Annotated in this window: 111 protein-coding genes and 4 tRNA genes (1 of these 115 running past the window's edge); 50 read left to right on the top strand and 65 right to left on the bottom strand. The window is 66.7% G+C overall.

Annotation, left to right across the window (positions count from 1 at the left end; all coding sequences use genetic code 11):
* A protein-coding gene (locus ACPV3N_RS06495) for an ABC transporter ATP-binding protein (RefSeq protein ID WP_440115884.1) crosses the window boundary here: on the top strand, window positions 1-311 show its end. Its footprint begins 757 nt before the window's first position; only the last 311 of its 1068 coding nucleotides appear in the window; its start codon lies beyond the left edge, outside the window; the stop codon is at window positions 309-311.
* A complete protein-coding gene (locus ACPV3N_RS06490) occupies window positions 308-1351 on the top strand; it encodes an ABC transporter ATP-binding protein (RefSeq protein WP_440115882.1) in 1044 nt (347 codons plus the stop codon). Before ACPV3N_RS06495 ends, ACPV3N_RS06490 begins: the two co-directional genes overlap by 4 nt.
* On the opposite strand, the gene ACPV3N_RS06485 is transcribed toward ACPV3N_RS06490, so the two are convergent.
* The 4 genes from ACPV3N_RS06485 to ACPV3N_RS06470 form a co-directional block, all read right to left on the bottom strand.
* Window positions 1352-3736, bottom strand: a complete 2385-nt coding sequence (locus tag ACPV3N_RS06485) for a glycoside hydrolase family 3 protein (RefSeq protein WP_440115880.1) — start codon at window positions 3734-3736, stop codon at window positions 1352-1354.
* A gap of 78 nt (window positions 3737-3814) precedes the next feature.
* Window positions 3815-5014, bottom strand: a complete 1200-nt coding sequence (locus ACPV3N_RS06480) for an MFS transporter (protein WP_440115878.1) — start codon at window positions 5012-5014, stop codon at window positions 3815-3817.
* Window positions 5015-5021: 7 nt separating this feature from the next.
* Window positions 5022-6071: a LacI family DNA-binding transcriptional regulator gene (locus ACPV3N_RS06475; protein ID WP_440115876.1), complete on the bottom strand. Its 1050-nt coding sequence runs from the start codon at window positions 6069-6071 to the stop codon at window positions 5022-5024.
* Between the two features lie 180 nt (window positions 6072-6251).
* Entirely contained in the window at window positions 6252-9605 is a 3354-nt protein-coding gene (locus ACPV3N_RS06470; RefSeq protein ID WP_440115874.1) for a TonB-dependent receptor, read from the bottom strand.
* A gap of 164 nt (window positions 9606-9769) precedes the next feature.
* Here ACPV3N_RS06470 and ACPV3N_RS06465 point away from each other — a divergent pair, with 164 nt between their 5' ends.
* From ACPV3N_RS06465 to ACPV3N_RS06455, 3 genes are all read left to right on the top strand, one after another.
* A complete protein-coding gene (locus tag ACPV3N_RS06465) occupies window positions 9770-11299 on the top strand; it encodes a tryptophan halogenase family protein (RefSeq protein WP_440115872.1) in 1530 nt (509 codons plus the stop codon).
* Window positions 11300-11367: 68 nt separating this feature from the next.
* A complete protein-coding gene (locus ACPV3N_RS06460; protein WP_440117456.1) occupies window positions 11368-12165 on the top strand; it encodes a crotonase/enoyl-CoA hydratase family protein in 798 nt (265 codons plus the stop codon).
* 99 nt (window positions 12166-12264) lie between these two features.
* Window positions 12265-13869: a winged helix-turn-helix domain-containing protein gene (locus ACPV3N_RS06455; protein ID WP_440115870.1), complete on the top strand. Its 1605-nt coding sequence runs from the start codon at window positions 12265-12267 to the stop codon at window positions 13867-13869.
* On the opposite strand, the gene ACPV3N_RS06450 is transcribed toward ACPV3N_RS06455, so the two are convergent.
* Together ACPV3N_RS06450 and ACPV3N_RS06445 are read right to left on the bottom strand one after the other, a co-directional pair.
* On the bottom strand, window positions 13866-15920 hold the full coding sequence (locus tag ACPV3N_RS06450; RefSeq protein WP_440115868.1) for a TonB-dependent receptor: 2055 nt from the start codon (window positions 15918-15920) through the stop codon (window positions 13866-13868). The genes ACPV3N_RS06455 and ACPV3N_RS06450 overlap by 4 nt on opposite strands.
* A gap of 88 nt (window positions 15921-16008) precedes the next feature.
* Window positions 16009-16785, bottom strand: a complete 777-nt coding sequence (locus ACPV3N_RS06445) for an acyl-CoA thioesterase (RefSeq protein WP_440115866.1) — start codon at window positions 16783-16785, stop codon at window positions 16009-16011.
* A gap of 174 nt (window positions 16786-16959) precedes the next feature.
* Here ACPV3N_RS06445 and ACPV3N_RS06440 point away from each other — a divergent pair.
* The 3 genes from ACPV3N_RS06440 to ACPV3N_RS06430 all read left to right on the top strand — a co-directional run bounded on the left by ACPV3N_RS06440 (window position 16960) and on the right by ACPV3N_RS06430 (window position 17699).
* Window positions 16960-17033 (top strand) — tRNA-Cys (locus tag ACPV3N_RS06440).
* Between the two features lie 59 nt (window positions 17034-17092).
* Window positions 17093-17168, top strand: a tRNA-Thr gene (locus tag ACPV3N_RS06435).
* A 96-nt stretch (window positions 17169-17264) separates the two neighbouring features.
* Window positions 17265-17699 carry a hypothetical protein gene (locus tag ACPV3N_RS06430; RefSeq protein WP_440115864.1) on the top strand — a complete coding sequence of 145 codons (435 nt, stop codon included), beginning with the start codon at window positions 17265-17267 and terminating at the stop codon, window positions 17697-17699.
* 19 nt (window positions 17700-17718) lie between these two features.
* Here the strand turns inward: ACPV3N_RS06430 and ACPV3N_RS06425 are convergent, their stop codons facing one another.
* From ACPV3N_RS06425 to ACPV3N_RS06400, 6 genes are all read right to left on the bottom strand, one after another.
* Complete coding sequence (locus tag ACPV3N_RS06425; RefSeq protein WP_440115862.1) at window positions 17719-18123, bottom strand: DUF5615 family PIN-like protein; 405 nt, start codon at window positions 18121-18123, stop codon at window positions 17719-17721.
* Window positions 18123-18767, bottom strand: a complete 645-nt coding sequence (locus tag ACPV3N_RS06420; RefSeq protein ID WP_440115860.1) for a DUF433 domain-containing protein — start codon at window positions 18765-18767, stop codon at window positions 18123-18125. The genes ACPV3N_RS06425 and ACPV3N_RS06420 overlap by 1 nt, the downstream gene beginning before the upstream one ends.
* 137 nt (window positions 18768-18904) lie before the next feature.
* Window positions 18905-19096 (bottom strand): hypothetical protein, encoded by a 192-nt coding sequence (locus ACPV3N_RS06415; protein ID WP_440115858.1) that lies wholly within the window; start codon window positions 19094-19096, stop codon window positions 18905-18907.
* Window positions 19096-19311, bottom strand: coding sequence for a hypothetical protein (locus ACPV3N_RS06410; protein ID WP_440115857.1), 216 nt, complete (start codon window positions 19309-19311; stop codon window positions 19096-19098). Before ACPV3N_RS06410 ends, ACPV3N_RS06415 begins: the two co-directional genes overlap by 1 nt.
* The gene (locus ACPV3N_RS06405) at window positions 19308-19742 is read right to left on the bottom strand and encodes a hypothetical protein (protein ID WP_440115855.1); all 435 of its coding nucleotides are present in this window, start codon (window positions 19740-19742) and stop codon (window positions 19308-19310) included. Before ACPV3N_RS06405 ends, ACPV3N_RS06410 begins: the two co-directional genes overlap by 4 nt.
* Window positions 19742-19957 carry a hypothetical protein gene (locus ACPV3N_RS06400; RefSeq protein WP_440115853.1) on the bottom strand — a complete coding sequence of 72 codons (216 nt, stop codon included), beginning with the start codon at window positions 19955-19957 and terminating at the stop codon, window positions 19742-19744. Before ACPV3N_RS06400 ends, ACPV3N_RS06405 begins: the two co-directional genes overlap by 1 nt.
* Before the next feature lie 276 nt (window positions 19958-20233).
* Here ACPV3N_RS06400 and ACPV3N_RS06395 point away from each other — a divergent pair, with 276 nt between their 5' ends.
* Window positions 20234-20746 carry a hypothetical protein gene (locus ACPV3N_RS06395; protein ID WP_440115851.1) on the top strand — a complete coding sequence of 171 codons (513 nt, stop codon included), beginning with the start codon at window positions 20234-20236 and terminating at the stop codon, window positions 20744-20746.
* 889 nt (window positions 20747-21635) lie between these two features.
* Entirely contained in the window at window positions 21636-22067 is a 432-nt protein-coding gene (locus tag ACPV3N_RS06390) for a thermonuclease family protein (protein WP_440115849.1), read from the top strand.
* A 52-nt stretch (window positions 22068-22119) separates the two neighbouring features.
* On the opposite strand, the gene ACPV3N_RS06385 is transcribed toward ACPV3N_RS06390, so the two are convergent.
* Window positions 22120-22572 (bottom strand): outer membrane protein, encoded by a 453-nt coding sequence (locus tag ACPV3N_RS06385; protein WP_440115847.1) that lies wholly within the window; start codon window positions 22570-22572, stop codon window positions 22120-22122.
* Window positions 22573-22866: 294 nt separating this feature from the next.
* Between ACPV3N_RS06385 and ACPV3N_RS06380 the strand changes: the two genes are divergently transcribed.
* The gene (locus ACPV3N_RS06380; RefSeq protein ID WP_440115845.1) at window positions 22867-23145 is read left to right on the top strand and encodes a DUF6961 family protein; all 279 of its coding nucleotides are present in this window, start codon (window positions 22867-22869) and stop codon (window positions 23143-23145) included.
* On the opposite strand, the gene ACPV3N_RS06375 is transcribed toward ACPV3N_RS06380, so the two are convergent.
* The 7 genes from ACPV3N_RS06375 to ACPV3N_RS06345 form a co-directional block, all read right to left on the bottom strand.
* Complete coding sequence (locus ACPV3N_RS06375; protein ID WP_440115843.1) at window positions 23105-23461, bottom strand: Rap1a/Tai family immunity protein; 357 nt, start codon at window positions 23459-23461, stop codon at window positions 23105-23107. The genes ACPV3N_RS06380 and ACPV3N_RS06375 overlap by 41 nt on opposite strands.
* Before the next feature lie 124 nt (window positions 23462-23585).
* Window positions 23586-24860, bottom strand: a complete 1275-nt coding sequence (locus ACPV3N_RS06370; RefSeq protein WP_440115841.1) for an AAA family ATPase — start codon at window positions 24858-24860, stop codon at window positions 23586-23588.
* Complete coding sequence (locus ACPV3N_RS06365) at window positions 24857-25150, bottom strand: hypothetical protein (RefSeq protein ID WP_440115839.1); 294 nt, start codon at window positions 25148-25150, stop codon at window positions 24857-24859. Before ACPV3N_RS06365 ends, ACPV3N_RS06370 begins: the two co-directional genes overlap by 4 nt.
* Window positions 25147-25356, bottom strand: a complete 210-nt coding sequence (locus tag ACPV3N_RS06360) for a hypothetical protein (protein ID WP_440115837.1) — start codon at window positions 25354-25356, stop codon at window positions 25147-25149. Before ACPV3N_RS06360 ends, ACPV3N_RS06365 begins: the two co-directional genes overlap by 4 nt.
* Window positions 25353-25634 carry a hypothetical protein gene (locus tag ACPV3N_RS06355; RefSeq protein ID WP_440115835.1) on the bottom strand — a complete coding sequence of 94 codons (282 nt, stop codon included), beginning with the start codon at window positions 25632-25634 and terminating at the stop codon, window positions 25353-25355. The genes ACPV3N_RS06360 and ACPV3N_RS06355 overlap by 4 nt, the downstream gene beginning before the upstream one ends.
* A 194-nt stretch (window positions 25635-25828) precedes the next feature.
* Complete coding sequence (locus ACPV3N_RS06350) at window positions 25829-26020, bottom strand: helix-turn-helix transcriptional regulator (protein WP_440115833.1); 192 nt, start codon at window positions 26018-26020, stop codon at window positions 25829-25831.
* Window positions 26021-26141: 121 nt separating this feature from the next.
* Complete coding sequence (locus ACPV3N_RS06345; protein WP_440115831.1) at window positions 26142-27407, bottom strand: tyrosine-type recombinase/integrase; 1266 nt, start codon at window positions 27405-27407, stop codon at window positions 26142-26144.
* 290 nt (window positions 27408-27697) lie between these two features.
* Between ACPV3N_RS06345 and otsB the strand changes: the two genes are divergently transcribed.
* Genes otsB through ACPV3N_RS06330 form a run of 3 tightly spaced genes read left to right on the top strand, consistent with a single transcriptional unit; the run spans window position 27698 to window position 31604 of the window.
* Window positions 27698-28438, top strand: a complete 741-nt coding sequence (gene otsB / locus ACPV3N_RS06340; protein ID WP_440115829.1) for a trehalose-phosphatase — start codon at window positions 27698-27700, stop codon at window positions 28436-28438.
* Window positions 28438-30231 (top strand): glycoside hydrolase family 15 protein, encoded by a 1794-nt coding sequence (locus tag ACPV3N_RS06335; RefSeq protein ID WP_440115827.1) that lies wholly within the window; start codon window positions 28438-28440, stop codon window positions 30229-30231. The genes otsB and ACPV3N_RS06335 overlap by 1 nt, the downstream gene beginning before the upstream one ends.
* Window positions 30228-31604 (top strand): alpha,alpha-trehalose-phosphate synthase (UDP-forming), encoded by a 1377-nt coding sequence (locus ACPV3N_RS06330; RefSeq protein ID WP_440115825.1) that lies wholly within the window; start codon window positions 30228-30230, stop codon window positions 31602-31604. The genes ACPV3N_RS06335 and ACPV3N_RS06330 overlap by 4 nt, the downstream gene beginning before the upstream one ends.
* A 43-nt stretch (window positions 31605-31647) precedes the next feature.
* On the opposite strand, the gene ACPV3N_RS06325 is transcribed toward ACPV3N_RS06330, so the two are convergent.
* On the bottom strand, window positions 31648-32481 hold the full coding sequence (locus ACPV3N_RS06325; RefSeq protein ID WP_440115823.1) for a LysR family transcriptional regulator: 834 nt from the start codon (window positions 32479-32481) through the stop codon (window positions 31648-31650).
* A 99-nt stretch (window positions 32482-32580) separates the two neighbouring features.
* Here ACPV3N_RS06325 and ACPV3N_RS06320 point away from each other — a divergent pair, with 99 nt between their 5' ends.
* The 4 genes from ACPV3N_RS06320 to ACPV3N_RS06305 are packed head-to-tail and all read left to right on the top strand — an operon-like array spanning window position 32581 to window position 34431.
* Window positions 32581-33111: a hypothetical protein gene (locus ACPV3N_RS06320; protein WP_440115821.1), complete on the top strand. Its 531-nt coding sequence runs from the start codon at window positions 32581-32583 to the stop codon at window positions 33109-33111.
* A gap of 40 nt (window positions 33112-33151) precedes the next feature.
* Window positions 33152-33658 carry a hypothetical protein gene (locus ACPV3N_RS06315; protein WP_440115819.1) on the top strand — a complete coding sequence of 169 codons (507 nt, stop codon included), beginning with the start codon at window positions 33152-33154 and terminating at the stop codon, window positions 33656-33658.
* 10 nt (window positions 33659-33668) lie between these two features.
* Window positions 33669-33845 (top strand): hypothetical protein, encoded by a 177-nt coding sequence (locus ACPV3N_RS06310; RefSeq protein ID WP_440115817.1) that lies wholly within the window; start codon window positions 33669-33671, stop codon window positions 33843-33845.
* Window positions 33838-34431 carry a hypothetical protein gene (locus tag ACPV3N_RS06305; RefSeq protein ID WP_440115815.1) on the top strand — a complete coding sequence of 198 codons (594 nt, stop codon included), beginning with the start codon at window positions 33838-33840 and terminating at the stop codon, window positions 34429-34431. The genes ACPV3N_RS06310 and ACPV3N_RS06305 overlap by 8 nt, the downstream gene beginning before the upstream one ends.
* 88 nt (window positions 34432-34519) lie before the next feature.
* Here ACPV3N_RS06305 and ACPV3N_RS06300 read toward each other — a convergent pair.
* Window positions 34520-34610, bottom strand: a tRNA-Ser gene (locus ACPV3N_RS06300).
* A 187-nt stretch (window positions 34611-34797) separates the two neighbouring features.
* On the opposite strand from ACPV3N_RS06300, the gene ACPV3N_RS06295 reads away from it, so the two are divergent.
* The 3 genes from ACPV3N_RS06295 to ACPV3N_RS06285 all read left to right on the top strand — a co-directional run bounded on the left by ACPV3N_RS06295 (window position 34798) and on the right by ACPV3N_RS06285 (window position 37431).
* Window positions 34798-35598, top strand: coding sequence for a DUF1134 domain-containing protein (locus ACPV3N_RS06295; protein ID WP_440115813.1), 801 nt, complete (start codon window positions 34798-34800; stop codon window positions 35596-35598).
* 86 nt (window positions 35599-35684) lie between these two features.
* On the top strand, window positions 35685-36863 hold the full coding sequence (locus ACPV3N_RS06290) for an amino acid aminotransferase (RefSeq protein WP_440115811.1): 1179 nt from the start codon (window positions 35685-35687) through the stop codon (window positions 36861-36863).
* A 13-nt stretch (window positions 36864-36876) separates the two neighbouring features.
* A complete protein-coding gene (locus ACPV3N_RS06285) occupies window positions 36877-37431 on the top strand; it encodes a GNAT family N-acetyltransferase (RefSeq protein WP_440115809.1) in 555 nt (184 codons plus the stop codon).
* A gap of 10 nt (window positions 37432-37441) precedes the next feature.
* Here the strand turns inward: ACPV3N_RS06285 and proB are convergent, their stop codons facing one another.
* Complete coding sequence (proB, locus tag ACPV3N_RS06280; protein ID WP_440115807.1) at window positions 37442-38596, bottom strand: glutamate 5-kinase; 1155 nt, start codon at window positions 38594-38596, stop codon at window positions 37442-37444.
* A 327-nt stretch (window positions 38597-38923) separates the two neighbouring features.
* Between proB and ACPV3N_RS06275 the strand changes: the two genes are divergently transcribed.
* Window positions 38924-40210, top strand: coding sequence for a glutamate-5-semialdehyde dehydrogenase (locus ACPV3N_RS06275; protein ID WP_440115805.1), 1287 nt, complete (start codon window positions 38924-38926; stop codon window positions 40208-40210).
* Between the two features lie 126 nt (window positions 40211-40336).
* Here ACPV3N_RS06275 and ACPV3N_RS06270 read toward each other — a convergent pair whose 3' ends face one another.
* The 4 genes from ACPV3N_RS06270 to secB form a co-directional block, all read right to left on the bottom strand.
* Window positions 40337-41038, bottom strand: coding sequence for a DUF4136 domain-containing protein (locus tag ACPV3N_RS06270; RefSeq protein WP_440117454.1), 702 nt, complete (start codon window positions 41036-41038; stop codon window positions 40337-40339).
* A gap of 160 nt (window positions 41039-41198) precedes the next feature.
* On the bottom strand, window positions 41199-42200 hold the full coding sequence (trpS, locus tag ACPV3N_RS06265) for a tryptophan--tRNA ligase (RefSeq protein WP_440115803.1): 1002 nt from the start codon (window positions 42198-42200) through the stop codon (window positions 41199-41201).
* Window positions 42201-42229: 29 nt separating this feature from the next.
* A complete protein-coding gene (gene murJ / locus ACPV3N_RS06260) occupies window positions 42230-43801 on the bottom strand; it encodes a murein biosynthesis integral membrane protein MurJ (RefSeq protein ID WP_440115801.1) in 1572 nt (523 codons plus the stop codon).
* A 40-nt stretch (window positions 43802-43841) separates the two neighbouring features.
* The gene (gene secB / locus ACPV3N_RS06255) at window positions 43842-44384 is read right to left on the bottom strand and encodes a protein-export chaperone SecB (protein WP_440115799.1); all 543 of its coding nucleotides are present in this window, start codon (window positions 44382-44384) and stop codon (window positions 43842-43844) included.
* Window positions 44385-44608: 224 nt separating this feature from the next.
* Between secB and ACPV3N_RS06250 the strand changes: the two genes are divergently transcribed.
* From ACPV3N_RS06250 to ACPV3N_RS06240, 3 genes are all read left to right on the top strand, one after another.
* Window positions 44609-45259: a Tim44/TimA family putative adaptor protein gene (locus ACPV3N_RS06250; RefSeq protein WP_440115797.1), complete on the top strand. Its 651-nt coding sequence runs from the start codon at window positions 44609-44611 to the stop codon at window positions 45257-45259.
* A gap of 80 nt (window positions 45260-45339) precedes the next feature.
* Window positions 45340-46545, top strand: coding sequence for a murein transglycosylase A (gene mltA / locus ACPV3N_RS06245; protein ID WP_440115795.1), 1206 nt, complete (start codon window positions 45340-45342; stop codon window positions 46543-46545).
* A gap of 7 nt (window positions 46546-46552) precedes the next feature.
* Window positions 46553-47128, top strand: coding sequence for a Smr/MutS family protein (locus ACPV3N_RS06240; RefSeq protein WP_440115793.1), 576 nt, complete (start codon window positions 46553-46555; stop codon window positions 47126-47128).
* Window positions 47129-47159: 31 nt separating this feature from the next.
* Here the strand turns inward: ACPV3N_RS06240 and ACPV3N_RS06235 are convergent, their stop codons facing one another.
* From ACPV3N_RS06235 to katG, 3 genes are all read right to left on the bottom strand, one after another.
* On the bottom strand, window positions 47160-47927 hold the full coding sequence (locus ACPV3N_RS06235) for a transglutaminase-like cysteine peptidase (protein ID WP_440115791.1): 768 nt from the start codon (window positions 47925-47927) through the stop codon (window positions 47160-47162).
* 125 nt (window positions 47928-48052) lie between these two features.
* On the bottom strand, window positions 48053-49357 hold the full coding sequence (locus ACPV3N_RS06230; RefSeq protein ID WP_440115789.1) for an MFS transporter: 1305 nt from the start codon (window positions 49355-49357) through the stop codon (window positions 48053-48055).
* 110 nt (window positions 49358-49467) lie between these two features.
* On the bottom strand, window positions 49468-51684 hold the full coding sequence (gene katG, locus ACPV3N_RS06225) for a catalase/peroxidase HPI (protein ID WP_440115787.1): 2217 nt from the start codon (window positions 51682-51684) through the stop codon (window positions 49468-49470).
* Between the two features lie 271 nt (window positions 51685-51955).
* Here katG and ACPV3N_RS06220 point away from each other — a divergent pair, with 271 nt between their 5' ends.
* A complete protein-coding gene (locus ACPV3N_RS06220) occupies window positions 51956-52468 on the top strand; it encodes a ComEA family DNA-binding protein (RefSeq protein ID WP_440115785.1) in 513 nt (170 codons plus the stop codon).
* Here the strand turns inward: ACPV3N_RS06220 and ACPV3N_RS06215 are convergent.
* Together ACPV3N_RS06215 and aroC are read right to left on the bottom strand one after the other, a co-directional pair.
* Window positions 52453-53049: a ferric reductase-like transmembrane domain-containing protein gene (locus ACPV3N_RS06215; RefSeq protein WP_440115783.1), complete on the bottom strand. Its 597-nt coding sequence runs from the start codon at window positions 53047-53049 to the stop codon at window positions 52453-52455. The genes ACPV3N_RS06220 and ACPV3N_RS06215 overlap by 16 nt on opposite strands.
* Window positions 53050-53076: 27 nt before the next feature.
* Window positions 53077-54144 carry a chorismate synthase gene (gene aroC / locus ACPV3N_RS06210; RefSeq protein WP_440115781.1) on the bottom strand — a complete coding sequence of 356 codons (1068 nt, stop codon included), beginning with the start codon at window positions 54142-54144 and terminating at the stop codon, window positions 53077-53079.
* Between the two features lie 79 nt (window positions 54145-54223).
* Here aroC and ruvA point away from each other — a divergent pair, with 79 nt between their 5' ends.
* From ruvA to ruvB, 3 genes are read left to right on the top strand one after another with little or no spacing between them, the layout of a single operon-like run.
* On the top strand, window positions 54224-54820 hold the full coding sequence (ruvA, locus tag ACPV3N_RS06205) for a Holliday junction branch migration protein RuvA (RefSeq protein WP_440115779.1): 597 nt from the start codon (window positions 54224-54226) through the stop codon (window positions 54818-54820).
* The gene (locus tag ACPV3N_RS06200; RefSeq protein ID WP_440115777.1) at window positions 54807-55358 is read left to right on the top strand and encodes a DsrE family protein; all 552 of its coding nucleotides are present in this window, start codon (window positions 54807-54809) and stop codon (window positions 55356-55358) included. The genes ruvA and ACPV3N_RS06200 overlap by 14 nt, the downstream gene beginning before the upstream one ends.
* Window positions 55358-56392 carry a Holliday junction branch migration DNA helicase RuvB gene (ruvB, locus tag ACPV3N_RS06195; RefSeq protein WP_440115775.1) on the top strand — a complete coding sequence of 345 codons (1035 nt, stop codon included), beginning with the start codon at window positions 55358-55360 and terminating at the stop codon, window positions 56390-56392. The genes ACPV3N_RS06200 and ruvB overlap by 1 nt, the downstream gene beginning before the upstream one ends.
* 588 nt (window positions 56393-56980) lie before the next feature.
* Here ruvB and ACPV3N_RS06190 read toward each other — a convergent pair.
* The 4 genes from ACPV3N_RS06190 to ACPV3N_RS06175 all read right to left on the bottom strand — a co-directional run bounded on the left by ACPV3N_RS06190 (window position 56981) and on the right by ACPV3N_RS06175 (window position 62098).
* Window positions 56981-57886: a hypothetical protein gene (locus tag ACPV3N_RS06190; protein WP_440115773.1), complete on the bottom strand. Its 906-nt coding sequence runs from the start codon at window positions 57884-57886 to the stop codon at window positions 56981-56983.
* A 100-nt stretch (window positions 57887-57986) separates the two neighbouring features.
* A complete protein-coding gene (locus ACPV3N_RS06185; protein ID WP_440115771.1) occupies window positions 57987-58418 on the bottom strand; it encodes a rhodanese-like domain-containing protein in 432 nt (143 codons plus the stop codon).
* Window positions 58415-61090, bottom strand: a complete 2676-nt coding sequence (gene acnA / locus ACPV3N_RS06180; RefSeq protein WP_440115769.1) for an aconitate hydratase AcnA — start codon at window positions 61088-61090, stop codon at window positions 58415-58417. The genes ACPV3N_RS06185 and acnA overlap by 4 nt, the downstream gene beginning before the upstream one ends.
* Before the next feature lie 111 nt (window positions 61091-61201).
* Window positions 61202-62098, bottom strand: coding sequence for a DMT family transporter (locus tag ACPV3N_RS06175; protein WP_440115767.1), 897 nt, complete (start codon window positions 62096-62098; stop codon window positions 61202-61204).
* A gap of 152 nt (window positions 62099-62250) precedes the next feature.
* Here ACPV3N_RS06175 and ACPV3N_RS06170 point away from each other — a divergent pair, with 152 nt between their 5' ends.
* A complete protein-coding gene (locus ACPV3N_RS06170) occupies window positions 62251-63666 on the top strand; it encodes a L,D-transpeptidase family protein (protein WP_503473849.1) in 1416 nt (471 codons plus the stop codon).
* A gap of 13 nt (window positions 63667-63679) precedes the next feature.
* Here the strand turns inward: ACPV3N_RS06170 and ACPV3N_RS06165 are convergent, their stop codons facing one another.
* Together ACPV3N_RS06165 and ispG are read right to left on the bottom strand one after the other, a co-directional pair.
* Window positions 63680-64393: a murein L,D-transpeptidase catalytic domain-containing protein gene (locus tag ACPV3N_RS06165; protein ID WP_440115765.1), complete on the bottom strand. Its 714-nt coding sequence runs from the start codon at window positions 64391-64393 to the stop codon at window positions 63680-63682.
* Window positions 64394-64448: 55 nt separating this feature from the next.
* Window positions 64449-65594 (bottom strand): flavodoxin-dependent (E)-4-hydroxy-3-methylbut-2-enyl-diphosphate synthase, encoded by a 1146-nt coding sequence (gene ispG, locus ACPV3N_RS06160; RefSeq protein ID WP_440115763.1) that lies wholly within the window; start codon window positions 65592-65594, stop codon window positions 64449-64451.
* A 195-nt stretch (window positions 65595-65789) separates the two neighbouring features.
* Here ispG and ACPV3N_RS06155 point away from each other — a divergent pair, with 195 nt between their 5' ends.
* Window positions 65790-66548 (top strand): hypothetical protein, encoded by a 759-nt coding sequence (locus ACPV3N_RS06155; protein ID WP_440115761.1) that lies wholly within the window; start codon window positions 65790-65792, stop codon window positions 66546-66548.
* On the opposite strand, the gene ACPV3N_RS06150 is transcribed toward ACPV3N_RS06155, so the two are convergent.
* Window positions 66545-67063, bottom strand: coding sequence for a GNAT family N-acetyltransferase (locus tag ACPV3N_RS06150; protein ID WP_440115759.1), 519 nt, complete (start codon window positions 67061-67063; stop codon window positions 66545-66547). The two genes, ACPV3N_RS06155 and ACPV3N_RS06150, sit on opposite strands and share 4 nt — an antisense overlap.
* Before the next feature lie 40 nt (window positions 67064-67103).
* Window positions 67104-68297 carry a mechanosensitive ion channel gene (locus ACPV3N_RS06145; protein ID WP_440115757.1) on the bottom strand — a complete coding sequence of 398 codons (1194 nt, stop codon included), beginning with the start codon at window positions 68295-68297 and terminating at the stop codon, window positions 67104-67106.
* Window positions 68298-68428: 131 nt separating this feature from the next.
* Between ACPV3N_RS06145 and ACPV3N_RS06140 the strand changes: the two genes are divergently transcribed.
* Together ACPV3N_RS06140 and ACPV3N_RS06135 are read left to right on the top strand one after the other, a co-directional pair.
* Window positions 68429-68968 (top strand): phosphatase PAP2 family protein, encoded by a 540-nt coding sequence (locus ACPV3N_RS06140; protein WP_440115755.1) that lies wholly within the window; start codon window positions 68429-68431, stop codon window positions 68966-68968.
* Between the two features lie 18 nt (window positions 68969-68986).
* Window positions 68987-70030 (top strand): isoaspartyl peptidase/L-asparaginase family protein, encoded by a 1044-nt coding sequence (locus ACPV3N_RS06135; RefSeq protein WP_440115753.1) that lies wholly within the window; start codon window positions 68987-68989, stop codon window positions 70028-70030.
* A gap of 34 nt (window positions 70031-70064) precedes the next feature.
* Here the strand turns inward: ACPV3N_RS06135 and bla are convergent, their stop codons facing one another.
* Together bla and ACPV3N_RS06125 are read right to left on the bottom strand one after the other, a co-directional pair.
* Window positions 70065-70985 carry a class A beta-lactamase gene (bla, locus tag ACPV3N_RS06130; RefSeq protein ID WP_440115751.1) on the bottom strand — a complete coding sequence of 307 codons (921 nt, stop codon included), beginning with the start codon at window positions 70983-70985 and terminating at the stop codon, window positions 70065-70067.
* Window positions 70982-71446, bottom strand: a complete 465-nt coding sequence (locus ACPV3N_RS06125) for a GNAT family N-acetyltransferase (protein WP_440115749.1) — start codon at window positions 71444-71446, stop codon at window positions 70982-70984. The genes bla and ACPV3N_RS06125 overlap by 4 nt, the downstream gene beginning before the upstream one ends.
* A gap of 180 nt (window positions 71447-71626) precedes the next feature.
* On the opposite strand from ACPV3N_RS06125, the gene ACPV3N_RS06120 reads away from it, so the two are divergent.
* On the top strand, window positions 71627-72079 hold the full coding sequence (locus tag ACPV3N_RS06120; protein WP_440115747.1) for a hypothetical protein: 453 nt from the start codon (window positions 71627-71629) through the stop codon (window positions 72077-72079).
* A gap of 39 nt (window positions 72080-72118) precedes the next feature.
* Here the strand turns inward: ACPV3N_RS06120 and ACPV3N_RS06115 are convergent, their stop codons facing one another.
* Genes ACPV3N_RS06115 through ACPV3N_RS06085 form a run of 7 tightly spaced genes read right to left on the bottom strand, consistent with a single transcriptional unit; the run spans window position 72119 to window position 79222 of the window.
* Window positions 72119-73045 carry an RDD family protein gene (locus ACPV3N_RS06115; protein WP_440115745.1) on the bottom strand — a complete coding sequence of 309 codons (927 nt, stop codon included), beginning with the start codon at window positions 73043-73045 and terminating at the stop codon, window positions 72119-72121.
* Entirely contained in the window at window positions 73042-74076 is a 1035-nt protein-coding gene (locus tag ACPV3N_RS06110) for a stage II sporulation protein M (protein ID WP_440115743.1), read from the bottom strand. Before ACPV3N_RS06110 ends, ACPV3N_RS06115 begins: the two co-directional genes overlap by 4 nt.
* Complete coding sequence (locus ACPV3N_RS06105; protein WP_440115741.1) at window positions 74073-75386, bottom strand: DUF58 domain-containing protein; 1314 nt, start codon at window positions 75384-75386, stop codon at window positions 74073-74075. The genes ACPV3N_RS06110 and ACPV3N_RS06105 overlap by 4 nt, the downstream gene beginning before the upstream one ends.
* Window positions 75387-75393: 7 nt before the next feature.
* On the bottom strand, window positions 75394-76356 hold the full coding sequence (locus ACPV3N_RS06100) for an AAA family ATPase (protein WP_440115739.1): 963 nt from the start codon (window positions 76354-76356) through the stop codon (window positions 75394-75396).
* Window positions 76353-77627 (bottom strand): DUF4350 domain-containing protein, encoded by a 1275-nt coding sequence (locus tag ACPV3N_RS06095; protein ID WP_440115737.1) that lies wholly within the window; start codon window positions 77625-77627, stop codon window positions 76353-76355. The genes ACPV3N_RS06100 and ACPV3N_RS06095 overlap by 4 nt, the downstream gene beginning before the upstream one ends.
* A complete protein-coding gene (locus ACPV3N_RS06090) occupies window positions 77624-78295 on the bottom strand; it encodes a hypothetical protein (RefSeq protein ID WP_440115735.1) in 672 nt (223 codons plus the stop codon). Before ACPV3N_RS06090 ends, ACPV3N_RS06095 begins: the two co-directional genes overlap by 4 nt.
* Window positions 78296-78331: 36 nt before the next feature.
* Window positions 78332-79222, bottom strand: a complete 891-nt coding sequence (locus ACPV3N_RS06085) for a prephenate dehydratase (RefSeq protein WP_440115733.1) — start codon at window positions 79220-79222, stop codon at window positions 78332-78334.
* A gap of 154 nt (window positions 79223-79376) precedes the next feature.
* Between ACPV3N_RS06085 and ACPV3N_RS06080 the strand changes: the two genes are divergently transcribed.
* Complete coding sequence (locus tag ACPV3N_RS06080; protein ID WP_440115731.1) at window positions 79377-80066, top strand: c-type cytochrome; 690 nt, start codon at window positions 79377-79379, stop codon at window positions 80064-80066.
* 45 nt (window positions 80067-80111) lie between these two features.
* Here ACPV3N_RS06080 and ACPV3N_RS06075 read toward each other — a convergent pair whose 3' ends face one another.
* The 3 genes from ACPV3N_RS06075 to ACPV3N_RS06065 all read right to left on the bottom strand — a co-directional run bounded on the left by ACPV3N_RS06075 (window position 80112) and on the right by ACPV3N_RS06065 (window position 82185).
* Window positions 80112-80243 (bottom strand): hypothetical protein, encoded by a 132-nt coding sequence (locus ACPV3N_RS06075; RefSeq protein WP_440115729.1) that lies wholly within the window; start codon window positions 80241-80243, stop codon window positions 80112-80114.
* A 114-nt stretch (window positions 80244-80357) separates the two neighbouring features.
* Window positions 80358-81020 (bottom strand): RlmE family RNA methyltransferase, encoded by a 663-nt coding sequence (locus ACPV3N_RS06070; RefSeq protein WP_440115727.1) that lies wholly within the window; start codon window positions 81018-81020, stop codon window positions 80358-80360.
* A gap of 10 nt (window positions 81021-81030) precedes the next feature.
* Window positions 81031-82185: a Ppx/GppA phosphatase family protein gene (locus tag ACPV3N_RS06065; protein WP_440115725.1), complete on the bottom strand. Its 1155-nt coding sequence runs from the start codon at window positions 82183-82185 to the stop codon at window positions 81031-81033.
* 202 nt (window positions 82186-82387) lie between these two features.
* On the opposite strand from ACPV3N_RS06065, the gene ACPV3N_RS06060 reads away from it, so the two are divergent.
* A tRNA-Gln gene (locus ACPV3N_RS06060) sits at window positions 82388-82461 on the top strand.
* Between the two features lie 59 nt (window positions 82462-82520).
* On the opposite strand, the gene ACPV3N_RS06055 is transcribed toward ACPV3N_RS06060, so the two are convergent.
* The 5 genes from ACPV3N_RS06055 to ACPV3N_RS06035 are packed head-to-tail and all read right to left on the bottom strand — an operon-like array spanning window position 82521 to window position 86683.
* Window positions 82521-84893, bottom strand: a complete 2373-nt coding sequence (locus ACPV3N_RS06055; protein WP_440115723.1) for a heavy metal translocating P-type ATPase — start codon at window positions 84891-84893, stop codon at window positions 82521-82523.
* 39 nt (window positions 84894-84932) lie between these two features.
* Window positions 84933-85394 carry a DUF411 domain-containing protein gene (locus ACPV3N_RS06050; RefSeq protein ID WP_440115721.1) on the bottom strand — a complete coding sequence of 154 codons (462 nt, stop codon included), beginning with the start codon at window positions 85392-85394 and terminating at the stop codon, window positions 84933-84935.
* Entirely contained in the window at window positions 85394-85768 is a 375-nt protein-coding gene (locus ACPV3N_RS06045) for a hypothetical protein (protein WP_440115719.1), read from the bottom strand. The genes ACPV3N_RS06050 and ACPV3N_RS06045 overlap by 1 nt, the downstream gene beginning before the upstream one ends.
* Window positions 85769-85778: 10 nt before the next feature.
* The gene (locus tag ACPV3N_RS06040; RefSeq protein WP_440115717.1) at window positions 85779-86411 is read right to left on the bottom strand and encodes a DUF2231 domain-containing protein; all 633 of its coding nucleotides are present in this window, start codon (window positions 86409-86411) and stop codon (window positions 85779-85781) included.
* Window positions 86408-86683, bottom strand: coding sequence for a metal-sensitive transcriptional regulator (locus tag ACPV3N_RS06035; RefSeq protein WP_440115715.1), 276 nt, complete (start codon window positions 86681-86683; stop codon window positions 86408-86410). The genes ACPV3N_RS06040 and ACPV3N_RS06035 overlap by 4 nt, the downstream gene beginning before the upstream one ends.
* A 94-nt stretch (window positions 86684-86777) precedes the next feature.
* On the opposite strand from ACPV3N_RS06035, the gene ACPV3N_RS06030 reads away from it, so the two are divergent.
* Both ACPV3N_RS06030 and ACPV3N_RS06025 read left to right on the top strand, forming a co-directional pair.
* Window positions 86778-88604, top strand: a complete 1827-nt coding sequence (locus ACPV3N_RS06030) for a copper resistance system multicopper oxidase (RefSeq protein ID WP_440115713.1) — start codon at window positions 86778-86780, stop codon at window positions 88602-88604.
* A complete protein-coding gene (locus tag ACPV3N_RS06025; protein WP_440115711.1) occupies window positions 88604-89653 on the top strand; it encodes a copper resistance protein B in 1050 nt (349 codons plus the stop codon). Before ACPV3N_RS06030 ends, ACPV3N_RS06025 begins: the two co-directional genes overlap by 1 nt.
* A gap of 55 nt (window positions 89654-89708) precedes the next feature.
* Here ACPV3N_RS06025 and ACPV3N_RS06020 read toward each other — a convergent pair whose 3' ends face one another.
* On the bottom strand, window positions 89709-90518 hold the full coding sequence (locus ACPV3N_RS06020; RefSeq protein ID WP_440115709.1) for a class I mannose-6-phosphate isomerase: 810 nt from the start codon (window positions 90516-90518) through the stop codon (window positions 89709-89711).
* 385 nt (window positions 90519-90903) lie between these two features.
* On the opposite strand from ACPV3N_RS06020, the gene ACPV3N_RS06015 reads away from it, so the two are divergent.
* From ACPV3N_RS06015 to ACPV3N_RS05975, 9 genes are all read left to right on the top strand, one after another.
* Window positions 90904-91494, top strand: coding sequence for a helix-turn-helix transcriptional regulator (locus ACPV3N_RS06015; RefSeq protein WP_440115707.1), 591 nt, complete (start codon window positions 90904-90906; stop codon window positions 91492-91494).
* A gap of 182 nt (window positions 91495-91676) precedes the next feature.
* Window positions 91677-92123, top strand: a complete 447-nt coding sequence (locus tag ACPV3N_RS06010) for a curli assembly protein CsgF (RefSeq protein ID WP_440115705.1) — start codon at window positions 91677-91679, stop codon at window positions 92121-92123.
* Between the two features lie 35 nt (window positions 92124-92158).
* A complete protein-coding gene (locus ACPV3N_RS06005; RefSeq protein WP_440115703.1) occupies window positions 92159-93148 on the top strand; it encodes a CsgG/HfaB family protein in 990 nt (329 codons plus the stop codon).
* A gap of 417 nt (window positions 93149-93565) precedes the next feature.
* A complete protein-coding gene (locus ACPV3N_RS06000) occupies window positions 93566-95176 on the top strand; it encodes a beta strand repeat-containing protein (protein WP_440115701.1) in 1611 nt (536 codons plus the stop codon).
* 61 nt (window positions 95177-95237) lie between these two features.
* Window positions 95238-97325, top strand: coding sequence for a beta strand repeat-containing protein (locus ACPV3N_RS05995; protein ID WP_440115699.1), 2088 nt, complete (start codon window positions 95238-95240; stop codon window positions 97323-97325).
* Between the two features lie 244 nt (window positions 97326-97569).
* The gene (locus ACPV3N_RS05990) at window positions 97570-97803 is read left to right on the top strand and encodes a hypothetical protein (RefSeq protein ID WP_440115697.1); all 234 of its coding nucleotides are present in this window, start codon (window positions 97570-97572) and stop codon (window positions 97801-97803) included.
* Window positions 97800-98546, top strand: coding sequence for a hypothetical protein (locus ACPV3N_RS05985; protein WP_440115695.1), 747 nt, complete (start codon window positions 97800-97802; stop codon window positions 98544-98546). The genes ACPV3N_RS05990 and ACPV3N_RS05985 overlap by 4 nt, the downstream gene beginning before the upstream one ends.
* The gene (locus ACPV3N_RS05980) at window positions 98543-99262 is read left to right on the top strand and encodes a hypothetical protein (protein ID WP_440115693.1); all 720 of its coding nucleotides are present in this window, start codon (window positions 98543-98545) and stop codon (window positions 99260-99262) included. The genes ACPV3N_RS05985 and ACPV3N_RS05980 overlap by 4 nt, the downstream gene beginning before the upstream one ends.
* A 93-nt stretch (window positions 99263-99355) precedes the next feature.
* Window positions 99356-100228: an LOG family protein gene (locus ACPV3N_RS05975; protein ID WP_440115692.1), complete on the top strand. Its 873-nt coding sequence runs from the start codon at window positions 99356-99358 to the stop codon at window positions 100226-100228.
* Here the strand turns inward: ACPV3N_RS05975 and thiD are convergent.
* From thiD to glmM, 3 genes are read right to left on the bottom strand one after another with little or no spacing between them, the layout of a single operon-like run.
* A complete protein-coding gene (gene thiD / locus ACPV3N_RS05970; RefSeq protein ID WP_440115690.1) occupies window positions 100210-101052 on the bottom strand; it encodes a bifunctional hydroxymethylpyrimidine kinase/phosphomethylpyrimidine kinase in 843 nt (280 codons plus the stop codon). The genes ACPV3N_RS05975 and thiD overlap by 19 nt on opposite strands.
* Window positions 101049-101276 (bottom strand): DUF1272 domain-containing protein, encoded by a 228-nt coding sequence (locus ACPV3N_RS05965; protein ID WP_440115688.1) that lies wholly within the window; start codon window positions 101274-101276, stop codon window positions 101049-101051. Before ACPV3N_RS05965 ends, thiD begins: the two co-directional genes overlap by 4 nt.
* The gene (glmM, locus tag ACPV3N_RS05960) at window positions 101276-102616 is read right to left on the bottom strand and encodes a phosphoglucosamine mutase (RefSeq protein WP_440115686.1); all 1341 of its coding nucleotides are present in this window, start codon (window positions 102614-102616) and stop codon (window positions 101276-101278) included. Before glmM ends, ACPV3N_RS05965 begins: the two co-directional genes overlap by 1 nt.
* Before the next feature lie 101 nt (window positions 102617-102717).
* Between glmM and ACPV3N_RS05955 the strand changes: the two genes are divergently transcribed.
* Window positions 102718-103968, top strand: a complete 1251-nt coding sequence (locus ACPV3N_RS05955; protein WP_440115684.1) for a dicarboxylate/amino acid:cation symporter — start codon at window positions 102718-102720, stop codon at window positions 103966-103968.
* Between the two features lie 79 nt (window positions 103969-104047).
* Window positions 104048-104659, top strand: coding sequence for a superoxide dismutase (locus tag ACPV3N_RS05950; RefSeq protein ID WP_440115682.1), 612 nt, complete (start codon window positions 104048-104050; stop codon window positions 104657-104659).
* 66 nt (window positions 104660-104725) lie between these two features.
* On the opposite strand, the gene ACPV3N_RS05945 is transcribed toward ACPV3N_RS05950, so the two are convergent.
* From ACPV3N_RS05945 to ACPV3N_RS05935, 3 genes are all read right to left on the bottom strand, one after another.
* Window positions 104726-105844 (bottom strand): AI-2E family transporter, encoded by a 1119-nt coding sequence (locus tag ACPV3N_RS05945; RefSeq protein WP_440115680.1) that lies wholly within the window; start codon window positions 105842-105844, stop codon window positions 104726-104728.
* A 157-nt stretch (window positions 105845-106001) separates the two neighbouring features.
* The gene (locus tag ACPV3N_RS05940; RefSeq protein WP_440115678.1) at window positions 106002-106613 is read right to left on the bottom strand and encodes a sigma-70 family RNA polymerase sigma factor; all 612 of its coding nucleotides are present in this window, start codon (window positions 106611-106613) and stop codon (window positions 106002-106004) included.
* The gene (locus tag ACPV3N_RS05935; RefSeq protein WP_440115676.1) at window positions 106613-106969 is read right to left on the bottom strand and encodes a NepR family anti-sigma factor; all 357 of its coding nucleotides are present in this window, start codon (window positions 106967-106969) and stop codon (window positions 106613-106615) included. The genes ACPV3N_RS05940 and ACPV3N_RS05935 overlap by 1 nt, the downstream gene beginning before the upstream one ends.
* A gap of 5 nt (window positions 106970-106974) precedes the next feature.
* On the opposite strand from ACPV3N_RS05935, the gene ACPV3N_RS05930 reads away from it, so the two are divergent.
* Window positions 106975-108669 carry a CHASE domain-containing protein gene (locus ACPV3N_RS05930; RefSeq protein WP_440115674.1) on the top strand — a complete coding sequence of 565 codons (1695 nt, stop codon included), beginning with the start codon at window positions 106975-106977 and terminating at the stop codon, window positions 108667-108669.
* 73 nt (window positions 108670-108742) lie between these two features.
* Here the strand turns inward: ACPV3N_RS05930 and ACPV3N_RS05925 are convergent, their stop codons facing one another.
* Window positions 108743-109537, bottom strand: a complete 795-nt coding sequence (locus tag ACPV3N_RS05925; RefSeq protein ID WP_440115672.1) for a response regulator — start codon at window positions 109535-109537, stop codon at window positions 108743-108745.
* Window positions 109538-109924: the final 387 nt, after the last annotated feature.

The following is a 109924-nucleotide window of genomic DNA, read 5'->3' as shown; positions in this document are numbered from 1 at the left end:
ACCCCTATACGCGGGCGCTTCAGAAGACGATCCCGTCGCTGCAAGCCAAGGGGCAGGAACTCTACACGATCCCGGGTCTGCCGCCCGACGTGTCGAAGCCGATCGACCGCTGCGCCTTCTATCCGCGCTGTCCCTATCCCAAGACCGGCAAGCCGGCCGGCGAGCGGCCACCGCTCGAGGAGATCACTCCCGGCCATTGCTGGGCCGCGTGCGGCTATTGCGACAGCGACGGCCCGATCGAGAGCGTCCTGGCACGCGCCGACGAAGTGGTCGACGATGCCTTGCCGGTCGAAGAGGGCACCGGGGCATGAGCGCGCCAATCGGCAATCCGCAGGAAGACTTGCTCGTCCTCGATGACGTGCACACTCATTTCGACATGGGCCGCGACCTGCTCACGCGCGCCAGCAGGGGCGTGGTCAAGGCAGTCGACGGCGTATCGTTGACCGTCCGCAAGGGCGAGATACTCGGCCTCGTTGGCGAATCGGGTTGCGGCAAGTCGACGCTCAGCCGGACGATCATGCAACTGGTTCGCCCGACCTCGGGACACGTCTGGTTCAAGGGGCGCGACCTGTCGGCGATGAGCGATGCCGAGGTGCGCCGCGAGCGGATCAACTTCCAGATGATCTTCCAGGATCCCTACGCCTCGCTCAACCCGCGCATGACCGTGCTCGACACGCTGGCGGAAGCAATCAAGACCCGCCATCCGGACGTTAAGCGGGACGAATTGCGGAGCAGGGTTGCGCAGCTCCTGCGGACCGTTGGCCTCAACCCCACGCACATGAAGCGTTATCCGCACGAGTTTTCGGGCGGTCAGCGGCAGCGCGTCGCGATTGCCCGGGCGCTCGCACCCGAACCCGAAATGATCATCGCGGACGAACCCGTCTCGGCGCTCGACGTGTCGATCCAGTCGCAGATCCTCAACCTGCTCAAGCGGCTGGTGCGCGAGCTGGACCTGACGATGATATTCATCAGCCACGACCTCTCGGTCGTTCGCTACATCTCCGATCGCATCGCGGTGATGTACCTGGGCCGGATCATCGAGCTGGGCGACGCCGAGGCGATCGTCGACCAGCCGCTGCACATCTACACCAAGGCGCTGATGAGCGCGATACCGGAACCCGATCCCCATGCCGAACGCAGCCGCGAGCGGATCGTGCTGTCCGGCGATCCGCCGTCGCCGCTCGATCCGCCGAGCGGATGCAACTTCTGGCCGCGCAGCCCGACTCCGCACGACGAGCGGATGAAGCAGGTCGAACCTCCATTCGAGGAAGCACTGCCGGGTCACTGGGTCTCGGCGTGCCCGTTCTGCGCTCCCGCGGCCGGTGCCTCAAGAAAGCTCGAGCAGGCCTGATCAGAACGAGCAGTCGGCGCCCGCAGGCATCACCTCGCGCGAGACCGACGCGACCTGCATCGTCATCGGCGCGGCGGTTGTGATCGCGATCCCCTTGCCAAGGTTGGGCGCGCAGGCCTCGGTCACGATCATCTCGCGCCAACCCTTCCCAGCGCTCAAGGCAAGCTGGCGCGTGATGTCGACCGTGTTGCCGCCGACCGTCAGGGTGACCGGCCCTGCGGGCTGTGCGGGGAGCTGATAGAGGATGCGATAGGCGCCCGTACCGTTCGCGGGCTGCGACAGCGACAGCGTCGCGCCGGGGCCGAATACGATCTCTCGCGCGTCCTCCTGCCGCTTGTAGTCGATGCCGCGCACCGAAACGCCGCCGGCCGAGCCTCGAAACGAGGGCAGCGGCTGCCCGCCCGCACTAACCGATACGTCGTTCGCGAGCTTGCCCGCGGAAAACCAGTCGGACGATGGTCCCGCGACAAGGTAGCCGCAGGTCTCGTCGAGCCGGCGCGAGGGCTGCCGCACGTCGAGCGAGAGTCCATATCCGACGGGAAACAGCGCGCCTTCCGGCCCGTTGACCGGCTTGCCGTCGCACTGCGCGGGCCAGCTGAATCCGAGCCGTCCGGTCGCCGGGCGCCTGCCGAACAGCACGTCCGCAACGCCCGCGCCCTCGCCGCCGGGCAGCCACGCGGCGACGAACGCGTCGGCGGCGTTGATCTCGCGGTTCATCCACATGGGCCGGCCGGACAGGAACACCGCGACGGCGGGAATGCCCGCGGCATCGAACTTGCGGAGCAGCGCGAGGCCCTCCTCGTCGGCGAAAACCAAGGTCTTCCGGTCGCCCTCGAACTCGGCGTACGGCTTTTCCCCGAACACCACGATCGCAACGTCCGGCCTCGTCGAATAGCTGCCGTCGGCGGAATAGGCGGCCGAACCGCCCGCCTCGCGGGCGGCGGCCTCGATTCCTGCGCGGATCGAGGTGGCGCCGGGAAAATATGTCGCGTTGTCGAGTTCCAGCCCGCCCTGCCACGTCAGCGACCAGCCGCCGGCCGCCTGGGCCACGCTGTCGGCCGCACTGCCCGCGACAAGGACTTTCGCGCCACTCGCGATCGGCAGCACGCCGTCGTTCTTCAACAGGACCTGAGACTTGGCCACCGCCTCGCGGGCGATCGCGCGATGTTCGGGCGAGCCAAGAAGCGCCCAGTTGCCGCCCGCCGGCCGCGCCGACGGCCTCCGGCTCTCGGGACCGATGATGCCGGCGCGCAGCTTGACGCGCAGCACCCGGCCGACCGCCTCGTCGATGCGGGCCATGGGGATCGTTCCATCGCGCACCTGCGCCACCAGATTGGCGTGAAGCGCCTTCCAGTCATCGGGCACCATGTAGACATCGAGCCCGGCAAGCAGCGCCTGGGGGCAGTCGTCGACCTTGCAACCGTCGATCTGCCCGTGCGCGTTCCAGTCGCCGACGACGAGGCCGGTGAAGCCCATCTCGCCGCGAAGGACGCCCGTCAGCAGCTCCCTGTTGCCATGCATCTTCACGCCGTTGATCGAGTTGAAGCTCGCCATGATCGTCTCGACGCCCGCGGCGATCGCGGCGGGGTAGGGCTTGGCGTGGATCGCCTTGAGCGCCTCGATGTCGCCGTTGACGTCGCCCTGGTCGACCCCTTGTGCGGTGCCCCCGTCGGCGAAGAAGTGCTTGGCGGTCGCGATGACGCGGGCGCCCCTCAGCCGCTGCGGTTCGCTCTTTCCGCCCTGCAGCCCTTCGACCAGCGCGGCACCAAGTGGCGCGACGATGTCGGGATCTTCCGAGTAGCTCTCGTAGGTGCGGCCCCAGCGGTCATCCCTGGCGACGGCGACGGTAGGAGAGAAGTTCCAGTCGATCCCTGTAGCGGCGATCTCCGCCGCGGTAGCGGCTCCGATCCGGCGAAGGAGGTCGGGGTCGCGCGTTGCGCCGAGCCCGATGTTGTGCGGAAAGACCGTCGCCCCGACGACGTTCGTGTGCCCGTGGACGGCATCGGTTCCCCACATGGTGGGGATCACCGGCTCGCCGCCCGGCAAGGGCTTGCTCGAGGCCAGGTACATCTCGTCGGCCAGCGCGAGCCACTGCGCGGCCGGGGCGAACTCGTTACCGCCGGGTCCGCCGTTGCCACCGTTGAGATAGCTGCCGAACCGGTATCGCTCCATGTCTTCGGGGGTGAACGAGTTGATCTGCGGCTGGATCAGTTGCGCGACCTTGCGTTCCAGACTCATCCGCGCGAGCAGGTCGGCAACCTGCGCATCTTCGCTGGTGACGGCGGTAGCCGCGGCCGAGGGGAGGGTGCCGGTATCGATCCGTGCCTGCGTGCACCCGCATACCAGCGCGGCGGCGGCTACCGCCGCCAGAAGCCCAACTCGCATTCCGGTCCCTCTCACCACTTATGTGAACGTTCTCAAGCTGGCACGGTGGCCAGAGGAAATCAACCGTCAACTGGCGGATTACACGCGGATTCGCGGCACCAGGATCGCCGCCAGCGCTGCCAGGCCGGCAAGGGTCACGAACAGGCCGGCAAAACCGAAGGCCGGAATCAGCGCGAGGGCGAGCGCGGGCATGACCAGCGACGGCGTGGTGTTCGTGAGGTTGAAGAAGCCGAGGTCCCGCCCGCGCCGGTCGGGCCGCGGCAGGATCCTCAACGTCTGCGCGGAATGCAGCGCGAGGAACACCGAGCTCGCGACGCCAAACACGCCGTAGGCGGCGATCGCCGGAACGGTGCCCCGTGAGAGCGCCATCGCAAGCAATCCGACTGCGGAGACCGCTGCGCAGGCCGACAGGGGCGCGAGCGGGCGGCCATGCCGATCGGCCCAGCGGCCCACTGCCAGCGCGACCGGCGTCGAGACGATGAGAACGGCGCCGAAGACGATCGCGGTCCCGCTGGCACCGAGCGACGGGTCGACCGCGCGAAACCACAGGTAGAGGAAGGCGAACAGTGCCGCCTCGGCGATCTGCAGCGAAAGCCGCGCGAGCCACATCCGCACGACAACCGTCCGGCTTCGCCCGATGGTTTCCGCATGGGCAGGGTCGACCCGGCAGCCTTCGCGCTCGGCACCGTCGTCGACCGGGCGCGGCAGGCGGATCAGCAGGACCGGTGCAAGGCAGACGACGACGAGCGCCGCCACGGCCGCCGGCCTGACATCGCCCGAGGCGACGCCGGGCCACGTAACCAGCGCCCCGCTGGCCGCCCCCAGAGCCGGCGCGAACGACATTGCCCCGCCGAGCAGTCCCTTGCGGGCATCGGGTACGATGTCCCCGGCGAGCGCGGCGAGGGGGGCTAGCATCATGTTGAGCCCGCACTGCCACAGCACGATCACGCCGATCGTCGCCCAGAAACCCGATACCGAAGGGAAGATAGCGAGCAGCGCGCTCGACAGCGCGAGGCCCGCGGCGATCCACCCGCGCCGGTTGCGGGTGATGTCGCTCGCGTAGCCGAAGGCGATATGCGCCGCGCTCGCCGCGACCGCGCCGCAGAACGCAATGGCCGACAGCCAGTCGACCGCGCGCGCTGGACCGACCAGGTCAGCAATCCGCTCGGGCAGAAGCAGGGTGAGAAAGGGCGTGTAGGCGACCGCTCCGCCCGCCCAGGCAAGGGCGTAGACAAGGATGAAACGCTCGATCCGGGGCAGGCTCGGCGCGCTCGCCACGCGTGGGTCAGCCGGGTGCCGCGACCGAGGCGCGCTCGGCAAGCGACCCGTTTACCGTGGTCACTCCTTCGGGGAGCGGTTCGCCCTTCTGTGCCTGGATAATCAGATCGACCGCGCGTGAAACCGTTTCGGCGATGGGTTGATCGACCGCAGTCAGCGGGGGTTGGGTAAAATGCACCAGCGGCGTGTTGTCGAAGCTGACCAGCGACACGTCCTGCGGCACGGACAATCCCCGGGACCGGGCGTGCTCAAGCGTGGCGAGTGCCATCTGGTCGTTGCTGGCGATGATTGCGGTCGGGGGATCTGGTCGGTCGAGCAGTCGGGAAGCCGCGCGCTCGCCCGATGCGAAGCTGAAATCGCCTTCGGCCAGCAGCCCGTCGGTGGGCAACCCCGCCTCGATCATGGCGGTCTTCCATCCGTCGACCCGGCGCGCGCTCAGGCGATATTCGGAGGAACCGGCGATGAACCCGATGCGCCTGTGCCCTCGCTCGATCAGGTGGCGCGTGGCGTCCGCGGCCATCTTCCGGTCGCCCATGGTCAACAGGATGCCGGGTCCCGGGCCATGCGAGCCGATCCGAACGAAGGGAAGCTTCTGCCTGCCGAGAAACTCGACGATCCGCGGGTTGTCGGAGTGGGGCGGGGTCAGGATGATCCCGTCGGGCTGCAGCGCCGCGATCGCCGCGGCCAGCTCGCGCTCGACGTGATCGTCGTGGGTGTCGACGAGCTCGAAGATCATCCGGTAGCCGTGCTCGGCGCACTTGAGCATCCCGCCCAGCAGCATCTGGTCGACCCAGTCCGTACCTTGCCGCGCCTGCCAGTCGGCGATCGTGCGTTCCCGGTCGTTGATCGCGAGGATGAGGTACGAACGCGAGCCGCTCATCCGCTGTGCGGCGATCGACGGCACGTAGCCAAGCCTGTCGATCGAGGCCTGCACCCGCTCCTGCATTTCCGGGCGGACGCTCGGCTCCTTGTTGATCACGCGGCTGACGGTCTGGAGCGACACTCCCGCGTCGGCGGCAACGTGCTTGATGGTAACGGCCTGGCGGCGACGTGCCATTGTCAGGTGGTTCCCCAAATCATCGACACCGCACGGGTCGGCCGGCCCGCGACCGGTTGCGTCGCGGCGTTACTAGTGCCTGTGCCTCGCCAAACGCAAGGCGCGGACGGGAAATCGACGTGGTCGGTTCGGCGGGCCCGGACAGGTTGCATCCGGGCCCGCTTTCGTTGTCCGCCGTCTTCAGAAGTTGAAGCGGGCGAGGAACGTGTAGCGCCGGTCGTTCCGGAAGGCCGAGCGGATCACCCGGTTGCCGTCGAAATCGATCACCTGGCTCGTCCTTGTGACCTGGTCGAGCAGGTTGACCCCCTGCACGCCGACCTTGAGGTGCTCGTTCACCGTGTAGAACAGCGAGGCGTCGAGCTGGCCGCCCGATTCCTGCCAGATCGGCGAGAACGGGAAGATGTCGTCGCGCGGGGTGATCAGAAAGTCCGAACGCCAGTTGTAGGCGGCACGCGCGGACACCGGACCCTTCTCGTAGAACACGACCGCGTTGACGGTGTGCTCGGAGATGCCCGCCAGCGGCTGCTGCGCGGCAAACGAGCTGCGCCGTGCGCCGCCGACCTGCGTGTTGCTGAAGTCGCCGCCGTCGACGTAGGTGTAGGTTAGCTGCGTTCCGAGGCCGCTCAGCAGACCGGGCAGGAAATCGTACGTCTGCTGGTACGCGAGCTCGATGCCCTTGAGCGTTCCCGCCGACCCGTTGACCGGCCCGTTGACCTCGACGTTCAGCGTCGTGCCGCCGGGGCTGGTGTAGGGCACCAGGTCGACGCCGCCGTTGACGATGCCCTTGATGTCCTTGAGGAACGCCGACGCGGTGAGCGAGCCCACCCGGTCGAAGTACCATTCGACCGAGAAATCGTAGTTCCACGATTCGATCGGACGAACGTTGCGGTTGCCGGTGAACAACTGGAACAGCGGCCCTGTTTCCAGCGTGCCTTCCTGGCGCAGGTCGTTCGTATTGTCGCTGATCGCGCCGCCCGAGGTGAACAGCTGCAGGTCGGGACGCGAGATACCTTTCGAGACCGCCGCGCGGAAGAGCAGCCCGCCGCCGACATCGAGCTTCGCGTTGAAGCTCGGCAGCCAGTGATCGAACGTGATGTCGCGGTCGTCGATCAGGAACTCGCCGGTGAACGCCGCGGCGAACTCCTGCTGCCGCGCGGTCGAGAGGCCGCAGTAGCCCGGTCGGGTCTGGCCCGGCGGTGTCTGGTTGCACGATGCGACGATCTCGGCGACCTGCACCCTGCCGTCACGGTTACCCGCCGGACCGTTGTCGAAGAAGAAACCGTTGGGAAAGCCGATCAGGCCCGAGGTCTCGACCCGGGTCTGGACGTAGCGGACCCCGACGTTGCCGGTCAGCGTCTGGCCGCCCGCGAAATCGTGGCCGAAATCCACACGGCCGTAAGCCGACTTGGTGATTTCCCCCACGGTCGAGATTTCCGGCGGGCAGAACGGATCGCACGCAACGACCTTGCCGTCGATCTGCTGGAACGACCGCCCCCGCACGCCGAAGAACGGATTGGGGGTCGCCGAAAAGGCGTTGATGGCCTGCGCCTGGCGCTTTGATTCACCCGAGAGATACTCGCCGAGGAAATCGTCGCCGCCGAAGAAGAACGCGGCCCCGTTGGGCAGCGGGGTCGGCGAGTTGCCGCGCTGGAAGTTCCCGGCGAACGGATTGCGGACCTGGGCGAAATTCGGGAAGTCGCTGATATAGGCGCCGCCGCCGATGCCGAATTCGTTGGACGGTTGCAGCGTGCCATCGGGGTTGGTCCCGACATTGGCAAAGAATCGGCCGGGGGTGAATCCAGGTGCACCCCAATCGTAGCGGACCGTGCCAGGCGCACCCGGACGGCAGTTGGGACCCTCGCCCCACGGAAGGCAGCCCGCGCGGCCCGCCCACGGTGCCGACAGGTTGCCCCAGGTGCTGAAGGCCGTGTCGCGCGTTGTCCGGTCGCGGTCGGCCCAACGGCCGCCGATCCGCACGCTCTTGATGAAGCCGGTGTCGCTGATGTCGTACTCGGCATCGAAGCGCAGGCTGTCGAGTTCGCCCTCGTTGCGCTCGAGGCTGTCGAGCAGGAACCAGTAGTAGGTGTAAAATCCGCTGGTGAAATAGTCCGCAGGCGAACCTTGCGGCGCAAGGAACTCGACCTGCGGGGTCTTGCCGGTCACGTCGATCGCGATGTCGGCCCAGCTGTTCATCGCGCCGATGACCGAATCGCGCCTGAGGTCGGACTTGATGCGTTGCGCCTCGAAGTTGAAGCGCAGGCGATCGGTGGCCTGCCATTTCGCGTCGAACGAGAAGTCCTGGGTGACCGAGTTGGTGCCGCGCTGGAAGCGCAGCGTTTCCATCGGGATACCACCGCGGCCAAAGGGATTGGCCGCATTGTTTCCCGGGCTCTGGGTCAGCACCCCGCTCTGGAAGATGCCGTTCTCGTCGAACTGCCAGGTGCTTCCTGCACGGGGGACGGGGAAGAAGTTGTCGTCGTTGACCTGTGCAAGGATCGCGTACTCGTCGGTGAAGAACTGGGTCTCGGATCGCAGCCACTCGAACGTCATCAGGAAGTCGCCGGTGGGGTCCTCGTACTGGAGGGCGGCAGACCAGGCTTCGCGATCGCGATTGAGATCCGTCGTGCGGACGCCGGCGCCCTTGGGTGCGACCACGGTTCCAGCGGGCGGAAAGTTTGTCTCGTCAAAGTTTGGCGCACCGACGATTCCGTCCGAGGTGACCGAAACCACGCGCAAGCACCCGCTGTTGAGCGTGGACGCCCTGTAGCAGGGATCGGTTAGCTGCGTCGCGTCGGTGCGCGTCTGGAGCTTGGAAGTGGTGTAGCCGAGCTGGACGCCGATCGTCCCGCCTTCGGTCTCGAAAGTGTTCGAACCGAGGAGGGAGAAGCCACCGGTCCACTCCTTGCGAAGGTCGCCGTAGTTGGCCTCGACCGACCCCGCGAGGCTGAAGCCGCGTTTGTCGAGCGGTTTGCGGGTGACGAGATTTACCGTACCCGCGATGCCGCCGTCGATCATGTCGGCGGTCACGTTCTTGAACACCTCGACCCGGCCCAGGAGTTCCGGCGAGACGTCCTCGAAGCTCAGCGAGCGGCCGCCGTTGGCCGAGAAGATGTCGCGTCCGTTGAGTTCGGACCGCACGAACGGCAGGCCACGGATGATGACGCCCGTGCCCTCGACCGAGAAGCGGTCGGGGTCCGACGTCTTCTCGAACCGGCCGATGTTGACGCCGGGCACGCGCTGGAGCGCCTCTGCAACCGAGCGGTCGGGCAGCGCGCCGATGTCCTCGGCAGTGATCACGTCGACGAAGGTGTCGGCGTTTTCCTTGATGTTCTGCGCGTTCTGCAGCGAGGCGCGGAAGCCGGTGACGACGATGGCGTCTTCATCACTCTCGTCGGTTTCCTCGGTCGTTGCCGCGGGATCGTTTGTCGCGTCCTGCGCCCACGCGGGCTGAGCGGCCACGAGCGCAAGGCTCGACGCGGTCGAGAGAGCGAGGAGCCGGCTAGCGGCCGTGCTGGAGCGGTGACGACGAATCAAGCGATCCTCCCAAGATCAATAGCTGTCCGGCGGGATTCGCGTCCCGCTCGGCAAACTGAATATGCCATTGCGTGAACGTTCACAAGCAAATAATGAACGTTCACATTTGGCAACGCCAATAGGCCGTGCCACAGATGTGACCGAGCGGGCGAAGGGAGAGACGCGTGCAGCCGATACGCCATATCGTGATCGTCGGGGGTGGCACCGCCGGCTGGATGGCCGCCGCCGCGCTGTCGCGACTGCGCGAAGGGAACGATCTCGACATCACGCTGATCGAATCGGAGATGATCGGGACGGTCGGCGTCGGCGAGGCGACGATCCCCCCGTTCGTCGAGTTCAACCAGCTGCTCGACATCGACGAGCGCGAGATGATGGCGGCGACCCAGGCCAGCTTCAAGCTGGGCATCCAGTTCGTCAACTGGGGCAAGCAGGGCGACAGCTACATCCATCCCTTCGGCGCGTATGGGTATCCCATCGACGGGGTCGGCTTCCATCAGCACTGGCACCGGGCTCGCGCAGCGGGGGACCGCCGGCCGATCCAGGCCTTCAACATCGAGACGATGGCCGCCTTCTTCGGCAAGTTTGCCCGCACCGAGGACTACAACCGTTCGGGCGAATATCCGCCGGTGAACTACGCCTACCACATCGACGCGACGCGGTATGCGAAGTTCCTGCGGGGTTACGCCGAAGGCAAGGGTGTGGTGCGGCGCGAGGGGCGGGTTGTCGACGTTGCGCTCGACGGCGAGAGCGGTTTCGTCACCTCGGTCACGATGGACGACGGGCGAGCGGTCGAGGGCGATCTGTTCATCGACTGTTCGGGCTTTCGCGGCCTGCTGATCGAACAGGCGCTCGGCACCGGCTACGAGGACTGGCGCCATCTGCTTCCGTGCGACCGCGCGGTGGCGCTTCCCTGCGCGCGCGAGGACGGCTCGCCGCCCGCACCGTTCACTCGCGCCACAGCCCATTCGGCGGGCTGGCAATGGTGCGTGCCGCTCCAGCACCGCAACGGCAACGGCCACGTCTACTGCAGCGAATACATGGCCGACGACGAGGCGCACGACATCCTCGTCAAGAACCTTGCCGGCAAGCCGCAGGCGGAACCCAACTTCCTGCGGTTCGTCACCGGCCGGCGCAAGAAGTTCTGGAACCGGAACGTGGTTGCCCTCGGCCTTGCCGCCGGGTTCATGGAACCGCTCGAATCGACGTCGATCCATCTGATCAATACCGGCGTAAACAAGCTGATCGCGCTGCTCTCGCTCGAGGGGATCAGCCAGGCGCAGGAAGACGCGTTCAACCGCTTCACGATCAAGGAATACCTGCGCATCCGCGATTTCCTTGTCCTCCACTACAACGCCACCGCGCGCGACGATTCCGGGTTCTGGAACTACGTCCGGACGATGGAAATACCCGATTCGCTCGCCGAGAAGGTCGAGCTGTTCCGCCTCAACGGCCAGATCTTCCGCGAAGAGGACGAACTGTTTACCGAGACCAGCTGGGCCGCGGTGATGATGGGTCAGGGGATCGGGATGAAGGGCCACAATCCCATGGCCGATCGCATTTCAGCGCCCGACCTCAAGACCGAACTCGACGGGATCGAACGGTCCGTCCGCTTCGTCGTCGACCGGATGCCGTCGCACGTCGACTACCTGAAGCGCTATTGCCCCGCGCCCGACCCGGTGCCCGTCGCCGCGTAGTGCTGGACAGGCTGCCGCGCTTGCGCAACGGTGCCGCTTCGGCAGGCAGCAACGGAACGGCGATCGGGATGCGCGAAAACAACAGGATCGGGATCGAACTGGGTGACGATGGCGTCGCGCAGGTCAGGCTACTGCGTGCCGACAAGATGAACGCGCTCGACGGCGAGATGTTCGAGCGGCTGATCGAGGCCGGACAGACGCTGCACGACATGAAGGGTCTGCGCGCCGTGGTCCTCTCGGGCACGGGGCGGGCTTTCTGCGCCGGGCTCGATCTGTCCAGCTTCGGCCGCGATCGCTCCGAGGAACCGCCCTTGACCGAGCGCACCTACGGCAACGCCAACAAGGCGCAGCAGGTCGCGATGCAATGGCGCAAGCTGCCGGTGCCGGTGATCGCCGCGATCCACGGCGTGTGCTTCGGCGGCGGCCTGCAGATCGCGAGCGGGGCCGACATTCGCGTCGTCGCCCCCGACACTCGCATGGCGATCATGGAGATGCGGTGGGGCCTCGTGCCGGACATGGGAGGGTACGCGCTGTGGCGCGGGCTGATACGCGACGACGTGCTGCGCGAACTGACCTATACCAATCGCGAGTTCAGCGGCGAGGAAGCGCAGGCGATCGGCCTTGCCACTCATGTCGACCCGGATCCGCACGCCCGCGCGACCGCGATCGCCGCGACAATCGCCGATCGCAGCCCGCACGCGATCCGCGGTGCAAAGCGGCTCGCCAACGCCATGCCCGACAAGTCGACTGCCGACCTGCTCATGGACGAAAGCCTCGAGCAGCATAAACTCCTTCGCTCGAGGAACCAGATGGAAGCGGTGATGGCGGGCATGGAGAAGCGCAAGGCGCGGTACGAGGACGTTTGAAACAGTGCCCGCGCGGAAAAACAGCGCGGCGGCTGTCGCAATTTCCCAAGTAATGTATTCTGGGCTCGTCTAATCCCGCAGCGAAAGCCGTGAGGTGACATGAACGAGAGCAGTTTCTTCGCTGGCGGCCTGCCCTATCGGCGGCCGCCAGCTTCTGCCGGCCGGCCTGGTCCGCCCGATCTCGCCCGTCACGAGGACTTCCGGCTCGGAAACGCGACCGTCCGCCCTTCGGTCAGGACCGTCGCCGGCCCCGGCGGGACGACCACCATCGAGCCGCGCGTCATGCAGGTGCTGGTGGCACTGAGGGAAGCCGGCGGCAATGTGCTGACCCGCGAGGATCTCATCCGGATTTGCTGGAACGGACAGATCGTGGGCGACGACGCGGTCAACCGCGCGATATCCGAAGTACGCCGGGCCGCGCGCGAGACCGATGGCGGTTTCGGGGTCGAGACCATCCCGCGGATTGGTTACCGCCTGCTCCACGACGAGGGCGGCGAATTGCAGCCGCTCGCCCGGCAGGTATCTGCTGCGCTTCCAGCGCCCGAAACGCGGGTGTCGCGGCGCATGCTGGTGGGCGGCGGCCTGACGCTCGCGGCGGTCGCTGGCGGGGGCGCATGGCTTGCCAGCGCGCTCGCACCCGATCCGGCTGCCGCGCTTGTCGCGGACGCGCGCGCCGACCTCGAAGCGGGCACTCCCGAGGCGCACCTGCGGGCAATCGCCACGCTCGAAAAGGCTGCCCAGGCGGCGCCCGGCGACGGGAGGATCTGGGGCCTACTCGCGCTGGCGGTCGCCCTCGTCGACGAGCATGCCGTCGATCGGACGCGCTTTCCGATCGAAAAGGTCGCCACCGCTGCCGGCCGCGCGCTGCGCCTCGCGCCGGGCAACGCCGATGCCGAGGCCGCACTGGCGCTCTCGCTGCCCTACTACGGTGACTGGCTCGCCGCCGAGAAACGGTTCGACGCCATCCTCGTGCGGCATCCCGACCACCTCGCCACACTCGATTCGCGCAGTTTCTTTCTCGGTGCGGTCGGCCGGATGCGGGAATCGGCACGCGACCGCCTGGCCTTCGCGTCGCGCGGATCGTCGAACCCGAACCTGCAGTTTCGCCTGGTCTACGCGCTGTGGTTTCTCGACCGCATCGCCGAGGCCGACCGGGTCGCGACCGAGGGTTTGCAGGCTTGGCCCCGCCATCCCGGGCTGTGGTTCGCCAAGCTCTGGGTACTCGCGGGAACGGGGCGGCTCGACCGGGCGGCGGCACAGGCCGCGGATGCTGCCGGGCGGCCGCCGCTTCCACCGCCCCTGGTCGATACCCTCGGCGCCGCGCTGGCCGCTGCCCGCAGCCGCGCGCCCGGCGAAATCGAAGCAGCGGCGGGGCGGATCATCGGGGGCGTGGGGCAGTCGGTCGCCGCGGTCGTCAACGCGATCATGCTCCTCAACCTGATCGGCGCGGTCGATCGCGCGTTCGAGGTGAGCGAGGCCTATTACCTGGAACAGGGCCCCCTGATTCCGGCGATGTCGTGGCGCCCCGGACAGCCGTTCGTGCCCGACCAGCGACGGCGAAAGACGAACATGCTGTTCACGCCGATGGCCCGGCCGATGCAGCGTGACTCGCGGTTCATGCCTCTTATGGAGCGGATGGGGCTCGTCCGGTATTGGGACCAGCGCGGGGTCGCGCCCGATTTCCTCCGCGCCGCAAGGGCCTAGAACCGCGCCTCGATGCCGATACCGATCTCGCGCGGGTCGGAGGCGGACCCGAATTGCGGGTCGAACAGGTAGGTCAGTTCGAACTCGTCGAAGAGGTTGCGGGCATAGCCGAACACGCTTGCGCGGCCCAGGGTCCAGGACCCGCGCGCGTCCACGACGGTCGCCGCCGGAATCGCGAGTGCGGGGGTGTTCGCATCGTCGCTGAAATAGGCGCTGTGGTAGCGCACCGTGGCCGAGAGCCGCAGCGGCTCGACCGGGCGCCAGTCGGCCGACCCTGCGGCGCTGACGTTGGGCGAACGCTGGAATTTCTTTCCGAGGGTAGGGTCGCGCGCGAGCAGCGTTTCAATCACCCTGGTTCTCAGCAAGCCCAGGCCGCCGCGAAGCGACAGCCGCTCACCCGCGCGGAAGGAGGCCTCGAGTTCGAATCCCTGCGATCGCGCGCGCGGCGCGTTTTCGAATTCGGGCACGAACAGCGGCGGCCCATTGGGTAGCTGGATCGCGACGACCTGTTGGCGCTGCGCATCGCGTATCGCATTGTGAAAAAGGTTTGCCGCGACGAGACCGCGCCCGCCCGCGAACAAGTGGCGGGCGAAGACCTCCCGGTTCCACATCGTTTCCGCCCTGAAATCGTCCTGCGCCCGGCGCAGCAGGCTGATCGAGGTGCCGCCGGGATTGTAGGCGCGCTGGATGAGCACGCCGAAAGTGGTGCCGGGCGCGATGTCGTAGGCGAGCGAGACCTTTGGCAGCCAACTGTCGAACTGGCCGTCGTAATCGAGCGCGAGGCCCGCCGGCGGGTTGCCGACCTGCCCGGCTCGTCGCTGGCGATCGGTCTGGAACCGCAGCCCCGCTGTGATCGCCAGCGGCGATACCGGCCGCCAGGTCGCCTCGCCGAACACCCCGAGGCTCGTCTGGGTGTCGCGGAATGCACCGGAGCCGAGCCCGAGCCCGCTGATGTCGATCGTCTGCCCCTGGCGGGTTGCGATGCGATTGATCCCGCCGAGCAGCGTGAGAGGTTGGCCCGGTGCAGCCCAGCGGACGATCCCTTCGGCCGCGTAGTCATGCGAATCGACCGAGGTCTGGCCAAGGCCCGGCAGGCCGAACCGCCGGATCTGCGCATCGCCGAACGACAGCGTCACGTCCGAGGTCAGCGCCGCCCCCGCGTCGTGGTGAAGCCGAGCGGTGATCGAATCGACGTTGACCCGGTGAATACCGTTGGTGCGCTCGGCCACCGCGTCGCGCCGCAGTTCGAAGGGCCGGCGCACGGCTTCGAACTGCGGAGCTTGCGACCGGGTATGGACATAGGTTGTCTCGATCCGCGTGCCGGGAAGTGCGGCAGGGGTGATCAACAGCTTGGCGCGCAGGATGCCGTAGTCGTCGCGGTCGATGTCGGCGCCGGTGATGGCGTCCACCATCTCGCTCGCCATCCGGCCCCGGTGGAGGTCGCCGATCACTCGCAGGGCGACCTGGCCGGCCGCGATGGGGCCCGATACCATGGCCGACACCTGGCGTGTGCCGAGCCCGCCGGCGATGGCGCGCGCGCGGCCTTCCCAGTTGAAGGTCGGATCGGCGGTTTCGATGAAGATCGCGCCGGCGACCGAGTTGCGCCCCTGGGTGGTGGTTTGCGGACTGCGCCAGACCTCGATCCGGTCGAGGTCCCACAGCGGCGCGCTGCTCGCCACGTATTCGTAATAGGTGACCGGGCGGCCGTCGACCTGAACCGTTACCCGCGGGCGCGTTCCGCCGAGGAAGGCAAACAGGTTGCGCAGCACGCCGGTCGAATCCAGTCCCCGAATCGCCGCGCCCTCCTCGCCCGAACCCGCCTGGATGTTCGGCACCAGCTGGAGCGCCTGGTCGAGCCGGTCGGCGCCGGACGCCTCGATCGCCTCGTCGCTCAGGACGACCACGCTCGAGGATGTTTCGCGGATGGTGCGCGGCACCCGCTCACCGGTGACGATGATGTCCCCGGCGGGGGTTTGCCCGGGTTCGGCCGGTGCATCGGGCAGCGGGTCGCCAACCCCCATCGACGCAGCGGCAAGCAAGTCGAGCACCATCCCCGGCCCCCCGTTTATCCCGGGAGAAGATGCACCGGATCAATCGTTTGGGGAAGCGACCTGATGAACCGTGTCCCGGCGGTGCCGGTCAGCCGAAGATCGCCGCCGCCTGCATTCCGGCGAGCACTTGCTCGCCGTCGTAATTCCACAGCCGCAGTCGCTCGGACGAGTAGCCGTGGTCGGCGTGATCGCTGGCGGCCTCGGCAAGGAACCATCCGTCGCGGGTCCTCGCCGCGGGGTCGAGCAGGTTGAAGCTCCAGTTGATCGACGACAGCGGCCCCTGCCGCCGCATCGCCCGCATCGACCCCGGGGGTAGGGCGTCGCCGAGGACGATCGCCTCGACGACCGGGTCCAGCCCCTCGCGGTCCTTCAGGCGGACCCATCGGCGCACCAGCGGCTTGCCCGGCCCCTGTTCCTCCTGCGCGCGGCGAATCTCGAGGTTCGAGGTGAAATAGTTCGGATTGTTCAACCCGACGTCGTCGTTCTCCTCGGGCGGGCCGGGCCAGGGATCGGCCTTGCCCGCGGGGTGCAGCGCATTCGGCTCGCGCTCGTCGCCGAACAGCATCAGCGAAGTCAGTGCGAGCTTGCCGTCGCACGCGATGTCGCTGCGCACCTGGGTGACGTTGCGTCCCCGGCGTATCGTCGTGACCGCGAAATTCAAATTCTCGCCGACGGGCGCGACAAATCCCACCTGTGCTGCGCGAAACGGCGGGAGGTCGGGCAGCGCCTTGCGCGCGGCGACGAGCGCGAGCGCGGCCGAAGCGCCGCCGAACAACGTGCGGCCCTGCATCCAGCGCTCGGCACCAGGCAGGATTATCGGGCTATTGTCGGCGGGAACCGCGTCGACGAGAGTGGCAAAACGCATCGGGGCTGGTTGATAGCACTCCGCGCGGCCGCGTCCAGCCGCCGGCGTTGCGCGTTGCAATTGCGTACGGCGCTCGAACAATGGCGCGGGACCGCGCGCGGGCGATTGCCATGCGCCGAGCAAGGCGCTAGGGGGCCGCTTCCTCGTCCGGGCCGCGTGCCCGAGGCAGGGCGAGGCCCGATGGCGGAGTGGTTACGCAGAGGACTGCAAATCCTTGCACGCCGGTTCGATTCCGGCTCGGGCCTCCAATTCCGCCACCTTTTCGCGGATTGCGGCAACGCAATGTCGCGGCTAGGGGCGCCGGAGTGCCGCTTTAGCTCAGTTGGTAGAGCACATCATTCGTAATGATGGGGTCACAGGTTCGAGTCCTGTAAGCGGCACCACTGATTTTTCAGTCATTTAGCGCCCTAATCGAATTCTGGCGGGGGCGCTTAAATCTGGCTGTAGCAATCACCTGGCTAGCACGGGAACGATCTCCGATGGATATTGCAGCAGGAATCGGCGCGGCAACTGGCGCCATCGAGATTGCCAAGGCTATGCGTCAGGTTGGTCGCGATTATGACGCTGTCTTACTGAAGGGTCAGGTTGTGGACCTGATGGACAAACTGCTCGACGTGAAGGTCGCACTTCAGGAAGCGAAAGAGGAGGTGGACGCCAAGGATCGTACGATCCAACAGCTTCAGGAAGCCGCTCGGAAGCGCGTAAACACGGTCGAAAGGGGCGGCATGCGGTACCTCGAATCACATGTGCGAATGGGCGAGCCACAGGGAAGGCCATTCTGTTCTCGCTGTGACGAGGTAGATGGACTGCTCATCACGACGACCGACAACGGTCGGGGCGTCAAATGCCCTCAGTGCAACTCTGTTTTCGACCACACGAGGGTATTTCTGTGGGACTCCGACCCCAGCGGATGATTTGGTTTGCAACCATCGATCATCTGACTACCCGAAAGCCAGTCCTCGTAATGCTAATCCGGATGCCCGCTTTGCTTTCCGGATCGCGTCTGAGAAATTCTCGCTCGATAAGATCAATCTCATCCCGAACGCGACTGGCAGCCTGAGGCTGCCCGCATTCGAGTTCAACACGGCAAAGACGATCGACCTTTGCATTGGTCGAGTGAAGGTGCTCGCGCGCGATGCGTCGAAAGTCGCGATAATTGTGCGTGACGAGTACGAATCCGCTTTCCCGAGCAGCGGCAGCAACGACCGCATCTGCCGAGCCTGTGACCATCTCATCGCGCACCCGTCGAACGACGTGACCGCGTTCTTCGAGAACCCTCCCAACCGAATCGGGCACGTCTTCATCAGTTAGAAACGGTATCGGCGGTCTGACCGCCATTACGCGGCTTGATTCCCTTCAAAGCCGAGCGCCACGCGGATGTCTCGCGCGCTCAGAGAGGGATACTCTCGCTTAATGTCCGCCACACTAAAGCCTTCGGCCGCGAATTGCTTGATCGCTTCCACCGGGACGCGAGTTCCAGCTACTACCGGTGCGCGATGTTGTACGAATTTCGCTCTGGAGACGTGGCCTGACGACCCGCCGCGGCGGTTCATTTCAGTGAGCGCCCGGTGAGCGCTTGTCACTTCAACATCGACACCCATCTCGGCAATGTATTGCTTGCTGGTGATCTCGCGCCGGCGCCTAGTATCTGGTTCGGCGAAGACGACCTTTCTATTGTGGACCCAGAAACGAAAGCTAGTCCACCGATCATCGCCAAGATCCGATAGCGCGACAGCCACCTTTTTCAGTTCGGGCATACTCACCTCGTGAACGTTTCGCAGCTGGTGCAGGACGCGGAGGGTGACAATGTCCTTAAAGGAATAGATGCGGGAGAACGGAGCTTTGCTCGCCTGATCGGCAAAAGAGGCTGGAAGAAATCCGTTCCGATGCCAGCTACGCAACTGACCCAAGCTCACACCGGATAGCCTCTGCGCTTGCTCTGCGCTGAAAGCGCCGATCGCGCGAAAGCCTTCATCCGACATGCGCGGCTGTTTGCGGTATCGGCGAGGCCAATTCAATGACAATGTACGCGACATTTCGGCCCTAGAGCAATCGATCACCATCTCTTGCCACCCACCGTGCTTGCGTTGGTCGGCCCATAATCACGGCCGCTGAGCAGCTAGATCTTCGAGTCAACAAGATTGACCAGCACGGGTACCCGCGCACCGAACGGACCGTTGCGAGCCTCCCATTCAGCGCAAAGCGCCTCGGGATCATCGCCATCGCGCACAAGAATGCATACGACGCCGGGGAAGTTGGTCGGCCCTTCTAGTTTCCGCACGCGCCGGTCCAGCGATTCGATTCCGCGCATCAGGCCTTCCCTTCTTTCAGTATGAGCGGAGCGTCGGCGATGCACCGCAACTCTTCATCGGTCATGCCCGCCACGCCAGTCCGCGCGTAAGCAGCGAGGGCCGCGTCAATCTCCGCGACTTCCGCATCCGATAGGGCCGCCACGTCGAGGACCATCTCGCTCAAGGCTGGCTGGGCCGCCTCAAGCAGACGCACCCTTTGCTCCAGTGTCTTCACCGCTTCGCCTCCAGCGCTTCGATCCGGGCTTCAAGCTCGCTTGCCGTGACCATTGTCTTGTGCGCCGACAACAGCGCCATGACGCGCCCGGCTTCGTCCGGCGTGATCGAACCATAGGCCACCGCGGCCAACACCTCGGAGCCGGCTTCCACAGCATCGCTGGCAGATTTGATGGGCCGAAGCGGAAACGCGATCGGTGCGTCCTTCCGGGGCGGGGCAATGCGGTCGAGGCAGAGGCGTAGCGCAGGGCCATCACCCTTGAGCGCGAGCTCAATAGCCTTGCGCGTTAGGGCTTCGTGCTCGCCTTCAAGCAGGGCCTCGACCGCAAGCGTGGTCCGATGGCGGGAACCCTTGCGATTGCCGCCGAGCGAGTTACCCTGCGCAAAAGTGCCATCCGATTTGCGGCCGTCATTGTTCGGAGCCTTGCCCATCAGGCACCTTCCAGAGCAATGCCAGGAGGTGGCGCCGGGACGAGCGCAGGATTGAAAACGTCGGCATCCCGCGCGCCACCGGCAGGCGCCTTCCCCCAGCCGGGGAACGTGATGAGGACAGTTACACTCTTTTCATCGGCGTTCTGCGAGAGCGCGGCGAGCAGGCGATCTGAGGCGCGGCACCTGACCAGATCGTCTTCCGGCATGCGTTGCATCGGCGGTATCCTTTCGCCGATGTTGTGGGCCGCACTGGCGCGCAAGCGGTACTGTGCGGATTAGGCGGCCGTTGCTCCAAACACCTAGTCAGTTTCTGGTCGATCAACGATCAGGGCTGTGTTTCCGTTGGCGGCTGAGCGCATCGATACAGTTTGAGCAATTGGTTCCTCAGACAGGAATCATTCCGCCCTTCGCTTAATTTCGCTCACTCGGACTTTCCTGTTTGAGGAGAGGAGTTAGATGCTAAACGATGACTTTCATTGAATGGGGTCTTTATGCGAATCAGCAATTTTGCAGCCTTCGCTGTCATCCTTTCGTGCTCGATCTCCGCCAAGGATCGGCAGATCCTTTGGGACAAAGTCGAAGCCGGTATGTCGATCGCCGAAGTTCATGCCGCGTACCCTCAGGGCGGCAAGATCAAGTGGCACGGGACCAAGCAGACCGAGATCGAAGACGTTGTGATCCTCGAAGGCTGTGAAGCTGAAGTGGAGATCCAGCATGCCAGCGGCTTTGTCGACGTGGTGAAGGTCAAGGGCAAAGGCTCGCTCGGTGGCCGGTGCGCCGATAAGGTCCTGACCGCACTCTCGGCCAAATACGGTCAGCCGGCAGTACAGAGAGAGCGGGGCGGCTCCATTCTTGCACGCCAAGGCGAGGTTTCCGTCTGGAGCAAGGACGGCGTGGCGATGCGGTTCAAGCAATACACCGGAAATGCTTTCGGCGGAGGCGGACTTGGCGCTGCAAGCTGGGAACTGGCTTATACGGCATCGGCGAGCGAGATCGCGCTTTAGATTGCTGCTGGGGGAAGGCTGAAGAAGATCGGGTCAGTCACCCACGACGCAAAACAAGCGATGGACCTCGGCGGCGTAAGTTCCGGGCACGATGTAGCTCGCTGGCGTCCAGCCGTAGGTCGAGTGGACGTCGCCGTTCGCCCTGAAAAAGGTGATTTGGGAGCGAGAGATCGTCTCAGCCTTACAGTCGATCGTGTACCGCCCCTTTGATTCTCGATAAGGTACGTCTGGATTGTTCTTGAAATAGCCTCTCATCCAGAAGGCCGGCTTCCGGTTGTGCTCTTGTCGGGCCGCTTGAAGGTCTTGCGCCCGTATCGCATAGTCCTCTCGCTGCCCCACATCCGCCAAGTTGATCCAGGTAGTCGCGTCGGGTGTGATGTCGAAGCCGTAGGGTGAGTTCCGGGCCACCCAATCCAGCCACGGGCTATCAGGAAAACGAGGCTCCTGAGCGGCAGTTGTCGCGGACACTAGGAAAAGCGCTACAGCCGTCGCACGGAACATCGCGTGAGCTCACCTTGGACAGTTGAAGTAGCAAGGAGGTTTCGGCGGGCTGTATGGCTGGTAGCCTGAAGACCGAGGCGGGCTGTAGGGGTTATGGGTTGGCTTCGGTGTTGCGTACGGGTCAACTGTCCCTTGTTTGCCAGTGTACGGATTGACGTTCGGCTTCGTCGACCAATTATCGAGCGTGGAGCTGTTCGGCGAACTTCGAACATGAGGCGCAACGTAGGTCCCGTCCTTCTTCACATATCCCCTAACGTGAACCTGTGCCGAAACGGGTGCTGTCAAACTCAAAGCTATGAGCGCCGCGACTGCATTACGCATTCTTCATCCCCTATTAGATTCGCGATCGGCCTGGCATTATCTGCTTACAACAACATAAGTACAAGATATGTCATTAATTTTATTCATCGCCGCTACCATCGTCCCCGCTGGCGAGAGGTTCACCTGCACCCCCACTCGTGTGTGGGATGGCGACGGTCCTATTTGGTGCGCCGAAGGGCCGCGCGTGCGCCTGTCAGGCGTCGCTGCGCGCGAAATCGACGGCTCATGCCGGGATGGCCAGCCTTGCCCTGCTGCGAGCGCCACAGATGCACGTGACGCGCTCGTGCGGCTGGTCGGGCGGGCCGCCGGCCGAAGTAGCGAGGGCCATGTTCTCGTCGCCGGGCCGACGATGACTTGCCGGTCGGACGGTTCGGCCGGGGGCAGTCGCACCGCTGCCTGGTGCGTGTCGCCTATCGGCGGGGATCTGAGCTGCGCGATGGTGCGCGGCGGCTGGGCGTTGCGTTGGAACAGGTATTGGCGCGGGCATCGGTGCCCATGAGGCAACGGGCTTGGCGGTATTGAGGGGTGACTTGCGCCACCCCCCATCCGCATCAGAAGCGAAAACCGACGCCTACAATCGCGCGGTTGATATCGGTGTCCATGTAGCGCTGGTACTGCAGGCTCACCAGCGCGTTCGCGCCCAGGTCAGTCTGGTAGCCCGCGCCGAGGACCCAGTCGTCAATGTCGAAGCCGGTTTCATAGGCATAGCCGAGGGTGCCGAACACCTTGCCGGTCTCGCCGACCTTGGCGCCCACGCGGGCATTCACGCCCAGTGTCGGATCGACAAAGTCGAAGTTCGTGTCAGCCACGCCTTCGACGCCGATGAATGCGCCGGTGCCGACGTCGAAATCGTGCCCGATGGCAACGCCGATCGTTTCGTCGGAGACACCGCAACACCACACGATGCCGCCCCGAACCTCGAGACGGGTCTCATTGGCGGCAGCCGGACTTGCGACGGCAGCAACAGTAGCGGCAGCAGCGGCCACCATAACCATAAAGCGCATGTAAATTCCTTGTGTTGTACTAGCTTATTGCCCTCCCAAGGGCGCTGCGCCGCTAGAAGCGAAGTGTTCGACAGGCAATGGATACTTGGAAGCTGGATCCGATAACGTTTGATAGTTGCACGAAGGCAACACGTCCAAGTTATTCGCCAAAGGACCAGTCATGCTTCTGCTAACAAATGTCAGGTTGTAGATCGTTCGCCTTGCGAAGCTCTCCACCCGACTTGAGGCCGAAGCCTGGGCCATCGTAGTAGCTTTGCTCCTCGGGATCGTCGTGCTCGCCAGGTCGTTCCTCGCATGAGCACGCCGACGCGTGACTGCGAGCCTCTCGCCCTCGCGCTCCATATCCAATTCTGGCACGGTGCGGACGGGCCGCGCGTCATCGCGGAGAAGATCGGCGCCTTCGCGTTGACCGGAAAGACTGAAGCAGTTGAGCTCTGGCGAGAGGTGGCGAGGCGGTACGAGGGACTGATCGCGGGCAGGGCATCCCTCAGGCGCGGGCGCGTAACGGTTACGACGAGGCGGGTGGGGCGGCTCATTTACAGGGGAAGGTTTCGATCAAGGCGTTCAACATAATGAGCCCAGCGGGAAGATCATCGAGATCCTTGTTCTCAGCAAGAAACCTCCTGAAGATGTCGACTGTTTGATCTGGCGTAAGCCCGAGCTTCTCAGGTTCACAAACAAGACGAGACTGTCCCCTGTCAGCCAGCTCAGTGTCGGCCCAACCGATGCCGATACTTACTCCGACCAAAAATATGGTTGCGCTTTCGCCTGTCGCGCCGCCGGTATCCAATAGAGCGATAAACTCCTTCGCCGTGCCTTCAGCATGCGCAGGTTGAGCAAAAATCAGCATCATGAAAGCAGCAGCGGCCATCATCGTCTTCTGAATCATCTCAGATGCTCCCTGTTTTCGGGCGCGGCGGCCTCGAAGAGCCGCGCCCGGTATATAGATATAGGTGTGTGTTGCCCGCAGTCACCCGCATAACTATCAACGACTTAAGACACCATTTCTCGCATTACCCGCAAGTGTCTTCCGCTACATTTCCCGCAACATTTCCCGCAATATCTGCAGCGGTTTCACGCAACCCAACGGCCGTCTTCCGATCGCTCCCTCGCCACGGCAACTCGCCCCGCTCGATCGCATCGAGCCGGAACAGCCGATCCATGGCTTTTTCCAGTCTGGCCTTCCCGATGCCCTTGGCTTCCGGCATTCCCGCGAATACGAGCGGGGCGAACGTCTTGCTGGACTTTTCGGAGACCGCGCGCTTCTGTCGTGTCCGCTCTCGTAGGCAGGCGAGAAATACTTCATTGTCGGTGACAGCGCGCTTCGTCTCCATGAACTCCCTCGCGCGATCGGGCGGCAACTCGTCTTCGCCGACGAAGGCCCAATCCTGCCAGAAGAAGCGCACCCGATCGCCTTTCTGAGCGTAGTTCGCTTTCCCGATGTTGAGGGTGCGTGCATCGGTCTCTGGATCGTGATTGATCGAAAAATGGGAGCGCACGGCGTTCAGCCAGGCAGTTGAGCCGCTGTAGCTGTCACCAGCCTTGTTTGGATGACCGAGCAGAACGATCGAGGCGTCGGTCTCGCATGCCAGGCGGTTGAGCAGGTTGACGAACCGGGTCACCTCGCCGCGATCGTTCTCGTTTCCAGCGAACAGGTGCGCCACGTTGTCGAGAAACGCGATCCGCGCGCCTGTCCGCTGCAGCGTCGCTACGAGGCGCTCGTATGAGGTCGTAGGGAGGACGCGGCCGTCCTGCGGGAAGGTGGCCAGTTCGCTGCCGATGTTGCCCCGCAGTGACGAAAGATGCAGCTTGCCTGCCAGTGCGCTCATTGGAGAACCGAGTGCTTTGCAGATGTGTTCCTGGCGCCAGTGAAGCTGTTCGGCATCGTCCTCACAAGTGATGTAGATCGCTGGCGTCGGCTCGATCATGAAGCCGAGGGTTTCCCTGCCGGCGGCTGCGGCCGTGGCGAGCTGTTGCGCGAGCAAGCTCTTGCCCGCCGAGCCTGGACCGGTGAACAGGGTGACCTCACCTGCCGGCGCCAGACGTTCGATAACGAACCGCTTGGGGGATGCCTTGGACTTGGCCATCTCTGCGAGATCGAGAGTAGCGAAAGCCTCGTGCGCTGCTGGGGACTCGATCGTGTCGCAGGAGATCGGGTCGAAGCCAGGGCGCAGGAGCATGCTCTCGTCGCGCATCCGGGCGTATTCTCTGCCGGTATAATCGGCAGCCCAAGCCTCAAGTGACGCGAGATCCGCTTGAGCGTCCGCGTCTGTGAATACCTCGCTCATTTCCCCGCTCCCAACGTGTCGAGCTTCTCGGCTTGCATGGCTGTCAGCATGGGCCGGGTGCAGAACTTGGTGAGATCGTCGAGAGCGGCCGGCGCGTAGAGTACCTCGGTCGCATAATCGGACGCGAACCAAGCCAGCTGCCGGGCCATGTTGCTCTCGGTCGCCGAGATCATTGCCGCCGCTGCATTGCGCAGGCTTCGCAGCTTCGCGCGCCGCGCATACTCCTCCTGGCCGATCGTCGGCAGGAAGGTGCGAATGTCTTCGCGTTCAAATGCTGTGGGCGTGCTCATGCGTCGACCACCATCATCGGCACGCCGACGCTCGCCAGGAAGGCGTTCCGCTCGCGCAGGTAGTGGGGCATGATGGCCCTCGCTTGCGCACCCTTCGGCACATCCGGGGACCATCGGCATTCGAAGCCGCATCCGAGCTTGAGATCGAACTCCACGGTGCAGCCGTTCGGCAGCTTGATCGTCCTGCGATAGCGGGCCGCGTTCATGCCGCATGCCCGCCTGGCCAGTCGCCACTAGGCCTGCCGTACCGGCGTTGCGGCCCGATTTCGTATTCCTCGACAATGGGCAGGCCATTCCGAACGTCGACGCTCAAGAGCGCATCACGGACCAGCCAGCGCGTTCCCGGAGGTGTCCTGAAGCCTGTCGTCCAATTGTCGCCGACAAAGAAGCCTTGCCAGAGGTCACCCTCCCCCGGGACGCGCTTGAGAAAGATCGCCCGCAGGGGCTGCACTGGAAAGCGGATGAGGTTGGTGCGCGCTTTCATGGCCGCACCTGATGCGCGAGGCTTAGGTCGCGCGTTACCGCCGTGAGTGACGCGAAAGGCACCAAGCATTGCGCGGGGTCGCTGATCAGAGTATGCCCGAAGCGTCCCGCCAGAGACATTCCGAGCCGCCGTCCCTTCCCAGGGCGGCGGTTTCGCGCTTCAGGGGGCGAAACCCCTTTCAGGCTGCGCATCGCTCACGCTGCCTCACTGGTCGACTGAAAGCGGTTCGCTTCTTTCCAGGCCTCGATATCGGCCGGATCGTACAAGATACGCCGCCCAGCCTTGATGAATTTCGGCCCGACGCCTTTGACGCGCCAATTCTCGAGCGTACCTGACGAGACGCCAGCGCGGGGAGCCGCTGCTCTTGTGTCGAGGAGATCGTTCATAGCCGTTTCCACATTGGCCATCCGCCTCGGATGGCTTCCAGTGGGCACAGGTTATGACCGATTACCGCGGGTGGATATTTGGCGGGTTAGGCGGGTTGTCTTGCCAGAGATCGAGCGGGTATCAGGCTGATTGCGCAGCGGATTCCCCGGCGACGATGAGCGGAACAACATTCGTTTTTTCGCGGGCAGTCAGCAGTCCATTGACGTGATCCGACCACGCTTGGAGCGCCGTCCGTTTTTCCGGATCCCAATCGTGCCGCTGATAGACGCCGGCCACGCCCGAGCGAGATCCCGACACGTGATTTAGGATTGCCTCCGTCACTTCAAAGCGCACCCCGAGGCGCTGCATTCCAGTCGCCAGCGTTCGGCGCAGGTCATGCAGAGTCCAACGCTCGAGTGCTTCGCCATCGTTTAGTTCAGCGATCTTCGCGTCCAGCTTCTTCTTCGCCCTGGAGAAGCCAGAAAACGGCACCTTGCCCGTCGACGAAATCACCCAGCCTCGCCGCGGCCACTTGTCGCCCTTCGAAAGTGAAGACAGGACCGCGATCGCACCCAAAGACAGAGGCGTATCGACCGGCTGGCCATTCTTCGCCCGATCTCCGGGAAGCTTCCAGATTGCGTCTCCTTGGCGCAGCTCCGCCCAGGGCAGGCCAGCGACCTCTTCGCGCCGTTGCCCTGTGAGCATGAGGAGCCGCACCATCGAACCGAACGGATGGCCCAGCGCAACGGCGCCCCGCCAGATCAACGCAAGCTCCCAATCCTCGAGAACGCGATCGCGCGCGGCCGGCAGGGGAGGGGGTTTCATGCCTTCCATCGGCGACCGATCAAGATCGCCTTCGCTGACCGCATGCCGGAACAGGTAACGCAAGACTGCAAAGAGCTTGCTGGCAAGCGCCGGCATCTTCTTCACCGGCCGCATGAGTGTCGCGATATCGGCGCGAGTGATCTCAGGTAGGGACTTCGACCTGAGATCGGGAAGGGCATATGTCCGCAGCATCGCTTCGACCTCGCTCGCTGAGCCCTTCCAATTCGCGGCGAGGCAATCCCGCGCGAAGTCGTCGAGGTAGGTAGGGAATGCCAGATCAATCGCCTGCCGCCTTCGGTGCACTTTTGCCGCTTGAGGATCGATATCCTGAGCCACCAACATCGCCAGCCGCTCGGCTTCCTTGCGCGCGGCGTCAGCGGTCAGGGCGCCATGCTTGCCGATCGTGTACCGCCGCACCTTCGCGCCGCGTCCGCCAAGCCGGTATTGGTAGAGATAGACTTTGCTGCCGGCCGGAGTGACCTTGAGCCCGAACCCGGTGATCCTGTCGTCCCAAAGGAATGTGTCGCGAGTGTCCGTACCCTGCCCGTCAACCGCCGACTTGGTGATCCTGCCCGTTGCCATGTGATTGCTAGTTCCATTTCTAGCAATCACGATAGCGGGAAGGTGCGTGAACATCAATGGAACAGCGGGAAGCCAACTTCTAGGAAAGCAAGGCGGGAAGAGACTGTCGCCGAGATGAGGGTCACGACATTCGTAATGATGGGGTCACAGGTTCGAGTCCTGTAAGCGCACCACCACCTTCATGCACGGTTGAGGGACGTCGCATTCGGGCGGGAAGTGCCGGGTGCGGGATCGACGCAGGTGGACCGCCTCAAGTTGACCGAGGCGCCCGGGGTCCTATGTCGGCGGCCATGCATCCGCGCACCGACCTTCCGCCGCCGCCCCCTCTGGACAGTCTGCTGGGCGAAGGCCCGGTCTCGCTGTTCCTCGATTTCGACGGGACGCTGGTTTCGCTGGCCGGTCATCCCGACCATATCGCGGTCCCGGATCGCCTGGCCGGGCTGTTCACCGACCTCTCAGAAAGACTCGGCGGACGGCTCGCGCTGGTCAGCGGGCGGTCGATCGCCGATCTAGAGCGCCACTGCGGGCCGCTGGCGATCGCCTGCGCAGGATCGCATGGTGGCGAGCGCCGCCTGGGCGCGGGGGAACCGATTGCGCGCAGCGGCGTCGTTCCCGTTGCAGTGCAACATGAATTGGCTCAATTTGCCCGCGACGCCGGCCTGGTCCATGAAGACAAGACGCTCGGCACTGCCCTCCACTGGCGCATGGCCCCCGATTGGGAAGAGCGTGCGCAGGCGTTCGTCGACGAACTGGCCGACAGCCACGGCCTCACCGTAAAGCGCGGGAAATGCGTCGCTGAAATCGTCGCGCCGGGCATCGACAAGGGGCGGGCGGTAGCGGCGCTGATGGCCGAGCGGCCCTTCGCGGGCAGCCGGCCGGTCTTCGTCGGCGATGACGTGACCGACGAGGACGGGTTCGAGGCGTGCGAGGCACTGGGCGGCTTCGGTATCGCCGTTGGCGAGCGGGTGTCGCGGGTCGCCCGCCATGCCCTGTCGGGACCCGACGAAGTGCTTGAATGGCTGGAGGCTTGATGAAGGAACCCACCCTCGAACTTTGGCCGGTTGGCAACTGCCAGGTGTCCGGTCTGATCGATGACGAGGCCGGGCTCGTCTGGGGGTGCGTGCCCCGGGTAGACGGAGACCCGGTGTTCTGCGCGCTCGTCAATGGCGAGCGTCAGGATGTGGGGGTGTGGCGCTTTGCACTCGAGGACCAGGTTTCCGCGACCCAGCGCTATGTGCGCAATACGCCGATCCTCGTCACCCGGCTGGAAGCCAGGGACGGCAGCGCGGTCGAGATCAGCGATTTCTGCCCGCGGTTCGAGCGGTCGGGCCGGATGTACCGTCCGGTCGCGTTCGTCCGCATCGTGCGCCCTGTCGCGGGTGCGCCGCGATTGCTGGTCAACCTTACACCGATGCACGGATACGGTGCGCGGGTCGCTCCGGCGACGACGGGCACCAACCATGTGCGTTTCCTCACAGGCGAGCACTCGCTGCGCCTGAGCACCGATGCGCCGGTGGGCACGGTCCTCGAGGGGCGCGCCTACCGGGTCGAGAGCGACCAGCACTTCTTCTTCGGTCCGGACGAGCCGTTCAGCGGCAACATTCGGGCCGAGGTGCGCCAGATGGAGGAGCAGACCCGCAAGTACTGGCAGCTGTGGGTCCGCAGCCTCGCGACGCCGCTCGAATGGCAGGACGAGGTGATCCGCTGCGCGATCACGCTCAAGCTGTGCCAGCACGAGGAAACCGGCGCGATCGTCGCTGCGCTGACGACATCGGTGCCCGAAGCTCCGGGAAGCCAGCGGAACTGGGACTATCGTTACTGCTGGATCCGCGATTCGTACTACACCGTGCAGGCGCTCAACCGCCTCGGCGCGCTCGACGTGCTGGAAAAGTACCTCGCATACCTGCGCAACATCATCGACGATTCGCGAGGCGGGCGGATCCAGCCGCTCTACTCGGTCATGGGCGACGCCCAGCTCACGGAATGGACGGCCGACGATCTGGCCGGGTATCGCGGCATGGGACCGGTGCGGATCGGGAACGCGGCCTACCACCAGGTCCAGCACGACTGTTACGGCCAGATCGTCGTCCCGACGGCGCAGGCGTTCTTCGACCGGCGCCTGCTGCGCATGGCCGACGACCGCGATTTCGCCCACCTCGAGGAAGTCGGCGAGATGGCTTGGGCGATGCACGACCAGCCGGATGCGGGCCTGTGGGAATTTCGCACGCGACAGGAAGTGCATACTTACTCGGCGGTGATGAGCTGGGCCGCGTGCGACCGGCTGGCAAACGTCGCCCATCACCTTGGCAAGACAGACCGCGCGGCTTTCTGGAACGAGCGCGCGCGGTCCATTCGGGAGACGATCGAGCGCGAGGCATGGGTCGATAATGACGAGGGCGGGCACTACGGCGCCAGTTTCGAGAGCGACTATCTCGATGCGAGTCTGCTCCAGCTCCTCGAGCTGCGGTTTTCGGACGCCGACGATCCGCGCTTCCGTACGACCTTCGCTCAGGTAGAAAGGGCGCTGCGGCGCGGCGAACACATGCTGCGCTACGCCAAGGAAGACGATTTCGGCGCGCCCGAGACCGCTTTCAACATCTGCACCTTCTGGCTTATCGACGCGCTCGCCCGGTCCGACCGCAAGGACGAGGCGCGCGAACTGTTCACCGCGATGCTCGGCCACACGACGGCTTCGGGCCTCCTGTCCGAGGACATGGACTTCGAAACCGGCGAACTGTGGGGGAACTTCCCGCAAACCTATTCGCTGGTCGGAGTGATCAATTGCGCCGGCCTGCTTTCGAAAAACTGGAACACGGTGCGGTGAGCCGGCTCGTCGTCGTCTCGAATCGCGTGGCGGTGCCCAGTGCGCGCGGGGCGGCTGGGGCGCAGGGCGGCCTCGCCGGAGCGCTCGATGCCGCACTGAATGCGCATGGCGGGCTGTGGTTCGGCTGGTCGGGCGAGGAACAGGCCGATCCCTCGCCCGAGCCCGCGATGCAGACGCGCGGCAACGTCACCTTCGCCACGATCGACCTGTCTCCGCAGGACGTCCAGGAATACTACTACGGCTATGCGAACGAGACGCTCTGGCCGCTGTTCCATTACCGGCTCGACCTGGCGCGCTTCGAACTCGCAACCGGACGCGGGTACGAGCGGGTCAACGAGCTGTTTGCCGACGCTCTGACGCCGCTGGTCGAAGCCGACGACCTTGTCTGGGTGCACGACTATCACCTCATCCCGCTGGGCGAGAACCTGCGGCGGCGGGGGGTGAAGAACCGGATGGGGTTCTTCCTTCACATTCCGTGGCCGCCGACCCGCCTGCTGGTGTCGTTGCCGTTTCACCAGCGGCTGGTGCGCTCGCTGCTCAACTATGACGTGGTCGGCTTTCAGTGCGAGGAATGGCTCGAGAGTTTCTATCACTACTGCGAACACGAACTCGGCGCGAAGGTCGACGAGACGACGGGCACGATCAGGCTGCGGGGGCGCACCACGATCGCACGTGCCTACCCGATCGGCATCGATTTCGATCACCTGACGGCGCAGGCGCAGACCGGCGCAGCACGGCAGATGGCACAGCGCGTGATCGCCAGCACCCGCCACCGCACGGCGATGATCGGGGTCGACCGGCTCGACTACTCAAAGGGCCTGCCCGAGCGGATCGAGGGCATCGCCCGCTTTTTCGACCGGTATCCCGAGCGCGTTTCCGATCTCGTGTACATACAAATCGCGCCGCCCAGCCGGGAGGCGATCGGATCGTATCAGCAGATCCGGGCGGAACTCGAACAGAAGACCGGCCAGATCAACGGCGCCCACAGCCGGGTCGACACGGTGCCTATCCGCTACGTTAACCAGGGGCACTCGCTGGCCGAGTTGACCGGGGTCTACTATGCCTCGAAGATCGGACTGGTGACGCCGCTGCGCGACGGGATGAACCTCGTTGCGAAGGAATACGTCGCGGCGCAGGATCCCGAAGACCCTGGCGCCCTCATCCTCAGTCGCTTCGCCGGCGCGGCACAGCAGCTGACCGAAGCCCTGCTCGTCAACCCGCACAGCCCCGACGACATTGCCTCGGCCATCCGTGATGCGCTCGACATGCCCCGCGACGAACGCATTGCCCGCTGGAAGCCGATGCTCGAATGCGTGCGCGACGAGAATATCCAGCGCTGGACCGCCGACATCCTGCGGGACCTGAGGGGCTGAACCGGATTGCGTCCGCTGAAGGGGCGCCGGGATCCCGCTCCCTTCAGCGAAAATGGCGTTTCAGGCTGGCGACAATTTCCGATGCCAGCGAAGGCTCGATCTCGCGGTTCCAGCAGGCGTAGGCGGGAAAGGGAAAACGCGGCACGGACGCCACCAGCTTCAATGTGCCCGCCGCGAGTTGTCGGGAGACGCTCCGCAGGGGCATATAACCGGCCATCCGATGGACGATCAGCCAGTCCGCCGAGCGTCCGCCGAGATCGAGAATGAGGCCCGTTTCCGGTGCAAGGTCCAGCCGGCTGGCGATTTCGACGCCGACGCCCTCTCCCCACTCGACCCGGACGTAATCACTGCGCCAGTTGTCCGGCTCACCCGCCGTGACCATGACAAGCTGGTCGTCGAACAGGGGCTCCGATCCGATATCGCGCTTGAATACCGGGTCATACAACACCGCGATGTCGAGAAACCCTTCGGAAAGGTCGCGATTGAGCCGCGCGGAGGCTCCGCTGGTCACGCGCCAGGCAAGGTCGGGAAACGATGCGCGAATAACGGAGAACCAGCCGAGCAAGCCCTGATCCCACAGCGTGTATTGCCCGCCGAAAGCTATCGAACGGGAGAAGCGCTCGGGAAGCGCGACCTCGTGCCGTGCGATATCGAGCGCGCGGACGGCCTGTGCGGCGGGGGGGATGAACTTCCTCCCCGCAGCCGTCAGTCGGCATCCCCGCTTGTCTCGCTCGAACAATCGCACCCCCAGTCGATGCTCGAGCTGCTTGATTCGCTCGGTGACACTCGATGGGCTGGCGTTCACTCGCTGCGCTGCGCCCGCGAAGCTTCCGGTGGCCGCCGCGGCGAGAAACGTACGTAGCGAGACGATATCCATTTGAATTCGGATATTGCAAATTCAAGGTTCAGACAATTCCGTTTTTACGCATTGAGGAGTCGGGCTACCCCGAGCAGAGACGTTTCGGGAGGTAATAGGATGAAATCGGTCTTCGGGTCTGTCGCGATCTTGCTTGCGACCGTCGGGATGCCGGCGACCGCCGCGGCACAGGATGCCATGCCCGCTCCCCAGATCATCGTAATCGGCAAGTACCAGAAGGACTGGGACAAGGGCAGCAAGCTCGAGGCCGAGGGCTTGGTCGCGCTCGAGAAGGCCAAGAAGGACCTCGTGCGATACAGTGCCGACGTGGTCGACGCGCAGAATAAGCGAGACGGGTCCCGCGCCCGGTCGGAACACGCAGCTGCAGAGTTCCGCAAGCTGACTTCGAACATCACGTATTTCAGCGATGCCGAAGAGGCTGCACGCTGGGCGCGCCAGGTGGAGAAGGCCGCCAGCCAATGGGCAAAATACGCCGAACGTCGAGGGGATGGCCGCAAGGAACTCGATGCCGCGACGAGGAAGCAGTCCCAGGCCCAGTCAGCGGTCGACAAGGCGCAGGCGAAGGTCGACCGCGGCCGGGCAATGAAGGCCGAAGCCGAGCGCTTGAGCCGCATCGACGGGCGAGGATGACATGATCTCTCGCCTTCTCTCGATCCAATGGAGATGAGCCGTGTTCAAGAAGAAGTCGATCCAACCGATGATCGAGGAGAGGCCAGCGCAGCCCAGGCCAGGTGGTGCAGTCGATCACATAAGCGCGGTAACCGGCCTGGTCGTACTCGGATTCGGCATCGCCCAGCCGATCGCTCCGCTCGTCATGGCACCTATCACCGGATTCGAACCGGGTATCGCTTCCGACGTTCTGGCCCTGCAATGGGCGGCGCTTGGCGGTCTGCTGGCAGTCGGGGGTTTGATACGGAGCCGGGTCGTGGCCATCTTCGCCGCGGAATACCTCGTGATCACGGCCCTGGCAGCCCTCGCGGTGACATTGATCCGAGGGCCCGATCCCGTCGCGTTGCTTATGCACGGAACCATGGCTTTCCTCGCGTTCACCAGCAGCGGTTTTGCGCGCCTTACCGACAAGGCCGATCTCAAGCGCGAACTGCGCCTGTTGCGCGAGCACGCCGAGACCGGGAACGGGGGGGGTGTTCCCCTGGCCACGGAGAAGCGGGATGCATAGGGCGATCGACATGCAGAATCTGGCCTATCGGACGGGCAACAAGGTTGCCGACGTCCGGGAAACGGGGCGCCGGTTTTTCGATGAGCTGGCAAACCACGAGCCCGACCTCGCGAGGATCCTGGTCAGGGCGTCCACCGCTGGTGATCTCGCGTCCGGCTCCGAAGCCCGGGAAGACAACGATGCCTGACGATTTTCCGGCGCCCTTCGGGTCGTCCGAACGCCGGGGCGGCAAGTGCAGGAGCAAGCTCCTTGCACTTGCCGTTTTGGCGGCGCTCGCCCCCCTGCCGGCGCTGGCCCAGAAGGCGGAGAGGGACGAGGGCATTGGGAAAGGGGCGGTGAATGCTGTTACCCAACCGCTTACCGATCTCAACATCCGTACGAGGCAGATCCCGGCGGTCCTGGAGAAGGCCGCGATGGCGCCCTACGATCTCCCGCCCGACAGGACATGTGCCAACCTCCACGGGGACATCGGCCATCTCGACGAGGTTCTCGGACCCGATGTCGACGATCCCACCGATCAGGAAGGGCTGGTCAGCAAGGGACTTAAGTTCGGCGGAGACATATTGAGCGGGTTCATCCCGTTCAGGGGAGTGGTGCGGGAACTCTCCGGAGCGAACGCGGAACGGGCAAGGTGGGACACGGCGATCCATGCGGGAAGCGCGCGGAGGAGCTTCCTGAAGGGGTATGCCAAGGGGATCGGATGCGCCAGTCGGCAAGAGACGGCGATCCAGGCCGCTGAACAGGTCCTTGGCCTAGACAAAACAAGTGAGTGAATTGTCGCTCGACGGTGCCAGGATGGCGGCGAGCAATCCGCGCAGCCCCGGGACGGAACCGAGACCTTAGGCCTTCGAGAACAGAAGGTGGCGGAGACGGAGGGATTCGAACCCTCGGTACCCTGATAGAGTACGGTTCCTTAGCAGGGAACTGGTTTCAGCCACTCACCCACGTCTCCGGGCCCCGTGCGGCAGGCGGGCGCTATAGCGGCGGGGTGGGGGGGTCGCAAGGGTCCGTTTTGCGGGATTGAACGGAACGCTTCGTCGCAAATCGGATTCGCTTCGTCGCGCGTTCATTGCCGCTTCACCGCCGAAGGACTCTTCTTTGCACTGGACGCGTCCCGCACACGGGAATGGAGGGAAATCATGGCCTTGTTCCAGGCACTCGCACGGCGCGGCTGGATCGCCGCCCTCGGCGCCGCCGCTTTCGTCGCCGCACCCGCGGCGTCCCAGATCCAGACGATCGACCCCAACTCGGGGATCGACGCCGACCTTGCACAACCCGTCGAGAACCCGGGTGGGCCGGCACCCTATGACGGATCGGTCACCTACCAGGCGACCCCGCCGGCTGGCGCGCCGCCCGAACCGGCGCCGGAGTGGACCAACCCGGTCGTCACCAGCGCCGACGCATCGACCGCGGCGACGCAGGCGGCGGGAAATCCCGCGGTCGCTGCCGCGCAAGGCGATACCTACAAGAAGGACGACCTCATCGGCGCGGCGGAGGGCGTGTTCGGCAAGGGCGCCGAAGGCCTCGCACGGATGATCGAGGACCTGCTGGCCAAGCAGGGCGAACCCAATGCCTACATCGTCGGGCGCGAGGCGGGCGGCGCGTTCGTCGTCGGCGCGCGCTACGGCTCGGGCACGCTCCACCACAAGGTCGAGGGCGAACGCCCCGTTTACTGGACGGGCCCCTCGGTCGGCTTCGACGTGGGCGCAAACGCCGCCAATACCTTCGTTCTCGTCTACAATCTCTACGACAGCGAGGAACTCTACGAACGGTATCCCGCGGGCGAAGGCAACGCCTATGCGATCGGGGGACTGACCGCGTCATACCTGCGCAAGGGCGATGTCGTGTTGATTCCGATCCGCGTCGGGGCGGGGCTGCGGCTCGGCCTCAACGCGGGCTACATGAAGTTTTCGAAGAAGCAGCGCTGGCTCCCGTTTTGAGCCTGTAAGAAATTCTGCCCTTCGGATCGCGGGGGCCGCAACGGGAATGCCGTTGCGGCCCTTCGCGTATCGGCTAAAGCGGCGCCATGCTCGACCGTCTCGCCCCGCAGGCCCCCGACGCGCTGCTCGCGCTCATCAAGATGCACCGCGACGACCCGCGTACCGACAAGATCGACCTCGGCGTCGGGGTCTACCGGACCGGACAGGGCGACACGCCGGTGTTCGCGGCGATCAAGGCGGCCGAGCGCAAGCTCGTCGACGAGCAGGATTCGAAATCCTACCTCGGCCCCGAGGGGGACATGGGCTTTGTCGAGGCGCTGATGCCCCATGTCTTCGGGGAGGCGAACCCGACATTCGGCGGACGCATCGAGGGGATGCAGACCCCCGGCGGAACCGGCGCGGTCCGGCTTGCCGCGGCGCTCGCCAAGGCGGCCGGCGTGCGCCGCGTTCACATGGGCACGCCGAGCTGGCCCAACCACGCCCAGATCCTTGCCGATCTCGACCTCGAAGCCGCCGGCTTCCCTCACGCCTGTCCCGACGGCACCGCCGATCTCGAAGCCGTTCTTGGTGCGATCCGCGGTGCCGAGGCGGGCGACGCGGTCCTGCTCCACGGGTGCTGTCACAACCCGACCGGCATCGATTACACCCCTGAGCAATGGCGAGAGATCGCCGCCGCCCTGGCGGACAGCGCGGTGCTGCCCATCGTGGACGTCGCCTACCAGGGGCTCGGACACGGCATGGAGGATGACGCGTTCGGCCTGCGCGCCGTGCTTGCCGCAGTGCCCGAGGCACTGGTGGCCTACAGTTGCGACAAGAATTTCGGGCTCTATCGCGATCGCGTGGGCGCATTCTACGTCATGGCGCGAGAGGCTGGGCACCTGCCCGCCATCCTCTCGAACGCGGCGGCGCTGGCGCGAGCCAACTGGTCGATGCCGCCGGACCACGGCGCGGCGGCCGTACGGCTGGTCCTGCGCGATCCCGGCCTCAGCGTGCAATGGCTGGGCGAACTCGACACGATGCGCGCGCGGATGCGGCAGGTGCGCGACCGGCTTGCCGGCGCGGGCACCGCGGGCACGGTCGACCTGACGCCGCTGGGCATCCAGAACGGGCTGTTCTCGGTCCTTCCGCTGACAAAGGACCAGATCGCCGCGTTGCGGGACGATCACGGCATCTACATGGCCGGTTCGGGCCGGATCAACGTCGCGGGCCTCACCGAAGCCAATACCGACAGGTTCATTCGCGCTCTGGCCGAGGTGACCGCCTGACGGTGGGTGCGGCGTGCTGAACCGCCAGCCGGTGCTCGAGGGGGAGCGGCTGCTCCTGCGGCCGCTGCGTGCCGACGATTGGGAGAGCCTGTTCGCCGTCGCTTCCGATCGCGACCTGTGGGCCGGGCACCCCGCGCACGACCGCTGGCAGGAGCCGGTTTTTCGTGACTACTTCGACAATGCGCTGGCGAACGGTGGCGCGCTGGTGGCGATCGACAAGGCGAGCGGGGCGGTGATCGGCGCATCGCAGTTCTACGACTACCAGCACGACGAGGACCGCCGTGGCCCCTCGGTCGAGATCGGTTTCACCTTCCTCGCCCGATCGCATTGGGGCGGAGCATTCAATCGGGAAATGAAGCGGCTCATGCTCGCTCATGCGCTGGCGCAGGTCGGGTACGTGCGCTTCAGGATCGGCGAGACCAACCTGCGCTCGCGCCGGGCGATGGAGAAGATCGGCGGCCGCCTCACCGATCGTCGCCAGTCCGAGATGAAGGCCGGCCGGCCCAGCGTGAACGTCTATTACGAAATCGACCGCGACAGCTTTGCACGCGGACCTCTGTCCGCCTGACCGGTTGGCTTCAGGTGGCCGGAACGGCCCTGGTGTCCCGCTCGTCCCACGGCAGGTGCCGGTCGTCGATCGTGACCATGTTGTTGCTCTCGACCAGCACCGCGCGGGACTGGTAGCCGAGCAGCTGGTCGACCGGGATTTCGAGATTGCGGACGAGGATCTCGGTCTCCTCTGACGAGAAATCGGTCATTCCGCGCGCACGCTCGACGCCATCGCGATCGTATATGTGGACGACGTCGCCCTTCACGAACTTGCCTCGCACCTCGACCACGTCGCCGCGGTCGATCGGCCGCGTCCCGGTCGCGATCGCCTCGGCCCCGCTGTCGGTGACGACGATGCTGCCGGCCATCTGCAACCGGTTGGTCAGCCACGCCGCCCAGCTGTCGGTCGGCTCGCTGTGGGCGACGAAGGTGGTGCAGCGCCGCCTTCCCTTGAGTACCGAGGAGATGGGGGCCTCGGCTTCGCCGTTCGCGATCAGCGTGGTGCAGCCGGCGTTCTGCGCCATGTTGGCGGCCTGGATCTTGGTCAGCATGCCGCCGCTGCCGAGCGTGCTGATCCCGGTCGTCGCTTCGATGTATTCGCTCGCGTCGTCGACGATCTCGACGAACTTCGCGCCCGGCTCGTCGGGATTGCGGTCGTAGAGGCCGTCGACGCCCGTCAGGATGACGAGGTGGCGCGCCTCGATCATCTGCGCCACCTTGGCCGCCAGCCGGTCGTTGTCGCCGACGCGGATTTCCTCGGTGGTGATCGTGTCGTTCTCGTTGATGATGGGCACGATACCGGCCGCCAGCAGACGGTGGAGCGTGTTCTTGGTGTTGAGGAACCGGGCGTGGTCCTCGAAGTCGCCGAGCGTGACGAGCACCTGGGCGATGTCGAGACCGTGCTCGTGCCCGACCTGCTTGTAGGCATTGAGCAGCAGCGGCATCCCGCAGGCTGCCGCGGCCTGCTTGTCCCTCAAGCCTGCAGTCGCCGGGGTCACTCCGATCATGCGCATCCCCAGCGCGACCGCGCCCGAGGAACAGACGATGACTTCGTAACCCTCGTCGCGGAGCAGGGCGATGTCCTCGACCACGCGCTGCATGAACGCCCAGCGCACCATCAGTCTCTTTTCATCGGTGAGGAGACTGGATCCAAGTTTTATGACTATTCGTTTATCTGAAATCACAATTCGTCTTTCATTCTATCTGTAATTCGATTCAAAATTTGAGTTAGGCTGGCTGGCAATCCGTCAAACTTGACAGGCGCACCGCCATATGACAGGGGCCTGTAGACTGAAACGTTCCCTCAATGCAACGCGGGCGTCGCGACGTCATTGCGCGTCCGTGCGATCGAGTCGAATTTCGGCTTTTGATCCGGCGGGTTGAGCCAAGCCTTTCAATTCGCGCCGCGGTCGTCTGGCGACCCATTCGGGTGAAGCCGGATCGTTCCGCCTGACACCGATCTGTCAACGCCCCTCACCAGAACCCACACTCCCAGTCGATTAAGGACTTTCATGACACTTCTCACGGAAACCCGACCCGAAACCAGCGGCGCGACACCGGCCGACCAGGTCGCCCGGATGGGCGCGACCGCCAGGAATGCCACCCGCGCGCTCAACACCGCGACCACCGAGGCCAAGAACGCGGCCCTGATGGCCGCCGCTCGTGAGCTGCGCGACGCGACGGACCGGCTCGTCGCCGCCAACGAGGCTGACGTGGCCGCGGTTGGCAACAGCCGTCCGGCCTCGTTCATCGACCGGCTGCGGCTCGACGAGGAACGGATCGAGGCGATGGCCCGGGCCGTGGAGGACGTTGCCGCGCTGCCCGATCCCGTGGGCCGCGAACTCGCCTGTTTCGAACGGCCCAACGGCTTGCGCATCCGCCGGGTCGCGGTGCCGATCGGTGTAATCGCGATGATCTTCGAATCGCGTCCCAATGTCGCCGCCGACGCCAGCGCGCTGTGCCTCAAGTCAGGCAACGCGGTCATCCTTCGCGGCGGGTCGGAAAGCGCGCGTTCGACCGCGGCAATCATCGATTGCATGCGCAAGGGCCTTGAAGAAGCCGGGTTGCCGGTCGGCGCGGTGCAGGCCGTGCCCACCCGCGACAGAAAGGTCGTGGGTGAACTCCTGCGCGCGGTCGACACGATCGATCTCGTCATTCCGCGCGGCGGCCGGGGCCTGGTGGAACTGGTGCGCAACGAGGCACGCGTTCCCACGCTGCTCCACCTCGACGGGAACTGTCATACCTATGTCCACGAAGCGGCCGACGTGGATCAGGCGGTAGAGGTGATCCGCAATGCCAAGCTGCGCCGGACGGGCGTGTGCGGCGCGACCGAGAGCATCGTGATCGACCGCACAATCGCGGATGCCTTTCTGCCCGCGCTGGCCGACGCGATGTCCGATTGCGAATTGCGCGGGGACGAGCGGGCGCTCGCGATCGATCCGCGCCTCGTTCCCGCCAGCGCCGGGGATTGGGACACCGAGTACCTCGATGCGGTCGCCTCGGTGAAAATCGTCGACGGGATCGACGCGGCGCTGGATTTCGTATCGCAGCACTCATCGGGGCACACCGATGCGATTCTGACCCGCGACGAGGCGGCAGCAGGGCGCTTCATGTCCGAGATCGACAGCGCCGTCGTGATGCACAACGCCTCGACCCAGTTCTCCGACGGCGGGGAATTCGGCATGGGTGCCGAGATCGGCATCGCCACCGGCAAGCTCCATGCGCGCGGACCCGTTGGCCTCGAGCAACTCACCAGTTTCAAGTACCTCGTCGAGGGTCAGGGCCAGACGCGGCCCTGACCCCGGGGCGGGCAGGGCGGCCCATGCGAAAGCGGTGGCGGAGCATACGAAAAGGGCGGGCCGCGGCTTCCCCGCGACCCGCCCCGCTCGATGTCCTCCCTGGGGGAAGACCTCCGGAAAAGTGCCTCAGCGCGACCGGCGCTGGACCGGCATCTTCTCCGGTGCGATCGAGATCCGCTTCACTTCGCCCGAGCGGCCGGGGAAATCGGTGAACATCGCTTCGACCAGGTTGGGCACCAGGTACTGCAGGCGGTTGGAGGTCGACAGTGCCTCGGCCTTGCCCTCGAACAGACGCTGACCGGTCGCACGATTGTCGATCTTCATCTCGATCCCGCTGGTGTAGACGGTGTAGACGTCGAGCCCGTTGTCGAAGAACGGGTCGTAAAACCCGTAGCTCCACGGACCGCGGCCATAGAACCCCCGGCTGTACCCGCGGCCGTAGTACGGCCAGTATGCGCGGCGGCCGAACCCGTAACCGTACCACGGATCGTAGAACGGATCGTGGAACCCGGTGCGGCGAACCCGCTCGCGGCCCTTGTCGACGCCATAGTCGAAGCGAACGAGCAGGTCGGCGTTCTCGGGCGTGGCGGCCTGCGTGTAGCCCAGCCGGGTCATGTTGGCTTCGACGTAATCGGCATATTGCGCGAACTCGAGCCCTCCGGCGAGCGCGGGGTCCTCGGCCACCACCGCGAAGGTCTGGCCCTGCGGCGCCGGCATCGCGCTCTGAAAGCGCTCGACATCCGCCTTGAAGGGGGTCGCGCAGGCGGCCAGCGCACCGAGCGCGAGCGGCGCGGCGATCAGCTTCAGTGTGCGACCCCAGTTGGTCATAATGGACATGTGCGAAACCCTTCAAATTGCTATCGCAGCGGCGCGGCTCCGGACATTTCCGAAGACACGCAAGCTGTCATCGATGCGGCAGGGTGTAAAGCACGCGCGGTGAACCGAGTTTGAATGACGAGCTTAGCAATAGTTATGCCAAGTCGTTGGCCTAGCGGACGAGTCCGAGCGCCGAATAGGCGGCGTCGAGTGTCGGGCGGCCGATCTCGCGGGCTCGCGCCGCCCCGCGCGCGAGGATGGCGTCGAGCGCCTCGCGATCGTTCAGAAGTTCGACGAACCGGGTGGAGATCGGCCGCAGCGTCTCGACGAGCAACTCGCCGAGCGCCGGCTTGAACACGCCGAAGCCCTGGCCGCCGAACCGCGCCAGCACTTCTTCCGCGCTCTCGTTGGCGAGCGCGGCATAGATCGTCACCAGGTTCAGCGCCTCGGGCCGGTCCGCGAGGCCCGCCACTTCGGACGGCAGCGGTTCGGGGTCGGTCCTTGCCTTCTTCACCTTCTGCATGACGAGATCGGCGTCGTCGGCCAGGTTGATCCGCGCCATGTCGCTGGCGTCCGACTTGCTCATCTTCGCGGACCCGTCGCGCAGGCTCATGATCCGCGCCGCCTGCGGCGGAACGATCGGTTCGGGCAGGGTGAAGGTTTCGCCGAAGTCGTTGTTGAACTTCTGTGCGATGTCGCGCGCCAGTTCCAGATGCTGTTTCTGGTCCTCGCCCACGGGCACGTGCGACGCCTGGTAGAGCAGCACGTCGGCGGCCTGGAGAACCGGATAGGTGAACAGCGCGACCGACTGGCCTTCCCGGTTCTTTCCCGCCTTGTCCTTCCACTGCGTCATCCGGTTCAGCCAGCCCATCCGGGCGGTGCCCGCGAGCAGCCATTGTAGCTCGGCGTGGGCGGGAACCTGCGCCTGGTTGAACAGGATCGAACGGGCCGGGTCGATCCCGCAGGCGACGAGCGCCGCTGCCATCTCGAGCGTCGCGCGCTTGAGGTCGGCGGGGCCGTGCGGCTGGCTGATCGCGTGGAGATCGGCGAGGAAGAACAGGCACTGCGCGCCGTCCTCCATCTCGTCCTGCATCCGCACCCAGTTGCGGATCGCGCCCAGGTAGTTGCCGAGGTGGAGATTACCGGTCGGCTGGATGCCGGAAACGACGCGCATGGAACTGTCCTGGGAAATGAAAGCGTGGGTCAGGCCTGCCGGCGCCTTAGTCGCTCGATCGTCTGCTTGTCGAGGACCCCCAGAGCCATCGCCGTCAGGCCGAAGCTGGCAAGACCGGCGGCAATCACCGCGCCGATCGCCGCCGCGCGCTGGAGGATGCTGGCGCTGAACCACCCGTCGAGCGGGTCCATCAGGAACCACAACGCTGCGCCCATCACGATCGACGCGACGACGATCCGCGCGATGCGGCCCGCGATCCGCGCGGGCAGCCGGAAGAAGCCGCGCCGGGCGAGAATCGCGAACAGCAGCGACACGTTGCACCACGCGCCGATCGAACCCGCCACCGCGAGGCCAAGGACCCCGATGCGGGGGACCAGCAGGAAATTGAACGCGACGGTGATCACCAGGCTCGCCGCCGCCGTCATAACCGGCGTCCGGGTGTCCTTGCGGGCGAAGAAGTTGGGCGTGAGCACCTTGACCAGCACGTAGGCGGGAAGGCCGAGAACCAGCCCGCCGACGACCGTGCCGGTGATCAGCGCGTCCTCAACCGTGAAGGCGCCCCCGACGAAGAACACGCGGGTGAACGCGCTGCCCGTAATCGCCAGCGCAACCGCCGCCGGGACCGTCAGAAGCATCGCGAGTTCGATCGCGTTCGATTGCAGCCGCGCCGCCTCGTCGGCATCGTCGCGGGCGAGGAACCGCGACAGAGCGGGCAGGATCGCGGTCCCCAGCGCGATGCCGATGATGCCTAGCGGCAACTGGTTCCAGCGGTCGGCCATCGCGAGATACGTGTAGCTGCCGTCGGGCAGCGTCGAGAGAAAGAACAGGTCGATGAAGCGGGCGATCTGGTAGACCCCGGCGCCGAACACCGCCGGAACGACCAGCACGCCAAGCTCCTTCACCCCGGCGGTCAACCGCGGCAGCTTCAACGACAGCTGGAAGCCCGCGCGCCGCATCCAGAACACCAGCCACAGCAGTTGCAGCAGGCCCGAGGCCGAGACTGCGACCGCGAGCCAGAACCCGGTCGCCATGCGCGTCGCGATGCTGTCGGGCTGGATCACACCCCAGGTCAGGGCGGTGAGAAGGCAGAGGTTGAGGAGGATCGGAGCGGCGGCCGCGGCAGCGAAACGCGACAAAGAGTTGAGCACCGCCGCGCACAGTGTCGCGAGGCTCATGAACAGGAGGTAGGGAAACGTGATCCGCGCCATCAGCACCGCGTGGTCGAACAACGCCGGATCGGCATCCATCCCCTCGTTGGCGAAAAGGCCCGCGATCCACGGCATGAAAACCAGCGCGAGCGCGCCGAACACGATCAGCACCGGGACGAGGAGGGCGAGCACGTCTTCTGCGAAGCGGCGCGCGTCGCCCACGTCGCCGTCGGACGTCATCCGCCGGTTGAACAAGGGAACAAACGCGCTGGCAAAGGCACCTTCCGCGAACAGGCGGCGAAAGATGTTCGGCAGCTGGAACGCGAGTTGCCAGGCGTCGGCCACGCCGCCCGCGCCGAGCACGCGGGCGAGCAGCATGTCGCGCACGAAGCCGAAAACCCGGCTGACCGCAGTCAGGCCGCCGATCGTGCTGACGTTCTTGACGAGACTCATCGCCGGAAACTCGGTCGTCCGGGCAATGAAGGAACGGTCGTCAGGCCTCGCCGGCGGGCGGCGGCGGGACCTGGCCGCCAGCAGCGGCCTCTTCCTCGGCCTTGCGCTGGAGCTGCTGAAGGTACAGCCCGTTGAAGTCGATCGGATCGATCATCATCGGCTGGAAGCCGAGGTCGCGCGTGGCGTCGGCGATCACCCGCCGGGCGAACGGGAACAGGATCCGCGGCGCCTCGGCATACAGGAACGCGTGGGCGTGTTCGTCGGGGAGGTTGCGCATGCCGATCAGGCCGCAATAGGCCAGTTCGACGAGATAGAGATCGCCCTCGTCGGCCTTGGCCGTCAGCTTGATCTTGAGTTCGACCTCGCTGACTTCTTCGCTCACCGGCTCGGCGGCGATGTTGAACTGCAGGTCGATGTTCGGCGCGCTTTGCCACTGGAAGCACGCGGGGGCGTTGGGATTCTCGACCGAGAGATCCTTGACGTACTGCGAGATGATCCCCGCAACCGGCTGGTTGTCGGCGCCGTTGCCGAGCGCTTCTGTGTCCATGTTGAGGTCGGTGAGAACGTCGCCTTCGTCGGCCATGATGATCGGGTATCCTGCTGGTTGGGGGCGGGCCGCCAAGGGGGCCCACCGCATATTCGAGCGCGCGCCTAGCACCGCGCGCGGCCTGCCGCAACGGCGCACCCGAATGCCCCGCCCGTGCGTTGTTCGTTTGTATTTAGTCCCTATCTAGGGCACGATTGGACCATGGACGGACGGCGGAACCACGCGCCGCGTCCTCTCGAACGTAGAAACGGACTGACCAGGTGATACTCCAGATCGTCATCCTCGCCATGATCGCGGCCTTTCTCGGCCTGCGCCTCTACTCGGTGCTCGGACGACGCGCGGAGCACGAGGAGCAGCCCGAGCCGAGCCGGTTCGAAGCGCCGGACGCGCTTAAGCCGGCGGCCGTGCAGCCGCGCCCCGCGCAAGTCGCGCGTCCCGCGGCCCTCGAAGGCGCGGTTCCCGCGGTCGAGCGCGGCGTGCGCGAGATCGCGGCCGCCGACCGCCGGTTCGACGTGACCGGTTTCGTCGAGGGTGCCAAGGCGGCCTACGCGATGGTGCTCGAAGCCTTCTGGCAAGGCGATCGCGACACTCTGAGAGAGCTGTGCGACGACGATGTCTACGCCGGGTTCGACGCCGCGATTGCCGCGCGCGAGGCAGCGGGGGAGACTCTCGACAACCGCCTCGTGCGGATCGAGGACGCGACGATCGACATGGCCGAACTCGTCGGCAAGACCGCGCGCGTCCGCGTGCGTTTCGTCGCCGATATCGCCGCGGTGACGCGCGACAAGGACGGCATCGTGGTCGCCGGATCGCTCGACGACGCGATCGAGGCGCGCGATCTGTGGACTTTCAAGCGCGACGTGCGCGAGGCCGACCCGCACTGGCTGCTCGACGAGACCGACGAGGGCTGAGCTCGCCCTGCCACTCGGCCCCCGGGGCCGAGGCAGCAGAATGTGTTGGATTTTCTTGCTGCCTCGGTAAGCATTGGACGATGCAGTTTCGCCTCAACATTCTCGCCATTTTGCTCGCTTTCGCGCTGGCGGGATGCCGGATGATCCCCGACGCGGGCCTTCCGTCATCCGCCCCCGCACCCGCGTCGGTGCCGGTCGCCGCCAACGCTCTGAGCGCGGGATTGGTCGCGGGGCCGGCGATCGGTTCGCTTGGGATCGCCCCCGCCGATGCCGCCGGGGCGCTCGTCTCGTTTCGCGAATCGTGCCCCCGGCTGCTCGCCCGCACCGACGCCAGCGGGCTGACCAGCAACAATCAGTGGGAAGCGGCCTGCACCGCCGCGCGCGGATGGGGCGCTGGAGGGAGCGGAGGCGATGCGCTCGCCTTCTTCGACCGCTATTTCGAGACTGCGCGCGTCGGCGACGGTGCCGCCTTCGCGACCGGCTACTACGAGCCCGAGATTGCCGGCAGCCGGACCCGCCGGGCGGGCTTCGACGTGCCGGTATATGCGCTTCCGCCGGAACTCGAGCGCGGATGGTGGGAAGAGACGCCGGAAAACGAGCGCACCGGCCGCCAGCAGCTTGGCCGCCGCGATGCGGCAGGACGATTCGTGCCCTACTATGAACGCGCCGAGATCGAGGCGGGCGCGCTCGCGAACAGGGGTCTCGAGATCGCCTGGGCAGCCGACCCGGTCGAGTTTTTCTTCCTCCAGATTCAGGGTTCGGGGCGCCTGCGCGATCCCGAGGGGAGGGTCATGCGCATCGGCTACGCGGGTCAGAACGGGCGCGAGTACGTCGGCATCGGCAAGGTGATGCGCGAGCGCGGGCTGATCGGTGAGGGTACGCCCTATCCTACATCGATGCAGGGCATCATGGCGTACCTCCGCGCGCACCCGGAGCAGGGCCGGGCGATCATGAACGAGAACAAGAGCTGGGTGTTCTTCAAGGAGCTGACCGGCGACGGTCCGCTTGGCGCGCTCGGCGTGCCGGTGCGGCGGGAAAGCTCGGTCGCCGCCGACCCGGCTTTCGTGCCGCTTGGCGCGCCGGTCTGGCTGCGGATGGATCGGGGCGAGGCGTCGGGCCTGTGGATCGCCCAGGATACCGGCGGCGCCATAAAGGGGCCCAATCGCTTCGACACGTTCTGGGGCGCGGGCGAGGATGCGCGGACGATAGCGGGCGGCATGAGCGCGCGCGGGCAGGCGCTGCTCCTGCTTCCCAAGGGTACGGTCGCACGCCTGAAGACGCGGTGACGGCCCGGTGAAGCCGCCGCGTGGCCTCACCGCCGAGGAAGCCGACGCGTGGGCAAGGGTGGCTGCGACCGTCGCGCCGCTTCGGCCCCCGGGCGTATCGAGGAAGGTCCCTGACGCGCCTCAAGTCAAGGGCGATCGCGCCGCGCCTTCCGCGCCGACCCCGTTGTCGCCGGGGCGCCGGGCAGTTCGCGCGCCGGTCTCTCCGCCGCCGCCGCCGCCGGGCCGCGGGCGGGAAGAGCCGACGCTCGATTCGCACTGGGATCGCCGGTTTCGCGCCGGGGCGATCGATCCCGACCTGACGCTCGACCTGCACGGTCACTCGCTCGACACCGCCTACGCCCGGTTGATGGACGGGATCGCGCAGGCCCGCGCGATGGGGGCCCGGGTGGTCCTGCTGATCGCCGGAAAGTCCCGGCCCGTCGAACACGCCGACCGCGCGGACCGCCGGGGCGCGATACGGGCCAAGGTCCTCGACTGGCTTGCCGCATCGAGCCACGCCCCGGCGATTGCCGCGATCCGCAAGGCCCACGTCCGGCACGGCGGCGAGGGCGCGCTCTACATCGTCCTCAAGCGGGTCCGGTGAGAAAGGTATCGCGGTCCCGCCAAGTGGCAGTTCAGCCGCCCCGCGCGCCGTAGGTCCAGGCGAAGGGCCCTGAAAAGCTGAGGATCGGCGTGTAATCGGCGATCGCTTCCTGGCCGAGCACCTTGTCGGTCCGGTTGTCGAGGACGAGCAGCCGGCCGTGGCGGCTGACGGCAAGGACCGCATGTTCGATCTTTCTTCTGTCGTGCAGGAGCACGAGGTACATGTCGTCGGCGGGGACACCCAGCGCCAGCAACAGTCCCATCTTCGCGAGCGCGAAATCCTCGCAATCTCCGTACGCGCGCCGAAGCGTGTGCGAAGCCGGCGACCATTCGTCGCCGGCCGCGTCGTCGCGGTAGCGCACGTGCCAGTTGACCCACTGGTTGACCATCCGAACGGGATCGGCCGCGGGCAGCCGCCGGACTTCGGAGACCAGTTCGTCCCACGGCCCCGGTTCGTCTGCAAGGCTGGACAGGCGCGCAGCATTCCACTTCGCCGAAGGCGGCGCACTGCCGATCGGCACCGCGACCATCGAGAAGAGGCTTGGAGCCGGCGGGCGGCGGAGAGGGGGCACCGCCTCGTACTCGCATGACCGGTCCGCGTCGGGATCGGGCGGCAGGGTGAAGAGTGCGCCGGTCGTGGGCATAATGTAGCCGCTCGTCTCGGGGGTGCATCGGATATCTGCGGGGGCGACTGCGGCCTCGTCCCACGCAGGCGGAGACGATCCGGCGTCCTGCGCCATCGCGGGCTCCGCGGCCGCGAACGCGGCGATGGCGAGCGCCACTGTCGTCAGAAAAGTCACGCAGTCCGGCCCGTCGCCCGTTGCCCCGATGGTTCCGCGAGGATGAAGAAAGTGGCGAGGGCCGGCAATCGGGGCCGGCTCGGTTCGACTCGCATCAGGCACCGCGCGCCGCACCAGCCGCCGGGCTACCGGACGCGGACAGGCTCGAACGCAGGCTGCGGGTCCGGATGCGGTTGCAGCGAAGGGCGCGATTCGCGCATCAGGGCCATCGCGCAAAGGCCGATCGCGGTGGCCGCAAGGACGTACCACGCGGGCGCCATCGGATCGCCGGTCACGTCGGTCAGCCAGGCGATCACGAACTGGGTCGAGCCGCCGAAGACGGAAATGGCTATGGCATAGACGAGCGCCAGCGCGCCCGAGCGGACGCGGCGCGGCAGCCCCTCGGTCAGCGCGATGAAACCCGCCGTCATCCCCATCGTCAGGAAGAAGCGCAGGCCGAACGCGACCGTGTAGAGGACGCCTTCGGACGGACTGGCGTTGAGCCACCAGAACGAGGGCATGATCATCGCCAGCGACAGCGCCATCGGTGCCAGCATGACCGGGCGCCGTCCCAGGCGATCGGCCGCGATGCCGCCGGCGATCGCGCCGAGCGTGTAGGCCAGTCCTCCCGCGACGGTCGCGCCGAGCGAGATGTCTGCCGGCAGACCCAGGACCGACTGCGCGTAGGTGGTGAGGTAGGTCATGACGTAGGTCGCGATGGTCCCCGCCAGCAGGATGAAGAAGCCCAGCACCACGATCCGCCGATAAGGCGCGATGTCGGCTTCGGTCACGGCAGCGGCGGGCGGCAGCGTCTCCTCGAGCGAGCGGCGCAGCACGAGTCCGACGGGGACGATCAGCGCGCCCAGCGCCAGCGCGATCCGCCAGCCATACTGCGTCAGCCCGGCGTCGCTGAACGACTTGGCTACGATCACGCCGACGATGCCCGAGGCGAGGATCGCCGCGCCCTGGCTCACGAACTGCAGCGAGATGTAGCGGCCGCGTTTGTCGGCCGGACCGGCCTCGGCCAAGAAGGCGCTGCTCGGCCCCACCTCGCCGCCGAGCGCGAAACCCTGGACCAGCCGCCCGATGATCACGAGCACCGGTGCGGCGACCCCGATCGCGGCATAAGACGGGACAAGCGCGAGCGCGAGGCTCGACACCCCGATCAGCGCAAACGACAGCAGCATCGCCGGCTTGCGGCCCGCCCGATCTCCGAAGCGGCCGATTGCCCAAGCGCCCAGGGGCCGCGTCAGGAACCCGGCGCCGAATGTCGCCAGAGCGGCGAGAAGGCTGTTGATCGGGTCGGTCGAGGGAAAGAACGTCTCCCCGATCTGGATCGCGAAGAAGCTGAAGATCATGAAGTCGTAGAATTCGAGCGCGTTGCCGAGCGCCACGGCACCCAGTTGCTTCCTGCTCGGTGGCGCCCTCCCGGGCTCACCCGTCGCGTCCATCGCCGCCCCCTGCCGCGTGCTTGCGCGGGCGAGTGTGACAGGCAGGCACGCAAAAGCAAAGGGCCACCGGCAGCGTCGCTGCCGGTGGCCCCTGCGATAAGGCGTCCGCCTTACTTGTGGTACTTGGCGTAGGTAAGGTCGAAGCGATCTGCGTTCATGACCTTGGTCCAGGCCTTCACGAAGTCCTTCACGAACTTCTCCTCGTTGCCGTTCTCGGCATAGACCTCGCCCACGGCGCGCAGCTCGGAGTTCGAACCGAAGATCAGGTCGGCGCGGGTGGCGTGCCACTTCGTGCTGCCGTCCTTGCGATCGGTGGCGATGTACTCTTGGTCGCTGTCGTCGGTCGCCTTCCAGACGTTCGTCATGTCGTAGAGGTTGACGAAGAAGTCGTTGGTCAGCTGTCCCGAACGCTTGGTGAAGTGGCCGTGGCCACGCTCGCCGTGGTTGGCACCGAGCACGCGAAGGCCTCCGACCAGCACGACCATCTCGGGTACCGAGAGGCCGAGAAGGCTGGCGCGGTCGAGCATCATCTCCTCGACCTTCACCGCGAGCTTCTTCTTGCCCACGTAGTTGCGGAAGGCATCGGCCTCCGGCTCCATGACCGCGAAGCTGTCGACGTCGGTCTGGTCCTGCGTCGCGTCGCCGCGGCCGCCGGTAAACGGCACCTCGACCGAGAAGCCGGCGTCCCTGGTCGCCTTCTCGAGCCCGACCACGCCGCCGAGCACGATTGCGTCGGCAAGGCTCATCTCGCCGCGCAGGCCGTCGAGCGTGTCGATGACCTTGGCGAGCATCTCGGGCTCGTTGACTTCCCAGTTCCGCTGCGGCTCGAGCGCGACGCGCGCGCCGTTGGCCCCGCCGCGGAAGTCGGACTTGCGGTAGGTCGAGGCAGAGGCCCACGCAGTCTTGATCAGCTGGCTGACCGTCAGCCCGCTGTCGGCGATCTTCGCCTTCACCTCAGACACGAGCGCGTCAGACGGCATGGTGCCGGCCGGCACCGGGTCCTGCCAGATCAGGTCCTCCTCGGGAACCTCGGGGCCGAGATAACGGATCTTGGGGCCCATGTCGCGGTGGGTCAGCTTGAACCACGCGCGGGCGAAGGCGTCCTTGAACGCCTCGTGGTCATTACGGAACTTCTCGCTGATCTTGCGGAACTCGGGATCGCGCTTCAGCGCCATGTCGGCGGTTGTCATCATCGTCGGGACCTTCTTGGTCGGGTCCCAGGCCGCCGGGGCCATGTCTTCTTCCTTCTGGTCGATCGGCTGCCACTGGAAAGCGCCGGCGGGCGACTTCACCAGCTCGTAGTCGTAGTCGAGCAGCAGGCGGAAATAGTTCTCGCTCCACTCCTTGGGCGTGTTGGTCCACGCGCCCTCGATGCCGCTGGTCACGGTATGCTCGCCAATGCCGCCATGCTCTTCCCCCGAGACCCAGCCGAAGCCCTGGGCCACGAGGTCGCCGCCAGCCGGCGCCGCGCCGAGCGTGCTCGGATCGCCGTTGCCGTGCGCCTTGCCGAAGGTGTGCCCGCCGGCGGTCAGCGCGACGGTCTCTTCGGCGTCCATCGCCATGCGCGCGAATGTTTCCTTCATGTCGCGCGCCATACCCTCGTCGTCGTGCGGGTTGCCGCCCGGTCCTTCGGGATTGACGTAGATCAGGCCCATCTGGATCGCGGCGAGCGGTCCTTCGAGTTCGTGCATGCCGTGATCGGGCGCGATGCGGGTCTGCACGCCCTCGTTCACCCACTTGTCTTCCGAGCCCCAGTAGATGTCGCGCTCGGGCTCGTAGACGTCGGGCCGGCCGCCGCCGAAGCCGAAGGTCGGCCCGCCCATGCTCTCGATGGCGACGTTGCCGGCGAGGATGAAGAGGTCGGCCCACGAGATGTTGCGGCCGTACTTCTGCTTGATCGGCCACAGGAGGCGCCGCGCCTTGTCGAGGTTGCCGTTGTCGGGCCAGCTGTCGAGCGGGGCGAAACGCTGCTGCCCGCTGTTGGCGCCCCCGCGGCCGTCGGCGGTGCGATAGGTGCCCGCCGCGTGCCACGCCATGCGGATGAAGAACGGGCCGTAATGGCCGTAGTCGGCCGGCCACCACGGCTGGCTGTCGGTCATCAGGTCGGTGAGGTCCTGCTTCAGCGCCTTGTAATCGATGGCGTTGAACGCCTCGGCGTAATCGAAGTCCTCGCCATACGGGTTGGTCGGTCCGTTGGGATTGAGGATCTCGGTGGCGAGCATCTCGGGCCACCAGTCCTTGTTCGTGCGGCCGAGCAGCGCGCGAACGCCCCCGTCGCCGTGCCCCATCGGGCAGCCGCCCTCGATCGATCCTGTCTTGGCGTCCATGGTTCGGTCTCTCCTGTCTGCGTGTCTGGTGGGCGCGACTCATGCCGCGCGAATAGGCTGGTGCCATCCTAGCAATCGGCACCGTGCGCGGGAAACGCGATGACTCGATAAGGTTGAGCGAATAAATCAATCACCCGCGATTGATTGTCTGGATCGATTAGCGCGATCGACCGTATCATGTCCTTGCGCGTTGCACGAAGGGTACCAGACAGGGCTTGGCGCGCCGCAGCGTTGTGCTAATGCAAGCCTTTAGCAACAAGGAAATTCATTCATGCGCAAATTCGTCGTCTCCTCGCTCATGGCCGCTTCGGCCGCGCTGCTGTCCGCCTGTTCGGGCGGGACCGACGAGGCTCCGGCCGAGGGTGAATCCGCGCCCTCCGCGCCCACCGAAGCCGCCGCAGCCGCGCCGGCGGCGCCCACCATCATCGACGCCAACACCGCGACCGAGCAGCAGCTCGCCGGCCTGCCCGGGATGACTCCCGAGATCGCCGCCGCTCTCGTCGCCGCGCGCCCCTATGCCGACGTGGTCGCGTTCGAGGCCGCGCTGCGCAAGACCATGGCGCCCGAAGCCGCCAAGAGCGCACTGACCAATGTGTTCGTGCCGGTGAACCTCAACACCGCCAGCGAGGATGCGATCAAGCTGATCCCCGGCATGACGCCCAAGATGGTCCACGAGTTCCTCGAGTACCGGCCTTACGAGGACATGGCGGAGTTCGACCGCGAAATCGGCAAGTACGTCGACGAGGCCGAAGTCGCGCGCCTGCGCGCCTACGTCACCCTCTGACGCCTGCCCTGCCGATATTGCAGCGCGATCCTGGCTCCCTCGATCAGGGCCAGGATCGCGACGTGCAGCCAAGCGGTGAACGGGTCGAATGCAGTCAGCACCCAGTGTGCGAAGACTAGCAGTGCGGCCGGGTAGACCAGCCGGTGCAGTGATTTCCACGCTCTTTTGAACGCCCGCACCGAGGCGTCGTTCGAGGTGGCGGCAAGCGGCGCAAACAGCGCCAGCGCCAACCATCCCGTCAAGAGGTCCGCACCGCCCGCCTGATCGAACACGACGGCGAGCGAGGCCTTGTCCGCTAGATAGATCCCCGTGTGGGCGGCAGCGTACGCGAAGCTCGCCACGCCGAGATCGCGGCGGCGCAGCAGCAGCCAGCGGGTAAGCGGGCGCATGCCCAGCGCCAGCCGCAGCGGCGTCACCGCCAGTGCCGCCAGGAGCAGCCACGCGGCCCAGTCCCCGCTGTCCCTGATCGCGTGGCCGAACCCGTAGGTCTCGGGCGTCGCCAGCCAGCGCCAGCCGATCCACGCCCCCGGCAGCGCGAGCGCGACCCAGAGCAGCAGGCGCGCCCCGCCGATCCGCTTCATCCGGTCACCCCAAGCGCGCCCGCGCCGTCACCCGCACTGGGCGCGGTGCAGCAGCTTGTGGTCGGCGAGCACCAACGCCATCATCGCGGCGACCACCGGCGTGCCGCGGATGCCGACGCAGGGGTCGTGCCGACCCCTGGTGCGAATCTCGGTCGCATTGCCCGCACTGTCGATCGTCTCGACCGGGGTGAGGATCGAGGAGGTCGGCTTGAACGCGACCCGGCAGACGACCGGCTGGCCGGTGCTGATCCCGCCCGCGATGCCGCCGGCGTGGTTCGCCGTGAACTCGGGGCCGCCCTCTCCCGGTCGCATGGGGTCGGCGTTGGTCTCGCCGGTCAGGCGCACGGCGGCGAACCCGTCGCCAATCTCGACCGCCTTGACCGCGTTGATCCCCATCATCGCGCCCGCGAGGTCGGCGTCGAGCTTGGCGTAGACCGGCGCGCCCCAACCGGCGGGGACGCCGTGCGCGGCGCATTCGACCACCGCGCCGAGCGACGAGCCGGCAAGGCGGGCCTCGTCCACCAGCGCCTCCCAGCGCTTCGCCGCAGCGGCGTCGGGGCACCAGAACGGGTTTTTGCCAACCTCGGCCATGTCCATCGCCGACCGGTCGATGCCGTCGCCGCCAATCTCGACGACGTAGGCCTCAATCCGCACTTCGGGGATTACCAGCCGCGCGACCGCGCCCGCCGCGACCCGTGCGGCAGTCTCGCGCGCCGACGAGCGCCCGCCGCCGCGATAGTCGCGAAAACCGTACTTGGCGTCGTAGGCATAGTCGGCGTGGCCGGGGCGATAGGCCTTGGCGACTTCCGAATAATCCTTCGATCGCTGGTCGACGTTCTCGATCATCAGGCTGATCGGCGTCCCGGTGGTGCGGCCTTCGAACGTGCCTGACAGCAGTCGCACCGCGTCGGGTTCCTGCCGCTGGGTAGTGAACCGGCTGGTCCCCGGCCGCCGCGCGTCGAGCCATGGCTGGATGTCGGCCTCGCTCAGCTCAAGGCCAGGCGGGCACCCGTCGACCACCGCGCCCAGCGCCGGCCCGTGGCTTTCGCCCCACGTGGTCATCCGCAGCACGCGGCCGAAGGTGTTCCAGCTCATGCGCCGAACCGATGCCGCAACTGTGGGGCCAAGTCCATCGGCGCTTCCCAAACGCTTTCTTGCGCGCCAAGAACAAACCATGATTGCGAAGCTGCGCGGGATACTCGACGAAACCGGCGCCGACTGGGCGGTGATCGACGTCGCGGGCGTGGGCTACCTCGTCCACTGCTCGTCGAAGACGCTCGCTGCGCTGGGCGAAACCGGCGAGGCGTGCACGGTTTTCACCGACCTGCAGGTCAGCGAGAACGACATGCGCCTGCTCGGCTTTGCCGTGGCGGGAGAGCGCGACTGGTTCCGCCTGCTGACGCAGGTGCAGGGCGTGGGCAGCAAGGTCGCGCTGGCGATCCTATCGGCGCTGTCGCCCGACGAGCTGCAACGCGCCTGCGCCGCGCAGGACGCTGCCAGCGTGGCCCGCGCGCAAGGGGTAGGACCGAAGCTCGCGGGCCGCATTGTCAACGAGCTGAAGGACAAGGCGGGGGCGCTGCCCTTGAGCGGCGGCGTCGGCGCGCCACTGCCGCAGGGCGGGGCGAGCGCGGATGCGGTCAGCGCGCTCCAGAACCTCGGCTTCAAGCCCGCCGTCGCTGCGCAGGCCGTCGCCCGCGCGCTCGACGAGCTGGGCGAGGACGCGCAGATCAATACCCTTATCCGAGAGGCTCTCAAGCATGCTTCGAAATAGCCTAATCGCGCTTGCGGCGATCGTGCTGGGCGTTGCCCGGCCTTCGGCGGCGCAGGATTTCTCCGCGTTTCACGAAGGACCCATCTTCACGGAATTCGGTGCGGTCGCACGTGTCGATCCCGACGTCGACGTGCCTGCCAACATGCGCTTCAGTGTTGCCTTCGACGTGGTTGAACCGGCAGGCGAGAGCAGCATTAACCGATCGGTCGACACTGCCGCGCGCTTCGTCAACATGCACGTCCTGCACGGCGTTCCGCAGGAGAACATCGAGGTCGCGCTTGTCGTCCATGGCAAGGCGAGCTTCGACGTCATGAATCGGGAAGCATATGCCGCGCGCTTCGCCGGGCGAGACAACCTCACGTCCGCGGCTCTTGAAGAAATGATGGCTAAAGGCGTTAAGGTCTACGTCTGCGGGCAGAGCGCCAAGGCACACGGTATCGTAAAGGAAGACCTCGTTCCCGGTGTGCAGGTGACGATTTCCGCGATGACAGCGCACGCAATGCTTCAGCAGCAGGGCTTTACGCTCAATCCTTTCTGATGACCGATCCCGCTCCCCTTCATGCCCCCCAGCGCCAGCCGGAAGACCCGGACGCTGCGCTGCGTCCCAAGTCGCTCGGCGAGTTCGTCGGGCAGGAGGCGGCGCGCGAGAACCTGCGCGTGTTCGTCGATGCCGCCAGGGCGCGGGGAGAGGCGATGGATCACGTGCTGTTCTTCGGGCCGCCCGGGCTGGGCAAGACGACGCTTGCGCAGATCGTCGCGCGCGAGCTTGGCGTGGGATTCCGCGCCACCAGCGGGCCGGTGATCGGCAAGGCGGGCGACCTTGCCGCGCTGCTGACCAACCTCGAGGCGAACGGCGTCCTGTTCATCGACGAGATCCACCGCCTCAACCCGGTGGTCGAGGAGGTGCTCTACCCCGCGATGGAGGACCGCGCGCTCGACCTCATCATCGGCGAGGGACCCTCGGCACGCTCGGTGCGGATCGACCTGCCGCCGTTCACGCTGATCGGCGCGACAACGCGGCAGGGGCTGCTGACCACGCCCTTGCGCGACCGGTTCGGCATCCCGGTGCGGCTCAATTTCTATACAATCGAGGAGCTCGAGCGGGTGGTGACGCGCGGCGCGGGCCTGCTCGGCCTGCCGCTGGGCCCGGGCGGAGCGCGCGAGATCGCGCGCCGCAGCCGGGGCACCCCGCGCGTCGCGGGCCGGCTGCTGCGCCGGGTGAGGGACTTCGCCCACGTGGCGGGCGACGTTTCGGTCACCGCCGCGATCGCCGATGCCGCGCTGACCCGGCTGGAGATCGACAACCTCGGCCTCGACGCGATGGACCGGCGCTACCTCCGGATGATCGCGGGCACGTACAAGGGCGGGCCGGTGGGGGTGGAAACGCTGGCGGCGGGCCTGTCGGAACCGCGCGACACGATCGAGGAAGTGATCGAACCCTACCTCATCCAGCTCGGCCTCGTCGCGCGCACTGCGCGCGGGCGCTGCCTTAACGACGTGGGCTGGCAGCACCTCGAGATGCAGCCGCCCGCGGGAAGCCAGGGCGGGCTGTTCGAGCCAGGCGCTAAGTGATTCGCGGCTGACGCGGTGCCGGCCGCGCGCCGCCCCGCGGTCGGGCGGACACCGTTAACGGCGTTAACCAGTCGGTTCCGTTCTGGGACATTCCCGCCGTCTCTTCCCTGCGGGTGACGGGAAATCGACCAGCGGGACGGAAAAACCTGGTTAACGCGATTGCCGCGAAGGGGAAGCTGCCGTTTGCTCGGTATCACAGGGGCAAGTTCCGGCCGGACCCGCCGACGGAAAATTCCCCGCAAGGCAAACGAGAGTACAGCCCATGTCGGTCAAGATGGCCCTGGCGAAACTGTCTGCAACCGCTGCCGGTACCGCGCTGCTCGCGGGAGGGGCGGTCCACGTCGCCGAGACGCAGGCCGCGCAGAAGTCGGTCAAATCGGTGAAGTCGGTGAAGACGCAGCCGGCCAAGCCCGTGACCCGTCGACCGGTTGCGCAGCGGCATATTCCCAAGACCCCCCAGCGCCAGCGGCGCATCGTTCGGCGCGAGGTGGAATGCGTCCCTGCCGGACCGGGCGTGCCGGTCGGGCCCGCGATGCATGGTGCCCCGATGCGCGGTCCCGCGGGCGACGCGGACGAATGCCCGCCGACCTATCGGTACGCGATGGCACCCGTTCCGCTTCCGCCTCCGCCCCAGGCGCCGATCGGCGGCGGCAGCGGCGGCGGGGTTACCGTCATCGGCGGCAGCGGCGGTTTCGGCGGGTTCGGCGGGGGCTTCTTCGGCGGATTCTTCGGCGGCGGATCGAGCGGCGGGAGCGTGGTCGTCAGCTCGACCACGACCGGCTCCAGCTCTGGCAGCTCGAGCTCGTCGGGCGGGATCAACATCGACATCGACAACTCGAACAACGGCGGGTCGACATCGAGTTCCACGGGCGGCTTCACGTCGACCTCGACGGGTGGATCGTCCTCGACCTCCACCGGGGGGTTCACTTCGACTGGCGGATCGTCCTCGACCTCGACCGGCGGTCTGACGAGCACCACGTCGTCGAGTTCGGGCAACGTCAGTTCGACCAGCAGTTCGGGCAACGTGAGTTCCACCAGCAGTTCCGGCAACGTGAGCTCGACCTCGGGGAACGTGTCGTCCAGCTCGGGCAACGTGTCATCCAGTTCCGGCGCGGTGACGAGCTCCTCGTCGACCTCGACCTCGTCGGGCAGCGTTACCAGCTCCTCGGGCAACTTCTCAAGTTCGTCGAGTTCGGGCGATGTCTCGTCGTCGAGTTCGGGCAACGTGTCGTCGTCCACCTCGACTTCGGGCAACGTGTCTACCTCGACCAGTTCGTCGACCTCGGGCAACGTGTCGACCAGCACCTCGACCTCGGGCAACATCACCAGCAGCACCTCGACCTCGTCCTCGAGCTCGTCGTCGTCGAGCAGCAGCTCGTCCTCGAGTTCATCGAGCAGCTCGTCCTCGAGCACGAGCGGGTCGAGCAGCGGCACCCCGATCCCGGCGCCCCCGATGATGGTACTGTTCGGCGCGGCTGCCGTGGCGGCGCTCACCCGGCGCCGCAGGAAGGTCAAGCTGGCGGACTGAGCCTCGAAGCAGACCGTCAAGCGAGGGGCGGCTTCCGCGAGGAAGTCGCCCCTTTCGTTCGCGCGCTCAATCCGCCGGCGTGACCGGGTGCCCCGCGTCGTGCCAGGCGGTGATGCCGCCGCCGAGGTGTATCGCCGGTTGCCCTGCCGCGACCATCTGCGCGGCCGCCGTCTCGGACCGCCGGCCCGATCGGCAATAGAGGATCGTCTGCTTGCCCGGCACCTGCGGGACGGCGGACGGGTCGAAGCCCTGCAGCGGCAAGTTGACCGCCCCGGCGATGTGACCTTCCGCGAATTCCTCGGGCGTGCGCACGTCCACCAGTACGGCCTTGCCACCAGCTATCAGGTCCGAGAGCTCGTCGGCATCGATCTTCGTTATCGTCGGGGCCGCAGGTGCCGACCGTTCGCCGGAAGGCTCCGCCGCGGATTCGGCACTGCAGGCACTTGCCGAGAGTGCCAGCGCCGCAGCCGCGGCGACAAGGCCCTTCCGCCCGATCACGCCGCCAGCTTGCGCAGGACGTAGTGGAGGATGCCGCCGTTGAAGTAGTACTCGAGCTCGTTGGCGGTATCGATCCGGCACTTGGCGGTGAAGCTGGTCTGCGTGCCGTCCGGCTTCGTCACTTCCACCTCGACGTCCTGGCCCGGCTTGATGTCGGCAAGGCCGCGAATCGTGAAGCTGTCGTCGCCGGCGAGGCCCAGCGAGGAGCGCGTGTCGCCCTCCTGGAATTGCAGCGGCAGAACGCCCATGCCGACGAGGTTCGAACGGTGGATGCGCTCGAAGCTTTCGACGATCACGGCACGCACGCCCAGCAGGTTGGTGCCTTTCGCCGCCCAGTCGCGCGAGGAGCCGGTGCCGTATTCCTTGCCCGCGATCACCACCAGCGGCGTGCCGTCGGCCTTGTGCTTCATCGCCGCATCATAGATCGGCATGACTTCGCCATCGTACCTGGTCATGCCGCCCTCGACGCCGGGGACCATCTCGTTCTTGATGCGGATGTTGGCGAAGGTGCCGCGCATCATCACTTCATGATTGCCGCGGCGGCTGCCGTAGGAGTTGAAATCGGCGCGCGCCACCTGGTGATCCTGCAGGTACTGGCCGGCAGGACTATCCGCCTTAATCGAGCCGGCCGGCGAAATGTGATCGGTCGTCACGCTGTCGCCGAGGATCGCGAGCGGTTTCGCATCGATGATGTCGGTGACCGGCGCGGGGGTCATCTCCATGCCTTCGAAATAGGGCGGGTTGGCGATGTAGGTCGATCCCGCGCGCCACGAGTAGGTGTCCGAACCGGTGACGTCGATCGCCTGCCAGTGTGCGTCGCCCTTGTAGACGTCGGCATAGCGCGCTTCGAACATCGACCGGTCGATCGCGCCGTTGCGGACCTGGGCCACCTCGTCGTTGGTCGGCCAGATGTCCTTCAGGTAGACGTCGGTGCCGTCGCTGCCCTGTCCGATCGGGGTTTCGACCATGTCTTCGGTCACCGTTCCCTTCAGCGCGTAGGCGACCACCAGCGGCGGGCTGGCGAGGAAGTTGGCGCGCACATCGGGGCTGACGCGGCCCTCGAAGTTGCGGTTGCCCGAAAGCACCGAAGCAGCGACGATGTCGTTGCCGTTGATCGCCTTGGATATCGGCTCGGCGAGCGGGCCCGAGTTGCCGATGCAGGTCGTGCAGCCGTAGCCGACGAGGTCGAAGCCGATCGCGTCGAGGTGCTCCTGCAAACCGGCCTTGATCAGGTAGTCGGTGACGACCTGCGATCCCGGCGCGAGGCTGGTCTTGACCCACGGCTTGGGCGCGAGGCCCTTTTCATGCGCCTTCTTGGCGACCAGGCCGGCGGCGATCAGCACGTCTGGATTGCTGGTGTTGGTGCAGCTTGTGATCGCGGCGATCACCACGTCGCCGTCGCCGATGTCGTGATCCCGGTTCTCGACGGCGGTACGCTTGGGCGCCGACTTTCCGTACACTTCCTTGAGCTGGCCGTTGAACAGGTCGTCGACCTCGGGAAGGATGACCTTGTCCTGCGGGCGCTTCGGCCCGGCCAGCGAGGGAACGACGGTCGACAGGTCGAGCTCGAGCGTGTCGGTAAAGATCGGTTCCTCGGCCGAGGGATCGATCCACAGGCCCTGCTCCCTGGCATAGGCTTCGACCAGCGCGATCTGGTGCTCGTCGCGGCCGGTGAGCCTGAGGTACTCGATCGTCTTGTCGTCGATCCCGAAGAAGCCGCAGGTCGCGCCGTACTCGGGCGCCATGTTTGCCAGCGTCGCGCGGTCGGCGAGGCTCAGGGCGGCAAGACCGTCGCCGAAGTATTCGACGAACCGGCCGACCACGCCGCGCGCGCGCAGCATCTGCGTGGCGGTGAGCACGAGGTCGGTCGCGGTGACGCCCTCGGCCAGCTTGCCCGTCATCTTGAAGCCGACGACTTCGGGGATGAGCATGGAGACCGGCTGGCCGAGCATCGCAGCCTCGGCCTCGATACCGCCGACGCCCCAGCCCAGCACGCCGAGGCCGTTGACCATCGTCGTGTGGCTGTCGGTGCCCACGCAAGTATCAGGGTAGGCGACTGTCGCGCCGGCCTGGTCCTTCGAGGCCCACACGCACTGGGCGATGTGTTCCAGGTTGACCTGGTGACAGATCCCGGTGCCCGGGGGGACCGCCTTGAAGTTGTCGAGGCTTTTCGAGCCCCACTTCAGGAAGTCGTAGCGCTCTGCGTTGCGCGCGTATTCGAGTTCGACGTTCTTCTCGAACGCCTTGGGCGTGCCGAACTCGTCGACCATGACCGAGTGGTCGATCACCAGGTGGACGGGGACCAGCGGATTGATCTTCTGGGTGTCGCCGCCGAGCTTCGCGATCGCGTCGCGCATCGCTGCCAGGTCGACCACGCAGGGTACGCCGGTGAAATCCTGCATCAGCACGCGTGCCGGCCGGTACTGGATCTCGCCCCCGGTCCTGGGGTCCTTCTGCCAGTCGGCAATCGCCTGGATATGGCCGACCGAGACGGTGAAGCCGGCGTCCTCGAAGCGCAGCAGGTTTTCGAGCAGGACCTTCATGCTGAACGGCAGGCGGCTGACGTCGCCGATGGTCGCGGATGCCTTTTTCAGCGAGTAGTAGGCGTAGTCCTGTCCTCCCACCGTCAGCGTGCTGCGGGTTCCGAGCGAGTCCTTGCCGACCTGGGTCATGCGTGCATCTATCCTTGGCTGAGTGGGTCGAGTGTTTCGTCCGCGCTCCTGCGCGCAGCGCCGGTCGAGGTCAAGGGGAGCGGGGAAGGCGAATGCGCGCGGCAGCGCGGGTCAGACGACAGTCTGCTCGGGCGCGGGCGGGGCGCCGCGCGTAGCTATCCAGCACCCGGCGACAATCAGTGCTGCGCCCGCGATCGTCGCCGCGGTCACCGCTTCGCCGAAATGGAGCCAGCCGAACAGCGCCGCCCACAGGAATCCCGAGTATTCGATCGGTGCCAGCCGCTGGGTTTCCGCGCGTGCATAGGCCCAGGCAAACAGCATCGCCCCGCCGACCGAGAGCAGCGACGACAGGCCGATGTCGCGCCAGGTCGCCAGGCTGTCGGGCCAGACGAGAAACCACGGCGCGAAGGATGCGTAGAGCGCGAAGCAGACGAGGTTCTGGAACAGCGCGACCTCGAGTGGGCGGGCAACCTGCGCCTGCTGCCGCGCAAGCACGAGGTTCCACGCGTAGAACATCGCGCTGCCGAGGACCGCCGCGATCCCGACCGCCGCGCCCTCGGTCAGTGTCTCGCGAAAGACCTTGCCGCCGATGATGACGAGCACCCCGGCGAATCCCAGCAGCGAACCGGCAATCGCGCCCCGTCCGATCCGCTCGCCGAGAAGGACATGCGCCAGGTACAGCGCGAACAGCGGGGCGACGAAACTGATCGCGATCGCCTGCGCCAGCGGCAGGACGGTCAGCGAGTGAAAGAACAGGAAGCCCATGACCGCAATGACGACCCCGCGGGTGACATGGATCCGCAGGACCGCGCGCTGCGGCCAGCGACCGCCGGCGAGCTTCCATGCGGGGGCGACTATCGCGATGCTGAGCGGGGCCCGGATGAGCAGGGCGCTAAACGCGCCGATGGCCACCGCCGCTCCCTTCATCCACGCATCCATCCAGCTCAGCAGGCCGATCGCGGCCAGCGCGGCGAATACGGGGAGGAGCGGATGGTCGGCCTTGGGCATACCGGGCGCGGTTCGTGGCAATCGCGCCACCGGTCAAGGCGGATTCAGCAAACCTTCAGCCGCGCGCGTTGATGGCTGGCTTTTAAGGGCGCTATACGCCCGGTCGACGCCGGCATTCGGGTTGGCGCGAGGTCTTTCAAGGGGCGTTAACGGTGATCGAACGTAACACGCGGTTCTGGCTGGCAAGTGCGGTGCTGGTTGCATTGCCGACGGTGGCCTCCGCGCAGGCAAAGGCACCGGCGGATCTGCTGCCACGAGCCGCGCCGACCGTAACGCCCGAGAAGGTCGTGAGTCCGGACGACGTGACCGCGTCGATCGACGCGATGGGTCAGCGTGCCGGGATGGCGGCCACCGTCCAGGAAACGACGCCGATGGTCCAGGTCTGGACGGTTGCCGACGCCCGGGCGCTTGCCGGGGTGATCGCCTCGATCGGCGGCGAGGGCCTCGATCCCGGCGACTATCTGCCCGCCGAACTCGATGCCGCGATCGCGGCCGGCCCGGGGCAGGCGCTGAATGAAGCGGCGAGCCGCAGCTTCGCCTGGCTGGTCGAGGACCTGCGCGACGGGCGCACCCCGATGGAGGCGCGCAGGCAGTGGTTCGTGGTCGATCCCGACCCCGATCGCTATCGCACTGCCGACATCATGGCCGAAGCGCTCGCCAATCACACGATCGCCGCCAGCCTCATGGGGCTCGCCCCCGATCACCCGGACTACAAGGTTCTCAAGGCCGAGCTCGCCCGGACGACCGACAAGGCCAAGCGCAAGCTTATCCGCGCGAACATGGATCGCTGGCGCTGGCTCGCCAAGGACCTCGGCCGCCAGTACCTGATAACCAACGTGCCCGAGTACCAGTTGCGTCTGACCGTCAACGACAAGATCATCAGCACCTACAAGACCATCGTCGGCAAGCCCGGACGCACCGCCACCCCGCAGCTTGCCGAGACGGTCGAGGGCGTGATCTTCAACCCCACGTGGACCGTGCCGCAGTCGATCGTGAAGGGCGAGGGCCTCGGGGCGAAAGTGCTGAACAATCCGGCCTGGGCGAAGGCATCCGGCTACAAGGGATGGAAGGATCCCGAATCGGGCTTCGTCACCATCGTCCAGCAGCCCGGCGCGAACAATTCGCTTGGCCTGATGAAGCTCGACATGCCGAATCCGCACGCGATCTTCCTGCACGACACCCCGGCACGGAACCTGTTCAATCAGGAGAACCGCGCGCTGTCGCACGGGTGCATCCGGACCGAACGCGCGCAGGAACTTGCGATCACGCTGGCGATCCTCGGCAACCTCGCCGACACGCCCGAAGCGCGCAAGGCTGCGGCCGACGAGGCGGTGGCGATCAGCACGAGCGGCAAGTACACGCGCGTGCCGATCCAGAAATCGATGCCGGTCTACATCACCTACTTCACGATGGGTCGCGACATCACCGGCAAGCTGCGCGAGTTTTCCGATATCTACGGCCGCGACGCTCCTGTTCTCGCCAGTTTCGACCAGCCGCGCCAGTCGAACCGCGCGCGCGCGACCAGCGAGGAAGCGGTCGAGATCATCGACGACCTCCAGACCAGCTGACGTCGCCTGCGGCCTAGAACGCCCCGGGCACGAGAGGCGGCTGCGGAGGTCCTTCGGGAACCAGCAGCTCGAGGTCCTTCGGCGGCTCGGTCACGTCCTGGCCGTCCGCGCCGATTCCCAGCTTGTCGGCGAAAAGCAGGCGCCCACCCGCCAGCCGCAGCAGCGCGAGCTTGAAATCGGCGTCGCTCATCGCGAAGCAGCCGTTCGACCGGCCGAGCTTGCCCCACCGCGCCAGGTGCGCCGGTTCGCAGTAGCTTGCCCGGTGCATCACGATCGCCCGGTCGAGCGCGTTCGAGTTGGTGGGGTCGAGGCCCTCGAGACGGATCGAGGTGCCGAAGCGGCCGGTATACCATCCGAACGTCATGTACGCGCCATTGCTCGAGCAGAGCGATTCGGGGACGTTCGAGAACCAGTTGAGCCAGCCGTCGTGCTCTGGGTCGGACCCCATGCCGTGGGCAACGCGATAGCTGTCGACCGCGCCGCGATCGAAATCGACCATGTGCAGGCGTGGCTCGCTGGAGCGCAGGCCGTAATCCGCGATTCCGACGATGTCGCGGTGCCACAGGCCACCGCCGTGCTGCATGAGCTGTTCGTGAGCGATCGCGAACAATCGGCGGTCGCGCGGACCCAGACCGGACGGCACCGCGGGCACCTTCGCGCGCGCCATGGGAGTGGCCAGTGCCGCTCCGGCGGCTAGCGTCCCGGCAAGGAGATCGCGCCTTTTCATGGCATCAACCCTAGCACGGCCTGTTTATCCCCATGGTGAACGCGGCGGGCCGCACTTATTCGGCGGCCTCGACCACCTCGTCGGCCTCCCCCGCATCGCTCATCCCGGCCTCGATCTCGGCTGCCTTCCTCTCCACCAAGTCGACGATGTGGTCGAGCATCGCGTCCGACTGGACGTGATGGTCGGTCACGCCGGAAAGATAGACCATGTGCTTGCCCGCGCCGCCGCCGGTCACCCCGATGTCGGTCTCGCGCGCCTCGCCCGGACCGTTGACGACGCAGCCGAGTACCGAGAGGCTCATCGGCGTCTTGATGTGCTCGAGCCGCTTTTCCAGCGCCTCGACCGTTCGGATCACGTCGAACCCCTGGCGGCTGCACGAGGGGCACGAGACGATCCGCACCCCGCGGGTGCGCAGGCCGAGGCTCTTGAGGATTTCGAACCCCACCCGCACTTCCTGTTCCGGTTCGGCCGACAGTGAGACACGGATCGTGTCGCCGATGCCGGCCCATAGCAGGTTGCCGATACCGATCGACGACTTGACGGTGCCGCCGATGAGGCCGCCAGCCTCGGTGATGCCGAGGTGGAGCGGGCAATCGACCGCTTCCGCAAGCCCCATGTACGCGGCGACCGCGAGGAACACGTCGCTCGCCTTCACCGCCACCTTGAACTCGTGGAAATCGTGGTCCTGGAGCAGCTTGATGTGATCGAGCGCGCTTTCGACGAGCGCCTCGGGGCACGGCTCGCCATACTTCTCCAGCAGGTCCTTCTCGAGGCTGCCGGCATTCACTCCGATACGGATCGCGCAGCCGTTGGCCTTGGCCGCGCGGACGACCTCGGCAACCCGCTCGCTCGAGCCGATGTTGCCGGGGTTGATCCGCAGGCACGCCGCGCCCTTGTCGGCCGCCTCGAGCGCACGCTTGTAGTGGAAATGGATGTCGGCGACGACCGGGACCCTGGAGGCCCTGGTGATCTCGTCGAAGCGCGCGGTGCTTTCAGGCGTCGGGCACGACACGCGGATGATGTCGACCCCCGCATCCTCGCAGCGGCGGATCTGGTCGATCGTCGCGCCGACGTCCTCGGTCGGGGTGTTGGTCATGGTCTGGACGCTGATCGGCGCTCCGCCGCCGACCGGGACCTTGCCGACCATGATCTGGCGGGAGTGGCGCCGCGCGATGTCGCGCCAGGGACGTATCGAAGACATGGCCGGCGATATAGGTCGCGCTACCGCGTCGGGCAATGAGGGTCGCGGCCGGAGGGATTCGGTGCGGATTGCGGGTCGGGTTGCCCGGCAAGGTGTCCCGCTTGGGGACCGATGCGGATTTCAGCAAGCGGGTAAACCGACACACTCGGCGAATTGGGGTAAGCATTCTCACGTATATCGAAGGAAACGACGGTTATGCTGCGAAGTCTCGTCGGGTGGATCGTTTCGTTGGCGGGAGAAGCGCACGCAGAGTTGCGCGAGGTGCTCGCCAGTCCTGCCGTGCGTACCGCGATCCTGTGGATCTGGCCCTATGCAGGCGTGATCGTGGGGATGGATGCGGCGGCGCATTATGGCGACGCGACGGGGGCGGCGCTGCCGGTCCAACTCTTCATCTCGCAGGATCACGGGTTCGGCGAGTACCTCGAATACTCGCTCACGAGCGCGTGCGCGGTGATGCTTTTCGTGATGTGGCGGCGGACGGGCGCGGTGGCCTACCTTGCCAACGCGGTCATGATGGCCTGGCTCACATTCGACAACGCGCTCGAGGTTCACGAGAAGTTCGGGCACTGGATCGCCCCGCTGATACCGCTTCCTGCAAACTCCCCTGTCCAGCCCAACAACGTTGGCGAGATGGCGTTCTTCGCCGGAGTCGGCGGATTGTGGCTGCTCGGCCTCGCCACCGCCCTGCTGGGTGCACAGCCGCGCGCGGCGGTGCGCAGCCTGTTCATCGCCTTCGGCATCGGCTGCGCGGCGGTATTCGGGGTCTTCGTGGACATGATGGTCACCTGGGGACCGCACACAGTAGCGCAGACCGAATTCCAGGCGTGGCTGGAGGACGGGGGCGAGTTCGCCTTCATCAACCTTACGTTCCTGATGGTGGTCGCCTTCTTCCACGCCGAGCGAACGGCCAGGGCGCGGATGGGCAAATCGGGACCGGCGCTCGCTTCCGCCTAAAGCGCGAGCTCGTAGAGAAACTCATCGTCGCGATGGTTGCCGACCCAGAAGTCGATGTCGGCCACCTTTTCGAACCCGTAGCGAGCGTAGAATCGTTGGGCTCCGAAGTTCTCGCTGTACACCGATAGCTGGACCGCGTCGCAGCCGCGGGCGCGCGCCCGCTGAAGCAGGGCATCCATCAGCGCTGCGCCGATGCCTCGACCCGTGGCGGCGCGGGTGCAGTAAAGCTGGCTGAGTAGAGCGGGGCGTGCCGGTTGCGGCTCGGGGCGCTCGTCGAAGCCCTGCCCGAAATAGACAATGGCGTAGCCGAGCAGGTCGCCATTTTCTTCCGCCAGGGTCACCTCGATGTCGGGCCCCTCCACCTGCTCGGCAATCCGCCCGCGGGAACGGTGTTCTTTGAGGAAGGACGCGAGGTCGGCCGGCGCGTAAAGATGCCCGAAGGCGTCGGTGAAGCTGGCGCGGCTCAGGTCGACCAGGGCGTCGACGTCGGAAACGGAAGCGGGGCGCAGGATCATGACCCTGCGCCCCGTAGGTTGTTTTCCGTGCGTGTTGAAGTCAGATCGTCGGCGGATCGCCGCGCCCGCTGCGCGCGCGACCGTCCCATTCCTCAAGCTTGCGGCCAGCCCAGTCGCGCCCGCCGAGGCCGAAGGCCAGCGCCGCCGCCACCGCGCCGCCGATGACCAGCGCGCTGAAGAATATCCGCACGATCTCGTCGCCGACCTGCATGAAGCTCAATCCCATGAAGGTGAACACGAAGATCGTCGCCCACTTCACGATCGTCCCGGCCAGGCTTTCCTCGCCGGCCCCCGAAATCATCCGGACGAGCAGCCGCGCGATCAGGAAACCGACCGCGATCACGACTGCACCGAACACCACCCGGCCGGCGAGCTCGAGCACCTCATCGAGGATCGCGGTCAACTCGGGAAAACCGAGCAGCCGCGTGGCGGCAATGGCGAAGAACAGCACGATAGCGATCTGCGCCACGCGGGCGATCACGTCGGTCGCGGTCGTCCCGTCAGGGAGCAGCTCGGTCGCGCCGATCGCCCGGTCGACGCCGAGGCCGCCGATCACTTCCTTGAGCAACTGCACCACGAACTTGCTGATCAGGTAGCCGATGCCGAGCAGCAACGCGGCGCCGATGATCCGGGGGATCGCGTCGAAGATCAGCCGCAGCATGTCGCTCGCCGGTTCCGACACGCTCTCGAGCTGGAGTACGTCCAGCGCGAAGATCGACACCAGGATGACGATAAGCGCGTAGACGACCGTCCCGATCGTGGTGCTGATCGTCGTGTTCCCGGTCATCGTGTCGACCCCGCCGCGGTTGGCCCACTTGTCGAAGTCCACGGTCTGGAGCGAGGTCACCACCAGGTCGCGGACGATCTTGGCGACCATCAGGCCGATGAAGAAGATGAGGCCCGCCCCGATCAGGTTCGGGATGAAGTCCATGACGTTGTTGAGCAACGTCTGCACCGGGCTCATCACCCCGCCGAGCTGGAACACCTGGAGGATGGCGAGAAGGCCGAACAGCCAGATCAGCAACGCGACGATCTTGCCCAGCGATTCGCCGAGGCTCGCCCCGGTGCCGGTGCCGCGCCGGAAGAACGCGACGTTGTCGACGAGCTTGGCGAAAGCCCACTTGGCCGCCTTCGCCAGCGCCCAGGTAACCGCGAGTATGAGCAGCGCCCAGAGCAGCTTTTCGCCGATCTCCATCGCAAGCTCTTCGTCGAAACGATAATTCCCCATCTGCATAACACCGCTCTCCCCTTCAGTGCCGAGACACAAGCCTATCATGTCGTAGGGTAAATCGCGAAATCGGGCGGTGGATAACCTGACGCGCGGGCGGGCTTTCCCCCAGCACGGCCGATGCTACAGAAGCGTTCGTGCGTACCACCACACCCGTTTTTGCCGCTGCGTTTCTCGCCCTTTCCGTCCCGGCCACCGCCTCGGAAGCAGGGTGGGACAGGGCCAGCGACCTCGGCGCGGTCGCGCTCGGTGTCTGGTCGGCGGGCGTGCCGGCGGCGACCGGCGATGCCAGGGGCGCGCTGCAGGCGGGCATGTCGGTGGGCGCCGCCTATGCCGTGGCCTCCGGTCTTAAGGATGCCTTCCCCAGTATGCGTCCCGATGGCAGCGACGATCGCAGCTTTCCCTCCGGGCATACCGCCGCCTCGTTCGCGGCCGCCGCGTCGATCTACGAGCGGCGGGGGTCGGGCGAGGGCATACCCGCCTTCGTGCTCGCGACGTTCGTCGGCGCCGCGCGGGTCGAGGCGCGTAAGCACCGTTGGTACGATGTCGCCGCCGGCGCGGCGATTGGAACGGCATCGGGCCTGCTCCTCACCCGCCCGCTCGCCGGCAGGCGCGTCGCGGTCGTTCCATGGGGCGGCAGTACGGGCGGCGGCGCGACCGTCGACTTCGCATTCTGATCGGCCTATCGGACTGAAATGCGGCTGCAACTCCTTGCCATTCTGGGTCTCGCCATGACGATCGCCACCCCTGCCCCCGCGCACGAACCTTCTGGCGAGCCGGGCTGGAGCTTCGCCATCCATGGCGGCGCCGGCGTGCTCGAGCGCGCCCGCATGACGCCCGAGCAGCAAGCCGAATACAAGGCCGCGTTGCAGCGCGCGCTCGATGCCGGGAGCAAGGTGCTGGAAGGCGGCGGCGCGGCGGTGGACGCGGTGACTGCCGCAATCACGATCCTCGAGGACGACCCGAAGTTCAACGCCGGCCGCGGCGCGGTGTTTACGTGGGACGGGATCAACGAGCTCGACGCATCGATCATGGACGGAAACGGCCGCAAGGCGGGGGCTGTCGCCGGAATCCACGTCGTGCGCCACCCGATCCTCCTGGCCCGCGCGGTGATGGATGACGGACGCCATGTCATGCTGTCGGGCAGGGGGGCGGAGGAATTCGCGCGCGATCGCGATCTCGAGATCGTCTCGCCTGACTGGTTCGCGACCCCGCAGCGGCGCGAACAGCTCGAACGGCTCAAGAGCGAGAACCTCTCTGCGCTCGACGTCGAGTTCAAGTACGGCACTGTCGGCGCGGTCGCGCGCGACGGGGCCGGGCACCTCGCCGCCGGAACATCGACCGGCGGGATGACCGGCAAGCGTTGGGGCAGGATAGGCGACAGCCCGGTCATCGGGGCAGGCACCTATGCCGACGATGCCGCCTGCGCCGTGAGCGCGACGGGTTCGGGTGAATACTTCATCCGGGTCGCGGTTGCGCACACGATTTGCGAGCGGGTGAAGGCGGCGCGCAAGCTGACCCTGAACGGCGAAACAGAGGAGGTCCCGCTGACCACGGACGTCCTGCAGCGCATCGTCGACGGGGTGATGGCCGAGGTCGGCGAAATGGGCGGCGACGGCGGGGTGATCGTGGTGAGCCCATCGGGCATGCCGGTTTTCGCAATGAACACGCCGGGCATGTACCGGGGCCGGGCAACCGCCGAAGGCCTGAGCGAGGTTGCCATCTTCGCCGACGAGTGACGCGGGCGGCCTCATCCGACCCGACGGTGCGTCTTCAGGCGGGAGTGACCCGGTAAGTATCGCGCACCCACGCCGTGAGCGTGCGGCCGATTTCGGCAAAAGCTGCATCGACTGCCTGGGGCGGAGGCGGCGCGAGCATGGGCGCGCGGTGATAAACCGCAAAGGTCACGACATCGCCCGTCGGCGCCGCGAGGTAGCCGATATCGCACCGCGTGTATCCCATGCCCGGCCAGTCGCCCGAGTTGCCGGTCTTGTCGCCCGCTTCCCAGCCGTCGGGCAGGCCCGCCCGGACCCGCCTGAGCCCCGTTGCGGTCTCGCGCATCCACTCGCGCAGGATCCCGCGGCGAGACGCGTCGAGCGGTCCGGCGGTCACCAGCGCGTGCAGCGTCCGGGCCATGGCGGCAGGGGTCGTCGTGTCCTGCGCGGTCCCGCTTGGAACGAAGTTGAGATCCGGCTCGATCCGGTCGAGCCGGCTGACCTGGTCGCCGAGCTCGCGCCAGAATTGCGTGACCGCCCGCGGGCCGCCTACCCGTTCGAGCAGCAGGTTCGCCGCAGTGTTGTCGGACAGGACCTGCGCCGCGCGGGCCAGTTCGCGAACCGTGGCTCCGCTTGCGAGGCGCTCGCGCGCAAAGGGTGCGTAGGACAGCAGGTCGGCCGCGCTCCAGCGGACGAGGGGGTCCGCATCGAGCCGGCCATCGCTGTCGAGCGCGAGAACGAGCGCGGCGAGCGTGGTCTTGAACGTCGAGCATAACGCGAACCGCTCATCCTGCCGGTGGCCCAGCGCGGCGCGCTGCGCCGGATCAAGGAATGCTGCTCCCAGTTCACCCCCGAGCCCGGCCTCGATCACCCGCAGCTTTGCCGCGAGCCGGCCGCCCGTCGAGGTATCGAGCGGAACACATGCGCCGATAGCGAGCGCGGCGGTTCCTGCGAGGCACCCGCGGCGGTCGAAGGTCACAGACGGCGTTCCATGCACATGCTGAAATCGTCGGAAACGTAATCGCCGAAAGGCGCGCACTCGACGAAGCCGTTCGCAGCATAGAGGGCCTGCGCGTCCCGGAAGGGCGCCGGTCGGCCGGTCTCGAGGCCGAGCCAGGTCATCCCCCGCGCGACCGCTTCCTCCAGAAGCCGGCCAAGCATGGCCCTGCCGGCGCCCCTGCCGCGATACTCGGGCGCAGAGCGCATCGACTTCAATTCGCCACGCCCGGCGCCGAGATCGCGCAGGGCACCGACCGAGGCTACGGTATCGCCGTCCCACGCGGAAAAGAACGTGACGTCGTCCGCGCGCAGGCGCTCGGCTGGCATCGCGTGGACCTTCTCGGCCGGCGACCACCGGCTCATCTCGTCGAGATGCAGTTGGAGGAGCGCCAGTACCGTGGGCTGCGTCAGGTCGTCGCGGACGATGCGATAGGCGGGCATTGGTCCGATCTGCCCGCGCGGACCTGCTAAGGCAAGGCCAGTTGACTCCAGTTCTTTGAAAGGCCTAGCGTATAGTCCGCTCGGGGGCTGGCTCAATAACGAGGTCGCATATGGGTCGCCCGACTCCCCTGCCATATGGAGCCCCGCCGTACCTGGCGGAGCCGAACGAGGGGAATGCACATGAAATCGAAGATCCTGGCGGCCTCGGCCGCCGCTTGTCTAGCCTTTGCCCTGCCACAGGCAGCAGCGGCGCAGGCCGACCCCTGGCCGTTCGACGGCGGCGATTATGTCGAAGTGACGGGCATCGACATCTCCGACGGTGCATCGCTCAAGTACGCGCAATGGCTGGCGGGCGAGTGGCGCGCGAACGAGGATTATTTCGTCTCGCAGGGCTGGAACACCCGCTACGAGATCCTCATCAACGAGTTTCCCCGCAAGGGCGAACCGGACCTGTACATCGTCCGGTACTTCCCGAAATTCGTCGACAACGCCGAGGCCGAACGGCGCCGGCAGGTTATGATGGCCCGGTACAAGCGGACCGAGCAGAAGCTGCAGGAGGAATCGGCCGGCCGCGCGTCGTACCGCGAGGTCGTGGGGTCGATGCTCCTGCGCAAGATGGAATGGAAGAAATAGCCGGATCCGCCAAGCCGCGGACGGGAGGGGCGGGCAGGTTCAGTCGCTGAACTTGTCCGCCTTTCGCTTGCCGAACCGCATTCCGCCCTCGAGCCGCGCCCGCAGCTGGGCGTAATAGGCCTCGAGAAAGGCGCGCTCGTCACCCGTGCCGGGATGCCATCCGATCTTTCGGCATATCGCTTCGTGGACCGACGCGATCGCTTCGGCCAGGTCGTCCCGCAGGACCCTCTCGAGCGTCTGCAACTCGTGCTCGCCGTAGACCGAGAGTTCGCGGTCCGAGAACCGGTAGGTCGTGCCCGTCACCGTGCTGGCACCCCGCGCTCCGGTCGCGGACGAGAGCACGCGGTCGAGCTTCGCGCGCGGCGCCTCGACGACCCAGGTCCCGGCGACCAGATCGCCCGCGCGCAGCGCATCGCGGTTGAAGAACGGGAAGAGAGTGAAGATCAGCAGCCACGCAAGACCGGCCCAGCCGGCCGCACCGGTTTCGCCGGTGGGGGCGACCAGCAAAAAGACCAGCGGCAGAAACAGCTCGATGTCGCGCAGGAGGTTGCGCGCGATCACCCCTTCGGCGGTCAGTCGCTGGCCGCCGCCGCTGGCATCGGGCCGCGCGGCGACCCGGATGCCGACGATCCGCTTGCCGGGCGTCGCGCCGCGCGGTCCCAGTTCGAAGGCGAGGAAGTACCCGTTCCACGCGAGGAACCAGAACAGGGTCCACGCGACCTGCAGGAATTCATCCGCGCCGCTTCCGTCGATCCCCGTCCCCGCTAACGTTGAAACCCCTCCCGCGACCCAGACGAACATGAGGGTGACCGCGATCGTCGAGAAGAGCAGGATGAGGTAGTCGAGCATCAGCGCGCCGAAGCGCGCGCCGCGCGTCGCGATGACGAACGGCAGCGCGATCCCCTCGGGCGTGACGACGACGCGCCGTCGCTTAGCATCATAGGGCGTGAACGCAGCGGCGGTCATGCCGAGGTTCCCGCGGGACCGGGGCGAAGGGCGAAGAAATAGGCGAGCCAGCCAGCGAGCATTGCGCCGCCGATCGTCAACCGCTCCCATGTCTCGCCGACGAGCTGGCGCGGGAACGCCTCGAGGATTGCGGCGACCACCAGCATCATGACGACCCCCACCATCACCGTCGCCGCGCGCCGTCCCGCCGCCGCGGTCGCCGCCATGATCGTGCGGTCGCCGGGAAATGCCATCGCCCGTCCCACGTGAAGGCCCGCGGCCCCGGCAAGGAGGATCGCGAACAGTTCGGTCGTACCGTGGACCGAGAGCCACGCGACGAAGTCGATCGTGAGATCGCGGGTGGAGAATAGCCACAGCATCGCGCCCAGCGTGGCCATCTCGCGCAGCAGCAGCATCAGCGTAGGGATCCCGAAAGCGAAGCCCAGCGCGAACGCAAGGATCGCGACCCCGGCGTTGTTCTGGAAAAGGAATGCCGCGAACCCGGTGAGGCCCGCCGCGGTCTCCTCGGTACCCAGCGCCTTCAGCAGTACCTCGCGGCTCGCCCCGGGGACCCGGGTATCGGCGAACTGGTCGGGAACCAGCGTCCAGTACCACTCCTCGTCACCGCTCACGAGCAGCCAGCCGGAAACCAGCCCGGCCACCATCACTGCAAGCGCGATGCAGATGTCGAGCCAGATGCCGCGCACCGCCGCGGACAGTCCGCCACCGAGAAAGCCCGCGAACCACCGTGCGAATCCCTGCCGCGGGCCGTACACCTGGTACCAGGCTCGCCGCACGAGCCCCTCGAGATAGGCGAGGGTGGCCGCGTCGAGCGAGGTTTCGCGCGCGACCGCTAGGCTCGAGGCGGCGGTACGGTAGAGCGCCGGTAGCGCCAGCACGTCCTCGTCCGGAAGTCTCCGTAGACGGCCCTTTTCCATCGCGGTCACGATCCGTTCGAGCCGGGTCCAGTCGTGTTCGCGCGCGAGCCGGAACCGGTCCGACCGCAAAACCGCGGCTTCGATACCTGCCAGGCCCTGCGCGAAGCCGCTCACCCGATCTCTCCCGTGCGTTTCACGTCGAGATAGCGGTCGATCAGGCGATAGCCGATCGCGTCCCAGGGCGCCTCGATCACGTCTATGCCGAGCTGGCGCACCCGCTGGAGCACGATCGCACGCTGGCGCGCCAGCGTGTCGGCGGCAACCGCGGTGGCGAGCGTGTCGACGTCGTTTGGCTCGGCGCCTTGCAGCGCGGTCAACTCGCTGTCTTCAATCGTGACGAACAGCACGCGATGCTTTTCAGCCACCCGGCCGAGGCTCTCCACCATCAGTTCGGCGCTGGTCGGGTCTGTGAAGTCGGAGAACAGCACGACGAGGCTGCGGCGCTTCAGCCGCGCGGCAAGCGTCGCCAGCACGAGCGTGAAGTTCGGCTCCTCGGCATGGTAATCGAGCTCGGCTGCGGCCGACTGCAGGCGGTGGAATGCGCGGGTCTCTCCGTAAAAGGGTGTCATCACCTCGGGCCGGCGGGCAAAGCCGAACAGGCTCACCCGGTCGCCGCCCTTGATCGCCACCCATGCAGCGGCAAGCGCGGCCGATACCGCGCGGTCGATGCGCGGCAGGCCGTCGACCGGTTCGCACATCGCCAGTCCGCAATCGAACGCGAAGACGATCTGGTTGTTGCGTTCGGCCTCGTTCTCGCGTGCGAACAGCCGGGTGTGCCGCGCACTCGATTTCCAGTCGATCCGACGCCGGTCCATACCGGGATGGTATTCGCTCAGCGCCTCGAACTGGGTCCCCTCGCCGCGGATCCGGCGGGCGACGATCCCGAACGCCGCATTGCGCAGGGAATGCCGGAGCGCGGGGCTGCGCACCGGCGACAGGTCGGGCGAGATGCGGATCGCCTCATCCAGCGGATGCGAGACCTGCCGGGCGCCGAGGCCGAGCGGGCCGCTCCAGCGCAGCCACAGCCGCTCGAGCGTTCCGGTACCTCGGCGGTGGGGCGTGACCGAAACATCGCCCTGCCACGCCCCGCCCGAGGGCGCCAGGCGCATCGCTGCGCGTCCGTGGACGGCGAGGCGCGTATCGAGCGCGAGAACGGCCTCTACCGATCCTCCCCGTGCGCCGCCGGAGACATCGGCGAATACGCGGATCGCGATCGGCTCGCCAACCTCGGCATAGGGGGGGACGACCACGCGCCACCCGGCGAGCCGCCCCGCCATCGCCGCATCGAGCAGCACCGCAAGAAGGAGCATCGTGCCCGCCGCAGGCGCAACGGCCCACGCAGCCGGCGCCGACGCGGCAATCAGCAGCGCCACCGGCGCGGCCAACGCCGCCAGCCAGGCGGTGCGGGCGGTGGGGACGATCACGCCAGCATCACCGCGGCGCTTCGGTCCGCTCGACGAGCTCGGCGACGAGATCCTCCACCAGCCGCCCCTCGATCTCCGCCGCGGGGCTGAGGATGAGGCGGTGGCGCAGGACCGCGGTGGCGAGTGCCTTGACGTCGTCGGGCACGACGTAGTCGCGTCCCTCGAGCGCGGCCCGGGCGCGGGCTGCGCCTGCCAGCGCGACCGCCGCGCGCGGAGAAGCGCCGGTCGAAAGGTCGGCGCTCTCGCGCGTGGCCCGTACGAGCCGCACGACATAGTCGACGATGCCCTCGGCGACCGTCACCTGCTCGAGCGCGGCCGACGCTGCGGACAGCCGGTCCGGGTCGGCAACGCGTTCAATCGCGAAGTCGGCCGGACGCGGCGGCCCCTGGCGGCGGCCGAATCGCGTGACGATCGCGGCTTCTTCGCTAGGCGAAGGATACGGTATCACCAGCTTGAACAGGAACCGGTCGAGCTGGGCTTCGGGGAGGGGGTAGACGCCCTGGCTCTCGATCGGATTCTGTGTCGCGACGACCATGAATCGCGGAGGCAACGCGTGGGTTTCTCCGTCGAGCGTCACCATGCGCTCCTGCATCGCCTCGAGCAGCGCCGCCTGCGTCTTGGGCGGGGTCCGGTTGATCTCGTCGGCGAGGAGAAGGTCGCAGAATATCGGCCCGCGGCTGAGGGTGAACGTGCTCGTCTGGAAGTCGAACAGGTTCGATCCCAGGATGTCGCCCGGCAGCAGGTCCGGGGTGAACTGGATCCGCCCGAACTGGAGTCCGAGCGCACCCGCGAAGCATTGCGCAATGAACGTCTTGGCGGTCCCCGGCGGCCCTTCGAGCAGGACATGACCTTCGGCCAGGAGTGCGACGGTGAGGTGCTCGACGATTTCGTCCTGGCCGACGATCGCCTTGCCCACCTCGCCGCGAATCGCGGCGGCGAGCGTGCGGATATCGTCGAGGGTCATGGTCATGGGCGGACAGTCCTTTCGAGTGTGTGGAGTGCGAGCGCGGCGCGCAGCGTCTCGTTCGGCCCGCGCGCGGCCCCCAGCCGTGCGGCAAGCGCCGAATAGGCCGGCGCGCCCGGCGCGCGGCGCGCGAGCTCGGAGTCGATCGCCTGGGGGTCGGCACTGCGCAGACCGAGTGTGCCGGCCAGCCGGCGGGCGATCATGGCGGCATAAGGTTCGGTAAGCAGGTGCACCCGTCCGCTCCGGCGCAGAAAGCCGGCCGAATTCGCGGCGAGCTGAGTCTTGCCGAACGCGATCGTGCGGCTTTCCGCCACCGGCGGGCCGAAGCGCCCGAACGCGCGCCAACCGACAATCGCGAGCGCCATAAGCAGGCAGAGCGTCGCCGCCAGAAACGGCGGCGCGAAGGCCAGCGTGAGCAGGTTGCGCTGCCCAGAGAGGCCGGCGAGCGTGAGGTCGAAGACGATCGGCAGGTCCCGGCCCTCGCGCGCGAGCTCGACGATTTTCGCTGCGAGCAGCGCGCGGTCCCGGTCGGCCAGACCGTAATTGTTGAACAGGTCCGGTTCGAACGCGACGATGACGCTCCACTTGCTCGGCTCGCAGTCATTCTCGTCGGGCGGATCGAACCCTGCCGCCACGTCGAGCACCGGGTAACAGCCGCGATCGTCGGCATAGGCGACAAGATCGCGCCCCGTGGAATCGCGCACGAGACTTGCCCAGGGGCCGTCTTCGAGACCGAGCACCTTCGTGCGATCGGGCAGGGCGCCCGATAGGCCGAGACCCTGCCAGTCGGCCGGTCCAGCGGTAAGCGCCGCAACCCTGGGCGTCATTGCAAGCTCGTCTTCGAAATCCCCGGCAAACCCCGGGGCCGATGCGGCGACGAGGCGGACCCAGCCCTTCTTCGCGCCTGTGTCCGATGCGGGAAGCCGCATCGCGAACCATTTGGGAAGGATCACCAGGGTCGGTCCGGCATAACGGCGATCCTCGATGATCCTTGCGAGGTCGTCCGCATCTGTCCCTGCAGGGGGCGTCAGTACCAGCAGTGCCTCGTCGTCGAGGCGGCCCTGCGAACGCGAGCGCGACACCACGTATCCCTGCCGGTCGAGCATGTCGGCCAGTCCGGCGTATCCTGTCAATCCGTGGGCCGCGGCGTGGGCCTCGCCGTTGTCGACACCCGGCCCGGTATCGCCCCTGCCGATCAACCAGAGGAGCGCGAGGAAAGTCCCCGCGCCCAAAAGGAGCAGCCCGAGAACGGTACGCGGATTGAACGCGGACGTCATCGCGCGGACCCCGCCAGCGGGGCGAGCGCGAAGTCGGCATAGGCGGCGCGGGCGGCCTGCCAGTCGTCCGGGCCGAGCGAACGCAGCGCGAAGATGCTCTGCTCGACCCGGTTCGCGATGGTGCCGAACGCGGCGCGCGCGGCATCCGGCAGCTCCGAAATCGAAGCCAGCTCGCGCGCGGTCGTCGCCGGCTCGACGAGGTCGGGACGCGCCGCGACGATCTGGCCGACGCTGCGCAGGAGCAGCAGGTGGACCGCCTCGTCGAATCGCCCTTGCGCGGCGAGTCCGTCGGCGTCGTCGAGCAGTGCGAGTGCGGCACCCGATCCCGGCACCCATCCCGGCTCGTCCTCGCTGCCGGAACCGGACCCCGGCCGCCAGAAGACGAGCGGCGCGACCATGCGCCAGACGAGCAGGGCCACCAGGGCCGCGCCCACCGCGAGCAGCACCCACTTGAATACGGGCCAGCTCAGGCCCAGCGCGCGGCCGACCGGTTCGAGCAGTGCGCCAAGCGCGCGAAAGATCGCGTCCAGCCAGCCCGGCGGCTCGGGCGGCGCAGCCCGGGGGGCGAGAACCGGGGCGTACTGGATTGCCTCGTCAGCGCGCACCGCCACCCAGGCGCTCGCCGCGTCGCCAGGACTGGCCGCGCCCCCGGGAACCGATGCCGTCACGGATGGCGTCGTGACATGCCGCACAGGGCCGCGCAACTAGCCGCGCGCACGCTCCTGCGGGTATGTCCCGAGCATGCGCAATTCCTTGCAATGGAACGCGAGTTCCTCGAGCGCCCGGTCGACCGCCGCTTCGCCCGGCGCGCCGATGATGTCGGCGTAAAACATCGTTGCGGAAAAGCTCGCGCCCGCCTGGTAGCTTTCGAGCTTGGTCATGTTGACGCCGTTCGTCGCGAACCCCCCCATCGCCTTGTAGAGCGCGGCGGGCACGTTCTTGACCTCGAACACGAACGTCGTGATCGCGGTCCTGCCGATGCTCGCCGGGTCCAGCGCATCGGAGGCGAGCAGGAGGAACCGCGTGGTGTTGTCGGGCGCGTCCTCCACGTCGGTCTCGACGATCTTCAGGCCGTAGAGCTCGGCGGCGAGCGGGGGTGCGATCGCGGCGATCGCGGTCTCGCCCCGCTCGGCGACATGGGCGGCAGCCGCCGCCGTATCGGCAAAGCTCAGCGGCACGATTCCCCGCTCGCGCAGGTAATGACGCGACTGGCCGAGCGCCTGCGGGTGGCTGTAGACCGCCTCGAACGGGCCGTCGCCGAGTGCCATCAGCGCGTGATTGATGCGCAGGAAATGCTCGCCGACGATATTCAGCCCGCTTTCGGGCAGAAGGAAGTGGATGTCGGCCACCCGGCCGTGCTGGCTGTTTTCGATCGGGATCGCCGCGCAGCCGGCGCGCCCCGCCTTTACCGCGTCGATAGCGTCCTCGAACGAGAAGCACGGCAGCGGCAGACAGCCCGGGACCATCTCGAGCGCGGCGCGGTGCGAGTTCGCGCCCGGCGCGCCCGCGAACGCCACGGCGCGCGCGGGATCGTCGGCGGCCGATGCCTGCATCGCCTCGACCATGGCGCGCGCGGGGGTGGGAAAACTGTTCATCGCCATTTCCGGGTCTCCGGCCGGGCGCGTAGCTGCGGGCAGTTCACGCGGCAAGCGACTTCCCCGGCCAACTGGCCCTTGCGCGCGGTGGCCGCGCTGACTAGAGCGCGGCGCAAACCCGCACGTTCACTCCTAATCGCGGATCACTGCACGCATGGACGATCGTTTCAATACCGCCGCCGGCTGGGTCCTGTTCTCCGGCATCGTCGCGCTCGGCCTGTCGAGCGTGAGCGCGAAGTACTTCACGGCCGACAAGCCCCACCGCCCGCACGAGATGGGCTATCCCATCGAGGGCGTGGTCGAGGAAGGCGAGGGCGGCGAATCGGGTCCGGACCTCGCGACGCTGCTCGCCTCGGGCGATGCCGCCGCGGGCGAGAAGGCGGCGCAGGGCCGCTGCGGCACCTGCCACACGTTCGATCAGGGCGGCGGCGCCAAACAGGGACCCAACCTCTACGGCGTGCTGGGCAAGCCGATCGGCAAGCACGCGGCGGGCTTCGCGTACTCGAGCGCGCTGTCGGGTCACGGCGGCGACTGGACCTACGAGAACATGGACGCCTGGCTCAAGAGCCCCAAGGCGTTCGCCGCCGGCACGAAGATGAGCTTCGCGGGCCTGTCGAACGCGCAGGACCGGGCGAACATCATCCTTTACATGCGTGAGCAGGGCGGCGGACCGGCGCTTCCGACCCCCGCCGCTCCCGCGGCGGTCGAGGGTGCCGATGGCGAAACGCCGCCGGGCGCCGGACCCGGCGCGGTCGAGGGCGAGCCGGCCGAGGCGCCCGAGGCCGCCGGCGCGATGGGCATGGACCAGCCGGTCGCCGGCAAGGAAAAGGCGGTCGTCAACTGACCGCCCCCGCCGGCCGCTCGGCAAGCGTCCGGCAGCCATCTCCGATCAGTCTCCCGCGCGTCCCCGCATGGCGCGGCGATGCGCGCGAGACCGGTGTCGCCATTGCGCGACGAGGGCGGCGCCGGCGAGAGCCAGCAGTATTATCAAGCCGTAGGCGATGACGTGGCGGGCTTCCATGCGCGACTCCTGACTGGTCGTCCCGATGGTCTGACGCGTTTGCACCCATCTTGAAGACGGTAACAGCGCCGAGCGCTCTCCCTGTCGATCTCTCTGGCAATCGCCGGCGCGAGATTACGTTCCCTTGAACCCCTGCGCGATCACGTACCATTCGCTCGAGTCCTTGCGGCTCGCTGGCGGCTTGGCGTGCTTGACGGTCCGGAAGTGCTTTTTCAGCAGCGCGAGGATGTCGGCGTCGGTCCCGCCCGCGAAAACCTTGGCGATGAACCCGCCGCCCGGCTCCAGGTTCTCCACCGCGAACCACGCGGCCGCTTCCACCAGGCCCATCGTGCGCAAGTGATCGGTGGCCTTGTGGCCGACCGTGTTGGCCGCCATGTCCGACAGGACCAGGTCCGCCCTGCCGCCGAGCGCCTCCACCAGCGCATCCGGAGCGTGGTCCGCCATGAAGTCCATCTCGAGGAAGGTCGCCCCCTCGAGCGGCTCGGTTGGCAGAAGGTCGATCCCGACGAGCGCGGCCTGGGGCCGCTTCTTGCGGACGACCTGCGCCCAGCCGCCGGGGGCCACGCCAAGGTCGACCACCCGCTTCGCGCCCTTGAGCACCGCGAATTTCTCGTCGAGTTCGATCAGCTTGTACGCCGCCCGGCTGCGGTACCCTTCGGCCTTGGCCTGCTTGACGTAGGGATCGTTGAGCTGGCGCGACAGCCAGCGGTTCGATGACGCGGTGCGTCCGCGCGCGGTCTTCACCCGCTTGCCGGGATCCTTGCCCGACCGGCTCATGCGCCCGCCCTCACTTGTCGCCCGCCGGGGCGGGGAAGCCCGCCATCAGGCTGCGCAGGATTCCCTCGCGGATGCCGCGATCCGCGACGCCGAGCCGTTCGGCAGGCCAGATATCGAGGATCGAATCGAGGATGGCACAGCCGGCCACGACAAGATCGGCCCGGTCGTTGCCGATGCAGGGCAGCTGCCGCCGCTCCTCGGGCGCCATCACCGACAGCCGCGCCGTGATTCCGCGCATCGATTCGGACGGCACGATCAGCCCGTCGACCGCGCGGCGGTCGTATTGCGGCAGCTCGAGATGAAGACTGGCGAGCGTGGTCACCGTCCCGCTCGTTCCCAGAAGGCGAATGTCGTCGGCCCGCGATGCGTCCGCGACCCGCTCGGCAAAGGGCGCGAAGCTGTCGCTGACCAGCATCCGCATCCGCTGGTACCGCTCGATCCGATCGGCTTCGCGGGCACCCTCGTCGCGGCCGACCGTGTCGGTGAGCGAGACAACCCCCCAGGGGACGCTGGCCCAGTCGATGATGCGCGGCACGGTCTCGCCGGGTTCGATCAGGACGAGCTCGGTCGAGCCGCCGCCGATATCGAAGATGACCGCAGGACCGTGCCCGCTTTCGAGCAGGATGTGGCAACCCAGCACGGCGAGGCGGGCCTCCTCCTGCGCCGAGATGATGTCGAGCGCGATTCCCGTTTCGGCGCGCACGCGGTCGATGAACGCTTCGCCGTTCGCGGCCCGGCGGCACGCTTCGGTCGCCACCGAGCGGGCAAGGAATACGTTCCTGCGGCGCAGCTTCTCGGCGCAGACGTGGAGTGCGCCCAGCGCGCGGTCCATCGCCGCGTCGCTCAACCTGCCGCTGGCGGCGAGACCCTCGCCGAGGCGCACGACCCGGCTGAACGCGTCGATGACGGTGAAGTTCTCGCCTTCCGGGCGGGCGATCAGCAGCCGGCAGTTGTTGGTGCCGAGGTCGAGCGCAGCGTAAGCCTGACGTCGCGCAGTGCGATCGGGCGAACTCGCCTGGCGACCGCTGGTCACGGCCTTCGGTAGGTTAGACTGCGAGGGGCGCTTGTAGCGGAAATCGGCTACCTTGCCGGACGATCTGCCCCTGTTGCCGCCAGTCTTCCTTCCCGTGTTCCTTTGTGTGTCCGGCGGAAAATGATCCGCCATTTTCAATACTTTCTGTTCCTCCCGCGCCACGTGACCCAGATGACGCGGGGACCTGGCGCCGATGCTAGCGGCGGAGCGGGCGCGCGGCAAGCCGGACGGTGCGGCGCGCGCGGCGGTAAGCGCGCACTCGGCCTTGACCCGCGCGCCAAGCGAAACTAAGTGCGCCCCCTCGCCAGGCGGCTCGCCGCCGGCAGCACGATGATGCCCCGTCCTCTAATGGTAAGAGAGCGGACTCTGACTCCGTCAATCAAGGTTCGAATCCTTGCGGGGCATCCACTTCCCGGCGAATGTCGTTCCCGCGCTCCGTGCCGTTCCCCGGCGAGGGCGTTCGCCGTTCAGGCCGGTCTGACCTGGGCCGCGAGGACCGGAAGGCGCAATCCGCGAAGGCGCAGCGCGTTGGCGATCACCGAGACCGAGGAAAAGCTCATCGCCGCCGCCGCGATCATCGGGTTGAGCAAGAGGCCGAACGCCGGGAACAGGACCCCCGCCGCGACGGGTATGCCCAGCGCGTTGTAGCCAAACGCGAACCACAGGTTCTGCCGAATGTTGCGCATCGTCGCCCGCGACAGGACGATGGCCTGGAGCACGCCTGCAAGATCGCCGCGAACGAGAGTCACGTCCGCGCTTTCGATAGCGACGTCGGTACCGGTGCCCATGGCAATGCCGACGTCGGCGGCGGCAAGGGCGGGGGCGTCGTTGATCCCGTCGCCCGCCATGGCCACTCGCTTGCCCGAAGCCTTCAGCGCCTCGACCCGGCGATGCTTGTCCTCGGGCGAGACATTCGCCTCGATGTCCTCGATGCCGAGCTGGCCCGCGACGGCCTCGGCGGTGGCGCGGCTGTCGCCGGTCAGCATGACGACCGCGATGCCCCGCGCGCGCAGGGCCCGGATCGCCGCCGCGCTCGTCGGCTTGATCGGATCGGCGACCGCGATCAGCCCCGCAGGCGTGGAATCGAAAGCGACGAACATGACCGTCTGGCCTTGCGCGCGCGTAGCTTCGGCAGAGCCAAGCCAGCCCTCGTCGTCGATGCCCAGCCGCCGCATCAGCTTCTCGTTACCAATCGCGACCCGGCGCCCGCCGACCTGCGCCTCGACGCCCTCGCCGGTGGTCGACGCGAGATTGGTCGCGGACCGGACCGCGATACCGCGCGTCCTGGCGCCCTCGACGATGGCGTGAGCCAGCGGATGCTCGCTGCCCGCCTCGACCGCGGCGACAGCGGATAGGAATTCAACCTCTTCGATCCCTTCGCGCGGGGTTGCCGACATCAGGTCGGGCTTGCCCATCGTGATTGTACCGGTCTTGTCGATCACCAGCGTATCGATCTTCTCCAGCGTCTCGAGCGCTTCGGCATTGCGGATGAGGATGCCGTGCTGGGCGCCCTTGCCGGTCCCCGTCATGATCGACATCGGGGTCGCCAGCCCGAGCGCGCATGGACACGCGATGATGAGGACCGCGATCGCGTTGACGAGAGCATAGGCGAGCGCCGGGAACGGTCCCCAGACGGCCCAGGCGATAAAGGTAGCGACCGCGACGATCACCACGGCGGGGACGAACCATGCGGCGACCCGGTCGGCCAGGCGCTGGATCGGGGCGCGGTTGCGCTGTGCTTCGGCGACCATCTGCACGATCTTCGCGAGCATCGTGTCTTTGCCGACAGCGCTTGCGCGCATCACGAACCCGCCGGTCTGGTTGACCGTCCCGCCGATCACCAGATCGCCCGCGGCCTTGGCGGCCGGCAGCGGCTCGCCGCTGATCATCGATTCGTCGATCGTGCTAGCGCCTTCGGTGATCTCGCCGTCGACCGGCACCTTGTCGCCCGGCCGGACGCGCAGCAGGTCCCCCGCCGCCAGTTGCTCGAGCGTCACTTCACGCTCGTCCCCGTCCGAGAAGATCTTGATTGCGGTCGGCGGGGCGAGCTCGAGCAGCGCCCGCAGCGCGCTCGAGGTCGACCTGCGCGCCTTGAGTTCGAGGACCTGGCCCAGAAGCACCAGCGTGGTGATGACGGCGGCGGCCTCGTAGTAGACCCCGACCCTGCCAGAGTGGTCGCGAAAGGTGGCCGGAAAGACGTCCGGCAGCAGCGTCGCGACCAGGCTGAACAGGTAGGCGATCGCGACACCGAACCCGATCAGGGTGAACATGTTGAGATTGCGGGTCTGGAGCGACTGCCACGCCCGTTCGAAAAAGGGCCAGCCGCCCCAGAGCACCACCGGGGTTGCCAGGACGAACTGCACCCACTGCGCACGGGCAGGTTCGACGAGCTGGTCGAACCGGAGTCCCGGCACCATGTCGCCCATGGCGTAGACGAACAGCGGCAGCGTGAAGATCGCGCTGATCCGGAAACGGCGGGACATGTCGACGAGTTCGGGGTCAGGGCCGTCGTCGAGGCTTACGGTCTCGGGTTCCAGCGCCATTCCGCAGATCGGGCAGCTCCCCGGACCGACCTGGCGGATCTCGGGATGCATCGGGCAGGTATATACGGCGCCCTCCGGCAGGTCCTCGACCTGGTCAAGATGCGCGCCGGACAGGTAGTGGCGGGGGTCGGCGACGAACCTGTCCTTGCACCGGGCCGAACAGAAGTAATGGGCCGCGCCGTCATGCTCGGCGACGTGGGCGGCGTCGGCGATCGTCACGCTCATCCCGCACACCGGGTCGATCGCGGTCCCCTCGGCCTTGCCATCGTGCGACGTGTGCGTGTCGCAGTAATTCATCGAGTGTCTCCTCGGCTCGGGACGAGCGGGCATCGGGGATCAGGGATAAGACGCAAAGACCTCGCGCCGGCCGTCCCCGAAGGCGATCACCTGGTAGGGCTGCACCCGTCCGCCTGCCTCCATGCCCGGCGAACCCAGCGGCATTCCGGCGACGGCGAGGCCTTCTACCCAGTCGGGCTCCTCGGCCAGAAGTCGCTCGACATCGGTCGCGGGTACATGGCCCTCGATGACAAATCGGCCCGCGATCATCGTATGGCACGAGCGCAGGTCCTCGGGCACGCCGTGCTGCGCCTTCACCGCGGCCATGTCGGGATGATCGACAGAGATTACCTCGTGCTTTTCGCCCTGTTCCATGTGCGCCGCCCAGGCGAGGCAGCAACCGCAACCCGGATCACGGTACATCGTATAGGTGGCCGCCTGCGCCGCGCCGGTGCAGGCGGCCAGCAGGACCGTGCTCAGCGTCGTCAGGAAGGGGCGAGAGGGTGTCTTTCGCATAGTCATCAGTGTCCCATCTTCTTCATGTCTTTTTCCGACATGGTCGACATGTCGTGTCCTGCGTGAGGATCTGTGGCCGGAGCCGCAGTCGCCGCGGGTGACGGCTTGGCTGCAGCGCGCGGCGCAGCAGCCTTCGTGGCCGCGGGGTCGGGGGCAGCCGCGGGTCTGGCGCTCGCGGCAGTGGAAGGCGCGGCAGGCATGGCCGTTTCCGTCTCGGTACTTGCGGCGGCTGTTTCAGGTGCCGGGACCGCTGTTATCTCTTCTGCCGCCGGGGGATCTCCGGCAGCCTGCTCGGCGGGGCTGTCGCAGCCCGCGAGCATCGCGATGATGGCGGGAACCAGCAGCAACTTTCCGGCACGACTGACTGCGCTCGACGACATGGGCGGTTCCTTACAGCTTGAGGTGATTGATGCCGTGGGCGAGTTCGCCTCCCAGGAATCCCTGGGCGAGGAGCAGCGCGGCGATGGGGAACAGGACGATGCGAAGCGCCGCGCGCGAAGCGGACTGCCGGTGCGCGAGCCACGCTGCCGCCGCGCCGAGAAGCGCGATCAGCATGCCGGTCCAGCGGTGCGCCTGCATGGTGACGTCGCCGCCGAGCCACAGGCCGGTGTGTATCCACCCGAACAGCGCGGCGAGGAGGGCGCCCGCGGCGCCCCCGTAGATCATGATCCTGACGGCCGCCTCGCGATCGGGCGTGCGGCGGGCCATGACGAACAACTCAGTGAGGGCTGCCATCAGGAAGAGCGCGATAGGAAAGTGGACGGTGGCCGGATGCAGGCTCCTGAGGACGCCGGCAAAACCCTCGCTGCGCACCTGTTCGGTGTCATGGCCCGTGGGCGCGCCGTTCGAAACGGCGCCTCCGCTCATCGTCGCCGTGTCATGGCCCTTTTCACCGTGGGCAGCGGGCGTCGCAGCGACTGAACGCGGGGGCGTCTCGCCGTGCCTTTCGTCACCGTGCGCCAGCGCGGGCAAGGCGACGGCAAGCGCCGCCAGCGCGGCGAACAGTTGCACAAGCGCCTTCACCGCTTGGCCTTCTCGAACAGGTCGACGAGCTCGTCGAGCTTGCGTTTCTGCTCCTCGGCATCGCCGCTCGCGATCGCCTCGCTCACGCAGCAGGCGGCATGGCGCTTGAGAATCTCGCTCTCGGCGCGGCCGAGCGCGGCCTTCACCGCCTGCACCTGATTGAGGATGTCGATGCAGTACCGGTCGTCCTCGACCATCTGGGCCACGCCGCGCACCTGCCCTTCGATCCGGCGCAGCCGGTTGACGATCCGGGAACTATCGGGTGTCGCCACGTTCAGTCCTCCCTCGGCCAAAGATACCTTATCGGGTATCTTGCAATACTCCTGGGGGGTATATATGACACGGACCGAAGGAGATGCAAGGGCCATGTCGGATCTGATGGTTTCACGGCGCCGCCTGTTGGCTGGCGGAACGCTCGGCGCGGGTGCGCTGGCGCTGCCAGCCTGGGCGCGCGGGGCGGACCTTCACGGCGGCGTGATCCGCCCGGGTTTCGACGAGGTGGCCGGCCGGGACATCGCCCTGACGATCGGCGAAGGACCGCGCGTCGTTCAGGGGCGCCGCGGCCATGCCGTGGCCGTCAACGGCAGCGTTCCGGGCCCGCTCGTGCGCCTGCGCGAAGGGCAGCCTGTCCGGCTGGCGGTGACCAACACGCTCAGGGAGGACAGCTCCATCCACTGGCACGGGCTGTTGCTGCCGTTCCAGTTCGATGGCGTTCCGGGCGTCAGCTTCCCCGGCATCCGGCCCGGCGAGACCTTCGTATACGACATCCCGCCCATCCGGCAGAGCGGCACCTACTGGTGGCACAGTCATTCCGGCTTGCAGGAGCAGGCAGGACACTACGGGCCGATCGTGGTCGAGCCGGCCGGCAGCGACCCGGTCCAGGCGGACCGCGATTATGTCCTGCTGCTGAGCGAGTTCACGCCGCTTCACCCGCACGCGATCATGGCGAAGCTCAAGAAGGGCGAGGAATACTTCAACGACCAGAAGACCACCTGGACCGACGACTATCCGCTGACGGGGGAGGAGCGGCGAATGTGGGCGCAGATGCGCATGATGCCCACCGACATCGCCGACGTGACAGGTTCGACCTACACCTATCTCGCCAATGGACGCGGGCCGGACGAGGGTCTGGAGTACCTCTTCACTCGGGGCGAGCGGGTGCGTCTGCGGATTATCAACGGCAGCGCGATGACCTTCTTCAACGTCCGTATCCCGGGCACACGCTTCTGGGTGGTCGCCGCCGACGGCCAGAACGTGCGCCCGGTCGAGGTCGAGGAGTTCCAGATCGGCACCGCGGAAACGTATGACATCGTCGTCGAGCCGGTCGCCGAAGCGCACGCCATCGTGGCGGAAAGCATGGACCGCTCGGGCATGGCGCTGGCGATGCTCGCGTCCCGCCCCGGAGCGCGGGCGAGCGTGCCTGCGCTGCGCGACCCGCCGCTGCTGACGATGGCGGACATGGGAATGGACCACGGCGGCGCTGCCCACGACGGGCACGGCGAGCACGGCGCCGGCGGCACGGCAGGCGCAGATCACGCGGCGATGGGTCACGCCGGCGCCTCGGCGACCGCGATCCCCGAGCCGGCGGGCCACGACATGACCGGCATGGACATGCGCGACACCTCGCTGCTGCCGCCCGACGTGAAGGTCGGCCCGGGGCTCGACATGGTGGCGATGAACCCGGTCGACAGGATGGGCGATCCGGGCATCGGGCTCGACAAGGTCCCCCACAAGGTGCTGACCTACAGGGACCTGGTTGCGCTTGCGCCGAACGACGACCTGCGGCGCCCGTCGCGCCAGATGGAAATTCATCTGACCGGCAACATGGAACGCTACATGTGGTCGTTCGACGGACAGAAGTTCTCCGCTGTCAGCGATCGGCCGATCCGTTTCGCCTACAACGAGCGCGTGCGCGTCAAGCTGGTGAACGACACGATGATGGCGCACCCGATCCACCTGCACGGGCACTTCTTCGAGCTGGTCAACGGCGCGCCGGCCAACCGCCAGCCGCAGAAGCATACGGTAATCGTCCAGCCCGGCGGCAGCGCCACGTTCGACCTGACCGCGGACGAGGAGGGCGACTGGGCCTTCCACTGCCACCTGCTCTACCACATGCACATGGGCATGTTTCAGATCGTCACCGTCGCGCCGCGGGGCGACCAGCCCGATGTCAAGCGGGTGGGAGAACATTGATGCGCATGCTCGCAGCCCTGCTCCTCGCGAGCGCCGCCGCCCCCCTCGCCGCGCAGGACCATTCGGGCCATGCGATGCCTGTCGCGGCTCCGGCAGTTCAGAGCGAGTGCGAGAAGGAAGCCGCCCGGCACCGCGCCATGGGTCACCCTGTGCCGGAGGATCGCTGTGCTCCTTCTACCGGCTCTCCCGCGACCGCGGGCGGCCATGCGCAAATGGACCATCCGGGCATGGATCACGGCGCGATGGACCACTCGAAGATGGACCACTCGGCCATGCTCCACGGGGCAAGCGGGATGGGCTCCATACCGCAGGGTCCTGCTCCGGCAGCCGCCGGGTCGGGCCCGCCGCGCGCCGCCGATGCGATCTGGGGCTCCGAGGCGATGCGGGCCTCCCGCGACGCGCTTCGCAGGGAGCACGGGGGCATGACCTGGTTCTTGTTCCAGGGCGATCGGGCGGAGTATCGCGCCCGACAGGGAGACGACGGGTTCCTGTGGGACGTGCAGGGCTACTACGGCGGCGACATCGACAAGCTGTGGTTCAAGAGCGAGGGGGAGGGCAGTTTCGGCGAGGAAATCGAATCCGCCGAAGTCCAGGCCCTGTGGAGCCACGCGATCGGACCGTGGTGGGATCTGCAGGCGGGCGTCCGCCAGGACCTTGCGGGGCGTGAGCGGACCCACGCGGTTATCGGCGTGCAGGGCCTTGCGCCATATCTGTTCGAAATCGATGCCGCTGCGTTTCTTTCAGCCAAGGGTGACCTGACCGCGAGCCTCGAAGCGGAACTCGACCAACGGGTGACGCAGCGCCTGGTCCTGCAACCTCGCGCGGAACTGAATCTGTCCGCCCAGAACGTGCCCGAACTCGGCATCGGCGCGGGTATTGAATCGGTCGAACTGGGCCTCCGGCTCCGCTACGAAATAGCACGCGAGTTCGCGCCCTATGTCGGGATCGAGCAGGAGTGGAAGCTCGGCCGGAGCGCCGACTACGCCCGGCTCGCCGGCGAGGATCCGAGCATAACGAATTACGTCGTTGGAGTCCGGTTCTGGTTTTGACCGGCGTGCCGACCCGCACCGCCGTCAGCCCTCGTGAAGAGGCAGCGCAAAACCTTCACTCGCACGCCTGCGTTATCAGCGCGCGCTGCCCCGGCGCCAGGTCAAGCGTACCCAGATCGTCGGCGATCGCGCACGTACCCGGCGGGGCAACGAGGTCTCCGATCCTCAATGGACGATCCAGAGGCAGCACCAGGAGCGGCCGCTGCGCGTAGCGGGAGCGAACCGCGTCGTCGGCCGCGCCATGGAGACGGTCGAGCCGGAAATGCGGTCCCTCGACCAGAACCGCGTGCCCCGTTTCCGAAACCCGCCTGCGGTACCGGTCCGGGTGCGGGCCGGTATCCGCCACCGCGACCGCGCGGTCGAGATGCAGGTCCCGCGAGCGACCGTAATCGTACAGCCGGTAGGTCACATCGGAGTTCTGCTGGACCTCCACCAGCGTGACGCCGGCGCCTATGGCATGGACCGTCCCCGCGGGCAGATAGACGAAATCACCGGCGGCGACCTCGCGCCATTCGAGCAGTCCTTCGATCGAACCGTCGAGCGCAGCCGCACGCATCTCGTCAGCCTCGACCTCGCGGTTGAAGCCGACCGCCAGCCGCGTCCCGGGCCGGGCGTCGATCACCAGCCAGCATTCGTCCTTGCCGCGCGCTCCCTCGGGCGCATCTGCATCCGATGGATGGACCTGAACCGACAGCTTGTCGCTGGGAAACAGGTACTTGACCAGAAGGCTCGGGATTTCGGGCGGCGGCTCGAACCAGATCTCTCCGATCCGCCGGTCTCCACTCGCCGCGAACGGCGGAGGCAGGGCAGTGCTGCCCCAGACTTTCTCGACCCAGCGCGTGGGGAGCACGCGGCAAGCGCTCATGGGCGCAAGTCCGCGATCGCCGGCGTGGCCGGGCGCACCGGAGGGTCGATCGGAGGTGTCATTCGGTGTCCTTATCGCGACGCTGAAGGGCGGATTAGCCGCAACGGCGCGCACCGCGCCAGTCCCAATCGAGTTCTCCCCGATCGCCCGTGGCCATGTCCAGTCGATCTCCTTCGTCACCGGGTCCCGCAGTACACGCCGGCAGGCTTATTGAGTATAATGCCCATCCAGACGAATAAGCGTGGCGGCGCTGCAAGTATGAATTTTCCCACCGAAATGGTTTCATCAGGTTGACAACAATGGCGTCCATCGTGAGTGTCCCGCTTCTCGATCGCAAGAGTCGAGCCAGGGAGAAATCGCAGTGGCCTTGGCAGAACGGGCAGATTTGCCTCCAGTACTCCTGGAAAAACCTGGCGCGCTCGACAGCGGTTCGGCGCTGGAATGGCTGGCGCGGCTCTCGCTTCCGCGGCTGGTGGTCAACTCGGGTCTGGCCCTGTTGTGGGCGAATCGGGCGGCGAGGTCGGTCCTGTCGTCAGGGTTGCTGCTGAACCTGCGGGACGAGCGCCTGTGTTTCGACGATCCCCTCGGGCAGGATCACTGGCGCGAAAGGCTGTCGCATGTCGGCGCGGAGCTCGAGCGGCTGGTCGTCACCGACAAGCGCGGCCACCCGAATGCGATTGTCGGCGCGTTCCGCAGCTCTGCCGCGGGCCAGGATGCCCTCTTCCTTTCGTTGATGGCCGTCGCCCAGCCGCTTGACCTCGTGAAGTGCGGACTCGCCGCTCAGTTCGATCTGACCAGATCAGAGTGTCAGATCGCCCAGATGCTTGTCGACCTGCTGTCTCCGCGCGAAATCGCGGAGAGCCTCGGCGTGTCGATCAATACCGTGAGGACGCATATTCGCGGGATCTACCTGAAACTGTCGGTCAGTTCGCAGCGGGAGCTGCTCCGACTGGCTTCGTCGTTCTGCATGGTCTGAGAGGAACCGTTTGGTGTCCAATATCGGGACTCTTTCGACACGGCCCGACTTTTCCCATTTTGCTCATCAAGGTTGACGATGCGAATCGTGAACTATCCTTTAACAAGGAGTTAACGCAGACAGGCAGACGGGTCGCACTGGGGAGCCTGCGGTTAATCGACATTTTCGGGAGGGGCATCTCGATGCTTTTGAACCAGCGCACTCGCGTGCGCCGGCTGACCGTCGGCGCTTGCGCCGCGGTAGCGATCTACTCTGCGCCCGCTGCGGCACAGGACATCACCTATCAGCCGATCGACCCCACGTTCGGGGGCAACCCGTTCAACTCGGCGCACCTGCTGGGCGTCGCGAATGCGCAGAACGATTACAAGGACCCGCGCAGCACCGCGAACAGCTCGCAGGCGGACATCTTCGCGCGCCAGCTGCAATCGCGCCTTCTGTCCGCGCTGTCGTCGCAGATCGTGAACGCGATCTTCGGGGAAAATCCGCAGGAAAGCGGCACGATCCGGTTCGGCGGCCAGACGATCACCTTCGTCCGCAGCCTGGAAAGCGTCACGCTGACGATCATCGACGACGATACCGGCGAAGTGACCGAGATCGTCATCCCGACCTTCATCGACGTCGGCGGGTGAACGGACCCATGGGCATTTCCCGTCAAACCTTCAGGATGCTTGCCGCAGCACTCGGCGCGGCAACGCTCGCCGGTTGCGCCACCCTTGGCGAGGACGGCCGCAGCCTGTTCCCTGAGACCCGGAGCAAGGCGTTCTACCCCGACAAGACGCAGACCCAGCACCTGCTGGCCGAAATCCCCGCCCCGACCCGTCCGGTCGCGGTCGCGGTCTACGGCTTCGCCGACCAGACCGGGCAGTTCAAGCCGGTGGAGAACGGCCAGACGCTCAGCCGGGCGGTGAGCCAGGGCGGCGCGGCCATGCTGGTCAAGGCACTGCAGGACGCCGGCAACCGGCAGTGGTTCACCATCGTCGAGCGCGAGAGCCTGAAGAACCTCCTCAACGAGCGGCAGATCATCCGCGAGATGCGCGAACGCTACCTGGGCGAGCAGGGGATCAATCCTCAGGCGCTGCCCGCGCTGCTGTTCGCGGGCGTCCTGCTCGAAGGCGGGGTGGTCGGTTACGACACCAACACCGTCACCGGCGGTGCGGGAGCGGCTTTCCTCGGCATCGGCGGGCGGTCCGAATACAGGCAGGACACGGTAACCGTGTACCTGCGCGCGGTATCGGTCCGCACGGGCGAGGTGCTGACCTCGGTCACCGCGTCGAAGACGATCGCGAGCCAGTCGATCGGGGCGAACGCATTCCGCTACGTCGCGTTCAAGGAACTGCTCCAGGCCGAGGCCGGCTACACCACGAACGAACCCGACCAGGTCGCGCTCCAGCAGGCGATCGAGAAGGCGGTCTACGGCCTTGTGATGGAAGGCGTCGACCTCAAGCTGTGGGACTTTGCCGACCGCGAGGCCGGTCTGCCGATGCTCGCCGCGTACAAGCGCGAGCGCGACGGGAAGATCGACGCGGAGAAATTCGAGGCGGCGCTGCGTTCGACCGCTCCGCTGAAGACGAAGAGACGCACCGCATCCACCGACGAGCCCGACCGGCGCGCGCTGATGCGCGCGGCGGAGGCCGCGGGGGTGCGGACGAACTGACCTGATCCGGGGCGAGCCGGCACCCGGGGCCAGGATTGAAGCGAGTTGCCGGTGGCGAAGGGGAAGCGGTTGCAGCCGCTTTCCCGGCGTCGGTACCAAAAGGCGCGCCGGAGTTGCAGCCCCGACGCGCCCGGTTTGACTGAGTTGCTGTGACACAACCTTGTCTGCCCGTCGCCGAAGCGGCGGACAGACATGGTTATGAAATTCCGGAAGGGGTTTTACAACCATGTTGATGACTGCCGCATTCGCGAAACGCCCCGCTGGGGGACAGCGCGCGGCCATCGGGCATCGTGGTTTCCTGACTCCATCCGGTCGCGGTCGAGGCCGGCAAACGGCCCCCGCAACCCCGCCGCGCGCCAATCCCGGTGCACGGCGTCGGGCCGCATTCACACTCAATGCTTGGATGGAGTCACTATCATGAAGCGCACTTTCCTTCTTTCCGCCTCGGCCGCCGCGCTGCTCGCGGCGTCGCCGGCACTGGCGCAATCGAACACCTCGACGGTCGACCAGACCGGCACCAACGCGACTGCGACCGTCAACCAGGGCGGTTCGGATTCGAACAGCGACATCGACCAGGGCGGCGATCTGAACAAAGCGACCGTCAACCAGGATGGCTCGCAGGCTGGTGGCAAGTCCACCATCGCTCAGACTGGCGATCGCAACGAAGCGACCGTCACCCAGAGCGACGACGGCAGCGACCTCGCGAACGTCGCCCCGCCGATCAACACCTCGACCGTGACGCAGGGCGGAAGCGACAACAAGGCGACCGTCACCCAGAACACCGCCACTTTCTCGCTCGGCACCGTGTCGGCCGTCACGCAGGGCGGGAATTTCAACGAGGCAACCGTCACGCAGGTCGACGATTCGCAGGACTCTTCGATCTCGCAGTCGTCCGACAACAACAAGGCGACCGTCTCGCAGGGTGACCTGGCGCTGGTTGCGGCTGACCAATCCTGGGGCAATGACTCGATTGTGAACCAGGGCGGCCTCGGCCAGCACACCGCAACCGTCACCCAGGGCTCGGTTGTCAGCACCAGCTCCGTTCAGCAGACCGGTGAGGACAACGATGCAACCGTCGACCAGACGGGCGCCGTCCAGAATTCCTTTGTCGACCAGTCGGGCAGCTTCAACGTCGCCGGTGTCGACCAGTCCGGCAGCCTGAACGATTCCGACGTGTTCCAGATGGGCACCAACGGCATCGCCAATGTCACGCAGAACGGGAACAACCTGACCTCGACGGTCAGCCAGAGCGCCGACAACAACGACGCGATCGTCAACCAGTCGGGTTCGACCAGCACCTCGTCCATCACGCAGTCGGCGAACAACAACGCCGCCCGCGTGACGCAGAACGGGTCGGGCAACTCGTCGAGCGTGACCCAGGATTCGGGTAGCGGATTCCTCGGCTATACCGGGACCGAGCTGGGCGAAGCGGTGCTCAACGCGCCCAACTTCTTCGGCTATGCGGTGGTACAGCAGAACGGCATCCGTCTCAGCTCTGAGATCAATTCGACCGGTCGTTCGGGCTTCGCGTTCGTCCAGCAGGTTGGCGATACCAACTCGTCGATCATCAACCAGACGGGCAATTCGAACGCCGCGTTCGTCGAGCAGGCCGGTACCCTCAACAGCTCGGACTGGAGCCAGAGCGGGTTCCTGACCAACGTCACCAGTTCGGAAACCCCGAACTCAGGCGACAACAACATCGGTCTCGCCCGCGGCGTTCACCAGACTGGCGAACGCAACAGCTCGCTCATCACCCAGTCGGGCAATGCATCGAGCTTTTCCGCCGCACTCGCCGGGCGCAACAGCGTGAACCTGACCCAGTCTGGCGACGACAACGAGTCCGACATCAACCAGGGCGGGGTCGATAACCGCGCCGACCTGACCCAGTCGGGTTCGAACAACGACTCGTTCATCACTCAGGGCGGCAGCAACAACACAGCCACGGTGACCCAGTCGTCGAACGGCAACTGGTCCAGCGTCAACCAGACCGGCACCAACGGCACCGCAACCGTGACGCAGGGCATGTGACGGGGGGAGCGGGCGGCCGGCACCGGTCGCCCGCGATCCTGTCCTAGAAAGGAATTCCACGATGAAAAGCATCCTCTTCGGCTCGGCTTCGATCGCCGCGCTGCTCGCCGCTGGCCCCGCGCTGGCACAGACCAACACCTCGACCGTCGACCAGCAGGGCGCGGCGACGGTCGCCACTGTCACGCAATCGGGTTCGGGCAACACTTCGGACGTCGACCAGAACGGCACCGGAACCGGCGCGTTCACGAACGGCGACAAGCTGCGCGCGACGACCACCCAGGCCGGCGACAACGGCTATTCGAAGGTCGACCAGTCCGGCAACCGCAACGCCGCAACGGTCGACCAGACCGCGTCGGCCGATGGCATGCGGTCCGAGGTCACGCAGTCCAACACACGCAACAGCGCCAACGTGACTCAATCGGGCCTCGGGGGCGGCGCGGGCACGGGTTCTTTCATCACCCAGAGCGGCAACCAGGGCCAAGCCGTGGTCATGCAGGGCGCCGCGACTGACGGGGCGGTGAGCCGGATCACCCAGACGGGCAACGACCAGCGCGCCAGCGTCATCCAGACTGTGGGCGCGGCGGACTCGACGATCCTCCAGTCGGGCGGCGCGCAGAACGCTTCGGTTTTCCAGGATGGATCGAGCTTCTCGACGATCAACCAGTCGAACCGCTTCAACGAGGCAAGCATCCGCCAGGAGGGCGACGGCAACACCTCCGACGTCACGCAGACCGGCGTGAACGGTGCGGTCGGCGATCCCGACAACAACTACTCGAGCGCGGACCCGATCGCCCGGGTCGGCGTCGAGCAGTACGGCGACGATAACGAATCGGACATCATGCAGAGCGGCGACAACACGCTTGCCGACGTGCTGCAGACCGGGAACCGGAACTTCTCGACGATCACCCAGCAGGGCGATTTCTCGAACGCGGTCGTTATCCAGACCGGCGACGATAACGATGCCCGGGTCGTTCGCCAGACGGCCGACGGAGCGGGAACCTCGGTGCCGCCGGGCAGCCCGGTGGTACCGGGTGACAATGCGGACGCCTACATCACCCAGACCGGCAACCTGAACGATGCGAACATCGAGCAGGACGCCGTTCCTGTCGACGCGACCATTACCCAGACCGGCAACAACAACGACGCAACAATCACGCAGGATTCGACCTCCGGAGGGGCGAGCGCCAACATCGCCCAGACCGGAGACCGCAACCTTGCGACCACCACCCAGTCGGACGACGCCCGCTCGAACATCGAACAGGGCAACCTCGCTACGAGCGATGACAACATCGCGAACGTGACGCAATCGGCCGGATCGGCAGGGTCGTTCAGCGACGTGAACCAGAACGGCGACGGCAACCTTGCCACCGTGGACCAGTCGGGCGCGAACAGCGACAGCTTCGTCTACACCACCGGTGACGACAACATCGTCGATGTCAGCCAGAGCGGCGAACGCAGTGTCGGGATCGTCATCCAGCGCGATTTCATCGGCGACAGCCTGCCGGGGCCAGCCTCGGGCAACAATGCCAAGTCGGTGCAGACGGGTTCCAGCACCTACAGCTACATCGCGCAGGACGGCACCGGCAACATCGCCGATGTCGATCTGTCCGGCACCGGTGAGCACACGACCGGCCGACACCCCGACACCGCCGGCTATGTCATCAACGAGCCGGCCGAAAGCGTCGTATTGCAGATCGGCGCGCGCAACGAAGCCTATGTCGACCAGGTTGCGGACCTTGCGGAATCGAACATCTACCAGGGCACCACGTTCGACGGCTCGGCGGTCAGTCTTGCCGACGGATCGGCCGATAACACTGCCACGGTCCAGCAGCTGTCGGGTGCGACCAACAGCCGTTCCGACGTGTTCCAGGGCGGCACGTTCAACAATGCGCTTACCATCCAGAACGCGTCGAATTCGCTGAGCGACGTGCGCCAGAACGGCTTCGACAACTACTCGAAGGTCGATCAGCAGTCGGGCGACAACCTGACCGCACGGGTCACCCAGTACGCTGACGGAAACGATTCGTTCGTGACCCAGTCGGGCACGAACAACACCGCGACCGTCGGCCAGTACTCGGACAACAACGTGTCGAACGTGACCCAGTCGGGCAGCGGCAACACCGCCACCGTCACGCAGGGCACTCCCTGACCTGACGGGGGGAGGGCGGGTCTCGTCGACCCCTGGATCCGCCTTCCTTTGTCACCACATCGAAAGGAGCGCAGTCATGTTTCCATCCTCGCTTTCTGACCGGCGTCACGACCGGGCAGGCAGGTGGCTACGCTGCGCTCTCTTCGCGCTCGTCGGGTTCGCACCCACGACGGCACTGGCCGCGGCCTCACCCGAGGTCGCGGCCAGCATGCCGATGAATTCAATCGCCTGCGGAGATGCCCAGATGATCAAGCAGACAGACGGGACCACCGTCGTCCACCGGACCAGTGGGGCCGGGGATGCCGTTACCGTGGTCACCCGCGGCCCCAATGGCGAGATCACGCTCGAACAGAGCGGCCCGTGCAACGATGCCGAGATCGCCCAGGGTGGTTCGGACAACCGGTCGACCGTTCGCCAACGCGGCACCGGCAACCGGGCCGTCGTGCGGCAGGGTCCGCCACGAGGAGAGGCACAATGACACACCGCCTGATCGGCTCCGCGCTGGCGCTTGCCGCGCTCGCGCTTTCCGCGCCCGCAAACGCCGACACCGACAAGGAAACCCCCGGTGCGCCGTGCGAGCCCGGCGGGGGCCAGGGCACCGGCAACCCGTGCAACGGAAACAACGGCAACCCCAGTCCGGAAGGCAACGCGAACAAGGAAAAGGTCCGGTACGACCGGAACCCCGATCCGTTCACCATTGCGCGGCCCGGCAACGACCGCGGAGCCTACATCACTCAGGTGGGTGACGGCGGACGGGCGACGATCGGCCAGACCGCCAACACCCAGTACGCGCGGATCGACCAGAACGGCGACGCGAACGACGCCGCCATCGCCCAGACCGGCGCCGGCGCGCATTACGCCACCGCGAGCCAGCAGGGGAACGGCAATATCCTGGAGCTGGCGCAGGATGGCACCGGCGTGCAGGTCGCGCTGGCTGCGCAGCAGGGCAACGGCAACGCGATGCGGATCACCCAGCAGGGCGGTCTCTTCACCAATGGCGTGGCTGCGTCGCAACTGGGCGACGACAACCGGATGAGCCTGACCCAGAGCGGCGACGAGAACCAGGCCCTGCTGACCCAGAACGGGTCCGGAAATGCCATGACGGCGGTGCAGAACGGCGCTAACAATCAGCTGGCATGGACGCAGAACGGCGACAACCTGTCGGACCTGGCGATCACCCAGTCGGGCAACCAGGCGATCGCGATCACGCAGTCACGATGATGCGGGCGGCTCCCCTGCTCGGTCTCGCAGTGCTGGCGATGCCCTCGCTCGCGCTCGCGCAGGCGAACGCCGAGAAGGCCCGGCTCGACGATTTCGCCGCGCCGCAGGCTTCGAGCGGAGTGGAGGTCGGCCAGATTGCCTCTACCCGCGGCCCCGTCGCGGTCGAGCAGAGAGTCGACAGGACAGTCACCGTCCCGCCGCCGCCGCAGCGGTCACGGCCCGATTCGATTCAGCAGGTCAGTGCCGGCGTCGCGCGCGAGCCGGTGGGGCAGGTCGCTCCCGCCGGGGACCGCAGCGCCCAGGCGGCGCCCGCGCTGTCTCGGCGGGAGGAAGGGCGCCGCGCCGACGCTGCACCGCTCGGCGGCAACGACCGCTGCGATCCGCAGGCCGGCACCGAAAAGGAAATGGCGCTTTGCCGGCGGGTAATCGAACTGCGCGCACGCGAGTTTTCAGCGACCGAGGCACCGCGGCTGTCCCCCGAACAGGAACTCCTGGCCCGCGAAGCGCGCTCCGAGCGCGCCTCGCTGGCCGATCTCGCCGGGCGCGGGGGCGCCGGCCGGGCGCCCGATGCCGAAGAGCGGGCAGCCCAGGAACTCGGCTTTCTCACGCTTCCATCGCAGTCCACCCGGCCGGTGGAAGAAGACGAGACCGCCGACGCCTCGCTGTCGGAAGCAGTGAAGGCCGTCCTTGTACAGATGGGCGTTCCCAATCCCTGATCGGCACCCTGGCACGGCCGGGCTCCGCGCCGCGCGCCGCGGCCCTTCGACAGCCCATTGTGCGCGGCCCCCGGCACGCCTATCGGCAACCCGATGACCAGAAAAGAAGAGCGCGATCTCAAGCATCGCAAGTTCTATCGGGCCGAACAGGAAGCGGCCTTCTCCGAGAAGAGCACACCCGATACCCCGCAGACCCGTCACCCGGCTTACCGGCTGGCGTTTCAGGACGCCGACTTCCTCCTGCGCGAGGAACTGCGCCCGGTGCGCTTCCAGCTCGAGCTGCTGAAGCCCGAGATGCTTCTCGACGAGGCCGGCGTCGGATCGACGCTGGTGATGTACGGCTCCGCGCGCATCCCCTCGCCCGATCACGCAGCGGCGCTGGTCGAAAACGCGAACGAGGAATCGCGGGTGGTCGCGGAGCGGCTGGCCGCCAAGGCGAAGTACTACGACGAGGCCTATCGGCTTGCCCGACTGGCGAGCGAGAAGTCCATCGTCGAGGACGGCAAGCGCCAGTTCGTGGTGTGTTCGGGGGGCGGTCCGTCGATCATGGAAGCGGCCAACCGGGGCGCGAGCGATGCGGGGGCGGAATCGATCGGGCTCAACATCGTGCTTCCGCACGAGCAGGCGCCCAACCCCTACGTCACGCCCTACCTCAGCTTCCAGTTTCACTACTTCGCGCTGAGGAAGATGCACTTTCTCCTGCGCGCGAAAGCGGTCGCGGTGTTCCCGGGCGGGTTCGGCACGTTCGACGAGTTCTTCGAACTGCTTACCCTGATCCAGACCGGCAAGATCATGCCGATGCCGATCCTGCTCTTCGGCAAGGAATTCTGGACCCGCGTGATCGACTGGGACGCCTTCGCAGAGGAAGGGGTGATCTCGAAAAGGGATCTGGACCTCTTCCGCTGGTGCGAGACCGCGGAAGAGGCATGGGAACACATTGCGGCGTTCTACGAACTGTCCGCCTGACCTTCTCCGGCACCCGGCCCGCCCCGCACCGCCTGGTGCCCCAGGGGTCCGTTGCCCGCCCCGAAGCCGGGCGCGGCAATGATCGCGCGGCGCACGAACTGACGGGCCAGCCGCACCGCGTGCTCGAGCGGCACGCCATGCCCCTGCAGCGTGGCGATGGCGGAAGACAGCGTGCACCCTGTCCCGTGGGTGTGCGGCGTGTCGATGCGCGTGTCGCCGAACGCGGCGGAGCGTTGCTGTCCCGGCCCGACGAGCGTGTCGATGACCCGGTCGTCATCGGTATGGCCGCCCTTGGCAAGGACGTGTGCGGCACAGGTACGCGCGATTTCGCTCGCCGCATCGGCGATCTCGACGGTGTCGCGCAGGGTGCGACCGGCGAGGTGCTCGAGTTCGGGCAGGTTGGGGGTGATGAGCGTCGCCAAGGGAAACAGCTTCTCGCGCATCGCGGCGATCGCGTCCTCCGCGATGAGGGTAGCGCCCGAGGTCGCGATCATGACCGGGTCGAGCACGACGGGCACATGATCGGGCAGGGCTTCGAGCGCGCCCGCGACTGCGTCGATGATCTCGCGGTCGTGGAGCATGCCGATCTTGACCGCGTCGACCCCGATATCGCTGAGGCAGGACCGGATCTGCTCGGCCACCACGTCGCCGCTCATCGGGGCGATTGCCTGCACGCCGACGCTGTTCTGAGCGGTCACCGCCGTCACCGCGGTCATCGCGTAGCCGCCGAGCATCGTGATGGTCTTGATGTCGGCCTGGATGCCCGCGCCGCCCGAGCTGTCAGAACCGGCGATCGCGAGCACGCGGGGAGGGGGCGCACTCATCCGGCGAACCTTCGCGCCGTCGACGGTGGATGCTGCGCGTGCAGACGCTTCGCGCGGGTCGGCCGGTCCATCAGCTCACCGCCGCAATTGGGGCAGCGGTCGTCGAGATCGTCGGCGCAGTCGGCGCAAAAGGTACATTCGAAGCTGCAGATGAACGCTCCCGGAGCTTCAGCGGGAAGGTCCGCGCCGCAGCGTTCGCAATCGGGGCGCATTTCGAGCGCCATCAGCCCGCCGCGTCCTTCACCACGTCGCATATCGTGTCCACCACGCGTTCGACCTGCCCGGCGTCGTCGCCCTCGGCCATCACCCGGATCAGCGGCTCGGTGCCCGAGGCGCGGATGACGAGGCGGCCCTTGCCCGAAAGCTCCGCCTCCGCATCGGCGATCGCCGCCTTGACCCGGGCGTCGTCGAGCGGCCTGCCCCCGGCGTAGCGCACGTTCTTGAGCAGCTGCGGGACAGGATCGAACTGGTGCAGCAGCTCGCTCGCGCGCCTGCCCGATCGCACCAGGCTGGCGAGAACTCGCAGCGCGGCGACCGTCCCGTCGCCGGTCGTGCCGTAATCGAGCAGGATCATGTGGCCCGACTGTTCGCCGCCCACGTTGAAGCCGCCTTCGCGCATCCGCTCGAGGACATGACGGTCGCCCACCGCTGTACGCTCGAGCGTCAGGCCATGGCCTGCGAGATGTCGCTCGAGTCCCAGGTTCGACATGACGGTGGCGACAACGCCGCCGCCCTTGAGGTCGCCGCGATCCTTCAATCGCAGCGCGATGAGCGCCATCAGCTGGTCGCCATCGACCGTTTCGCCCTTCTCGTCGACCACGATCAGCCGGTCGGCGTCGCCGTCGAGCGCGACGCCGATGTCGGCGCCTTCCTCGATCACCTTGGCCTTGATCGCGGCGAGCGATGTCGAGCCGACGTCGCGGTTGATGTTGGTGCCGTTGGGCGTGACCCCGAGCGGAATGACCTTTGCGCCGAGTTCCCAGATGGCCGAGGGGGCGACCTGGTAGGCAGCGCCGTTTGCGCAGTCGACCACCACCTTGAGGTCGTCGAAGCGGATGTCGCTCGCCACCGCCTGCTTGACCGCGTGGATGTACCGGCCGCGCGCGTCCTCGATCCGGCGGGCCCGGCCGACTTCGGCGGCGTCGGCGAGGTCGATTTCTTGCTCGAGCAGGGCCTCGATCGCCAGTTCGTCGGCGTCGGACAGCTTGAATCCGTCGGGCCCGAACAGCTTGATGCCGTTGTCTTCGTACGGATTGTGGCTGGCGGAGATCATAACCCCGACGTCGGCGCGCAGCTCGCGGGTCAAAAGGGCGATCGCAGGCGTGGGCAGGGGGCCCGTCATCACCACGTCCATACCAACGCTGGTGAATCCGGCGACCAGCGCGTTCTCGAGCATGTAGCCGGAGAGGCGAGTATCCTTGCCGATCACCACGCGGTGGCGGTGGCTGCCCCGCAGAAAGTGCCGGCCCGCGGCCTGGCCCACTTTCATCGCGGTGGCGGCTGTCATGACGCCGGAGTTCGTACGCCCGCGAATCCCGTCCGTGCCGAAGAACTTGCGTGCCATGATGCTCCGTTTCGCGAACCGTTTGATCGTTTCTGCCGCATTGGACGGGCCGGGGGCCGATGTCACTAGCCTGACGGGTGAAAGCCGCTATCTAGCGGCCGATGAATACGGAACACGGGGGCGCGGCGCGCCAGCTAGTCTCGGTGCGCATTCCGGCCGGCTGGACGCTTGCAGGTCTGGTCGCGGGCTTGCTCACGGGCATCGTGCTCGCACGGACGAGCGCGATCGGGCCGCTGGTGGCGGTGGCCGAACCGGTCGGCGCGCTGTGGCTGCGCGCCCTCCAGGCGACGATCGTTCCGCTCGTGGCCGGGCTGCTCGTGATCGGGATCGCCCAGCTCGCGATCGCGGCGCGCGCGGGGGCGACGGCGCGGCGGATGCTCGGCTGGGTGGCGGGAACGCTCGTCTTTTCCGCCCTGATGAGCGCGGCGCTCAGTCCGTTGCTGCTCGATCTCTTCCCGCCGCCGGCGGCCGCCGCAGGGGTCCTGTCGGCCGGGGGCGCGCCACAGGAGGTCCCCGGCCTTGCGGCGTTCGTCGAATCGCTGATCGCGCCCAACATGGTCGCCGCCGCGGCCGAGACCGCGATGCTGCCGCTGACGCTGTTCTTCGCGGCCTTCGCGGTGGCGGTCGCGCGCCTGCCCGGCGATCAGCGCGACACCCTGCTCGGGTTCTTCCGCGCGCTCGCCAACGCGATGCTGACGATTATCGGTTGGGTCCTGTGGGTCGCGCCGGTCGGGGTATTCGCGCTGGCGCTCGGGGTCGGAGCGGCAAGCGGCGGGGCGGCCTTCGCGACGCTGGCGCATTATATCGTGACTGTGGTTGCGGTCGGGTCGGTGGTGCTCACGGGCGGCTATCTCGTCGCCTGGCTCGCGGGAGGGAAAAGCCCGCTCGCCTTCGCCCGCGCCATGCTTCCGGCGCAGGCGGTCGCGATATCGACCCAGAGTTCGCTCGCCAGCCTCCCGGCCATGCTCGTCAGCGCACGGCGGCTCGACGTGCGGGAAGAGACCGCCGAGTTCGTCCTGCCGCTCAGCGTCGCGATCTTCCGCGCGACAAGCCCGGCGATGAACATGGCGGTCGCGATCTACGTCGCCCATCTGGCGGGGGTCGAACTTTCCGCACTGGCGCTGCTCGCCGGCGCAGCCGTCGCGATCGTAATCGCGCTCGGATCGGTCAGCCTGCCCGGGACGATCAGCTTCGTCATTTCGGTAGGGCCGATCGCGCTGGCGATGGGTGTTCCGATCGGCCCGCTGGCGCTGCTCGTCGCGGTCGAGATGATGCCGGATCTCATGCGCACGCTGGCCAACGTCACCGCCGACGTCGCGCTCACCACCGCGGTCGACCGCAAGAACGATTGAAACGCCTGCAACCCTAGCGGTTCCCGCGCATTGGTGTAGGGACGCCTATCTCACCTCAATCCGACCACGGGAGACAACCATGGCCTTCGAAGTCACGCCGCTGCCCTATCCTGACACCGCGCTTGCCCCCGCGATCTCCGCCGAGACGCTCAGCTTCCACCACGGGAAACACCACAAGGCCTACATCGACAAGACCAACGCGGCGGTCGAAGGCACCGACATGGCGGGAGACACGCTGGAGCAGGTCATCGCCAAGGCGCGCGGCAGCAACCAGGGACTCTTCAACAATTCGGCGCAGAGCTGGAACCACGGTTTCTACTGGCACTCGCTGGCGGCCAGCGGCGGCAATCCGACCGACGAGCTCAAGAGCATGATCGACGACGCCTTCGGCTCGGTCGACGATCTCAAGATGCAGCTCAAGGAACGCGGGGCGGGTCATTTCGCCAGCGGCTGGGTCTGGCTGATCGAGAAGGGCGGCAAGCTCGAGATCGCAGAGACACACGATGGCGACACGATGGCCGACCAGGACTGCAACCCCCTGCTGGTGATCGATCTGTGGGAGCACGCCTACTATCTCGACCACCAGAACGCGCGTCCCGCCTATCTCGAGGCGGTGGTCGAAGGGAAACTCAACTGGGGTTTCGCGGCCGACAACCTCAACCGCGGCAGCACATGGAAATATCCCGCCTGACCGGCCGCTGATCGCTGGTTCCTTTCGCACGGCCCGTTCCCCGTCACCGGGGGGCGGGCCGTCGGTTCATCCGGCCCGGGGGTCGGGAATGTCTTCCACCGGATCGCCGGTCACAGGATCGCCGAACAGTGGCTCCCCGAACAGGAAACCAACCAGGTTCGGCCGGCCGACGTGGTCGAAGAACGCCGTGAGCGTCAGCAGAATCGGGACCGAGAGGAGCGCGCCCAGCACGCCCCAGATCCAGGTGAAGTAACTCAGCGCGATCAGGATCATCACCGGGTTCATGGTGAAACGCTTGCCGAGGATCGAGGGCGTGATCACGTTCGATTCGACGGCGTGGAGGGCAAGATATGCAGCGGCCGGTATGATCCCGAGGATGACCGTGTCCGCCGTCCCCACGCCAAACAACGCGAGTACGCCGACCATTGTCAGCGGGCCGATGTAAGGCAGGAAATTGAGGATGGCGGCAAGGCCGCCCCACATGACGGGTGCCTCGAGCCCTAGCGCCCACGCACCCAGCGCGACGACGACTCCGACGCCCGCGTTTATCCACGTGACGGTCAGGATGTAAGCGGCGACCCGGTCCTGCACCTCGCGGATCACGCGCGCGGCCTTGATGCTCGCACCGAAGTCGCTCCTCTCGAGGAGAAGGCGCCGGCGCATCCGGACCCGCGCTTCGACCATGAAGAACGCCATGAGGAACGTCAGCAGGGTCTCGAGTACGACGCTGGGCGTCGCATAGGCGAATTCCTCGATCATCGAAGGGGTCGCGACCACGACCTCGCGGCTCTTGTCGCCGGTCAATTCGGCGATCTGCCGGTTCGCCTCGCCGAGCCAGTAGAACTCCTGCTGCAGGTCGGCGAAGCGCTCGCCGAGCTTGTTGACGATCGCGGGGAGCGAATCGAACAGGTCGATGGCCGGTTGCAGGATCAGCATCGCGGCAAGCACGATCACCGCCAGCATGACGAGCAGGGCAGTCAGCGAGGCGAGGACGTTGGGCAGGCCCCATGCCGACAGCTTGTCGGCGAGGGGGGAGAGCACGATCGTGAGGATGAGGGCGGTGACGACCGGCAGGAACACCACCGAGCCGATCGACAGCACGAACGGCAGGGCGAGGAACAGTCCCACGCCGAGGATCACGACAAGCGCGGAAATCAACCGCAATTCCTGCGCGGCGAACGTCATCCGCGCCGTGCGCGCCCTGACGCGCGGCGGCTGTGGCGGCGGCGGTGCGGTCGGTTCAGTGGGACGCGCTTCGGTCACGGATTCATGAGCCCCCGGGATGGACCGCGATTTTGGCGGGAAGTGCGCTGCTCTTCAAGCCGCCAGCGTGCGCGTCGCGTCACCGGGTCGGTTCGCTCACTCCGTTTCCGGCGGCCACCTCGTCGAGCTCCTCGAGAATGGCGCGATGCGCGCTTTCATCGTCGATCGAGCGCTGGGGGATCGCGCCCTCGTCGAGCATCTGGGTCAGCGCTGCGCGCGCCCGGCCCACCCGGCTCTTGATCGTGCCCACCGCGCAGCCGCAGATGTTGGCCGCCTCCTCGTAGCTGAAGCCGCCCGCGCCCACCAGCAGCAGCGCCTCGCGGCGCTCGGGCGGAAGGGTCAGCAGCGCACGGCGCATGTCGGACAGGTGGATCGGTTCCTCCTGCCCAGCGGGGGCGGTAAGGATCCGCTCGGCGACGTTCTCGTCAAAATCGCCCCTGAACCGGTTGCGCCGCATGTCGGTGAGATAAGCGTTGCGAAGGATCACGAAGGTCCAGGCCCGCATGCTCGTGCCCGGTTCGAACCGCTCCTGCGCCGCCCAGGCCTTGAGCAGCGTTTCTTGGACCAGGTCGTCGGCCATGTCAGGACGCCCGCAAAGGCCGCGCGCGAAAGCGCGCAGATGCGGCACCACCTCGGTGAGCTCGCGCTTGAAGTCGGCCTGCTCGGAGACCGTACGCTTATGCTCGGCCATCAGTTCTTGCTGTCCAGCTTCGACAGGAGGTCCTTGAACGTATCGGGCAGGGGTTCATCGACGACCGAATCGTAGAGCTGGCGCAGCCCGCTAGCCCACCCCGGTGATCCGGGTCCGTCGCCACGTCTTGCTGTTGCCGGAGTAATCTTATCGTCCCCTTTGCCCTTCGAAGCGGATGTGCGTTTGTTCAATGTCGGTTCCCGCCCATGAATCAGAATTGTGTCGTCAAAAAACAATATTGCCCCGGGGCCGCACCCCAATGGATGCGGGCCAGGGGAACGAACCCGTAGAACCGGGGAACGATCTGCCGCGGACTTGGTTCCCCTGATGCCTGCCCGCTCCTGCGCCGGGCGCATGCGGGGTGGGTATCATAGAGAGCAGTACCATCGACCGGACATTTGGCAGCCGTCGGCGATCGCGCCGCTGGCTGGTATTCTACCCGCGCGCCACTCCGGTGGCCATCTTTCTGCTTATCGCGGCGATCACGGCGCTGAGCGTGTTCGCCATCGAGCGGGGCGAGCTGCGGCGCGAGGAAGCGCGTCTCTCGGAAACCGCGCAGGCCGTCGGCTCGGCGATCGAACGCAGGGCCAACACATCCTCGGCGTATCTTCGCGCGGGGGCCGCGCTGTTCGGAACAGTGGAAGACGTTCCGTCGAGCCTGTTCCGCCGCTTCGTCAGCGAACTGCGGCTCGATGCCGATTACCGCGGTGCGGAAGGCATCGGGTGGGCCGAGGCGATCAGCCCGCGGGAGATCGCCGACTACGAGCGGCGGCTGGCAGCCGAGGTTCCCGGCATGCCCAAGGTGCGACCCGCGCCATCGCCTGACCGCGCACAGATGGTGCCGGTGACCTACCTCCTGCCCGATACCGAGCGCAACCGGCGCGCACTCGGGTTCGATATGTACTCGGAGGAGAACCGGCGCGAGGCGATGGACGAATCCGAGCGGACCGTGCGGCCGACCGCCAGCGGGCGGATCGTGCTTGTCCAGGAGGGCGACACCCCGTCGCCCGGTTTCCTGATCTATATGCCCGTGTTCGACCAGATCGCCGGCGGGCGCGAGCTCAAGGGGTTCATCTACAGCCCGTTCAATGCGCGCGATTTCCTTGCATCGGCGCTTCAGCTCGAGACCCGCCGGGGCTTCGGCATCCGGCTCTACGACGGAGACAAGGACACGCCTGACGCCCTTCTTGCCGAGATCAGGGGCGACGCAAGGAGCGGACGAACCTTCGAGAAGATCGTCTCAGTCGCCAACCGCACGATGTTGCTCGAGGTCGAATCCGCGCGCGGGTCGTCGCTCTCGATGCTGTCGATGCTCACGCTGCTGTTCGGCTTGCTCGTGGCCAGCCTGCTGATGATTGTCGCCCGGTTGCTGACCCAGCAGGCGATCGAAGATCAGGCGTCGCTCGACTGGCTGGCTGAACAGAACTCGATCCGCGACACGCTGACTCGCGAACTCAATCACCGCGTCAAGAACACGCTCGCCAACGTCCTGTCGATCGTCAGTCTGACGCGGCGCCGGGCGACCAACCTCGACGATTTCGCGGAGGGAATCGACGGCCGCATCCGGGCGCTGTCGGCCACGCACGACCTTCTCACCCAGTCGGACTGGGGGACCACGCCGATCGGCTCGGTGATCGAGGCGGAATTGGTGCCCTATGCCCGGAGCGAGGGGTCGATCGAGATGGCGGGGCCGACGGTCGAACTCGCGCCTAACGACGCGCTCTCGCTGGGCCTGGCGATCCACGAACTCGCGACCAACGCGACCAAGTATGGCGCCCTGTCCGCGCCGGAGGGGAAGGTACGGATCACCTGGGCGCTCGACCGCGACGATCTGGCCAGCGTGCGCTGGGTCGAAAGCGGCGGTCCGCCGGTGCCGTCCCATCGCCCCCGCGGCTTCGGTACCGACTTGATCGAGAAGATCGTCGCCCATGAACTGCGCCACCCGGTCGACCTGCGGTTCGAGGAGGGCGGGGTCACATGCACGCTCTACGTGCCCGTGCGGGTGCCGAGCGAATTCGAGATGCGCGCCCGCAGGCGACTCGCGCCGAAATCCTAGGGTCGGTCGCCGCAGGGCCGCAAGAAAGGGAGCGCCGAGGCGCTCCCTTTCGTGATCGGCAGGTTCGTGCGCGTCAGCCGATCGGGCGGCTCGATCCGAAGAACAGCGCCTGGCTGATCGCCGCGCGCACGGTCGATTCCTGGAACGGCTTGGTGACGAGGTATGTCGGCTCGGGCCGGTCGCCGGTGAGAAGCCGTTCGGGATACGCGGTGATGAAGATCACCGGCACGCTGTCGATCGCGAGGATGTCGTCGACCGCGTCGAGTCCTGACGACCCGTCGGCAAGCTGGATATCGGCAAGGACGAGGCCCGGAGTTCGTTCCGCGACGACTTCCTGCGCCTGGGTGCGAGTTGCCGCCGTGCCGCAGATGTCGTGACCGAGGGAGCGGACGAGGTCTTCGAGCTGCATCGAGATCAGCGGCTCGTCTTCGATGATAAGGACACTGGTGGCCGATTCGCGATCGATCTCCTCGACGGCCTGCTTGACCATCGTTTCGATATCGGCCTCGTCCATGTCCATGATCTCGGCCGCTTCGGGGACGGAAAAATCCTCGAGCGTCGTCAGCAGCAGGGCCTGGCGATTGAGCGGCGTGATCGCGCGCAGGCGATCCTGGGCGGCCGCCTCGTGCATGCCGCCGCTGCCGCCGGCATCCGCGACTTCCATGTATGCACTCGACCAGACCTTGTTGAAGGCCTTGTAGAGCGGAACCCGGCCTTTCGACAGCGAGGCCTTTAGCCCCTCGTCGGCCAGCGCGGCTTCCAGAGTAGCGCGTACGAACGCGTCACCGGTCTGTTGGGACCCGGTGAGGGCGCGGGCGTACCGGCGCAGATAAGGCAGATTGGCGGCGACTTGATCCCCGAGCGACATGCGTTCCCTTCCCGTTGATTACTGCGCACAGAACGTGGCCCCCCCCGTATGGTTCCGCCGCCATGCCGACAATGTTTTCCGGCCCATCTTTAACCGCGATCCGCGCGTGGCTCCGATGTGTGGCCGATCCTGTCCAAATGGTTTCGCCGGCGGCGGCTGATCGACCAAAGCGAGGGTAGAAAACACCCTTGAATCAGACAGTTAGCCGAAAAATGTCGGGAGAGCGGAAATTTTTTCGCCGCACCGGGAACGCGATTCCGGGTCGGGCATTTTATCACTGTCACCGCCGAGACCCCCCCTCCCGTCCAAGCGGCTGGTGATACGATCCCGAAGGGCCTCCGCTCGAAAATCGAGCGGAGGCCTTTTTTTTGGCTAAATGGCCAGCGC

Origin of the sequence: Tsuneonella sediminis (assembly GCF_051912845.1) — a bacterium.
Lineage (GTDB): Bacteria > Pseudomonadota > Alphaproteobacteria > Sphingomonadales > Sphingomonadaceae > Tsuneonella > Tsuneonella sediminis.
Note: the sequence above shows the minus strand (reverse complement) of the source record. Positions and strands in the feature narration are given on the sequence as shown.

Coding starts and splice junctions, on each gene's coding strand:
- ACPV3N_RS06490 (WP_440115882.1), top strand. CDS start 308: ATGAGCGCGCCAATCGGCAATCCGCAGGAAGACTTGCTCGTCCTCGAT.
- ACPV3N_RS06485 (WP_440115880.1), bottom strand. CDS start 3,736: ATGCGAGTTGGGCTTCTGGCGGCGGTAGCCGCCGCCGCGCTGGTATGC.
- ACPV3N_RS06475 (WP_440115876.1), bottom strand. CDS start 6,071: ATGGCACGTCGCCGCCAGGCCGTTACCATCAAGCACGTTGCCGCCGAC.
- ACPV3N_RS06460 (WP_440117456.1), top strand. CDS start 11,368: ATGCGCGAAAACAACAGGATCGGGATCGAACTGGGTGACGATGGCGTC.
- ACPV3N_RS06455 (WP_440115870.1), top strand. CDS start 12,265: ATGAACGAGAGCAGTTTCTTCGCTGGCGGCCTGCCCTATCGGCGGCCG.
- ACPV3N_RS06450 (WP_440115868.1), bottom strand. CDS start 15,920: ATGGTGCTCGACTTGCTTGCCGCTGCGTCGATGGGGGTTGGCGACCCG.
- ACPV3N_RS06445 (WP_440115866.1), bottom strand. CDS start 16,785: ATGCGTTTTGCCACTCTCGTCGACGCGGTTCCCGCCGACAATAGCCCG.
- ACPV3N_RS06430 (WP_440115864.1), top strand. CDS start 17,265: ATGGATATTGCAGCAGGAATCGGCGCGGCAACTGGCGCCATCGAGATT.
- ACPV3N_RS06425 (WP_440115862.1), bottom strand. CDS start 18,123: ATGGCGGTCAGACCGCCGATACCGTTTCTAACTGATGAAGACGTGCCC.
- ACPV3N_RS06420 (WP_440115860.1), bottom strand. CDS start 18,767: ATGTCGGATGAAGGCTTTCGCGCGATCGGCGCTTTCAGCGCAGAGCAA.
- ACPV3N_RS06415 (WP_440115858.1), bottom strand. CDS start 19,096: ATGCGCGGAATCGAATCGCTGGACCGGCGCGTGCGGAAACTAGAAGGG.
- ACPV3N_RS06405 (WP_440115855.1), bottom strand. CDS start 19,742: ATGGGCAAGGCTCCGAACAATGACGGCCGCAAATCGGATGGCACTTTT.
- ACPV3N_RS06400 (WP_440115853.1), bottom strand. CDS start 19,957: ATGCAACGCATGCCGGAAGACGATCTGGTCAGGTGCCGCGCCTCAGAT.
- ACPV3N_RS06395 (WP_440115851.1), top strand. CDS start 20,234: ATGCGAATCAGCAATTTTGCAGCCTTCGCTGTCATCCTTTCGTGCTCG.
- ACPV3N_RS06390 (WP_440115849.1), top strand. CDS start 21,636: ATGTCATTAATTTTATTCATCGCCGCTACCATCGTCCCCGCTGGCGAG.
- ACPV3N_RS06385 (WP_440115847.1), bottom strand. CDS start 22,572: ATGCGCTTTATGGTTATGGTGGCCGCTGCTGCCGCTACTGTTGCTGCC.
- ACPV3N_RS06380 (WP_440115845.1), top strand. CDS start 22,867: ATGAGCACGCCGACGCGTGACTGCGAGCCTCTCGCCCTCGCGCTCCAT.
- ACPV3N_RS06375 (WP_440115843.1), bottom strand. CDS start 23,461: ATGATTCAGAAGACGATGATGGCCGCTGCTGCTTTCATGATGCTGATT.
- ACPV3N_RS06370 (WP_440115841.1), bottom strand. CDS start 24,860: ATGAGCGAGGTATTCACAGACGCGGACGCTCAAGCGGATCTCGCGTCA.
- ACPV3N_RS06365 (WP_440115839.1), bottom strand. CDS start 25,150: ATGAGCACGCCCACAGCATTTGAACGCGAAGACATTCGCACCTTCCTG.
- ACPV3N_RS06360 (WP_440115837.1), bottom strand. CDS start 25,356: ATGAACGCGGCCCGCTATCGCAGGACGATCAAGCTGCCGAACGGCTGC.
- ACPV3N_RS06355 (WP_440115835.1), bottom strand. CDS start 25,634: ATGAAAGCGCGCACCAACCTCATCCGCTTTCCAGTGCAGCCCCTGCGG.
- ACPV3N_RS06350 (WP_440115833.1), bottom strand. CDS start 26,020: ATGAACGATCTCCTCGACACAAGAGCAGCGGCTCCCCGCGCTGGCGTC.
- ACPV3N_RS06345 (WP_440115831.1), bottom strand. CDS start 27,407: ATGGCAACGGGCAGGATCACCAAGTCGGCGGTTGACGGGCAGGGTACG.
- otsB (WP_440115829.1), top strand. CDS start 27,698: ATGCATCCGCGCACCGACCTTCCGCCGCCGCCCCCTCTGGACAGTCTG.
- ACPV3N_RS06335 (WP_440115827.1), top strand. CDS start 28,438: ATGAAGGAACCCACCCTCGAACTTTGGCCGGTTGGCAACTGCCAGGTG.
- ACPV3N_RS06325 (WP_440115823.1), bottom strand. CDS start 32,481: ATGGATATCGTCTCGCTACGTACGTTTCTCGCCGCGGCGGCCACCGGA.
- ACPV3N_RS06320 (WP_440115821.1), top strand. CDS start 32,581: ATGAAATCGGTCTTCGGGTCTGTCGCGATCTTGCTTGCGACCGTCGGG.
- ACPV3N_RS06310 (WP_440115817.1), top strand. CDS start 33,669: ATGCAGAATCTGGCCTATCGGACGGGCAACAAGGTTGCCGACGTCCGG.
- ACPV3N_RS06305 (WP_440115815.1), top strand. CDS start 33,838: ATGCCTGACGATTTTCCGGCGCCCTTCGGGTCGTCCGAACGCCGGGGC.
- ACPV3N_RS06295 (WP_440115813.1), top strand. CDS start 34,798: ATGGCCTTGTTCCAGGCACTCGCACGGCGCGGCTGGATCGCCGCCCTC.
- ACPV3N_RS06290 (WP_440115811.1), top strand. CDS start 35,685: ATGCTCGACCGTCTCGCCCCGCAGGCCCCCGACGCGCTGCTCGCGCTC.
- ACPV3N_RS06275 (WP_440115805.1), top strand. CDS start 38,924: ATGACACTTCTCACGGAAACCCGACCCGAAACCAGCGGCGCGACACCG.
- ACPV3N_RS06270 (WP_440117454.1), bottom strand. CDS start 41,038: ATGACCAACTGGGGTCGCACACTGAAGCTGATCGCCGCGCCGCTCGCG.
- trpS (WP_440115803.1), bottom strand. CDS start 42,200: ATGCGCGTCGTTTCCGGCATCCAGCCGACCGGTAATCTCCACCTCGGC.
- murJ (WP_440115801.1), bottom strand. CDS start 43,801: ATGAGTCTCGTCAAGAACGTCAGCACGATCGGCGGCCTGACTGCGGTC.
- secB (WP_440115799.1), bottom strand. CDS start 44,384: ATGGCCGACGAAGGCGACGTTCTCACCGACCTCAACATGGACACAGAA.
- mltA (WP_440115795.1), top strand. CDS start 45,340: ATGCAGTTTCGCCTCAACATTCTCGCCATTTTGCTCGCTTTCGCGCTG.
- ACPV3N_RS06230 (WP_440115789.1), bottom strand. CDS start 49,357: ATGGACGCGACGGGTGAGCCCGGGAGGGCGCCACCGAGCAGGAAGCAA.
- katG (WP_440115787.1), bottom strand. CDS start 51,684: ATGGACGCCAAGACAGGATCGATCGAGGGCGGCTGCCCGATGGGGCAC.
- ACPV3N_RS06220 (WP_440115785.1), top strand. CDS start 51,956: ATGCGCAAATTCGTCGTCTCCTCGCTCATGGCCGCTTCGGCCGCGCTG.
- ACPV3N_RS06215 (WP_440115783.1), bottom strand. CDS start 53,049: ATGAAGCGGATCGGCGGGGCGCGCCTGCTGCTCTGGGTCGCGCTCGCG.
- aroC (WP_440115781.1), bottom strand. CDS start 54,144: ATGAGCTGGAACACCTTCGGCCGCGTGCTGCGGATGACCACGTGGGGC.
- ruvA (WP_440115779.1), top strand. CDS start 54,224: ATGATTGCGAAGCTGCGCGGGATACTCGACGAAACCGGCGCCGACTGG.
- ACPV3N_RS06200 (WP_440115777.1), top strand. CDS start 54,807: ATGCTTCGAAATAGCCTAATCGCGCTTGCGGCGATCGTGCTGGGCGTT.
- ruvB (WP_440115775.1), top strand. CDS start 55,358: ATGACCGATCCCGCTCCCCTTCATGCCCCCCAGCGCCAGCCGGAAGAC.
- acnA (WP_440115769.1), bottom strand. CDS start 61,090: ATGACCCAGGTCGGCAAGGACTCGCTCGGAACCCGCAGCACGCTGACG.
- ACPV3N_RS06175 (WP_440115767.1), bottom strand. CDS start 62,098: ATGCCCAAGGCCGACCATCCGCTCCTCCCCGTATTCGCCGCGCTGGCC.
- ACPV3N_RS06165 (WP_440115765.1), bottom strand. CDS start 64,393: ATGAAAAGGCGCGATCTCCTTGCCGGGACGCTAGCCGCCGGAGCGGCA.
- ispG (WP_440115763.1), bottom strand. CDS start 65,594: ATGTCTTCGATACGTCCCTGGCGCGACATCGCGCGGCGCCACTCCCGC.
- ACPV3N_RS06155 (WP_440115761.1), top strand. CDS start 65,790: ATGCTGCGAAGTCTCGTCGGGTGGATCGTTTCGTTGGCGGGAGAAGCG.
- ACPV3N_RS06150 (WP_440115759.1), bottom strand. CDS start 67,063: ATGATCCTGCGCCCCGCTTCCGTTTCCGACGTCGACGCCCTGGTCGAC.
- ACPV3N_RS06145 (WP_440115757.1), bottom strand. CDS start 68,297: ATGCAGATGGGGAATTATCGTTTCGACGAAGAGCTTGCGATGGAGATC.
- ACPV3N_RS06135 (WP_440115753.1), top strand. CDS start 68,987: ATGCGGCTGCAACTCCTTGCCATTCTGGGTCTCGCCATGACGATCGCC.
- ACPV3N_RS06125 (WP_440115749.1), bottom strand. CDS start 71,446: ATGCCCGCCTATCGCATCGTCCGCGACGACCTGACGCAGCCCACGGTA.
- ACPV3N_RS06120 (WP_440115747.1), top strand. CDS start 71,627: ATGAAATCGAAGATCCTGGCGGCCTCGGCCGCCGCTTGTCTAGCCTTT.
- ACPV3N_RS06115 (WP_440115745.1), bottom strand. CDS start 73,045: ATGACCGCCGCTGCGTTCACGCCCTATGATGCTAAGCGACGGCGCGTC.
- ACPV3N_RS06100 (WP_440115739.1), bottom strand. CDS start 76,356: ATGACCATGACCCTCGACGATATCCGCACGCTCGCCGCCGCGATTCGC.
- ACPV3N_RS06095 (WP_440115737.1), bottom strand. CDS start 77,627: ATGACGTCCGCGTTCAATCCGCGTACCGTTCTCGGGCTGCTCCTTTTG.
- ACPV3N_RS06085 (WP_440115733.1), bottom strand. CDS start 79,222: ATGAACAGTTTTCCCACCCCCGCGCGCGCCATGGTCGAGGCGATGCAG.
- ACPV3N_RS06080 (WP_440115731.1), top strand. CDS start 79,377: ATGGACGATCGTTTCAATACCGCCGCCGGCTGGGTCCTGTTCTCCGGC.
- ACPV3N_RS06075 (WP_440115729.1), bottom strand. CDS start 80,243: ATGGAAGCCCGCCACGTCATCGCCTACGGCTTGATAATACTGCTGGCT.
- ACPV3N_RS06070 (WP_440115727.1), bottom strand. CDS start 81,020: ATGAGCCGGTCGGGCAAGGATCCCGGCAAGCGGGTGAAGACCGCGCGC.
- ACPV3N_RS06065 (WP_440115725.1), bottom strand. CDS start 82,185: ATGGCGGATCATTTTCCGCCGGACACACAAAGGAACACGGGAAGGAAG.
- ACPV3N_RS06055 (WP_440115723.1), bottom strand. CDS start 84,893: ATGAATTACTGCGACACGCACACGTCGCACGATGGCAAGGCCGAGGGG.
- ACPV3N_RS06050 (WP_440115721.1), bottom strand. CDS start 85,394: ATGACTATGCGAAAGACACCCTCTCGCCCCTTCCTGACGACGCTGAGC.
- ACPV3N_RS06045 (WP_440115719.1), bottom strand. CDS start 85,768: ATGTCGTCGAGCGCAGTCAGTCGTGCCGGAAAGTTGCTGCTGGTTCCC.
- ACPV3N_RS06030 (WP_440115713.1), top strand. CDS start 86,778: ATGTCGGATCTGATGGTTTCACGGCGCCGCCTGTTGGCTGGCGGAACG.
- ACPV3N_RS06025 (WP_440115711.1), top strand. CDS start 88,604: ATGCGCATGCTCGCAGCCCTGCTCCTCGCGAGCGCCGCCGCCCCCCTC.
- ACPV3N_RS06020 (WP_440115709.1), bottom strand. CDS start 90,518: ATGAGCGCTTGCCGCGTGCTCCCCACGCGCTGGGTCGAGAAAGTCTGG.
- ACPV3N_RS06010 (WP_440115705.1), top strand. CDS start 91,677: ATGCTTTTGAACCAGCGCACTCGCGTGCGCCGGCTGACCGTCGGCGCT.
- ACPV3N_RS06005 (WP_440115703.1), top strand. CDS start 92,159: ATGCTTGCCGCAGCACTCGGCGCGGCAACGCTCGCCGGTTGCGCCACC.
- ACPV3N_RS06000 (WP_440115701.1), top strand. CDS start 93,566: ATGAAGCGCACTTTCCTTCTTTCCGCCTCGGCCGCCGCGCTGCTCGCG.
- ACPV3N_RS05995 (WP_440115699.1), top strand. CDS start 95,238: ATGAAAAGCATCCTCTTCGGCTCGGCTTCGATCGCCGCGCTGCTCGCC.
- ACPV3N_RS05990 (WP_440115697.1), top strand. CDS start 97,570: ATGATCAAGCAGACAGACGGGACCACCGTCGTCCACCGGACCAGTGGG.
- ACPV3N_RS05985 (WP_440115695.1), top strand. CDS start 97,800: ATGACACACCGCCTGATCGGCTCCGCGCTGGCGCTTGCCGCGCTCGCG.
- ACPV3N_RS05980 (WP_440115693.1), top strand. CDS start 98,543: ATGATGCGGGCGGCTCCCCTGCTCGGTCTCGCAGTGCTGGCGATGCCC.
- ACPV3N_RS05975 (WP_440115692.1), top strand. CDS start 99,356: ATGACCAGAAAAGAAGAGCGCGATCTCAAGCATCGCAAGTTCTATCGG.
- thiD (WP_440115690.1), bottom strand. CDS start 101,052: ATGAGTGCGCCCCCTCCCCGCGTGCTCGCGATCGCCGGTTCTGACAGC.
- ACPV3N_RS05965 (WP_440115688.1), bottom strand. CDS start 101,276: ATGGCGCTCGAAATGCGCCCCGATTGCGAACGCTGCGGCGCGGACCTT.
- glmM (WP_440115686.1), bottom strand. CDS start 102,616: ATGGCACGCAAGTTCTTCGGCACGGACGGGATTCGCGGGCGTACGAAC.
- ACPV3N_RS05955 (WP_440115684.1), top strand. CDS start 102,718: ATGAATACGGAACACGGGGGCGCGGCGCGCCAGCTAGTCTCGGTGCGC.
- ACPV3N_RS05950 (WP_440115682.1), top strand. CDS start 104,048: ATGGCCTTCGAAGTCACGCCGCTGCCCTATCCTGACACCGCGCTTGCC.
- ACPV3N_RS05945 (WP_440115680.1), bottom strand. CDS start 105,844: ATGACGTTCGCCGCGCAGGAATTGCGGTTGATTTCCGCGCTTGTCGTG.
- ACPV3N_RS05940 (WP_440115678.1), bottom strand. CDS start 106,613: ATGGCCGAGCATAAGCGTACGGTCTCCGAGCAGGCCGACTTCAAGCGC.
- ACPV3N_RS05935 (WP_440115676.1), bottom strand. CDS start 106,969: ATGCGCCCGGCGCAGGAGCGGGCAGGCATCAGGGGAACCAAGTCCGCG.
- ACPV3N_RS05925 (WP_440115672.1), bottom strand. CDS start 109,537: ATGTCGCTCGGGGATCAAGTCGCCGCCAATCTGCCTTATCTGCGCCGG.